The sequence below is a fragment of the Pseudomonas sp. KH_040 genome, from assembly GCF_057839305.1.
In genome coordinates this window covers 3270175-3385517 of record NZ_CM174487.1, presented here as the reverse complement: position 1 = coordinate 3385517, position 115343 = coordinate 3270175, and the positions used below count along the sequence as shown (strand labels likewise).

Sequence of the window (115343 nt, the reverse complement as noted above, 5' to 3'; positions counted from 1 at the left end):
GTGGTTGGAAGTACAGCGCCTGGGCGATAAAGGGGGGCGGTGTACTGGCCGGTGTAATTGGCGCATTAGGAAGCTTTGCTGCCATCAACGCCTGGAATCCTTTCGGGTGGGCAGCTGGTGCAGCGGCGGCCATAGGTCTTGCTGGCGCTGTCGCCGCTAGCTTCTTCGGTTGGGGAGGGCAGAAGGCGCGAGATCAGGCAGAGCGTGAGCATCTGGAAGGAAGGCGACGGGCCACGGCCGAGCTGCATCAGCTCATATACAAGGCATATAGTGGTGTAAGGGAAGAGGTGCTGGCACAATCGGAGCTCGTCCTACTGAGTGCTACACGCGATCTGTTGTTTCCAGCTGTTCGTAACGCGCTTTCGTTGCGCCTGGTCACGCAGAGATGCGCGACAGTCATAGAGACCATTAACGAGCATTCTGGCTCTCTTGATGTCTCACGCAACGCACAGCTGCTGGTATGGGAGATCGCCCAAAATCGCGAGCGGGAGATGTTCAGCCAACGTCCTAATGCTGGCGCGCTTTACTGGTTAGGTGAGGATTGGATTGAGGATCCGCACGGCCTGACGCTGACTCAGGGAGGCTCAATAGCTGGAAGAGCCAGAACTTACGAACTCAACGTATTCGAGAAGCTGTTTCTGGGCATGCGCGGCTTCCTTAGTCGATTTACCCGCGATCTCACACTTCCGGACTCCCTGGCGTGGCTCAATGATGTGCAGCAAGCTTGTGCGCGTTACCCAGGAGACGAAGACGTTCTGAAAACCCTCGTGGATTACTCGCGGTCAGGCAGGCCGCGCATTCATGTTATAGGCGACTACAACACCGGCAAATCCAGCTTCATCAAGCGGCTGCTGCTAGATGCAGGCCTACCAGTGCCGGATACGCTCAAGGTGGCCGGCAAGCCATTGACGGATGTTTCGCACACGTACGACATTGACGGTGTCGACCTCATTGACAGTCCTGGCTTCCAAAGCAGCCACCACGTGCATACTCAAGAAGCTTGGGCCGCGTTGGCTGACGCCAGCATCGTCATTTTCCTCCTGCAACCCAACCTGATAGTGGGAGATGATTCACCGTTGCGTACGGTCATTTCTGGCGACTACGGCAAGGGAATCGTTGATAAACGAGACAGCACGTACTTCATCGTCAACCGCTCAGACGAACTGGGGGTCGACCCGGAGCTTTCTCCTGACGTCTATCTGAAATTGGTAGAACGCAAAGGTGTAGAACTGCGACAGGCGCTGGCGTCGCGTTCTATCAATGTTGATGAAAGGCAGATATTTTTTATGTCGAGCGATCCCTATGGGCTCGTCGGCGACCGCAGTGACGCAGACGCGTCAGCTTTTGATTCCTATCGAAACTGGGATGGTTTCACGCCTTTTATGGTGGAGCTTCGTGCATTGCGACAAGGTTTGTCGGTGTCGGGCATAGCCCATTCGATCCTGCACGGAGGCATCCATCGGCTGTGGCAACAAATACTGGTGTTGCGATCTGAGCTGGAACAGATGCGCAGGCAAACTACAGAGCTCGAACAACTCAAGCTGCTCATCCTAGAATGCATCGACCAAGGCGATCGGCTTGGTGAGAATTATCGGTTCAGGCTCCGATCTCTTGTGCACAACAAGGCGAACGCGCTTAAGCAATCGATGCTTTCGGAGCGTGATCCAGTCAAGCTGAAAGCAAAAGCGGAACACCTGCATAACTGGTGGAGCGACCCGGAGCTTGAAGCGGATATTATCGACTGGCAGACAACGTTCAGTAAGGATCTGGAGCGATGGCAGCATTTATCGAATGAACGTATTTCTCGTCGGATAGAATCTGTCACTTTTCGGCATGCCTTCAAACGCGAACAGCCTAGAGGCGAAAAAATTAACGATGCCAAAGGTAAGGGGTGGGCGTTTGAGATCTTCGATAAAGTCGGACGTTCATTTGGCGGCGCTACCCGGGATGTCGTTTACAGCATTGGCAAATCGCTTGGTTTCAAGTTCCGACCATGGGGCGCAGTAAAGCTGGCCAAAACCTTCGCCAAAGCGGGGGCGGTGATTGCAGTGATCGGAGTTGTGGTGGACTTCGCCTTCATTTTTGTGGACGAGAAGCGAGTCGCAGAGCGCGAAGCCGCCCGGAAAGCACTGGCCGATTCGCTGGATAAATCCTCGGATCAGTTGATTGAAATCTTGACCGAGGGCACAGACGACGCTCCAGGGCTCATAAGAGGAAAGGATGAGCTTGTCGGCAGGTTCCGAGAGTGCGACGAGGCGTTGGGGCGCGATATTCTGATACTCAGCCAGCAGTATGAAACGACTTCAGAACGTGTTGATGTGTATCGAAGCCTATGCAGCAGGGGCTTGATACTTTTAGGTAAGAATGGAGACGAACTTGAGTAACTCGACAGCACACCTGATCGACCGAATCTGGCAACACCTACTGAGTTACGTCCCGTCCACGGATGTGGTGGCGAAGTACCGCGACCAGTGGCTGACGATTGCCGAGATACCTACCGCCCGATTCGTCATCTTCGGTGCTTACGATGCTGGCAAAAGTAGCTTGTTGAAACGGTTGTTGGTCGATTCCGGTAGCCCGGTGCCTGATTGGGTTGTGATCAGTGCTCGACGTGAAACGTTCGAAAGTGCAGAAACCCGCGCGGGTTCCATCACCTTTATCGATACGCCTGGCTTGGGAAGCGGTAACGCTGAGCATGACACGATAACCCGCAAGGCACTGCAGCTTGCTGACGCCTACATCTGGGTAATGCCACCGCAACTCGTTACTTCTGGCCAGTCTGATTATGTCTCACTGATCAGTGGTAGGTTCTTTCACCCGAAACTGCCAGCTACCGCGCTGAAAGGCGTGACCGTTGCTGTCATCTCCCGCATGGATGAAGCAGGGGTGGATCCCGGCGACAGTCCGGATGGCTATGCAGGCCAGGTTGAGAAAAAGCTGCAAGAGCTTGCCAGTATGCTCTCCAAGGATGACTTGGCAAAAAACGTTGCGGTGGTTCATTGCGTCGTGGCCGACCCGTATCAAATGGTTGGCAACATGTCTGATCCAGATAGAAGCATGTATGACATTGGCCGGGACTGGGACGGAATTGCCGCTCTTGAAACAACGCTCCATAGCTTGAAAAAAGACAAGCCACGCTTACGCGAGCTTTCGGGACTGCGTTTTGTGTATTCGATAGCCGCAGAGCTGGAAGAGGCGGTGCGGGCCCAGTCGGGTGTTCTGAAGTTGCAAGCAGAGCGGTTTGACAATGACTCGCAACGGTACGCGTTGTTTAGCCAAAGGCTACAAAACCAAGCGGCCCACGCTGAGATGGACTTGAGAGGTCGGATCGAAGAGGCGCTTCGCCCCACCGCACAGGTAGATCTGGAGGACATACACAGGGTGCTGGAGCAATTGGAGGCTACGCTTGCTGAAACTATCGGGCTGTGGGCGACGGACAGCACCTCAACACTGCAGAGACTGGCGCAGGAAATAGAACTTGAAATCCGTGAGTCCAATAGCCGGTTGGACATCGGCAGCCTGTTAAATAAGGAGGGGTTTGCGGCCCAGGCTTCCAATAAAGACGGGGCTGTGTCGGGGTCTTTCTCCCAGCACAGCAAGCGCGTGTTCGGTTTCCTTCCTGTGCTCGGCCAGTCTGTAAAAAAGTTAGCTGAGTCTGACATTGGAATGTCGATCGAGGAGGCGCGTGTCAAGCTCGGGGAGCTTGTCGGTTTGACCGGGGACGAATTGAAGGACGCAATCGCCAAAATCTTTAAGTCAAAGGAGGCAATGGAAAAGGCAAGCAGCTACGTGCGCTGGACTTCGGCGATTACTGCATTGGCTCCGCTTGTCACAGAACTGGCATCTGTAGGCACTGACCTGCTGCAGCAGCATTTAAGTCAACAGCAGATTGAAGCGGGAATCCAAAAGCGCGAGTCGCTCCAAAGACAGCTTGATAAGAATATAGGTGTTATTCGGGAGCAGGCTTTGCGCTTGTACACGGATTCAAGCCGCGCCTTGGATCAACAATTGCTGGCACGTCAGCAGGAGTGCGTCGAAGCTAAGCAGGAAGTGCTGGATCAGCGCCTACAGGCTGAAACCTTTCTGACAGGGCTAACAGCTTTGCTCGACTGACCCCAACATCGTCGTATGCACAACGCACCAGCCGATCCGGGCCTAAACCCCTGATCGTTCGTGCTCAGATTGTGTGCCGCTGGATGGTAACGCGGCATAGCGTTGAGAATGCCCCTGCACTTCTGTAGTTTTGGTGAGCTAGCGCACTATCCTGCAGAGGGCAGAGACACAAGATGAGTCGGCCTCGATGAGGCGTACAGTCCTTTATTCTTCTTCGCTTACCCAGCTTCGTTAAGTGGGTGGCGACCGTCACTTTGGTAATAGGAGCCTAGCTGCTGCGTGCCCCTGGTCGAAACATCTCCATTCGCGACGTCGAAAAAGTCTCGCTACAACTTGGATCCCTGCTGCTTCACTCCAACCAAATAGAGCACTTGATCCGACCGGGTAGATTTCAACGGCGGTATGTGGCGACGTTCGACCTTCAACCCACCTTGCTCATTCGCTGACAAAGCAAATCAGCAGATTTGGTCGGGGAACGCCATTTTCTGAAAGGTCATTACGTTTAGCTGCAACTGCTGGTGATCTCCCCCCCAGCGACGACTTACTCAGTGCAGGGGCCTGCGAAAATTCTGTTTTGTGCCTTTTCTTGATGCAGAGGCCGAATCTGGCATCCGCCTCTCAGTGATGACATTATCTCGCCATCTATAAATATCGCTGGTGGAGAATGGACTTGCTGGATCTTAAGGATGACGAACAGCTCAGGGCTGCATGTATTAGCCTCCAGGAGCAGGTGATGTCCTTGGCGGGCAATCAAAGCTGGATCACCGAATTCCAGAAATGGTTGGTGCGTGTCAGGGATGTGTCTCATGAAGAGTTCCTAAGCAAGGACTTCCAACTGGCGCTCTGGGACACCGAGGCTGTTTCGGCAACAGGCATGGGGCGCATCAACATTTCTGCGGTCGCCGAAAATTCCGCAATCGCAGAAAGCCTCTGGCAACTGAAGCAAAAGTACGCGCAGACCCGGGATCCTATTGAGAATGAGATGCTCATCGCTGACGCTTGGTCTCAAATTGCATCCGCGGTTGCTGGGCTGACCAAAAGAAACCCTCGACTCAAGATGTACCGCGTCTTCGCGTTGCTTTGTCCAGGCGCTTTCACGTCGATAGCGCATCATCGGAAACTGCGCGAGCTGGCTCATTCCTTGGGGCTTCCACTAAGCGGTCAGAGGCGTCATCTGCACCGACTCGTATTGAACCGGTTAAATGAAGTGCTGGGGGAAGTGGCTGACGTTTATTCCAGGGAGGGTGTCTCACGTTTGACGTTGCCTTGGCTAATGTTCGTTAACTATGTTCAGAACCCAGAAGGCGAAGCCACCGAAATATCCGATCTAGAGACAGGTTACGAAGTACTCAAGCCCTTGCCTCCTGAGAGGAGGAGGCGCGGTCTGCTGGCGATTGGCGGAGGCACGGCCACCATTCAAAGCATGATCGACTTTGCAACAGATGGATGCACTCGTGAAGACTTCATCCAACACTTGCAATCGATCAGCCCTCAATCAAAAACGTCGACTTGCAACACTCAGCTGAACGCTCTAATCGCCGAATGGGGCGTGCTGCGTGCCAACGCAAATAACTTGCAATTAACACCCCGCGGTGAGGCATTCCTGGAGTCGGGTGATCCAGATGAGATCATTGACTGGATGATCACCCGCATCTTGGGGTTTGACTATTTGCTAGCGGCATTGCGTGACACACCGTTATCCAACCGTGATGCCATCCTCACACTCAGAAAGGCAAACCCTGGATGGACAACTGATTTCGCCCCATCAGCGATTATTGGTTGGTTCAGATACCTTGATCTGGTCACGATCTCCGAGAAAGTGCTCAGCCTTACCGAAAGGGGTAAGCAGTGGGTTAATCGCATTCACTGGGAGCCTAAGGGCCTCGCGAGCATTCCAGGTATCAGTTCGTCCTTGGTTCAAGTAGCCCCAGTACAGCTCGATATCGAAATTGAGAGGCCGAAGCTAGGTGCCGTGATTGCCCGATTTGATCAAGAGTTTCGCTTCCCAGAAGAGCTGATCGGACAACTTGATGCTGGATTGTGGGGGCATCCGAGGCGTCATTTCGCGGTGCTGACAGGCTTGAGCGGTGCGGGAAAGACGCAACTTGCCCGTAACTATGCGCTGAGTCTGTGGCAGGACGATCCCGAGCCAAGTGAAGGGTTGCTGATCGTTCCTGTCCAGCCAGGCTGGCACGACTACACGAGTCTGCTGGGTTACGTTAATCCGCTGGAGTCAGACGCGTATGTGCGTACCGGCGTTCTGGATTTCCTCCTGCAGGCAAGCGCCAACCCGACGAAGCCCTACACACTGGTTCTTGATGAAATGAACCTCTCTCATCCGGAACAATATCTGGCGCCTCTGCTTTCAGCGATGGAAACCGGCGAAACGATCGTCTTTCACGGTCAAGTCGACGAGATCGATGGTGTTCCTCCAGGTATTCCATATCCGAGCAACCTCGTGATCATCGGCACCGTGAACATGGACGAGACCACTCATGGATTGAGCGACAAGGTGCTGGATCGAGCCTCAGTGATCGAATTTTGGGACATTGAGGTCAAAGCATTTCCTGGCTGGCAGAAGAGCTCGCTTGAGGATGAACAGATTTCAATCGTCAGAAATCTCATGTCCTCACTCATGGATGTGCTTCGTCCAGCTCGACTGCATTTCGGGTGGCGCACGCTCAACGACGTGATTGGCTATCTGCAGCAAACGCAGGCGGGTGGTGTCATCGAGTTCTCACGTGCACTCGACCATGCCATTTATTCGAAGATACTCCCCAAGTTGCGCGGTGAAGACAGCCCTCGACTGCAGGAGGTCTTCACATTGCTCCATACCACGCTCAAACATGCGGGGATGGGAATGTCGCTGCGCAAGGTCAAAGAAATGGCCGACGACCTGGCTCACTCCGGCTCGACCAGATTCTGGCGGTAGACCATGTCGATCATCTTGCAGGTAGAGCAGGGGGATGCTCGATTTGACGTGCACCCAGGTCAGTTGAACCCAGGTTTCATGGAGAAGAAGGCTTATCGTTTTACCGCGCTTGAAGGCTTCTCCTTCTACATTGATGACGTCTTGATCGAGACGGTCGACGAAAACGGGGCGTGTGCGTGGTTATGGTCGCCAGGCTTTTATGCAGGAGAGGTCGCGGCAGAGCTTCTGGATGACCAGGGGCGGACTGCCGCCATTTACCGGCTGGACGTCTCAGCAGCTGATAATAAGCTCGGAGGCCAGGCATTCGCTGCCATGGTTGAGGCGATTCTGGATTTCGACCCGGCTCTCGTTATGGGCACAGAAGAGGCTCAGTTTGGAATTGGCCATGATGGAGCACTAACCAACCCGCATTTGCAGTATGCGAGGCTGAGGCGCTATGGGGATCGGCTTCACCGCGCGCTCAAACAGATATCTCAGCGGCCGTTAACAACCTTGAAGAGCGATCGCACGTCGGTGAGTGCCCACACGGTCAAGCGGTTGGACTTCGCATCCGTGCATAAGGCACTCAGAGGGCCGACGGGACAGGCACTCTTGCATCCTGCTAGCACTCAGCGTCCGGCCTTGAATACTGTTCGCTTTGAGGTCAGCAGATCTTACGAGGAAGAGGACAATCCGGCCAATCAGGCCATTGGACTTGTTCTCTTCGATCTCCTTAGACGTTGTCGACAGGTGGTGAGGGGGCTTCAGCATGCAGCTGCCACTGAAGTGGTCTGCGATACCCGATCAGCGTTAACGCCAAGGCTCGTACGTCGAATCGCGTTCACCGAGTCGTTTGCTCGCAAGCTTGAACGGCTTCAACGAGCGAGACCTTTCTGCATCGTGACTGCCAGGCGTCTATCGGCTGCTGGATTGAATGCGATCTCTGCTCACCCTGCATACGCGCGAGCTTATCGGTTTGGTTGGTACGCGTTGCGTTCAGGTTGGTTTGGAAAGGATCCTGATGAGACGCTGTGGGTCAGCCCAACATGGGAGATTTATGAGCGGTGGTGCTTTGTGACGGTAGTCTCACAGCTGCAACGTCAGTTTCCTGAACTCGTCTGGAGTCGTGAATATCGATCGGTGGGTTTAAAAGAAATCGTGTGGCGGGGAATAGCGGCTGATGTGACCGTTGAGGCGTGTTACCAAGTCCGATGCCCAGCGATTGATCAACCTGCGCATCGCGGTTTTCAAAGCTTATCGCGAGAGCGATATCCGGACATCGTCGTGACGTTGGACTCGCCTTCGGCGAAGCGCTTCTTGGTTTTCGACGCGAAGTATCGCAGCGCCCGCGCCAGCGTCCTGGATGCAATGGAGTCAGCGCACATTTATCACGACAGTCTCCGGTGGAAGGGCATCAAGCCTGACGTTTCATTGCTGCTGATACCTAGGGCAGACAAAGTAACGGCGCTTGTCAGCCCGACCTACCATGCGGACTATGGGGTCGGAGCTTGGCAAATCGGGGCTGAATCAGAAGGGGAGGCACTGGGGATCGAGCTCAAACGTATTCTGAGTGCAATACCAATCGCGGCCGCTCCGGCGCGTACAATTGCAACTGGAACGGCGAAGTAATCGATTGCGTCCCCGGTAGCGCTCAACTCGCTGACGATCCCGCAACCCGAAATAAAGTCTTCGGCTCCCGGCGTATTGGTTGGCGAGGCCATCGTTCACAGGAAAATGGAGAATCCATGAGTAAGCTGGTATGCGTCGAATGCCTCTGTGACAGCTACTTGCAGGCGAGTTTTGCCGACAACGATGTCGACGAATGCGACTACTGCAACGAGGAGCGGCCGGTCGTACCGCTTGAAGAGCTGGTTCAGGAGCTCGAAGAAGCAATTAAGGCGTCATTTACCTATGCTGAGCAACCCCCTGCAGTTATTCATCATGGATACCCTGAGTTGGGGCATTCGATCTTTGATGTGCTACAAATCGTGCTCGGGGCTGATGACATGGATTTACTCAGCGATCTTGAAGAGGAGCTACGGGAGCAGTGGAGCGAGTGCGAAGATGATGACCCGTTCTTCATTGAACAGACGTATGCATCCTCGCAGCTGACTTCAGACTGGGCTCAGATGCAACGAAGTCTTCAGTTCGAATCCAGGTTGGTAAATCCCGCAGTGGGTCGGGTACTGGAGAAGATATTTTCTGGGATAGAGGAGCTTCACACCGCGAGCGAACCACGTTCAGCGATCACCCTTGCAGGCCCAGGCCAATGCCTCACTGCCTTCCAGCGGGCAAGAAAATTTGAGGACGAGGAGGGTATGTCTGCTGCTTTAATGCATCCTGAGAAGTATCTCGGCCCGACACCGAGAGGTAAAGGATCGGCAGGTCGAATGAACGCCGCAGGTATATCCGTTTTCTATGGCGCAACTGATGATCAGACGGCCATAGCAGAGGTTCGTCCGCCTGTTGGCAGTTGGGTTGTCACAGCCACCTTCGAGGTCATTCGGCCGTTGCGACTGTTGAACCTCGGTGACCTAGGTGGAATTCGCCCAGACGCCAATCTCAGCTACTTTGACCCAGTGCGCCAGGAGCAAGCCGAACGCTGCGCATTTCTTCGTGAACTGCAGCAACAAATGCTCATGCCAGTAATGCCTGAGAGCGCAGATCAGGGTTACTTGATAACCCAGGCGATCGCCGATTACCTTGCGACCAACGAAACCCTTAACTTGGACGGGATCCTCTTTCCATCTGTTCAGGTGCCCAAAGATGCATCGCCAGGTCTGAACGCCATCCTGTTTCATAAGGCCAGCGGGGTCGAGAAAACTGAGGATGAAGATGAACTTGATCAGGTGAGCCTGTGGGAGTCGGACGAAGATCAATGGATTTTCTACCCGCAGATCTGGGAGGGCAGCCCGCCTACCGAAGAGTCAGCCCGTGGCTTCATGGGTGATATACATGCGCCCGAGGCCAGTCTGCGGCTCGCTAGAGGCGGCATTACAATCCATAAAATCCAAGGTGTGAGCTTCACATATAAGTCTGATCCAGTTCGCTACGAGCCCTGGTCAGACGGGACACGTCATTACGGGATTCGATAATTTTCAGCGTCACTTAACCCTGAATAACCGTAACTATTTAGTCATCGGTGATTCGCCGCGGTGCGACTAGGTAAAGTGAGATCGACAGGTACAACCATTCGCCTATAGCATCCTAGTGGCATTGACTGAAACCGCCAATAAACCTGTATTTTTCGCCAAGGGAATGACGATCATGATCACCAGGATTCACATCCGCGGCTATCGCATCTACAAGGATTTCAACCTTCTCCCCAACCCCAAAATGAACATTTTGGTGGGCGGCAACGATGCGGGTAAATCAACCTTGATGGAAGCGGTCTCGCTGGCCCTGAACGGCCGGATCGGCGGTCGCAGCGTTCTCGAAGAATTGAACCCGCACTGGTTCAACACCGAGCTCGTTCAAGAGTTTGTAGCGCAACGAACCGCCGGCAAGAAACCCGCACTGCCTGAAATCCTGATCGAACTTTACCTTCGCGATGACGATGAATTGCAGGTGCTCTGTGGTGCCGTGAACACAGCCGTGCCAACTCATGCATGCCCGGGCGTCTTCTTGAGGATCTACCCCAACGAAGAGTATCAGGACATGCTGGATGACTGGCTAAAGGCACCCAATGCTCTGCTGCCCGTTGAGTACTACACGTGCGAATGGCGATCGTTCGCTGACCGGGAGCTAACCAAGCGCCCACGGGTACTGTCGGTGGCAACCATCGATTCCAGGACAGTCAAGTCCTCAGCAGGTGTGGACTATCACCTGCGTCAGATTCTGAGCGATCACTTGGAGACCACCGAGAAAGCTGAGATCTCGTTGGGCTTTCGTACGGTGAAAGCGTCGATGACTGAGGGGGCTCTGGCGACAGTGAATACACGGTTCGCGACATTGGGTGCATCTTTGCTGGCGGAGCCCATGGCATTGGCTATGGATCAGACGTCCCGCACGTCCTGGGAAAGCGTTATTACCCCTCACGTCGACAACGTGCCCTTCTCGATGGCCGGCCAGGGACAGCAGGCTGCGATCAAAATATCGCTCGCAATGAAGCGGCACTCGGCCAAAGTAAAGATCGTCATGATCGAAGAGCCGGAGAATCATCTCTCTCATACCAGCCTGTCGACGCTTCTTGACCGTGTGGAGAAGCTTGCATCTGATGACCAACAATTGTTTGTTTCCACGCACAGCACATACGTGCTGAATCGCCTTGGCCTAAATTCCCTGCACCTGCTGAATCGGAATCATGCCTCGAAGATCACTGTCCTTGATCCCGGCACCGTCCGGTACTTCCAGCGCCTGCCAGGTTACGACACGCTCCGCCTCGTTTTGGCTAAAAAGGTTGTCTTGGTGGAAGGGCCCTCTGACGAAATCATTTTCGAAAGGGTGTTCAACGACATTCATCGGTTAACACCCATGGCTGCCGGTGTCGATGTCATCAGTATGCGGGGGCTTGCGCTGGCCCGCTGTCTGGAGCTTTGTGCTGCCGTTGATAAGCCGGTCGCTGTGATGCGGGATAACGACGGCATTGAGCCGGCTGAACTTCGAGTGCCTGTCGAGAAGTGGCTGGACGGCAAGAAGCGAGAGCTTTTCATTGGCAAAGTGAGTGATGGCCGTACCCTCGAACCGCAAATGATCATAGCGAACGGTGAAGCTCATCTACGGGATGTGCTTGGGATCACGCCAAAAGCCGACCTTGTGACCTGGATGACACGAGAAAAGACTGAGGGAGCTTTGCTCATCGCTGAGTCCCCGAAAGCCCTAACCGCCCCGAATTACATGAAGGAAGCGGCGGAGTTCATCCAGAATGCCTAACCATTTAACGCTCGCAGTAGCTGGCGGACGAAAGACGCAGGGCCTTGTCGATTATTGCGGGAAAGCGACTGATCGAAAGATCGCTGTTCTGACCTTCACCCAGACGAACCAGCAAGAGATCAGGTCGCGCTTGGCAAGTCAGGCAGGCGACTGCAACACGCTGGAGGTTATGGGCTGGTACACCTTCCTGCTTCGTCATTTTGCCCAGCCTTTCCTGCGGTTCAAATTACCAAAAGATCGGGTCAAGGGCTTCGACTTCGAAGGGCGACCGTTCCAGTTTGCCAAAGGCAAAAGCAGGTTCATGGACTCAGGAAATCGGGTGTACGCCTGCGAACTCGGCAAGCTTGCCTTTGAGCTCATGGAGGCGACGCCGGCGCTCCTGCGAAGGCTCGAGTGCATTTACGACGAGATACTGATCGATGAAGTCCAAGATCTAGCCAGCTTCGATTGGGAAATCCTGGAAGTGCTGCTCGGCTCTAAAATCGATGTGCGGATGGTGGGAGATGTCAGGCAGGCTGTTTTGTCTACAAACCCCCGAGGCCAGAAGAACAAGAAATTTGGGTACGCCGCGTCGCTTGAATGGTTTAGAGATAGAGAGGCTAAGGGGTTACTCACCATTGCCTACGCGACCATCACCTACCGATGCAGAGCCGAGATTGCGACGTTTTCCGATAACATCTTTGACGCCACGTGGGGCTTCCCCGGCACTACCTCGGAGAACCTCGATGAGACTGAGCACGATGGCGTGTTCCTTCTCCATACGCAGCATGTCGATGAGTACGTCGGCCGATATAGACCGCAGTGCCTAAGGCATTCGGTCAGCTCGGCGAAGCACCTCAATCTGGATTTTCAGAACTTCAAAGGGGTGAAGGGTGCGACATTTGACCGAGTATTGCTCGCACCCACCGCCAACATCGAAAGCTTCATTAAGAAGGGCACACCTTTGGAAGCCACGGCTGCAGCAGCGTTTTATGTCGCGGCGACGCGAGCTCGACAAAGTCTGGCCATCGTTATCGACAAGGTTGGTATCTCCACGCTGCCGGTATGGGCTCCATAGCCTTAAAAATTGACGAGCTGGGGGTTCGCCAGGTTCTGCAGGACGTTGCAGAGCCGTCCGTGGCCGCGGGGTGAGACTCCCTACATATCGTATCTGGATGGTAGGGGGCAGTCGTAGTTAACATCGATCATGTCGAGATTCTTCAGATCGAAGTTTGCGTAGTCACGTTCATTCGACGTCCGTATTGCGGGTTGGCCGTAGAGAAACACGAACGCTGTCGGCTTGTCCTTCTCGGCGATCTTGGAAAGCCGCACTGCCATCAGGTTTTTGAGCTTGTAGTTTTCTATGAACGCGTCGGAGACGAAGCATGAGGTGATCAGGCTGTCTTCTCCTCGCTTGAAATTCTTTTTGAATTTAATACGGTAGCCATTATTGGCTTTCGTGCGGTCAACATATGCCCAGCCGTAGTAAATGATGGGGTGGTCGGGCAGGTCGTCCAGATCCTGCTCCCAGATGCATTTGAAGATGCTGGCGTAGGGCACGTCCTGCCCGGCAATGTTCAACCGCCGGAACTCAAGGGTCTCATCGCAACGGTATCGGATGTATCTGCTGACTACAGATCGAACCGAGTAAATGGGCCCGACTATGCCTGATTCCCCTAGCTTCGAGGTGTAGGGAAGGGTGCTTCTCGCACGCTTTTTCGCTATATGGACGTCCGCGTCAGGCTCGACCGAATGTTCGTCATAGTAGGAGGCAGGTCGCTCGAGCTTGAAGACGTCGACAATGGATTGGTCAACTGTTCTGCGTTCCTGCCCATCCAGTTCAACGGGCTCGAGCTCCAATTCGACAGGGGCGCCGTTGGCAATGCCACACGCTTCACTATGAGCACCGTAGACCTTGAAGTGCGGGACGACCCTCATGTTCTGGACGTCTTTGTCCAGATTCGCGCAGGTGACTTGGGCGGAGCAGTCAGCAGCCGGACATACGAATGCGCGCTTGTTTGTAATCACCCCTGACCAGAACAGATCGTAGGCGCGATCAGGGTCGACAAAATCGTCAGCCTCAATGCTGTAGGCCACATCCAATGACATAATTCACCAAGTCCTTTTGAGCTTTCTGAAAAGTGGTCGTTAGTATCGGCTATTGCCTCGTTAGTGAGCCAGAGTCTTGATGCGTGACCATGATCTAATGAATTCAGCAGGGACGTGGGCGGGTAGTCGCTACTCAGCGGAGGACGGCTAGCTCCTCACACTCCACCGGACAACAATGCCTCCGCTCAGACCAAGACTACGGGGCAACCGCACCGCGGGCAGGAATCGAGAGGGTCTTGAAGGTCTCGATTTTCTCGGATTCCAACTCCTTCAGTATCGTTTCCTTGGCGTCGTTCTTGTCGATAGACCTGCCCGTGTTATCAAAGCTGATCTGCTTGATCCTCAATTCAATCTCACTGTCTTTTTTCTGGGCCGCAGAAAATTCTGGGAAGCCAAGCGAGATCACGCAATCACCATCGAGGCCCGAGGTACTGAATCGGAATTTGGCATCGATCCTGTGCAGGAACAGGCTCGGGCGATAAGACACATCTGAAAGAAAGTCAGAGTGCTCAAGGCTGAAGCCCTTCAAGTCTAAGTTTCGAATCTTTTCCTTCATCCAGTCCAGGGCTGCCGGGAGGAGGATGTCTGGATCGGGGGAAATCCCGATATCGACGACCTCCTTAAAGGACAGTGCGATCAATTTGCTGTGCTGCGTGAGCCCTAACAGGTAATTGAACCTGTTCTGGTTGGTAAAATCGCAGAAACGAATCGAGGTTGCCTGCTCAGTTTCACTGATTTGCTTGACCGATTTGAAATGTGAAATTAGATGTCTCGACATCGCCTTGTTGGTTGTCTTCGTTTCCGGCGCAGTGTGCGTGAAGATCAGGATGAGCTCGTCCTGAGCCTTGTTTTTCTTGATCTCAATAGAGCCTTTGAAATTTTTGTGCGAGTCAGCCCAGCTTTTGGAGCGGTCAATCCGTTCCAGCAGGTAGTCCATCCGGATCGTGTCGAGGTCTTTGTTGACTGGATAGAACTCTGGCGTTCCCAAGACCTTGAAATTCACGAAGTCTAGATCCAGCAGCTTGTTGACATTTATGAGGGTAGGTATCGCATCCAGCAGGGTATCCTCACCTTGCCACTTGATTGTCTGGGTGGTGATCTTGGGGTTGTCTTCCTTGGTCGTGTAGGCGAGCTGAAGCTTACAAAACTCGCTGGGGCGAATCAGGGACAGGGTAAGGGCTGGGATGGAATGCTCTTTCTCTGAGCTGCTGATGAACACGCCTCGACTCTTCAGAACCGTTTTGATATCGCCAGCCCCGATGTAAGGCTGAGCCAGATAGGTGCGAAGCGCCTCACCTTGGGGAAGGATAGAGTCAATATTCTGATTACTCACTGCATCATCCCCTGAAATCGGCTTGATAGGATTCAAATTCGACGATTGAAGCGAACTCCTTGTTCGCGATCGAGAGCTTTGCGATGTCTGCAATTTCCTCATGATCTACGTAGTTGTAGTCAGGGAACGCGAGGGCCACCTTGTCGGGAAATTCCATGGCGATATCCATCGAAAACCCGATCAAGCGTTTTACCGCTTCGATGCTGAAGGGATCCTGGCAGCAGATGAGCAGCGATTTCCTTTCGTGCTCCTGGATGAAGAATGGGATCAAGCCACTGTTGAGGTATTCGGGAGGCAGTATCGTCCCGTTTGTGACCCTCTCTATGGGGCTCACGTTTTTCCCGGTGGACGGGTAGAGGAAGCGAACATTTTCTGCACCGAAGCGATTTTTTGCGTACGTGATGGTATCGAACAGGAAGCTCGCTCGGTGATTATCAATCACGTAGATCGTGCCGTAATTTGCGTTGTCCAGATTCCGCGAACCTGCGACCTGGCTGACCACGTCTGCGTCTGCGTCCGATGCGGCGCTGAACCAGCAAAGGATGCCTGCAATCGACTGACCACTCGCGCTTGGATAGCCTAGGTTCACCGATCTTTTCAAAGGTGAGCGGTTGAAGCATTCGACTGTCGTGGCAAGGTCGGAGAAATGGTCTTTGAATATTGTGCCAGGTGAAGTCGGGTAGGGGCCGGATGTGAATTTCGAAGAAATGACGAGGTGCTTGAGGACGCCATCTTCCAGTGGGGATAGGCAGCTGAAGACAAAATCGGCGCCATGAGTTTTTCTGGGATTGCCGGTTGTGCTGTGGGGGACAGGTTTGACGCAGTCGAACTCGTGTCCCTTGAGTGCTGCCTTCCAACCTATCAAGTTGAGCAGCGACTCAGTGATGTTTTCACCGCGCTCGCCCAGTTTCTTTGACCATTCGCCCATCACACGTCCCTTGAATAATGAATGTCTTGCAACCCTATGCCGCCAGAACGCTACGGAGGTTGAGGGATCATGTCTAGTGGCAATTTGTCAGCAAATCGACGATGGATTGTCTGGTTCCAGCGATAATGGCTAACCAGCAAGCTGATTCGGGTATCTTGCGCAGGCCTCCTCTAGCGCGGGCCAGTGCGCGTTCCCAGGTGCTCTGGCGAACCCCGAGTCCGATCCGTGCTGAGGCAAACATTTGGATTTTGATATCGAAAGGCAAATTTGGTCGCTCGCGGCCCAGGTCTACGGCGCAAGTCTTGAGTCAATGCGGATGTGTTCGGTGTCCCTTCCGTCGACGTGATCACGGATCTGAACTTTAACAAAGTGGTTGCGCGAAGCGGTCGCGTTACAGAGCTCAATACTACCCCCATGATCACAACCGCGGCGCCGATGACTTTGTCGGGTGTTAAGGCCTCATGCATGACTAGGCAGCCAAGTGCAATAGCACCTACTGGGCAGAGGGAGTAGGGCATCACTTTGTTCACCAGCAGTTTCTTGAGCAAGCCGTACCACAGTGAATAAGCCAAAAGTGATGATCCGACTGCGCTGTAGACCACACCGCAGGTTCGCCATTTGCAAAACGCGGTAAGCCTACAAATAGCGATCCTTGCAAGTGGCATCAATTTCGCCCGTTCCCCGCCGGCCCGCAGAAATTTGTATGGGGATGTGGATCATCTGCTGGGCTACCCGCGATAAGGTCGCCCAATGCCCGCAGTACACTTAAATTGGTGATAATGCAGGTTGCTCCGCGCAGTGGAGTCTACGAATCAGGAGCAGGATGATGATGGATCAAGGGATACTTCGCTCTCAGGGTGATTTTCCGAATAAACGCACGGTTGAGTACGCGACCGTCCTCGTTGACCTTGCGCACAAGCGGCTACCCGCAAATCTCCAGAATCCCCACTATGAGGATGATGACCTTGTCGCAGGGCTGTATGTATCTCCTGCAGGCCGGTTGACGTTCAACATCATGTACCTTGATGACCTCGCGCCGGCAGAGGAATTTGCGGCCCACATGGATCGCGTCTTTTCGGCTCGCAGCTACGCAGGGCGCTATGCCCTGAGAGTCGAGATCACGACAACCACGCAGACGGTTACTGCGACCAAAATGCGGGCCCCCTGCTCGGCTGCGGTGAGAAAACTGCTTGGAAGCCTCTAGGACTTGGCATACGACTCTAAGCCTTGTTAAGCCGCCGATACTGGGCGGTTACCTTAGAGCTCGGGCCCGATAGAATGAGCCCCATCCTTATCCCCCATCGCAGTGCCTCCAGAGCTGGTGCTTTTGGCAAAGCGACTTTCCAGAAGAAGGTATTTCCTTGTCCATACCCGCACTGTTCAAATCGAGGTCACAGCGGCGCCTGTTCCTGGGGTTTTCGATCAGTCTGACTGCGGTCTGCTCTGCAGGGACTTTCTTGATTGCCGCTCAGGCCGGAGAGCCCAAATGGTTCTGGTCAACGTTCAACGACTTTCTAGGCGCGATGGTCGCCAGCGGCGCCTTTGCAATTTTCTCTATGCTTTTTATTGAGTTTTTCCTCGACCCTGACACCGCTCATGAGCTGATCGTGGTTCCGCCGAAGGACATTGAGCATCAATTGCTGAGAATCGCGAGAGCCGCGAGTTCCTACAAAATCTATGTGCGTACCGGCAGATATTTTCGGAGCAAGGTTCTCCCGGAGCTTGTAGCAAAGGCTAGAGCCAGCAGACGTCCTATGACTCTTGAAATCGTCCTTCTTGATTTCCGGGACGAGCACCTATGTGAGAGGTACGCGCAGTTCCGCAAAGAGTGCTCCTTCGACAGCAAGCTTTGGAGTCCAGCCAGCGTACGTGCAGAGATACTGGCCACAGTGCACGCGGCGCTACAGGTCGCACGGGACAATCCGACACTTATGAATGTTGCTCTATACCTGAGCGATCGCCTTTCGACATTCAGAATTGAGGGGAGCCCCGAAGAAATTCTGGTGACCAGAGAAGATCCTAAGGACTCAGCCTATCGATACGACAGTGGCCAGCCTGAACATGCCGCGTATCTCACCGAGTTTCAGTGGATCCGGGATACGGCCATCCCCTTGAGCCTACCGTCTGGTGCCACGGACGATAGCTTGCTTAGGACTCTTTTCTGCTCATCAGTAACGCCCCAGGACGTTGAAAGTGCCGAAATGGCTCTGAAAGGCAAAGCACCGTATGGACGCTGAGTACGACCTAACCTCGGCGGAGTTAGCACTGTGGGAACTGCCAGAAGCTGCGGTGCTCGCTCACCTACGGAGCGCCATCCAAACCACGCCCATGACTTGCCTGCGGCACCCCCATGGTTTCTTCGTAATGCTGTTGAACAGAACTCCACAAGAGGAGTGGCGCGTGCATCTCTGGCCTGAAGGGGAGAGGATCATCTCCGGAATGCCCGCACGCATACACACTCATGAGAGTCACGTGAATAGCCGTCTCTTGAAAGGAAAGCTTACCAACGTCAACTACCACGTTCGAGAGGTAAGCACAGGAGGCCACCCACTGTATGAGGTTTCATATCGTGGTGACAAATATGTCAAAGGCACGACCAACCTGCTGCGTCGAACGGGCACCCGGCTGCACCTCGAGGAAGCGACACGGCTCGAATTGATTGCAGGTGACCGCTACATGGTCGAGCGGCATACCTTCCATGAAGCGATCGTACCTGCCAACGAGGTCACCATCACTTTGATTTGTCTGCATGGTCATGAGGCTGGGCTCGTCAAAGTGGTGGGCGTCGATGGTCACCCTGAAGAGATTCAGTTTGAGCGCACCGATGTTCACCCTCATGACCTGCTGTACGCTTTTTAATCCGCCCATGCACAAGTGCCAAAATCAGCACTTTTCAAATCTGCTGCTGTTCGCGCTTCTTGGGCTCGGCTCCGCGCTTGACCCCATCCGGCGCGGCCTGATGCGAAGCCTCCAATCGCGAGGGGGCAGCGCGCGCAGCCAAACCGCCAAACGACATACCGGCATCCACATACCGCAGCGCCGACTTCATATCCTTCCATCCCACATAGCTCATCAGCCCTTTGATATCCCAGCCATTGGCCGACGCCCAGGTTGCAAAGCCCCGACGCATCGAGTGAGTGCTGTAAAGCTCTTCGGGCAGTCCGGTCTCCTTGAAGATCCGGCGCAACATTGGAATTAGGCTATGAGGTTGGATGGCCTTGTCCGCAAGATTCCCCCATCGATCCAGGCGACGGAAGACAGGGCCCTTCGCGAGGCCTGCAACGGTAATCCAGTTGATATATGCCTCCACCGGGCAGAGCATCGTCAGCGCTGGCGTTTGGAAGGTCGTCCCTTCATGCTGGCGATCACCCTTGGTGTGAGCCAAGAAAAACGTGATGCCTTCACCGCTATGGGCTTTGGTGTTTTCTACCGTGAGCCTGGCCAGTTCATCCCCGCGGAACCCACGCCAGAATCCGATCAGCACTAGTGCCACCGAGCGGCGGTGGCGTAGGAGCGTTTTGTAGTCACCCCGATCGAGCGCGGCAGCCGCTTCTGCTTCCAACCATGTCACGGCTTTCTCGAGATGCGTGAGTAGGAGAGGGGCTGCCTGCTTGATCTGGGCGGGGTGAACTACCCGAATGCCCTTGATCATTTGGCGCACATTAGGTGTCTTGGTCGGATCTGGAAATCCCTGGGTAATGTGCCACTGCGCTAGCGCGGCCAGCCGCTGCTTTAGCGTGCTGATCGCATGCTTGTCAGCGTACTCGGCCAGATATCGAACGATGCAGTCCCCGGTGGTGGGCAGGTAGCCGCCCCACGTCACCTCGAAGTGCTCGATCGCTGCTCGGTAACTTTTGCGGGTGTTCTCCCTAGTGCCCGCCTTGAGGTACCGGTCGGCCTTGTCCATCGCCTTTTGCCTTCAAAATCTGAGTGATTCCAGCATTCCACACTTTAAGCGAGAGCTAAAAGCCTTTTTGAGGATAAAGAAGCCATAAGTCTCCATTATTTGCTCATAGAAATTGAAATTTTGTGACTACTTTCGTTACCTATTGTAATATGTAATTACATAAAACGTTATACACTACGATATCGTAGGAGGCGGCATGGCACGCGGCGGTATCAACAAGGCAATCGTCCAGATAGCGCGAAACGCGCTGATCGCGCGGGGTGTAAATCCCAGCATCAACGCTGTGCGCGTCGAGCTTGGAAATACTGGCTCGATGACAACTATTGCCCGGTATCTAGGTGAGCTCGGAAAAGGGGAGTCGCGCCCAAAGGAGCGCCGCGAACGCTTGAGCGACGAGCTCACCGGGCTAGTCGGCCAATTGGTGGATCGATTGCTGGAAGAAGGTGCCGAAGAGGTGGCCGAGGCGCGAGCTGAGCTCGATAAACACCGAGCATCAGTCGATGAACAGCTGGCGCAGGCACAAGCTGCCATGGCGGATTTGCAGCGCCGGCACGATAGCCTTCAGGCCGCCCTCGGCGTCCAAGCAAGTGAATTGAGCACGAGCCAAAGCAGCTTGCAGTCTGAGCTCACGCGCAACGCTCGTCTGAGCCAGAGCTGTGCTGATCTCGAAATACGGGTACATGAGAAGGATGAGCAGATTCGCTCGCTGGAAGAAAAGCACCTGCATGCCCGTGACGCACTTGAGCACTACCGCACAGCCGTGAAGGATCAGCGCGAACAAGAACAGCGCCGGCATGAAGGCCAACTCCAGCAAATCCAGGTTGAGCATCGTCAGTTGCAACAGACTCTGTCGGTGAAACAGGACGACCTCAGCCGCCTGAATCGTGACAACGAGCGCCTGCTTAGCGACTCCCGCCAACAGGCCAAGGTAATGGCCACCCAAGACAACACCATCGCGCGACTGACCAGTGATCTCAATGCCTTGGCCATCGCGTCAGCTAGAGAAGAGGGGGCCAAAGAGCAGCTTATCGATCAGCTTGCCCAATCCCGCGAAGAATCCGCCTCTCTTCGCGAATCCGCCAGCCAGGCCGATGCACGAGCTAGGAATACGCAGGTGCTGCTGGAAACGACTCAGAGCGAGATCGAACAGTTGCGACATGAGCTGAAGCAACTTCAACATGAAACCAATCCATCACGGAGCGAACGAGCAGATGGTCAACGCCAAGAGTGATATGCGTAGGGATGAATCACGCGTTGCTGGATTTCGGGATGCCCTTCAGCGGCTCAGGGAATATGCGATTGCTGGACATCTGCAGCTACGGGGAAAGCGGTGCTCTGGTGAATACCTTTCGAAGGACGGAGCTGTGGCGAGTTTGCGCGAGAGATAAATCGACAATCATCGTGTCTGTTATGCCAGCCCCGATGCCAGTTAATACCCTCGGAATAACTTGGTAAGCCCTGTTCCCCAGGTAGGCGCAATCACAACGTCCATGTCGTGCTCGTTCATGACTGCTCGATCTCGGGTTGTATGAATTGCTTGAAAATAGGGCGGGGCTCGCAATCTACGTCTGAAGCAATTGCAAAGTCATCCGCTGGCTGAAAATCCAGGCGGTTACTTCATTGCATCAGCATTACCATTCTATGCCCTCAGCGAGCTTCTCTCTGATGTCCGGCACCAGAAGCGCCAAGTAGAGATTCACGGGCAAGAGGGGGCACCCGATTTCCTGGCGCGATTCGTCGCAGTACTGCGAGTTTCGATTTGGGTGCGCCATGTGTCCAAGGCCTGAATATCAGACAACAGTTCATCTGGATCCGGTACCGCTACGCCACCAACCATTGCCTTGTCATGAGCATAGTTGGAGCACTTGCTCATCCCGGCAGATACCTGCACATAATCATTGTCATCCACGGTGACTTCAGACAGACGCTGGGTTTCTATGCCTTTGCGGAATCTTAGAACAACGCGTCGTAAAAGCACTTCCTCGACGGCACGCTCCCATGCCATTCGAAGGAGGACGTATGCCTCGACGGTATGCTTGCGGTGCTCTTCCTCTTCACCCTGTCTGAACAGCTTCGCTATGTGTTGGTGGCGAGCCTTGAGCGATCCGATGCGCCCAGTCGTATTTTTGCCCTCAAAGGGCAATTCCGGTGTTGCGACACCATAACCTTCTGCACGCTGAGCGATGCTTTGCGTCAGCGCGGTTACGCCGGCCGAATCTGCTTGTTCCGCCAGAATGCAAAGAAAGTAGATGTCGTGCGTGAAAACCACTACCTGTCTGTGCGCTGCTTCTCTTACTAACCTAGCAGCAACACGCTCTCGACGCTGGTGATCCAGAGAGGAAACTGGATCATCCAAGATGATGCCTCCTGTGCTTTCACTCAGACCTACCTCAGCTAAAAACGACGCTAACGCAATGGCTCGCTGTTCACCTTCACTGAGTAAGTCTTTTGGATTTCGGCTCTGAGGCAGTTCCAGCTTGAGCTTATGCAGCATTTTTCCACGCCCTGATCGACTCTGGAGGGCAACCTGGAGACCTCCCACACCTAGCGCTTTGAACTCGGCATTAAGAGCGTCCTGGAGTGACGTGGATATTACGGTCTCACCAATCTGAGTGGCTTTGGTTGAGATGGAATTTGTCCGAAGCGCGGTGATGCATTTGGCCAAAATGGCCGTGTGGGTCATCCGGGAAATGGCGTTTATGACTGCGTCTTTTACCTTGCTCAGCAGCACGCGTGCTTCCAGTTCCGCGTACGTCTGCTGAAGTTGAATTCTTGCCACCTCGTCGGACGCCTGCTCAAGGTTGAGAGCTTGTTGATTGAGTTGGTTCACCAGTGCCTGTAATCCAGATGAGGGATTTGAAGGGGGAGGCGCGATACCTGTCCAGTTGTTGGACTTCACAGCGTCAACCAATTGGTCACGACGCTCCCCTAATGCACGCTCATATTCCCGACAGTCCGCCGCGACCTTTGGAGCCAGTACCTGGATTTCCGCATGCGTGGCCTCATCGAGTCCAATCGTCACATCCAGTATCGTAAGCGGTGTGTATTTCTCAACCATTGCTTTACGGCGGGCGCGCGACGTTTTTTCAGCTTCTTGTTGGATGAACTCCTCAAAGCGAGCCAGTCGCGCGGCGCCATCATTGAGGGTTTGTTGGCAGAGTGGACATGGGCTGTTCGGATCGAGCGATACGAAGTCCTGCCCTGGGTGGGATTCGAGAGCGAATTTACGAGCTGCGTCGAAAAGCTCCCGCCACGCATCTCCACCAGTGCCTGGTAGTAGGTTTTGCTGTTCTTTGAATTTTTTGGCGGCGAGTTCGGCCGCCGATTTTGCTAGGAGATAGCTCTCAACCGATTGCTTGAGGTCTTTTTCAAAATCCTGGTCAACCTGTAGCGATTTGTTCAAGGCAGTGCCGGCAACCCCAGATATACGTTGCGCCAGTCGCCTGATCTGGTTGGCTTTTTCTTTGGGATTATTTTCCTGAAGACTTTTTCCAATGGTTGTGTGCTGGGTGAGCTCGTCATCTGAAACGGTGCCGAGCGTTTGAACAGCGCTTGGATTGGTCTTCGCAGAAAGGGCAGCGATCATCCTTCCGACTTCCGTCTGGCCTTGCATCGGTGAGTAAGCGGAGAGGTCAACGGAGTACTGTTTTTGCTCCTGCTCAATCGCAGTTTTCAACTGTTGCTGCAGCGCGGCGAGTCGTTCGAAAACATCCAGGCCGTGAGGGACATAGGAGTAGTCAGCTTCGTTAACCAGGTATGCGTTTGCACAGCGAGAGTCAAAAATTGAAAGACTGGATAGTTCTGGCGGAGCAGGGTGGTTATCAATCCACATCACATCGCTACTGACACCATTTATGCTAATGCTAAAGGTGGCACGAGCATTAGCATCCGCTGGAAGTGGTTTATTTGCGTTCGGGTAGATGCTTTCTGTCTGATCCCGTGCTCGACATGCTCGTTTCAGTACGCGGGAGTACCCTGACTTACCTGAGCCATTCCCCCCGTAGATCACTGTCAGTCCCTGAGGCGCGAATGTCAGGCTGTGTTCTGATGCGATTGCGTTGACGTTCACCAGGTTTTTTACGGCATGCAGTTCGATGTGAGTAGTGGGCTTTATCTCCGCAGGAATCTGATCCTCACTCAGGGGCGAGGCTATACGTCCCTCCGGATCAGTGATTCCATAAGCCGACTTGAGAAGGGCGAGTACATCCTCAAAATCCTGTTGCGTTACAGTCTCCTGTCCCAGCAAGCGTCTCACACAATCCCCTTGCCAGGCAGGCAAGCCTTTTGACCACATCAATACTTCCTGAAGAACAGTCATGGAGCCTCCTTCTCGTGCCAGTGCATCCAGTTAGAAGGCGCCACCTATTTTTCGATGTGCGCGACTAGCGGGGTGCGGGAAGAGGGCTTCGCCACGCGCGTTCACAGCCTGCTCCGCATGGTTTTGGAGTGTAGCTGGCCAAAATGATGTCGCGTTGCGATTTCAGAGTTACGCAGGAGCGAATAAAAACTGAAAGATGAAGGGCATGAAAATGCTTATTTATGCATTCTCTTCACGCCCTCGAATCCAGTCATGGTAAGGAACAAACATTGAGCCGGATTATCGAACTTCGTTTCGAGCGCAATGCAAAAGGGGATCATGGCCAATCGCGGCAGCGCCACTCAGGTGGTCGACTTGAAGAACCGCACAGCCATTCCCAGACTGAACGGCTTACGAGTCCACCTGATTCTTGGGGGGAGTGAGTTACAACATGGAGCTGAAAGATCGAGTCCCTTGCGTATGCTCAGGGTCAGGGCTCGTATCAATAAGCTCCTAAGCGTGTTCACTTCAAATTTTAGACTTCCCGTCCTGATCCGTCATTTTCCAAAGGTCATGAACCGTGGACTTTGGAAGCCCCAGCTTCTCCATCGTCGCTTTTTGCGTGAGACCTGCTCGCTTGCACTCTTGGACGGCGGCCATCTTGCGTAGCTGTTCACTGGCGCGCGATTTGAGTACACCGCTTTCCATACTCTCGGTCAGTTTCTTCGTACCGCCCATACTCTCGAATTCAGCGAGTTCTTTCTGAACCCGCTGAAGGACATCGGATGGCGAGACGTTATCGCGTGTTGCTACACACAGGGCAAGCAACGTAACGGGATCAAATTGAAGCGCCTTCGAAAGCTTTTCGAACTTGTTCAACGTTGGTGATGATCTTGCATTTTCGATTTGCCAGAAGTGTTTGCGATCACTGACATCTCCCAGATCCTGCTGAGATAAGCCTCGTAACGCCCGAGCAGTCCGTAGTACGGCCGCAAACCCTTTGCTTAAGGACATCAGAGTCTCTCGAAAAACGAGGATGTAGCCATGTTGCTCAGTCCGGTGCGACGGTATATAGTCCTCCTGCCGGATTTTCCGGTAGGTCTACCAAGCTGTACAAACAAAGCAACAGCATCTGCGACTACTTCGCTGGCACGCATGTCCATACGCTGATACTGACCTTATCAATTTAGCTGCAAATCGAGATCAGGCCATTGATTAAACTTCACGTGCTGTCAGATCTGCACAGCGAATTTTCGTCCTATCAGCCCCTATCCAATGGCTATGACCTGGTGATCCTGGCCGGTGACATAGACTTGAAAGGACGGGGAGTGGAGTGGGCGAATGAGACGTTTGATTGCCCTGTAATTTACGTGTGTGGAAATCATGAGTTTTATAGAGGACACATAGATCACACCCTCCACAAGATGAGGGACGCCGCCTTGCCGCACGTTCACGTCCTGGAAAACGAGACCTTTATTTGGAATCAAACGCGGTTCCTTTGCACCACTGGCTGGACTGATTTTTCCTCGACTGAAAACGTGGCTGCGGCTACCCAAACAGCATGGGATTGGATGAATGATTTTCGAGTCATTCGGACTGGAGAAAACTATCGTCGGCTACGCCCGTCCGACCTCATCAGTCGAAACCACGCGTCGTTCGCTTGGCTTTCCAAGGAGCTCGGTGAGCCATTTGATGGCAAAACTGTGGTCGTTACGCATCACGCACCCATACCCGAAGTCATGGGTGATAAACACGAGGGACATTTGAGTGCTGCCTACTCAAACCGTTGGCACGCGCTTCTGGATAAAGCGGATCTATGGATTTTTGGGCATACACACCGCGCGGTTGATATCGCGATGGATAAATGTCGGGTGGTCTCGAACCCTAGAGGTTATCCAGGTGAGCGGACGGGCTTTAACCACGGCTTTGTAATTGATCTTCCGTGAGGAGCTTCACTCCACTGGAGAGTTATGGGGTCTGGAGCAGCTCTGTGTTGATAGTTGAAGAGGGCAGGGAGATGTATGGAGCAGACAACGAAACACGATCGCCAGCTGACAGTTCAAGCGAGCTACTTGATGACTGAGCGACAGATCGCATCGTTTCTTCCGGCAGAGGTCGCGGCGGCGATGGAAAAGGATTTTGGTGTGAGCATCACGGCGTTTCTCTTCGCAGCCGTCGACAGTCCACCCGTCATCATGGGAACAATTTATGGCGATACCACGGGCCGTTTCCGAGAGGGTGCGAGTATGCGAACTTCTCGCATAACGGGCGTCACCTTCATTGACGGTTATGCATTATTCCAAACCGTGGCAGGTAGCAGATATGTGATCGTCAGTTGGGCGTTTGGCGGCGGCAATCTCTATATGAATCGCATCTATCACTGAGCGAACTGCGGGTACGGATACGCGGATCGAAAAGACTCTTGGGCTCTCCAGATGACAACGGGTATAGGGAAAACAATTCCTGTCTGGTACTCACGGGAAGAGCAGGTTAAAGCGAAATTATGAATACAAGCGTTACGGATACAGACCTGTTAGGCGATTTACTTTTTGGGCCAGCGCAACCCCTCTATGGATCAAAGCTGAGCAACAATGAGTTGATCGAACTAGCCACTGATACCTTCACAGAAAAGCCATTTTGCATCGTCAGACGATGGATGATTTTGGATGTGATGCTCCCAGAATTTCAGGAGCGACAAATCAAAACTCAGGGGCTTGATGCAACGCGTTTGTACGCCCAATCAGCTGAGTTCGACAGCGAAAACACTTACCTGCCTGGCGACAGCATTCTCAGTGATTTCCAATGTGAATTTGATGGCTTCATTTTTGAAAGCAAACACAGGATCTTCATCTTGGCCGGCCGAGGCGCGCGCAAGCATGTGAGTTTGCCCACTGTCGAGGCATTGGCCGCTGACATAATGCGAGCAGAGAAAACCTATGTTTGAACATCTATTGCCGATCCTGCGCGATCGGTATCCGGAGTTTTTCTCCCACGTACCCCTGCGCGAGATCGGATGTCTGCCAGGCTGGCTGGATTTGCTAGATGAGCTGTGTGGCGCGCTGACAACCTACCTGAAAGCTCACCCCGAGGTGCCTCAAGTGCGGGCGCGTCAGGTGAAGGCGAAGTTCGGGGGATTGCGGTTTTATTACTCGGGTGGTGATGCGACGTGCCGTGAGTTGATCGCTCGTGCAGAAGAAAGGTCGTTGGCTATCTGCGAGGTCTGTGGCGGGGCTGGGAAGTTAGGAGGGGAGGACTGGCTCCGCGTACGGTGCCTTGATCACGTCAATTGGTTACCGCCAAGCGACTGCGCTTGAACTCTCGGAAAGCTCCTTGTTGAATCCATGAAAACAGACCTTTGGGACACTGTAAATTCGCCTTCGCCAAGCATTGAATTTCACGACATCGTTCGGCCCAGTATGCCTTCTCACTCATTCAATCTCTTGCCGAGATGTTGTGTATCAATGAAGAAAGGAATGTGATGTTTAGGGAACGTGATTTAGCCATTTGGTGCTCAGTGTATGAGACATGCGGTGCCAATGAATTTGTGCGTTTGGTTGAGGAGGCGGTCGCCACCTACAGCCGTGTACCCATCTATGATTGGCCGACCCGAGTTGACGTATCCGAACTAGGGTTACCATGCGCTCAGATATTGCAAAACGTAGTGAGCGGTCGAAATTTATATGCAAGCGTTTCAGATAACTACATCGAGATCGGATCCCGCCTGACGAACCATCTTTCTCAGCACCTGCAACGGCATCTGGTGGACAATGAGATGGCCACCGACGACATGAAGGAGGATCAATTGTTCAGAGATTTAGGTCTGTAGCTGAGCCGCTTGCTGACGCGTAGCCGCACCTTCGATCCAAATTTGTTCATGCATGGCATTTACTTCAGCTCGCATGTGGAGGCTCAGGTAAAGCAGCCTTGCACTGCCAAGTCATGTCGGCTTTAAGGACTCATTTTTTGTGTGCGACAGGCTGGCGGAGAGGAGGGGATAGTCACTCCAGAAAACCAGCGGTAATTAGCAGAACCGGTGAGCCGCTAAACGCTCCATGTCTCGAACCCAGGTTCTCAGAAAACGACGCCAGTCATGGGCATAGCCTCCTTCGGAAAGACGCTCAGCAAGTGCATTGGCTGCTTCGAATCTTGTTCGCCAGACTTGCGGAATATGCTGATCTAGAACGATCAAGAAACAATGCCCATCGCTGCTTTCGTACGACGTTTCCGGCACAGAGTCTCTCAACTCCTCGATTGTCATAAGCGGAGCATCCCCATGGGGTTGTTCGAGATCTTGTCGATCAATTTCATCGAGCATGCTTAGGTGAGGTTTTGCGCGATCATCACCTGGTCGCAAGTCCTCCAGCCCCCACAAAGCGGCCCGCCTTGCGCGCTCTCGCTGCCACAGACCTTTCAAATCGATCGCCATCTGGTTTTCCTTAATACATCCACGTTCTGTGCCGCGTCATCGGCTGGTGTGATTTCAACTGCTGCCACATCCTTCCTGGACGACCTGGGACGCTCCAACAGGGGAGGTAATTGTACGCTGTTAGATGTGTTGATCTGAACGCACGCATTGCGCAATCTCCAAACAAAACGAGTGTGGAGGCCGTCGTGGCTGCGTGAGGGTCGAGTCAAGAAAAATATATTTTCAGAAGACCCCTTGAAAATTTTTTCGAGCGACGGATCTTTATATTTGAGGACAACAAAAAAGCAGCGATCTCAGCGCCCCACCTACCGGCGATCCTGCTGAGGAAACGGTGTGTGGTTTTGTTTATGCAGTGCTTCTGCTTTTGGCCTTTTCTTGCGATTAATCCTGCTGACGCTGATGTGTGACTGCCCTGTGGGCATAGCAAAGTCGGCACTTAGCGGCGTAAGCCGCTGCTATCCAGTTTGATTTCAAACAACGAGTCATTTTTTAAAAAAATACCCGTGTCGGACAACTTCGTGCGAGTCAGTCCGCAGATCAACTGGAGAGAGCAGATGGAAGACGAGATTGAGTTTAAGGTTTGGCGCTCGGCGCAGCAGTCCTTTGACGCGGTGGCGTTCGTGCGACTCGTGGAAGATGCTGTCGATAGTTTCAAGAGAATCCCGGGGCTTGATCCTATCGTACGGCTGCACTCGTCAGCTATCGGTGCTGAGAACATCAGGGTGCTACGTAATGCTCTGAAACGTCATGATATCGATGCGGGCCCATTTGCGTCCCATGTTGAGCTTAGGTCTCGCCTGAGAATGCATTTACGCGATCATCTGCAATCGCACCTGATGAAGATCGGCTTTGCTTCTGACGCGATGAAAGCGGATCAGCTGGAGCGGGATATGGGGCTGTAGGGCAGGGGGAGATCCCATCAGCAGAGCCTTAATCAGCTTCCGACAACTGGGATCCCGAAAGTGTGGTAAACGGCAAGGGGCTATTAGTGCCTCAGTCTGATTGTCGCAAAAAGAGGCCGTTAACTGATGTTTGAGTCGCCTAACGGTATCGATTTCGTGGCTCTTGGTTGCGTGAATCAGCTGCCGGTGGCAGCGTCTAGAGATAGCCAAAACTGGCTGCTTTCGGCCAAGAGCTGTCGTACAGGACAGTACAAACAACCGGCTTTTCAATCTGGCGAAGTAGAGTGAATGAGATATCTTGTCGACTGTCGAACCGCTCAAAACTCCAAGGAAGCCAATGCTCAGTTCACTCATTTCAAATGGCCAGCCACAAACGCCTGACCGATTAGAACTGATGGCCCCCTGGTGGAGTTTTACGAAAACAGTCTTGGCTGCGACAGCACTGTCATTGGTACGTGACGGGCTGATCGGATTGGACGACCCAATTCTTGACCAGCCTTTCACATTACGTCAGCTACTGCGGCATGAGTCAGGTCTGGCCGATTACGGCGAACTTGCGGAGTATCACGCCGCCGTTACGAACAGTGAGTCAGCCTGGTCGGTAGATGAACTGATGCAACGTCTTGACGGCGCTCGACTTCGATACAGTCCCGGAACCGGTTGGCGTTACTCGAATGTGGGCTACTTGCACATCAGCAGGCTAATTGAACGGTTAACTGATCTGACGATTGATGATGCTGTGGGTCAACGTGTGCTAACCCCTCTGGGGCTGTCGAACGTTCGCTTCGCTAAAACGCGAGAAGACTTACAAACGACCCATCTTGGAAACACCTCAAATTATGACCCCGCTTGGGTTTATCACGGCCTTTTGATCGGCCCCATTTCGCAAGCAGCGCAATTTCTGGATCGACTTCTCTGCGGAGACCTGCTCTCCACGGGCTTGATCCAGGAAATGCAAACAGTACGGACATTGGGCGGCCCGATTCCCGGGCGCCCATGGATCACACCCGGCTACGGCCTTGGTGTGATGCAGGGGTCGATTGGCGGCGGATATTCCCTATGCGGGCACACAGGCTGCGGGCCAAGCAGTGTCATTGCCGTCTACCGTATCCGCGACGGCGACGCATCGGCTTGTAGCGCTGCTTTTAAGACGGGCGCCAATGAAGGTGCCGTCGAAGCACACGTTGTTGGACAACTTATAGAAGCCCTGCGGCAAGGGGCTGAAGGTGTCTAAGTCCTTCTTGCGTCAGTCTCATGATTCTTCGGAGACCACTTTGGGTCGATTGCAGCCCTTCGCGACAGGCAGCAATCGGCCAAAAGCGTACATTGATAATGGTGTGGATCAACCGCTGGAGGTTGTCGGTCACCAATGAGAAAATCGGAACCAATACTGGATTGATCGCAGAGTTCCCTAACTCGTGCAGCGGAGAGCATTGACTATCAATGCAAAGGCTGGCAAGGACTGCCTCCGACTGGGGTAGTAAAGGTGATATCCGGGAAAAGTTGGTGACCAGTCTTCCAGAACACGGATTAACCGACCATCCTTGACATGTGCCTGGACAAGATCCTCCGGTGCATATACCAACCCGCATCCTTCCAGAGCGGCGGTCATTATTTGGGGTGATGTGCTAAAGATCATCTGGCCAGACACCTGAACATGTAGCGCCTTGCCGGCCTTGGAAAACTCCCAGGCATACAAACCACCATGAGTGGGCAAACGCAGGTTCACGCAGTTATGAGTTGTCAGATCTTGGGGAATCTGTGGTTTAGCACGATTAGCAAAGTAACTCGGCGCTCCCACCACAGCCATTCGAAAGTCAGGGGAAATCCTGACTGCGATCATGTCCTTTGCCACTTGATCGCCTATACGCACTCCGGCGTCGAAACGTTCAGCGACGATATCGATTAACTTGTAGCCGATGTTGATCTCTAGAGTCAGATCGGGATATTCCGGCAGCAACCTAGAGAGTTTCGGCCAGAGAATGGTAGATGCCGCATGGTCGGGCGAGGTGATCCGGATAGTTCCGCCCGGCTTGTCACGCAGCTCTCCCAACGCCGCAATTTCGGCTTCTATCCCCTCGTAGTAAGGCACAAGGCTCACAAGCAATCGCTCACCGGCTTCGGTCGGCGACGCGCCGCGTGTGGTGCGGGCCAGCAAGCGGATACCAAGACGTTCCTCAAGACTGCGGATGCTATGGCTAATAGCTGATTGGGACACCCCCAAATGGGCCGCAGCCCTGGTGAAACTGCGCTCGCGCGCAACGGTGATGAACACCGCAAGGCTGTTGAAATCGCTCTGTGGCATTATGAATTAACCTCATACCGGTTATCGCAGTATGCCACTTCTTGAATGGGTCAGATGTTTATAAAGTAGCTCCATCCCCAATAACCAAACAGTTTGTGGGTTGGTTTCCAATACCCGCAAAGGAGATGGATGATGTATAAGCGCAAAATCGGCAGCAGCGGCCTCGAAGTTTCAGCCATTGGCTTGGGCTGCATGGGCCTGACATTCGGCTATGGCACCACCACTGACAAAGCGGACGCAATCAAACTCATCCGGGCGGCCTTTGAGCGTGGCGTCACCCACTTCGATTCGGCAGAAGCCTATGGCCAAGTCAACGAAGAAATGGTTGGCGAAGCCGTTCAACCATTTCGCGAGCAGATCATCATCGCGACAAAATTCGGTTTTAAGGACGGCAGTCCCGCCGCAGGGCTGGACAGTCGACCTGAGCGCATCCGCCAGGTGGCGGAAGAATCACTCAAGCGCCTGAAGACCGACTGCATTGACCTGTTTTACCAGCATCGCGTCGATCCAAATGTTCCTATGGAAGATGTTGCCGGGGCCGTGCGCGACCTCATCACCGAAGGCAAGGTCAAATACTTTGGCATGTGTGAAGCCGGCGTAGACGCTATCCGTCGCGCCCATGCGGTGCAGCCGCTGTCCGCACTTCAAAGTGAGTATTCGATGTTCACCCGTGAGCCTGAACAGGAAATTATTCCAACCCTCGAAGCGCTCGGGATTGGCTTCATTCCCTTCAGTCCATTGGGCAAGGGTTTTTTGACCGGGAAAATTGATGCCGGCACGACCTTCTCCAACGGTGATGTCCGGAACAATCTGCCTCGTTTTGCTGACGGTGCCCGCGAGGCCAACCACCATCTTGTCACCCTGATCGGTGAAATCGCCCAACGCAAGCAAGCCACCCCCGCCCAGATTGCGCTGGCCTGGCTGCTGGCACAAAAGCCGTGGATCGCGCCTATACCAGGCACAACCAAGCTGCATCGCCTTGAAGAGAACGTAGGCGGAGCAACCGTGGAATTGACCGTAGAAGACCTTCGCGAACTTGGTGAGGTTCTGGCCAAGGTGCCTGTACAAGGTGAGCGTTACACCGCGCAGATGATGAAAACCATCAACCGTTAATCGTTCTTCAGCGCCTGACGGTGTTTCTTCGGGGGCACCGTCACACCCTCGTTTCCCGCTATCCACCTGCACGAGCAAGCGATCACTATGAAGTCAGACGAAGCTAACTTCGCCGTACCGGCATTTGCGCGCTATACCCATGACGTGCTTCTAGAAGAGATATGGCAGCGCCCGCAACTGCTGCCCCGGGATCGCAGCATCGTGACTGTTGCCGCCTTGATTGCGCGGCATCAGTCAGACGAAATGGCTCGCCAATTCAACTTGGCGTTGGAAAATGGCGTTACGCCCACCGAACTGGGTGAAGTCATCACTCATTTGGCATTCTATTCCGGCTGGGGCAATGCGACATTGGCGGCATCCATCGCCAAAGACGTCTTTGAGACTCGCGGTATCGCACCAAGCGCATTGGCGGATGTAAAGGACAACCTGCTCCCAATCGATGAAGGCTTTGAGCGGAGGCGCGTGGCGGCGGTGGAACAGATGATCGGCCCTGCATTCGACGCGCTCGCAGGCTATACAACTTCGGTACTGTTCCATGACCTGTGGCTGCGCCCGGCACTGACTCCCCGTGACCGCAGCCTGGTCACGGTCGCGGCTCTGGTTGCAGTGGGGCAAGCCGCTCAAATCCCTTTTCATGTGAACAAAGCCATGGATAACGGTCTGACCCAAATTCAGGCTGCCGAAGTCATTACGCATCTGGCCTTCTACGCCGGTTGGCCGAACGCAATGTCGGCGGCAGACATCGCCAAAGGAATATTCGAAAAGCGCTCCGAGTAAATCACTTGGCAAATCTGGCGCTGTACGTCGAATGACCGGACATGAATCGGTCATTTCGCGCCAGCTATGGTTTCGTCTAAATCCAGGATAAAAATACGCATAACACCAAATCCGAAGAGCGGCACATCATCTGCGAGCTTCGCTGCGATGATTACAACGCCGAGCGGGTTAAAGCCTTTAGCCTGCAATTTGTTGAGCCGGCAAGAGCGGAACCCGGTTGCCTCTGTTACGACCTCTATCAGAGTTTCGAAGCACCCAATACGTTTTATATTCTCGATGGCTGGACAAACCAGCAGGCGGTCGAAGAGCACGCCGGCATCAGCATGTCGCCAGCGTTAAGGAAAGAGCTACGTCCACTGCTCACTTTCGGCCACGTTATTACCCTCAATGCTCGTGTAAGTAACTCAGTTCAGTCGGAGGGTTGTACTTATGGATCGCGCTAATGGTTATGCACCTAAAATTTGCCCCAACCGTCATTGAATATTGTCCGCTATGGGTCGTAGACGGACATTCACGAATGGCTGCTTATGGCCGATTACTGCCGGTTGCGAAAAGCTGAAAGCGACCCAAAGCGGACGCTCAATAGTGACTCAGATTGGTCTGTCTGGCCGCTGAGTTGATCTCACGTCTTGCAAATGTTGAGGCGGCGCGCAGTGCGCTTTATCAAGTTGCCCCAGTGAGGAAAAGGACTTTTGCATTATGCGGGCGATGGCGGACATCTCGCAGTTTCTTTAAGGAGAGCGATGGTCGCTCGGCCCGTCGCGACGGTCAGAAAACGGCCATGACCGGTTCAGCGAAAATGTCCACAGAGTGTCATCATGGCAGTACCATCATGTGCAGTCCCCCGCGCCCTCAAGGCTGCTTGCGGAAGAACAAGGTGATCTGGCCGACCTCCACACCGAATTTGGTCAGGAACGAGCGATTTATCAGGGTGTTCTTGTCCATCAGGTACATCCAATCATCTAAATGCACCTCGTACTCCTTGCCATCCACCGGAAGGTTCAGCACATATTTCCAGCGAAGTGCATTGCCTGCCACCTCACCAAGCGCCTCGCCCACTACGTCGCCAGCGGTTCCGAGCCATTGGCCAGGGCCAGCAGGGGTTAGCGTCCACACCCGTTTTTGCGTAGTACCGTCACTGTAGGTAAACGACTCGTCGAGGATCAGCCTGCGGCCTTCGGAGTGGCCATTGATGACCACATGAAAGCGCTTTATGACCTCGCCTGAGCGCTTTTGAAACATACCCCACGCTTCGACGCGGCCCTCGAAGAATTCGCGCAACTCAAGCGTGGGCGTCTCCTGGCTGTAGGTCTGCACACCCACCTGGCTGCAACTCGCAAGGCCAATGCATAACAGCAGTATCCATCTCTTGAGCATGCGCATTTCCTCAACGGTCTCAGGGCTTAAGTAGCCATGCTGACTAAGGCTTGGTCGGATCCGCCGAACGCCAGATCAGTTTGCTGGTGTCATACCCTCGTTGCTGAGCAATCTTTACCAGCTGTTCACGGTTGACGCCGTTAATTTCGGAGGCGCGTGAAAGCACCCACAGATATTCCCGGTTCGGGTGACCGACCAATGCGAACTGGTAGGCGGGGTCGTGGTAAAGCACCCAATACTCACCTTTGGTTATTCCTGGTGCGATTCGGCTGAACCAGTTATCAAATTGCACCCAGAGCTTGTCTGTCTTGCCTGGCTGCTGCGATTCAGCAATTCCGCTTACCTCTTTCCATTCGCCATCCTGTTCCCTGCAACGATTGGTGACGTCAATGCGGCCATCATCACGCAGACCGTACTGCGCTTCTGACTGCTGGCAATTGCGCTGAAAGAACATAGGTAACCTCGCCTGTTCGTACCAGGTGCCCTGATATTTTTGCAAGTCGACTTGCATGGTGGTGGGAGGGGGCTCCTGGCGCGAGCCAGCGCACCCAGCGAGTGCCACACCCAGACAGGAAAGCAGAACGATCTTGCGTATCAACATAGAGACCTCCAGGTTGTCAGGAGAAACGCGCATGTCATTGGAGGTAGGTGAGCGAGGAAAAGTGCTATCGATTTGCAGTCGATACGATGGCACGCTCACTGTAAGCCGCCGTCCGTTTTCAACGACCGTTTACCTGGCCATGACCGTCCACAACTGTTCTACCTTCGTCGTGTAGCTCTGACTCATCAACTCCCGGCGCATAGCCCAACCCGGCGCCGCCGGCACGCTGGCCAGGCGAAGAACTCCATTTCCCCAACGGCCATTGATTTCATCCAGTACGCTCATGACCTTATCCGCCATCATCGGCTGAGAATGCGCAAACAGGTCATCAGTGAATTCGCCGGGCTGTCGCAAATCCATCAGCAGAACCTCTGCCTTGCTGTACTTGAAGCCCGGTCGAAACAGCCGATTGACTGCTTCGGTGGCCGCCTTCGTCATCAGGCGCACATCGTTGGTCGGGTAGGGCAGTTCCACCAGCGCGCCGTTCGCATATTTCGCCTCTTCAGGATTGAACATGCCGGTGCGAATGCTCACGCGGATTTTTTTGCACAGAGAGTTCTGCGCGCGGAGCTTTTCCGCCGCACGCTGGGTGTAGGTCGCGACGGCTTCCTTGATTGGCTCGATCTGCGCGAGCCGGGTGCCGAACATTCGGCTACAGCAAATCTCTTGTTTGGGTGGGTCAGCTTCACCCAGTTCCAGACAGGAGGTGCCGGCAAGCTCGCGACCAGTCTTCTCGATCACCACACTGAATTTCTGGCGAAGCATCGTTGGATCGGCTTTCGCCAAGTCCATGGCTGTCTTAATGCCCATGACTTCGAGGTGAGCCTTCATGCGTTTGCCAATACCCCAGACTTCGCCGACATCGGTATTGCGAAGTGTCCAGTCACGTTTGAACGGATCGCATAGATCGACCACGCCGCCGGTGATATCCAGCAGCCTTTTGGCGGTATGGTTGGCGAGCTTGGCCAAGGTTTTAGTGCGTGCAATGCCGACACCGACAGGGATGCCCGTTCGTTTGAGAAGTGCAGAGCGCATCTGACGACCAAACGCGGACAAGTCACCGGCAATCCCCGTCAGATCGGCAAACGCCTCGTCGATGCTGTAGACCTCAAGCGCAGGCACCAGCGATTCGATGATCGTCATGACGCGTTCGCTCATGTCGCCGTACAGCGCGTAATTACTGCTGAAGGCCACCACTCCATGTCGGCGTAGATGGTCTTTGATCTGAAAGTACGGCTGGCCCATTTTCACAAAGGGCTTGGCGTCGTAGCTGCGCGCGATCACGCAGCCGTCGTTGTTGGACAGCACCACGATGGGCGTCCGCGCCAGGTCGGGCCGGAAAACCCGCTCGCAACTCGCGTAAAACGAATTGCAGTCAATCAGAGCGAAGACAGGTTCAGGTGTTGTCATGATTGCGAACGCTGTATTTCACGACACCCCAGATCACGAGCTCATCGCCCTCCATTACATGCCTTGCCGGATATTTTGGGTTCTCCGATAAAAGCATCACGGCGTTCTCACGCAGAAGCAGGCGCTTGCAGAATGGCTCTGAGTTCAGCGCCGCGATGACGATATCGCCGCTGACCGCATCGATGCTCCGATCAACAACTACCAGATCCCCTGAGTAGATCCCGGCACCCTGCATGCTGTCTCCATCAATTCTCACCAGGTACACGTGCGGCGCGCGGATATCGAACAGCTCATCGAGGGAAATGTGCTTTTCGATGTGATCAGCCGCAGGGGAGGGGAAGCCCGCCGGCACCCTGAAAGAATAGAGGGGCAGCTTCCTGCCGCCAGATGCGAGTGGGCCGAGAATGATGATGCTCATGATGCAAGCCTTAAAAGGTTAACTGTACATGCATACAGTTAACGATTTGGTTCGCTTGCGGTCAATCTCATAGGTACGACAATTCGACGGGTGACATCATGTGCGGACGCTACTCGATCTACGAATCAATGGATCACTATCTCAAGGAGCTCGCGCCAAAACAGATGGTGATCAATGGCTATGACCTATGGCCCGTCGAGCGATACAACGTCGCGCCTTCTACCCGTGTGGAAATTATCCGGCCAGTGGGAGAGGGCTTGAGTGTCGATAAGGTTAAATGGGGATGGGCGCCGTTCTGGGCTAAGGGAAAGAGGCCTGACCCGATTAACGCGAGAGTCGAGACCGTCATGACCGGGAGATTTTTCATTCAGCTCTGGCCAAATGGGCGCGTACTCGCACCCGCGAACGGGTGGTTCGAATGGGTCAAGGACGATAACGATTCGAAGAAAAAGCAGCCGTATTTCATAACTCTGAAGAAGCAGATTCCGATGTTCTTCGCAGGGTTGGCCGAGGTGCACGAAGTCCTGGAGCCGGATGATCGCGACGGCTTCGTCATCATTACCGCTGCGAGTGACCAAGGCATGATCGATATACATGATCGCAAGCCCTTGGTCTTGGCACCTGAGCACGCCCGCGAATGGATAGATCCTGACACCTCCCCGGAACGAGCTCGGGAACTGGCAATGGAGCACTGCAGGCCTACTACGGATTTTCACTGGTACAAGGTGGGTAAGGATGTGGGTAACGTTCGTAATCAGAGTGCTGGTCTGATCGAACCATTGACCTTAGCGTCGGATATTGACGAATGACTACTCCAATGCTCGGACGGACTTGAGGTGCTAGATAGTGAGCGGAAGCTTTAATCTCGCCGGTTTTATCATTCAGGTCAAAACTTCAGAGGCTTGATCGATAAGGTGGGAATCTATATGCAGATCCCACCACATCCCAAAAGTCAGGCCGTCATAACCCGATTGGTGGCAACAATTTGCTCGTGAGTAAACTGACTACCGGGAGTCATAAACTTGGCAATGAGTGCGTCGCGGTTTTGAGGCGCCCGTGACTTGTCTGCCGCTTTCAATGCCAATTTGAGTTCCGGCAAGGTCAGCTCAGTGCAGTAAGCAGGTGTACCTGGTTGCTGGCGCCATGAATCCTCAAGGTTGCCTGCGGCCAGAGCGATAAAGCCAGTATCCTCTACGAGATCCTGCGCAATTGCCTCAGCATTAATGTCATCGCCGGCTACAGGTAAGGCAATGCGTTCTGACGACCGCGCTGGTTGCCCCTTGTCGGCAAGAGTCGCTGCGAGAACGGCGTTCCAAGCCTTAATCACCGGTCGGCCAATCTGTTCGCTTACCCAGATGCTCTCAGGCTTGCCGTCGTCAACTTCTTTAATCGCACCGTCGCGCCCCGGATAATAATTGGACGTGTCAATGACGACGGTTTTCTCAGGAACATTGCTCAACGTCTGTTTGAGATCAGGGTATTTTGCGAAGGGGATCGAGAGGATTACAACTTCTACCCCGGACACCGCATCTTCCTTGGTGACCGCGTTCACGCCGATTTCATTGGCAAGTTTCTGGATGCTGCTAGGGTCTTTCGAGTTTGCCAGCTTAACTTCATGGCCGCACGCAGCAAGCTTGCGGGCAAGTGTAGCCCCAATATTGCCGGCACCAATAATTCCGATTTTCACTTCAACCTCCTTACCTACAACCAATACTTGAGTGACCGCTTGGTTGGATATGCGAATGAATTAAGCATGTCACGCAGCCACTTCGCTCTGGGGCTCGCATGTCGCCTGGCTCAGGTAAATACGACTTTTCAAGAGTGAAAGGTCACGCTGTCAGTAATTGGCACGCGATCCATATGCATGCGGTTGCCTGGAGCACTCTCGTCTGGGTAGCCAAATGAGATGCCAAACAGCATTTTCATTTCTTCAGAAATGCCTAACACCTCGCGGATCGTTTCTGCATAGAAACCAAGCGAGGTTTGCGGGATGCCGCCTAACCCACGGGCAGCGAGTGACAGTAGGAAGGTTTGGCCGTACATACCAATGTCGCCAGCAGTTCGAACACTGTCGCCAAACACCGGCATGAATAAAAAAACTGCCTGGGGAGCATTGAAAAAAGACAAGTTCAGGGCTGCGGCCCGCCGACGCCCCTCTTTGTCTTCACGCATAACATTCATAGCCTCGTAGTAGGCTTTGCCTTGCGCATTCTTACGATCCCCATACATGCCGTAAAAAGCATCCATATCGAACGAAAAGTCTGGCGTGAATTCGCCTGCAGTATTTTTTGCGTGGAGAATCTGCGAAAGCTCTTTTAGTTTTTGACCGCGAACGATGTGTACGTCCCAAGGTTGGGTGTTGCAGTTGGAGGGAGCGCACTGGGCATCCTTCAACACCTCCTGAATGATGTGATCGGGCACGGAGGTGTCCAGAAATCCGCGAAAAGACCGCCGAGTGCGTGCCGTCTTTTGAAATTGAAGGGTGTCATCCATCGCTGTATCAGCATCGAATCTAGATATTGAAATAGTCATGATTTCCTCTTTGTGCAAGGCGTGAAAAATACTCAGTCGGTTGCCGGATGACCGAGCGCATCGAGTGTTTGTCGAAGCTCATCGATACCCCGCTCATCAAGCTGGCAAGCTGACTTAATTTTGCTAGTGATTCCCCGAATGTCAGCTTCCAACATTCGGCTATTAGGCGTCAGGTCGATCATCACGCGGCGCTCGTCGGCAGGATCCCGTGTGCGGCTGACGAGTTCGGCAGCCTCAAGCCTTTTCAGCAATGGCGTTATGGTTCCAGCGTCCATCGCAAGCCGGGTTCCAAGTGCCCCCACAGTAAGTGGTGAACCGTTTAGAAGCTCCAGGATGACCAGGTACTGAGGGAAGGTTAGGCCCAACGGTTCCAGATAGGGTTTGTGCAATCGCACGACCCGATTTGCCGCCGCGTAGAGTGAAAAAGACAGCTGGGTACCCACTCGCTTCCGGTTTGAGGTCATTTCATAGCTCACTATTATATAGTGCACTATATATTCTAGAAGGAGACTTGCTGTGTCAACCGACGCCTTCGGCGCTCGACGAATGGCTCATCCAGATAAGTAGAATATGCCTAACAGCTACTGCGATTTGAGGCGGACGCCTGGTCATGCGCTAGGGAATGGCCAATCCCACTTGCCAGATGCGTAGGCCAGCGTTTCAGGCTGTATCGGACTGCTCCGCTGGTAGCCAAATTTATTAGCGTGAGATTGCGCACCGCATCCATCTGTCCGCTCCAATTGGATGATCAGCTGTGCCGCCCTTTTCCCAAGATGAATAGGAGCAACAAAAAAACTGTGCGCCCAGTAGGCAGATACTAGCTGCTTATTTGGACGCATCAGGTGTGCCCACAAGGTAAACGTTACTCTGCCGGTGGCTGGTATCCGGCAAGCATTTTCAACACCTCATCATGTGAACCGCTCGCTTCAGCAAACCGTAATGGCTTGGCGCGTTCGACTACTAATTCTAGTGGGGTCGGAACAGTCTTGAGCAGTTCGAAGACTTCATCCAAAAACTCCTCCAAGGGCATAGCGTTTTCGTCGTTTTCCTGTCCAAGCAATGTGGTACGTACCCCTGGTGGCGCAAGCTCGATCACTTCGACGGACGAATCCTCAAGTTGCACTCGAAGACTTTGAGTGAATGAGTGAACTGCCGCTTTGGTTGCGCTGTAGGTCGGTGTAGCTGGCAACGGTACAAAGGCCAACGCCGAGCTGACATTCACTATCGTTGCACTGGGTTGCTTGATCAGGTGGGGAGTAAATGCGTACACCATGCGAATCGTGCCAAGTAAGTTCGTCGTCACGATATCTTCGGCTGTGCTCAGGCTTTCCGGATCAGTCAGATCCTCCCAGAGCATGATCCCCGCGTTGTTTATAAGAACGTTCAGATTCGGATGGCTAATCGCAAGCGCTTCGCTGCTGCGCTGGATGGATTGTGGGTCGGAGACGTCCAGCACTACTGATTCAATACCTGGATATTCCGACGCGATCTTGTCGAGCAGAGACTTGCGACGTCCCGTGATGATGACTTTATTGCCCGCCTTGTGAAATCTTAGCGCCAGACCAAGGCCGATGCCTGAGGTGCCGCCAGTAACCAGAATCGTGTTGCCAGTGCTGTTCATAGTAAACTCCAGAAACGATGACTAAGCGGACAGCTGTCCACTTTAAAACCGTACCGGACAACTGTCCGCTTAGCAATGCAGTGAAGGAAAATTTTGTTCATGACTCACGATTTGGTGATGCGTTCTGACGCCAAGAAAAACCGGGAACGGATTCTGGAGGTCGCAGTGGTAGAGCTGACTAGCGATCCTGCTGTTCCGCTGAGTACGATTGCGAAGAAGGCGGGGGTAGGGCAGGGCACGTTCTATCGTCACTTCCCTACCAGGGAGAAGTTGGTATTCGAGGTCTATCAATTCGAAATGCAGCAGGTGGCCTTGTTGGCGGAAGAGTTGCTGGCGACAAAACCACCTAAGGAAGCCCTCCGAGAGTGGATGGACTGCCTCGCTGAATATGCAATGACAAAGGCAGGGCTCGCTGCTGCGATCCAGCAAGCTGCTTGCGTTTACGAGTTCCCAGGGAAGTCGGGATACGCTCCTGTCCAAGGAGCTGCCGAGTTGCTTTTGAGGGCAAATGAAAAGGCAGGAACGATTCGTAGCGGGATTACAAACGACGACTTTTTTCTAGCCATCGCGGGAATATGGCAAATGGATGCCCAGAGCGAATGGCGCTTACGTCTCGCCAGATTGATGAATTTGGTGATGGATGGTCTGTGCGCTGGCAGCCCCGAAAGCCTGAAAAAGAATAACGGGTAGCATCAACGTCAGGACACGCGTCGGCGAGAACAGGAAACGGAGCGCATCGGCAAATAGTCGATCTTGTTTAGAGCGGCTTAAGCTTGAGTAGGCGCCCCGACCTATAAGCCGCGATCCATCCTGCGCGGCGGCCATACTGCCAGCGTCCTTGTCGTCACTGCGTCCATCTACGTCCTAGCCCGTGAGTATTCACGAGGTCTCTCGGTTGCCGTCCTTCGAGCCCCGATAGCAAATTTTCCAGTGCACGCAGTGCCATCGCATTGCGTGTATCGCTTGTTGCAGAGCCGATATGAGGCACGGTGACAACGTTCTTCAATTTGAAAAGACCTGAACTCACAAGCGGTTCTTTCACGTAAACATCTAAACCGGCTGCTCGTATCGTATTCTCCTCAAGCGCTTGAAGGAGTGCGTCCTGATCAACCACAGGGCCGCGAGAAACATTAATCAGAATACTCTCCGGGCCCATCAACGCTAGCTCCTTACGTCCGATGAGGTTTCTCGTGCCGTCCGTCAACGGCACGACCGGACAGACAAAATGAGACTCGCTTAAAAGTTTCTCTTGCGGGACGAACCGCGCACCGAGTTCTTTCTCAAGCTGCGGTTTACGATTGTTGCCGCTGTAGAGGATGTTCATGCCAAAACCGAAACGCCCTCTGCGTGCGATGGCCTCTCCAATTTTGCCTAAACCGATAATGCCCAAGGTCTTTCCATGCACATCGCATCCGAAGTGGGATGCTTCGATGGTCTTTGTCCAATTGCCGGCTTTCGTCCAAGCATCAAGCTCAGGGACGCGTCTCGCTGTGGCCAGGATCAGAGCGAAAGCCAGATCAGCTGTGGTTTCGTTCAACACATCTGGCGTATTGGTCAACATGATCCCTCGGCGGTTGAGGTAGTCGAGGTCATAGTTGTCGTAGCCAACCGATATGCTTGAGACGATCTCAAGATTTACAGCCGCAGCCAGCTCAGCTTCACCCAGACGACGACTTCCACCAATCAGCCCGTGAGCGTTCGAAATAGCGGCCTCGAACTGGGCGTCCATATCACCAAGCTCAGGGCTAATGATGATGACGTCGTAGTCGTCTTTGTAAGGTTCAAGCAGGCTGGGGGAGACCCGGCTGAAGGCCAGGATTGTCTTTTTCATGACGGCGTATTCCACCTGTTCCAATATCAATTTGAATCGTGCTCTGACTTCAAAAAGGTTTTTGCCCACTCACGATAACTGTCCGAGAGTGTGTATTTAGAAAGCAGCTCAGGAAGGGATAGCTCGCTCCCCTCCGTGCCGCTTTGTTCGCGTAGCGCCTCGTAGGTTGCTTTGATTGCGGACAAATAGGGGGCATGCCCATTGACCACGATCCGCACATTGGCAGCACTCAATTTTTCAACATTGCTCAGAGCAGGATTTCCATAGTTGATCAGCATGATCGGCACTCTGAGATGTGCCGTAAGTGCTTCTAGGTGCTGGAAGTCCTTAACACCGACTAGGCAAATAGCATCTGCTCCAGCCTTCTGATAAGCCGCAGTGCGAGCGATGGAGTCGTCCAAAGTGGTCACAGCCACATTCGTACGGGCGATGATGCTGAGTGCATCATCCGACCGGGCAAATCGCGCGGCATAGATTTTGGCTGCGGCTTCTTCCCTCTCAATAAGCACATGCGACTGCTCGTCGTACTTGGCCGGTAGATGGGTGTCTTCCAATGTCAGGGCTGCAACGCCGGCCTTCTGTAACTCTGTGACTGTTCGCATCACATTCAGCGCGTTTCCAAAGCCATGGTCAGCATCCCCAATGATCGGAATCTGGCTTGCCCGTCCGACCCTGGAAACCTGCTCGACATATTCATCCAGCGTGAGTAATGCAATGTCAGGTGCGCCGAGCACCTGAAGCGACGCAACGGAGCCGCCTTGAATGGCAACGTCAAAGCCAAGGTCGTATGCCATCCGAACTGAGATCGGATCGAATACGGAAGCTGCAAATTTGCAGGTGTCCCCCTGGAGTAACTCACCAAACACCTTGCGTAAATCATGATGTGATCGCTCTATCATGTTGGCTCCATCAATCTTTCCAATCAGGTCTCTCCACGCGGAAGAAGGCATGGAAAACACTACCGGTCATAACCGTTTAGATGGGAATGACCGGATCGCTTTGTAGTTTATTTATGCGCGAGCGATGCCTTGCTTGCCGCCTTTTCTTGCTTCATTGCGGCGATCTCACGTTCGCAAGCCTCGACATCGAACGAGTTGTCCCACTTGGCAATGGCGATGGTGCCGATGCCATTGCCGATCAGGTTGGTCACGGCCCGCGCTTCGTTCAAGAAACGATCAATGCCCAAAAGCAAAACGAGTCCGACCAGAGGGATGGAGTGGATGGTCGTGAGTGTTGCAGCCAGCGTGACAAACCCCGCACCCGCGACACCAGCCGACCCTTTGGATGTCAGCAGGAATACGCCTAGCAGGATCATCTGATCAACGAAGGTCAGTGGCGTGTTGGTCGCCTGGGCGATGAAGATCGCGGCCATGGTGAGGTAGATGCAGGTGCCGTCTGCGTTGAAGGTGTATCCCGTTGGCAGCACCATGCCCACTACAGATTTCTTGCAGCCAAGTTTTTCAAGTTTCACCATCATGCGTGGTAGCACTGCTTCGGTTGAGCAGGTGCCGAGGGTGATGAGAATTTCGTCCTTGAAATAACGGAGAAACTGCATGAGTGGCATGCCTGACCATCTGGCCACCGTGCCTAGCACCACCACAATGAAAATCAAGGTGGTGATGTAGAGCGCGATCAGCAACTGACCGAGTGACAGCAAGGTGCCAATCCCGTACTTGCCGATAGTGAACGCCATACCTGCACCCGCACCAATCGGCGCCAAGCGCATGACCATTGCAACGATCTTGAAAAGGCCTTGCAGGAACAAATCAATAGTGTTGATCAGCGGCTTGCTGGTTTCGCCCATCTGAACCAGGGCAACTCCCATCAAGACCGAAAGCAGAATGACCTGCAGCATGACGCCGTTGGAGAATGCGCCGAGGAACGTGTGGGGAATGATATTAAGGAAGAAATCAATCGTACCGCCTTGTTCACTCGCGGCCTGGCTGTACTTGCTGATAGCATTTCCATCGAGCGCGTTGACGTTAATGTTCATCCCGACGCCAGGCTTGACGATGTTCACCACGATAAGGCCTACGACCAAGGCGATAGTCGATAGAATTTCAAAGTAGATCAGCGCTTTTACGCCAATCCGTCCGACCTCCTTGATACTGCCCATTTTCGCGATACCGACGACGACCGTACCGAAGATAATGGGGGCCAGCAGCATTTTTATCAGCTTGATGAAACCATCGGCGAAGGGTTGGAGCTTGGCTCCAATATCAGGCACGAAGTAACCGATTGCTGCACCGATCACGATACCGATCAGCACCTGCACATACAGCTGGCTATACCAGCGGGACTTGGAAGTTTCCACGGAAGCACCTCATTTTATTTTTGTGATGGGCATGTGGCTTGGCGTCAGTGGGTGACGCCTGACTCTGCGGCCTCCCTGAAGGAGGCCACAGATAGAGGAAAATCAGCCTTCGCCTAGCTCACGCATGACTGCGTACAAAGCGGATTTGGCTTCGAAGCCAACACCTGGAATATCAGGCAGACCGACATAACCATTTTCCACCTTGATTCCGTCAGCGAAGCCGCCGAAAGGCTGGAACACATCGGGGTAAGACTCGTTGCCGCCCAAGTGCAGGCCTGCTGCGATATTGAGGGACATCTGGTGGCCGCCGTGCGGAACCACGCGACGGGAAGACCATCCCATTTCGTCCATCACTTTCAGGGTGCGCATGTACTCAACGAGTCCGTAAGACAGCGCGCAGTCGAACTGCAGAAAGTCGCGATCAGGGCGCATGCCACCGTGGCGTAGAAGGTTACGAGCGTCCTGATGGGAGAACAGGTTTTCCCCGGTAGCCATCGGCAGCTCGTAGTGATTGGCAAGCTCAGCCTGGAGTGCATAGTCCAGCGGGTCGCCGATTTCTTCGTACCAGAAGAGGTTGTACTTTTTGATGGCTTCCGCATAAGCAATACCGGTCTGAAGATCGAAGCGACCGTTGGCATCGACCGCCAGTCGACGACCGTCCCCAACCACTTCGAGTACCGCTTCGATGCGACGAATATCTTCGTCCAGTGGCACTGCACCGATCTTCATTTTGACAACGTCGTAGCCACGATCTAGGTAGCTCTGCATTTCTGCTTTGAGTTTGGTCTGGTCTTTGCCTGGGTAGTAGTAGCCACCTGCTGCGTAGACCCAGACTTTGTCATCGGCCACGCCGTTACGATACCGATCAGCCAGCAGACGATAGAGAGGCTTGCCTTCGATCTTGGCAACGGCATCCCACACGGCCATATCAATGGTGCCGACTGCAACTGAACGTTCGCCGTGACCACCTGGCTTTTCGTTGGTCATCAGGGTCTTCCAGATGGCGAACGGATCCAGGTTGTTGTTCTCATGGTCGATAAGAGTATCCGGATCAGCTTCCATGATTCGCGCCAGGAAGCGATCACGCATCAACGCGCCTTGACCATAGCGACCGTTGGAGTTGAAGCCGTAGCCAATGACAGGTTTACCATCGCGAATCACATCCGTGACAACAGCAACGACCGAGCAGGTCATTTTCGAAAAATCGATGTAGGCATTGGCAATGGGAGAAGCGATAGAAACAGTTTTTTCGCGGATGTCTACGATACGCATGACGGGTTCCTCTTGTTGTTGGTGGCCCCACGTTATGCTTTGCGATGACACCCGCCCAATGCTATTAATGCCGCGCCCTATGCACAGGAGGCATTGCCCTTGGAACTCGTTTGGCTTGAGGATTTTTCAGCGCTTGCGGAATACGGCAGCTTTGTTCGGGCGGCTGAAGCGCGCCACGTTACTCAGCCTGCCTTCAGTCGTAGAGTCCGCGCTCTGGAGAATTGGATGGGTGTCGAATTGTTCATACGCACTCCCCAGGGGGCGACGTTGACCGAGGCTGGAAGACAGATTTTGCCTAGCGCCCAGGAGGCTGCCAGACGCTTGTACCGGATGCGCTCCGAGGCACAGGAAGTAGCTGGGATGGCCGCCAAAACGCTGCAGTTTGCAGCCACTCATTCCTTGTCATTTACCTTCTTCCCAAGGTGGTTGAGAAGTGCAGAAAATGGCGCGCCGATAGATGCCGTACGCCTGCATTCAGACAGCATGGCCGTTTGCGAGCAGATGCTGATACACGGTCAGGTTCAATTCCTGCTTTGCCATCGCCACCCCGATGTTCCACCTTTGCTGGCCCCTGATCAGTTCACCGGGAAAAAAGTTGGAGAGGATGTGCTCATACCCTTGGCGAGTGCCTCTGCCACGTTGGGTACGTCCCCGGAAACACTGCCTTATTTGGCATATACCCAGGAATCGGGTCTAGGCCGCATCGTCGCTCACCGACTCCACGGCAAGGAAGACTACCTTCACCTCAAGCCGCTTTTTAGCAGCCATCTTGCGGCGGTTCTGATGTCCATGGCACTGGAAAGCAAGGGCGTAGCGTGGTTACCAAAAAGCCTGACCGAGCAGGAAATGGCTGATGGGCGGCTGGTCAGAGCTCTCGACGAAAGCTGGGATATACCGTTAGAGATTCATCTCACTCGACCTAAAGCCCCCATTAGCTTATCTGCGGAAGAGTTCTGGGCCAGGCTGGCTTAATAGATCCATCTTACTGCCCCCCATTTTTCACTTTTTAACGGCACTCTGGCGAGCCAGAAAACTTGGCTGTTAGTGACTGAGTGCCTCCTATTGGCCGAAACCGGTCGTAACTGCCTTAGAAAAAAGAGTTGATATATTATGGTGTCAGCCGTGCTCCGCTGGTGCCGGCCCATGCCGCTGATGGTTCAGATCGCACTCAAGGTCAGCGTGCAGCATAAATACCCAGACCTTTCAAACTGTCGTAAAGAAAGAAAAGTCCTGCAGGTTCTGACCTTCAGGACTTTTCCTGTTCATGAGCTAGGCACAAACTCAGTTGCGCACGCCTCTCTGAAAGAGCAGGCGGCTATCCATCATTCAGCATATGGATAGGGCCATTTCCTTTTTTGTCTGACGCTCTCAGGTTGCAGACACTGGTTTTGATGACTCCTGCGACGCTTTGGTATTGCGTGGCATTCGAATGGCTTTGCTATTTTTTGTGACGACGCAAGACGCCGATTCAGCAGGCCAGTTCTTGAGCTCAGTCTTGATCAATTTGACCGGGCACAGCAACAACACCTCTCCAAATGAAAAAAGCGGGAATGCTGATACGAGAGGCTGATTGCGCAAGGTTTCTACATGGCCCCAGGTTTCTGAGGCGAAATCCTCTGTAGCATAGTTTTCGGTCAGCAAAAATTTGGCTTCTGATTGGTCTCGAACCTTCATGAGGGATGCTGACGAGTAAACGATGGTCTGTGTGCCTCCAGGCGATACGCCGATGACAATTACGAGGATCGCTAAGGCCAAAGCAATGCATTGTGAGATCCGTTTGAATAGATCGGCCTTACTGACATAAAAAACCATCGCAGGCATTAGTGTCAGACCGGCGGAAAATATCGATATCAGCATGAGTTTGATTAGCGCTTCAGGGGAGTCCTCACCGGTGTAGGCTCTAAGGATGAGGCTAACAGGGAGCACAGCCGATACAACGGCAGCAACAAGTACAAAGGCCAGCATGGCTAGCAGGAAAATGCGGGATGCTCTGCTATTCGGTTTTCCGGGCGCTGCGGAGGTTGCGCACAAGTCCAGAGCGAGTCTGAATTTTGGACTGAGATGCAACGCTGGAATCGTGATAACGACAAACGCTACCAAGAAGGCCAACCGATCCCAGTCGTTTAAATTTTGGGCTTCGAATATCAAGGCCATTAGCGTGGCTATGCCAAGCAACACCGGCCAGAAAAACACCTTCACAACCTCGGGTTGAAGGTTAGGGCTATCGTTGAACAATGACACCGAGAGGCCAAAAAGAATGCCGGTGGTCATGAGTACCACGAAGTAAGCGGTTACCACGAGAGCCACAATAGCTAGCCACGTAACCAGATCTGATTTCGCGGCAAGCGCTGCCGCCATCAGGTCAGGACGACCGATGGCTGTCGTGTAGGTCGATATCGTGTAAATCCCCAGCAGCGTGCCGAGTCCACCCAGAAAGACGGTCAACTGAGGCCAGTGGGAGAGGATGCGTTTTAGATTTTTTTTCAATGCTTGCTTGAAGGTGAGAGGTTTCACTTCAGTCACGTAATCGATTCCGTAAAGGCTGAACAACAATGGATAGCAAGCGATCTCGTTCTTGGGAGTCCTCAAAGACGTGGTCGCAAGCGTGTCCGCAGCTATATCGCCTTCCTTTTTTCATGCTTGATGAAAATTTATTTTTTTTCGCCCCTTGAAAAATTTTTTGTGCGACGGATCTTTATATTTGAGGACAACAGAAAAGCAGCGATCTCGGCGCCTCCCCGTTCACCGGTCTTCCTGGACAACCTATGTGGTTTTTCGTTGTTGCTGTGCTCTTGCTTCTGGCTTTTTCTTGCGACTTTTTCTGGCTGACGCAGGTGTATGGCCGCCTCATGGGTGCAGCAAAATCGGCCCTTAGCGGCTGAAAGCCGCTGCTAACCCGTTTGATTTCAAATTCACGGTTTTTTTTTGAAAAAAAATACTCGTGTCGGACAACTTTGTGCGTGTCAGTCCGCAGATCAACTGGAGAGAGCAGATGGAAGACGAGATTGAGTCTCAGGTTTGGCGCACGGCGCAGCAGGCATGTAGCAAGGTGTCGTTTGCGCGACTGCTTGAAGAGGCGGTCGCCAGTTTCAAGAGAGTTCCTGGGCTTGATCCTATCGTGCGGCTGCACGCGTCAGTGATCGGTGCTGAGAGCATCAGGGTGCTACGTGATGCTCTGAAACGTCATGATATCGACGCTGGCCCAACTGAAAGTTACGTCGAGCTTAGATCTCGTCTGAGAATGCATCTACGCGATCATCTGCAATCGCACCTGATGAATATCGGCTTTGCTTCTGACGCCATGAAAGCGGATCAGTTGGATAGAGATTTGGGTTTGTAAAGGGGCGGGGAGAGCCCAATAGCAGAACCTTAATCACGTTCCGATATAGGGGATTCCGACAATGGCAGTAAACGGCAAAGGGCTGTTAGTGCCTCAGTCCGATTGTTCGCAAAAAAGGCGGTGCCCGCAAAGGTGATGTTAGGACTGCCGTATCCGCATAATCGCATCTGTGATCGCTTTTGCATTTGTGTCTAAGGTCTCCATAGCCATCACAGCGTTATCTGCAACCACTGCCGCGCCACTGGCTGCTAGCCAAACGGCGACCTCCTCGATTGCCGCCGCCAGTGCATGCTGGTTATGCAGAAGCAATGTCAGCGCGTCAGCAGTGGCAATATTGGAAACCGAGTTACTTGGCATGCTATCCATCCTGGAAATTAGGGGGTTTGCAAAGCCTAGCTCATGCGGCCGCAGTAGATTGGCTTAGATACGCTTCATCGGAGCCAGCAGCCGCTTTCGACCCGAAGCGGACGCCCATGTTGACCTGGGATCTCTCAACATGTTGGTAGGCGTGCATCTCAGACTACGTGGGCGACCGACTTACGCAAGCCTTTTGGTGTGCCCAGGAACTGGTGGAAAGGTCGTTAAGAGTTACCGCTCGCATAACGCCGCTCAAACTCCATCGGGCTGAGATAGCACAGGTGAATTCCCATCAGGGATGCATAGTCTGCGGGGTACTCTATGCTTGATAGCTAATCGCTACCTCGCCAAGGAAGACGTCATGAAGCAGATACGCTGCGCCGTTCTAGTAGCCATTATTGCCTTCCTCACGATCTGTGCTCCCAGGGCGTTCGCATTTCAAGTGAACCCTTGTTATCGCGTCCTGGAAATAAAAAATGGCATTCCAGACCAAGGCAGGATCCGGGCTTGGTTTATCAATACGTGTTGGCTGAAGAATGATTTCCACACCGTCCACGAGCATCTCACCAATTTTGCTATCAATGAGTACCTTGTGCCTGCCTACTACTTAAGGAACCCCAAGGTGGCTTTGGTGAACCGTGCTAGTGGTGACTCAGTGAATTTCATCACTGGTGCTGAGTGGCCCAAAGAAGCAAAGCCCCAGCACACCACCTACGGGATCATCTATGGCAGTTGGTGGAACGACGATCCACTCATGTTCACTTGGGGGGAGGGCGCGAATTTCACCACTGGGCTGCTCAAGCTAAAGAGACAATTCGAAGACACTCATGCCGAGTACCGAGGCGGTGTTAGTGGCTGCTGGGTCAAGACGGCAGACTATCTTCCCTGGCATTCCCACTATGGCAGGATGCAATACCTGCACTTCATGACAAACGAACCCAACGCTGGGGATGATCAGGCGAGATTAAGAAAGACCACATCCGAGGCACTCCTCTGGATGGAATTCGCCTACAAGGTAGCGACCAAGAAAATCAAGGCAGATGACCCTTTGACTGAGGCAGATGAGATTAAGCTTGGGATGCCTCGGGTCGACCTCAACTACTGCCTTAAAGATAAGAAGAACGAGAAGGTTCGGACGCTCTTTGCTCCTGCCGGAACGGACTATGAGGGCCGCGACCTTCTCACGCCGGATGTTGCTCTTGGGAGCATGTTGCACGTTATGCAGGACTCCTTCTCACCAGCCCATACCTGTCGGGTCGATGAGTATGTAGCCGGACGGCCATACGCTGTGCTAACGAACGTCTACAACTATGGCGAACAGGTAAAAGCAAACCTTGGGGACTATCACCACGACAAGGATGACTATCCGGGGTGGCTGATCACCTATACCCGTACCGGGAAGCACGTCTACGAAAATGATCCCATTGTGGTCGGGGCCTGGCTGATCAAAGCTGTCGACCAACAAATGGAATGGGACGATGTGCGTAAACACCTAGAGCAAACAATCTTTAGGCGATCCGATAAACCTGCGAGCGAGCCTTTGCCGGTCTGCATAGGAAGCAGTAAGGCATAAACCCAAGCCCCAAGACTTTGCTCCTTGCTTTCTAAGGAGCAGCTCACTCGGAGTGTTCGTATTCGAACATTTCGTGTCCCCCCTTTGAAGGGGCATTGATCCATATTCCTTGAGTTTTGGTCTGCAAATCCGCGTACGGTCGCCACCTTTTTGTTTAGCAGCGATGCACTATGACGAGTGAAAAAGCTCCCTCGCCAATAGTGACGGTATTGATCCCTAACTGACCAAAGACTTTCATCGAAGCGGAGAATTCACCCACCGTTCCGCCGCTTCTCGTGCCCCTTCAATTGCTTGCTCATAGCTCTCCCAGTGGTCACCCTCAACATAAGCTGGCCGTCCAGCCTTGCCTGGCATGGTCAACCTGGCCCCCACAGGAATATCAAGCGTCGGGCTCCAACTGAAGCCAATCATCACGGTGACACCACTTTGTGTCACGTATTTAACGGGATGATCTTTGTCTATACGTTCTGACATATTTCTCTCCTTGATCCGGCGCCATGTCAGCGTCGGACGTTCGTTAGGTAAAATGCCCGTCAATGGCTGCTTATGCCGGCCATGTGCATGATTGTGCCGCAACCACCGGCCGCGATGCTGAGTGCAGCCAAGCTGGCGAACCAAATAGCGACAAGCTAATACACCCGTTTGCATCAAGAGCCTGGCTGACTTTAAGCGTGTGACACTTCATAGGGTGCCATGGGCAAACTCCATTGTCAGGGCCGTCGCGGCGGCCAGCATGATCAGCGCCATGCAAAACAGCAGGCTTAACTGTGCCACCTGCTTGTAAAACGGCATCGGTTTTTCAGCATTAGTGGTAACCATTGTCAATCCTCACTTTTGCGCAGAAGACGTAGTAGCTCCAGCTGGTGTGCATCAGGATGGCGGCAGCATGAACAGAGTGCCGATTAGGATAAACAGCTGGCTAGAGATTGGTAAGGCGCCGCCTTACAGGCCGATGGACGGCGGCACGATGGCCGATATAGCCTAGGCAAACCATGCGTTTTCACTGCCCAGCCAGTTTTCCGTCACCGTAATCAGTGCACCCCAACAAGCTGCCGCCCCCTTGTACGATTTATAACGTTCAACCTCGCTCATGGTATTTCTCCGAGAATCTACACATAAGAGGCGGCCTAAATTAAGGGTCTTATTGATGGTTGTTTTTCAGGTATTGCAAAACGCAAAAAATATTCATAAGCAACCAAATATCATTTGCATCGGCCCATTTCACTCGCTCTACTTTGGGCACGCGTTCAGGCTATTCCCAGTTAATCGCCCTGTCTAATCACAAATAATTACCAGCTCATCAATACCATCTATCAGCGTAAACAGCTTTTTTCAATAAGAAAAAACCATAATATCGCAGTAAAAATCACCAGCCAGAAAAGTACTGTAAAGTCTGATTTCTAGGATTTTCCTGTTCATGAGCCAAGGCTCTTCGGGCTGATCACCATCGTTCGCATTCGATCTGAAGAACGAACAATGAAAATCTCTGAAATTTATGCCGCTGACAGAGGTGTCATAAGGCTGCAGCTATGAGCAATGACGGATGGGTTGTCTCGCCAAGAGCGGATTTGATAATAAATTCCCCCTGAACATATGCGACGTTTAGCACCGTCTGTTCATCCGGGCTGATATACAGAACTTTTTCTTGTCTGCCAAATCTGATTGCGCGTTTCAGTAGATTAACGCCATAAATTACCTTGAACCCACGTTTTGCCAAAAAGCCTACGACTTCTTTGTCACCAAACGTCGCGTGTTTTTTGGCGTTATCGGTCTTCGTTGCAACTATCAGATTCCAAGGCACATGAAGTCCACAGACGTTTCTACCTTGGAGGGGAATGATGCGGACAACTTCATGCTTGACGCCTGTCCGAGCTGACAGCTGTCGTGCCTCTGCGTAAAACGCGTCGATTGCTTCATGATCTGCCCAAAGCGGTGTTGCGGACTGTAATGCTTCTTTTCGTTTCTGGGTATTGCACTTCAATACCTCCTTACGTCCTTGAACTCTTAGCAGGGCCTCTGCGCCGCCGGAGGCAGCCTTTAGCAGGTCATCCCGTTCAAAGTTTTGCATGGCGTCGTCTATCTCCTGACTCAATCTTCGGCACATACCTGAGAGTAGGCCGACAAACAGAGCTTTGAGAGCGTTGCAAGTAGCGACGATGCGGCCATGTACTCAATCTAGTGATCCGTGAGGGTTGGCGGCTATGGGCTATGAATTGGCGCCTTTTGGCTATTTGACAGGGGCGCCGACTGACCTGTGGCTATATCAACTGAATCGCCCTCTGGTTTCGTAGGCACCTCCAAACCTTAAAATGAGACCCATTAGGAGGTGCTATGAGCAACCAGCGTTATCCCGGAGCTTTCAAAATCTAGGCGGTCAACCAAGTGGCCGAAAAGCATCTTCCTGTCTCGGAGGTGGCTGCGCAATTGGGTGTGTCCCTGCACAGCCTCTATGCCTGGATTAAGCGCTACACCAAGCTTCTGGAGCAGCGCGTTCAGGAGGATGATCAGAGTGCCGAGCTTCGCCGACTACGTGCTGAACTGAAGCGGGTGGTCGTGACCGTGTACAACTTTAATCGAGCGATCAGTGTCCTGGGAGCGAAGAAAATGATGAAACTGATGGGCTGAAGAGCCTTTTCAGCACAAAAACAAACGCCCCGAACAAGTTGGGGCGTTTGGTCTAAGGCCTGTCAGTGTGTTTTCACACAGTCTGTTCTAGAGCCCTTTATTATCGCTGGGGTTAGGCTAATGAGTGCGCTATCAGCCTAAGCCTTCAGTTGCAAAATCTTGAGCGAGCGTCTGCACGGTCGTGGAGTATCATAACTCTCTCTGGTGTACCCATTGGCTTCAGAGGCAAATTTACTTGGCCACCGTGGAGTCCTTTGCGAGGATCGCAGCGTGAATTGCTTCGGTCATCGTATTATTGACCTCGATGAGCCGGTGTACCTCATCTTGAACCTTCAGCAACGCCTCAGCGTCCTGATAGGTCTGCAGTGCTTGTTTATCTGAGGCAGCAGCAGCCACCTTCTGGCCTACCATGATGACTGATAAAAGTACCAACTGTAGAAAAGTTTGGGCAATCCAGGCGATGAGAGTCGAGACTCCTCCTGCGATGGCAGAGGGTAAGCTGATTAAGGCAATTCCCGCAAAAATATAGGCACACCACATGGTGCCAACCGCGTTGGTGATCATCAGTGCAATGCGCCCATTCAGACCCAGATGCTCTTGTGAGATTAGGTGTGGGCCCACTTTTTCACGTTCCTTGATTCTCTGAAGTAGCAGGCGTTCGAGTTGCATCATAGATGCCTCTGATAGAAATTCAATTAATTAAGTCGGCCTTAGATCGACGCCGGGTCTAACGACCGCTTTACCCCACAAAACGTCTCGTGAAGCTGAGCCGTGGCCGTTGATGTTTCAGTATATCTGCCAATCGAAAAAGGGAGCATGAAATACATCTAAGATAAACATCTTATTTGCTGTTTCTGTGCTGTCGGAATTTTTTTGATTGACTTTATCCGCTTAGGTCATCTTTCTTGACGTTCTGCTCTAACTGATCCGAGACGTATTCTTGATCGATGCGTATTCATGCTCAATTTGTTCGTAGCCATATATGCTTTCGAGCCTTTTGACGATGAAGTGACCTCTGGCAGTGTCTTGATAGAAGTCAGTGAACAGAGCATTGATCGATGCACCGGTCAACGCTCCAATTACAGGAACTGCCTGCGCCGCGAATTTGCTAGTAATGGTATAGCCGAAGCGTGTAGCCACTTTTTCGATCAGCACGGCTAGCCATTTCCCGGCCTGGCCCGGTGCAAAATGGCTTGTCGCTTTAGCACCGTGTTTGGCGGCTATCTCTGCCAGCTCTTTGGACAAATGCTGCATTGCCTGAGTGGTAAAGCTGCGAGTAGCGTAGTACCCCGTCTCCGTCGCATCGTCCTCTTGGCTGGGGCCGCCCATAGCGAACACTTCGATGCACGCCTGTTTGGTCGCAAAGTCACTCAAGTCTAAACCTTCGCTGCGCGCCACGTCGGCTACTGAGCGCATCATAATGGTCGTGGAGACGGGGAGTTCGAGGAACAGCGTAGTAAAGCCGAAAGCCCCGCCGATAGCACCTGAGGTCGCGGCATAAAGCTTGTGCAGTCGTGTTGATGCAGGTTTTTTAGGTGCGTTTTCCAAGCTCCACAACGCGACGTCAACGGATGAGTGCAGGGCCGCCGTCACCGCACCGTTGACCTTCTTTGAAATCGATTCAGGTAAGGCTTTTACCGCAATTTCGATTGGCGACCCGATAAAGCCGGACAGCCTCGCCGTCAGAGAAGGAGACTCCAGTAAATCCACCGCCTGTTTTAAGCTCTTGTAGTCTTCGGGGTTGTCTTTGATGTTCACATACATCTCCTTTGGTGGCTCAGTCCGCAAACAAGAAACCACCGATTGAGGCAGCGATAAGTGAGCGGTGAACTAGAATATCAAGAGTGATGATCGGCAGATCAAACAGATGATTCCGCATGTTTATGGAGTCGACGCTTCCAGCTTTCCTTTTGCAGACGCGCTGCGCGCTACCCTGAGTTACGCAAGTATCAGTTGGATTGGAAGTGGTTGACTGTCGGCCTCCCTGGCCCGCGATGTCAGCATGGAAGGGCTGTCGCGTGGAGCTCATCCGAGCTCGTAAGAGTGCGCTCCTGTACCAGCAAGGTTTCCGCTATCTACGATGAGATATTCCTCGCGAATTCGAGTGCCTTCAAAGTAGCTCTGCAGAATTTCCAATGTGCCCGCAGCATAACGTGCTTGAGCCGAGAGAGACGTGCCGGACATGTGGGGTGTCATGCCATTAAACGGCATGGTTCGCCAGGGATGTTCGGGTGAGGCGGGCTGAGGAAACCAGACGTCTCCTGCATAACCTGCGATATGTCCTGATTCTAAAGCCCTGACAAGTGCATCGCGCTCCACCAGTTTGCCGCGGGCGCAATTGATGAGATAAGTACCACGCTTCATTTGGGCCAGTACCGCTTCGTCGAGCAGGTTTTCGGTGGACGGATAGAGGGGGATCTGAAGGTTGATGATGTCGACAGTCTTGATCAGCGACTGCACATCTGAATGAAATGTTAGGTTCAGCTCATTTTCAATGGTTGAGTCCAGGCGGTGACGCTGGGTGTAATGCAGGTGCAAACCGAATGGTTTAAGCCGACGCAGTACGGCCAAGCCTATTCGCCCAGCGCCGATAGTGCCGAAGTGCAGCCCTTCGATGTCATAGCTTCGGGAAACACAATCCGCAATGTTCCAACCGCCATCAATGGCTGTTTGATGAGCAGGCAAATAATTGCGCACCAGCGACAGCGCCATCATCACCACATGTTCCGCGACACTGATGCTGTTGGAACCAGTGACCTCGGCAACAGTGATATTAGCGCGCGCCGCTGCAGCAAGATCCACATGATCAGAGCCGATACCGGCGGTGAGTGCAAGTTTCAGGTTTTTTGCTTTGGTGATCCGGTCTGCGGTCAGATAAGCAGGCCAGAAAGGTTGAGATATAACCACCTCGGCGTCAGGTAGAAGACGTTCGAACTCAGAGTTCGGCCCGTCCTTGTCACTGATCACAATCAGCTCATGGCCACCTCGCTCCAAATAGTTACGAAGACCCAACGCCCCTGAGACACAGCCCACCAGTTCACCGGGTTTGAACCCTAGGGGGCCTGTTGGCGTCGGCGCTGTCTGGCCATTGGCATATGTCGTGATGGTTGGAATCTCATCTCTTGCATAACGAGGTGGATAGCCATCAACGGGGTCGGGATAAAGAACGCAAAGTATTTTTGCCATGAGCTTTATCTCCTGTGTGTCGTACGACTTTCGGTTCAGCCGGGATAAAGCGATTGGACAGAAAATCGGCCGAGGGTGGTGAAAAGGGGAGGGTGTCCAAACGGAGAGCATCTATTAAGCCGCGCACTCAGGATTGGACACCCGGGTCTACCAAGCTTTGCACCTAGTGGTGATAGCCTTCACCCAATTTAACTTTGCCTCTGAAAACGTAATAGCTCCACGCGGTGTAGACCAGAATGAAGGGAAGCGTAAACAGTGCTCCGATCAGTGCAAACAGCTGGCTCGCCACCGGCGAGGCCGCCTGCCACATCGTGATGGAAGGCGGCACGATATTGGGCCAGATGCTGATACCCAAGCCACTGTAGCCAAGGAAAATCACAAGCAGGGTCAACAGAAACGGACTTGCGGTTGCCCGATGCGCAAGCGTAATCAGTGTGGCAATGAAACAGAACAGCAACAGCAGGGGTACAGGCAGGAAGTAGAATAGGTTCGGCATCGTGAACCAGCGTTGCGCGATCTCCGGATGTACGAGCGGCGTCCAGATGCTGATCACTGCAATGACGAATAACAGGGCATAGATAAAGTAGGAAGAAAATCGGTACATATCCTCCTGCAATCGGCCTTCAGTTTTCATGATCAGCCAAGTGCTTCCCAACTGGGCATAGGCCACCAGCAGTGCGAAACCACAAAACAGTGGGAAGGGACGAAGCCAGTCGAGACTGCCACCCGCGTAGGCATTGTTGACGACTGGAATGCCGTCAAGGAAGGCACCGAGCGCAACGCCCTGGCTGAAAGTGGCAACGATAGAACCGCCGACGAAAGCCTTATCCCACCAATGCCGATTGCGGTCACTGGCCTTGAACCGGAACTCGAAGGCGACACCCCGAAAAATCAGTCCCAGCAACATGATGATCAGGGGCAAATATAGCGCGCTGAGAATGACTGAATAAGCTAGGGGAAACGCTCCGAAAAGCCCGGCGCCCCCGAGTACCAGCCACGTCTCGTTGCCATCCCATACGGGTGCAACCGTGTTCATCATGACATCTCGCTCTTCTTTGTCTTTGATCGCAAGAAAGAGCAATCCAACGCCTAGATCAAAGCCATCCATCACGACATACATCATGACGCCGAAGATGATGATCAATGCCCAAATCAAACTCAGGTCGATGCCGCCCATAGCGCTCGCTCCTCAAACTCGGAAAGGTATCTGAACATCATTTTTCATCTGCAGCCGATAGTGGCCTGGCGGGTGTTCGTTGTTGGCCTGCGCCGCCCTCAGGAGCGGGTTCCGCCCCGTGAGCCTGCGGCCCTTTGTGCACGAGTTTGAGCATGTAAGCGATGCCTGCACCGAACAGGGCGAAGTAAACAAGGACGAACAGAACCAGGCTAATGCTGACTTGTGAAACGGTCAGTGGCGATACCGCGTCAACCGTTCGCAGCAGGCCGTACACCACCCATGGCTGACGGCCCATTTCGGTAGTCACCCATCCTGCCAACAATGCAATGAGTCCAGAGGGGCCCATGCAGAGCCAGAAGGCCAAAAACGGACGTGAGGTGTATAGCTTCTGTCCGCGCCGTAGCCAGAGGCTCAGTAGTCCGGCAAGGATCATCAGCATTCCCATACTGACCATCAATCTGAACGTCCAGAAAATCACGGTTGAATTGGGTCGGTCTTCTGGCGGGAATGATTTGAGCGCCGGAATTTGCTTGTCGAGGCTGTGGGTGAGAATCAAGCTACCCAGCACCGGAATTTCAATCGCGTAGCGGGTTTTTTCCGCTTTCATATCTGGCCATCCCGCCAGAATAAGCGGCGAGGGCTCACCAGGAACGTTTTCCCAGTGGCCTTCGATGGCGGCGATTTTTGCAGGTTGGTGTTCGAGCGTATTCAATCCGTGAGCGTCTCCGACCACCGCCTGAATCGGCGCCACGATTAGGGCCATCCATGCAGCCATCGACAACATGGTGCGCGCTGCCGGCGTGTCATTACCGCGCAACAAGTGCCAGGCGCCTGATGCGCCTACAAAAAAAGCAGTCGCCAAGAATGCTGCGATGGCCATGTGCGCGAGTCGGAACGGGAATGAGGGGTTGAACACCACCGCCAGCCAGTCAACAGGTACTGCACGTCCGCCAACGATTTCAAATCCCTGTGGCGTGTGCATCCAGCTGTTGGATGACAGGATCCAGAACGTTGAAATCAGGGTACCCAACGACACCATGGCGGTAGCAAAAAAATGCAGCCCACGGCCAACCTTTTCCCAGCCGAAGAGCATAACGCCTAGAAAACCTGCTTCAAGAAAAAAGGCGGTGAGTACTTCGTACGTCAACAACGGCCCAGTGATGCTCCCAGCAAAATAGGAAAAGCCACTCCAGTTAGTTCCGAACTGATAGGCCATAACCAATCCAGAAACCACGCCCATGCCGAAATTTAGGGCGAAAATCTTTACCCAAAATGTGTAAAGATCCTGATATACATCTCGTCCGGTTTTCAGCCATAAACCCTCCAGCACCGTAAGGAAGCTGGCCAAACCTATTGTTATTGCAGGGAAAACGATGTGGACGCCGACAGTAAACGCGAACTGAATCCGCGCTAAATCAATTGCAGTCGAATCGATTATGTCCATGCTTTTCTGCCTCTCAGGAAGGGTGCAAATTTGCCTGGGAATACAGCTGGGAAGGCAATTACGCTAGCCCGGTTTATTGGCTTTCCTTTGCCTTGACATGGTGGTGCATGCCGCCTAGATTCTAGATCACCGTCGAAAATCATGAGCAAATATTTCGCTCGCTTAATGAGAAAAGCTCTCAGAAATAGTCCTGAGTTGTATGTCCGTTTTGTGCTGTGTGGTTGTAACGTTTACTTCTCTCTAAGAGGGTAAAAGTTACGTATTGCCGCATTATAGCGGCAGGAAATATGCAACTATCGACTCTTGCCTCTATGGTTATGAGTCGTATGTGGAGCGATCATGGCGATTAAGCGCAAAGTACCCGGTGTTCGAAATTACGATGGCCCCGCAGGAGGTTGGGGTGCACTTAAGGCCACCGCAACGGCGGTGCGTGAGCAAATGGATACGCTCAAGGCTCCTCTTACGTTAATGAGAACCAATCAGCCAGATGGGTTTGATTGCCCTGGTTGCGCATGGCCAGACAAAGAGCACAAATCAACTTTCCAGTTCTGCGAAAACGGTGCGAAAGCTGTTACTTGGGAGGCCACCAACAAACGCGTACCTCCTGAGTTTTTTGCCAAACATCCGGTTGCCACCCTGCTTAAACGTACCGATTACGAACTAGAGGATTTAGGGCGACTGACACATCCGATGGTTTACGACCGGGCAACTGATACCTATCAGCCGGTCGAGTGGGAGACCGCGTTTGCACGAATCGGTGAAATATTGCGCGGACTGCAACCCAATCAAGTCGAATTTTACACGTCAGGCAGAGCGTCCAATGAGGCAGCTTATTTGTGGCAATTGTTCGCGCGTAATTTGGGTACTAATAACTTTCCTGATTGTTCAAACATGTGTCATGAGCCAACTAGCGTTGGGCTTCCACGTTCCATCGGTATGGGCAAGGGATCTGTATCGCTAGACGATTTTGAGCTGTGCGAACTGGTTATTTCTATCGGACATAACCCAGGCACCAATCATCCAAGAATGATGGGGACGCTGCACGAGATTTCCCGGCGTAAAGTTCCAATCATGGTGATGAATCCATTGCGTGAGCGTGCACTAGAGCGATTTGCCGACCCGCAAGACATGATTGAAATGGCCACTTATGGTTCGACCCGTATTGCGTCTACTTATTTGCAGGTCAAGGCCGGTGGTGATGCAGCAGCCATTAAAGGTGTAATGAAGTCCTTGTTGGAAATGGAAGAATCAGTAGGGCAAGTGCTTGATTATGATTTCATTGAAAAACATACCAACGGCTTCGAGGCGCTCAAGGCGGATTTGTTGGCCACCGAATGGCCCGACATCGAATTTGCGAGTGGATTGCTCAAAGCTGACATGGAAAAAGTCGCGGCGGCCTATGCGAAATCCAATGCCACGATCGTGACGTATGGAATGGGGATAACCCAGCACAACGAAGGAACGGCCAACGTAAGACTGATCTGCGATCTTCTGATGTTGCGAGGCAACATCGGTAAGCCCGGCGCGGGCATATGTCCGCTGCGCGGGCATTCCAATGTACAAGGAAATCGAACTGTAGGTATTACCGAGAAACCTTCCAGTGAGTTCCTCGGCAAGATTGAAGAAGTGCTGGGTTTCAAACCTCCAGTTGAGCACGGCCACGACTCAGTGCAGGCCATGCAAGCAATGATTGCAGGCGAGTCAAAGGCGCTGCTTTGTCTGGGGGGAAATTTTGTCGTCGCATTGCCTGATCCAGGCCAGTGTTTTCCGGCGATGGGTAAACTGGACTTGACTGTGCACATCGGTACAAAACTCAATCGCACCCACTTGCTGGTTTCCAAGGAAACGTATCTGTTTCCTTGCTTGGGCCGCACCGAACTCGATGTACAGAACGGAGATCGCCAATCAATTACCGTCGAAGACTCAATGTCGATGGTTCATGCTTCGGCTGGCAAGTTGATGCCCGCATCCGAGTTTTTGCGATCGGAACCTGCCATCATAGCGGGTATGGCGACTGCCACTCTGCCTGACAGCAAGGTGCGGTGGATGGAACTCTCGCAGAATTACGACAAAATTCGTGATCTGATTGAAAAAACCATTCCAGGCTTTGAGAACTACAACGAACGCATTCGCGTTCCTGGTGGCTTCCGCATGCCGCTGCCCGCGACAGAGCGTATCTGGATGACGCCTTCAGGGAAAGCAGAGTTCTTTGTGTTCCCTGGTTTACATGAAGATAAAGAGGTCGATGGAGACGATGTATTACGGCTGATCACTCTGCGCAGCCATGACCAATACAACACGACGATTTACGCACTGGATGATCGTTATCGTGGCGTATTTGGGCGACGGGATGTGTTGTTCATGAACCCTGCCGATCTCCAGTCACGCGGCCTGGCACACGGTGATTTGGTGGATATCGAAACGGTCGTTTCCGGACGCAAGCTGCGCTACGAAAAAATAACGGCTATTGAGTACAAAATATCGGCTGGTTCAGTGGGGGCTTACTATCCCGAGGCGAACACGCTGGTACCTTTGGACTACATCGACAAGGACAGTGGAACGCCGTCGTACAAGTCGGTGCCCGTGCGTGTGATGCGCTCGGAGCTGAATTGATTACGTAACGGTATCCGGTTGGTCGTTCTTAAATCAAAGGAGGCGCGTTTTGCGCCTCCTTTTTTGTTCCACTAGATGAAGCTTTATGGGGAATATTTCAGTGATGAGCAGCGAAGCTCCTGAACCACAAGCGGTATGCAGTCCAATCACCAGCAGCGCGATTTTCATAGTGGCAACCCTCAAGGCTGGAAAAGAATCCGCAGACAAAGTGAAGAACTGGTGCGCTGATATTGCGGCGATCACACGCTCTGTCGGCAAGCGAGTACCTGCGGGCAATCTTTCTTGTGTCTGTGGATTTTCCTCCAATGCCTGGGACATTTTGTTCGCAAATCCGCGCCCGGTTTCACTGCACGGGTTTCGCGAATTTGGCGTTGACGGGAGACGTGCTGTTTCCACCCCTGGCGATATCCTTTTGCATATTCGTGCTGATCAGATGGATCTTTGTTTTGAGTTAGTGACGCAGCTCACATCGGCGCTGGGAGATGCCATCACGGTCATCGATGAGGTTCATGGGTTTCGATATTTCGACATGCGCAGCATCATCGGATTTGTCGATGGCACCGAAAACCCAGTCGGTCGCAAGGCCTCCCACTTCACGATAGTAGGGGATGAAGACCTTGCCTTCAGTGGCGGAAGCTACGTGCTGGTACAGAAATATCTGCACAATATGACGGCATGGAATCAGCTATCTGTCGAAGCACAGGAGCATGTGATCGGGCGGAAAAAGCTTTCTGACATCGAACTGGATGAGTCGGTCAAACCAAGCAATTCGCACAGCTCTTTGACGACGATTACGAAGGATGGCGAGGAGGTGAAAATCTTGCGTGACAACATGCCGTTTGGACGGCCTGGTGCAGGTGAGTTTGGGACTTTTTTCATCGGTTACGCTCGTTCACCCGAACCACTCGAACTGATGCTTGAAAATATGTTCGTCGGCAAACCACCAGGGAATTACGACAGGTTGCTCGACTTCAGTACCGCTGTTACAGGCAACCTGTTTTTTGTGCCGTCATCGGATTTGCTTGAGGCTTTGGCTGATCGATAACCTTCGACATAAACCCTCCCTTTCTTCGCTTTGCTCTCGTTAGGGTAAGGCGTCGGTGATGCACGATCCGTATCTATTTGCGAACGCTACAGTGCCTGTAACTCGTTCGTCGGCATCACAGTTGACTCATAGAGCGCTTTGATGAGAACCCGACTATCTTGATCGGGTGGCTGCTTCTCCGGCGATGACGCAGCCACTCCCTGCGAAGGGCTTATGAATAATCTCACTGCAACGCGGATTTCATACCTGGCTTCGGTAGGTACCTTTACAAGGAAGTAGATCCATTTGATTGAGCCTGTGTTATCCACCCTTGGAGACAACTCATCATGGCGACACTTTGCGAAATATGTAATGCGAGACCAGCCGTCGCGCGGGTGACGGTCTCGCAAAATGGCCAAGCGAAAACAATGTCCATTTGCGATCACGACTACCGCCAACTCGTCCGTCATCAAAGCATGCTGAATCCGTTTGACTCATTACTGGGTGGAGGGATGTCCCGTTTCTTTGACAACGTGGGTGGCCACTTGGATCAAGGAGATGATGATCTGAGGCTCTCAGCGCAGGTGCCCAGAGAGTCCGTTGACGCAACCGATGCCTTCAGTTCCCAGACGATGGAAATCCTCCAGCGAGCTGCTGAGAAGGCCCAGGAACTCAACCGCAGCGAACTCGACACCGAGCATCTGCTGTACGTGTTGGCGGATACCGATGTGGGCACGGCATTGCTCAAGGAGTTGAAACTCTCTCCCGACGAAATCAAGGGCTACATCGACCAACACGCGCAGCGCGGCAGTGCCGAGTCGTCAGTCGATCAGATGACCGTCTCACCACGTCTCAAGAAGGTCTTCAATTTTGCGTTCCAGGCGTCCCGAGACCTCGGGCATTCGTATGTAGGGCCGGAGCATTTGTTGATTGGGTTGTCGGCGGTACCGGAGAGTATTGCCGGCACTCTGTTGAAAAAATATGGGGTCACCCCCGAAGCCTTACGGCAGAAAGTCGTCAAGGTTGTGGGCAAAGGCGCCGAGGATGGTCGGGTGGACACCCCGACTGGGACGCCGACGCTCGACAAGTTCGGTCGAGACCTGACGGCGTTGGCCCGTGAGGGCAAGCTTGATCCGGTACTCGGGCGTGCGCAGGAAATCGAAAACACCATTGAGGTGCTCGCCCGCCGTAGGAAGAATAACCCGGTGCTCATCGGCGAGCCTGGTGTCGGTAAAACCGCGATCGTTGAAGGGCTTGCGCAGCGAATCATCAAGGGCGATGTTCCGGAGATTCTGCGTGGTAGACGCCTGGTTGAAGTGAATCTGAACTCGATGGTTGCTGGTTCAAAATATCGCGGGGAATTCGAAGAACGGGCCAAGCAGTTACTTGATGAGGTCACAGCGAAGAATTCAGAACTGATTTTGTTCATCGACGAGTTGCACACCATCGTCGGTGCGGGTGCAGAGGAGGGCGGGCTGGACATTGCCAACGTACTCAAGCCTGCGCTCGCCCGGGGTGAGCTCAGTCTCATTGGTGCGACAACGCTTAATGAGTACCAAAAACACATCGAAAAAGATGCCGCGCTTGAACGGCGCTTTCAACCGGTGTTGGTACCAGAGCCAACAGTCGACCAGACCATCATTATCTTGCGTGGCCTGCGCGATAAACTTGAGGCGCACCATCAGGTGACATTTGCCGATGAAGCTTTCGTTGCCGCCGCCGAGCTGTCGGATCGATACATCACCTCGCGTTACTTGCCTGACAAGGCCATCGACCTGATCGATCAGGCGGCTGCACGTGTTCGTATCAGCTCCAGTTCAAGACCAGCAAGCATTCAAGAACTCGAAGCTGAAATTTCCCAGTTGAAACGCGAACAGGATTATTCAACCTCTCGTAAACGCTTTGACGAAGCCAAGGGTTTTGAAGAACGTATCAACCAGAACCAAGCACAGTTGGAAGAAGAAACCGAAGCCTGGCAACGCAAGACCGGTTCTGAAACTCTTGAGGTCACAATGGCCTCGATTGCCGATGTCGTATCGCGCCTGACGGGCATCCCGGTCACCGAACTCACGCAGGAAGAGCGGCAAAAACTGCTGAACATGGAAGATACCCTGCGTGATCGCCTGGTTGGTCAGGAAGACGCGGTTCTGGCCGTCAGCGACGCGGTGCGTTTATCCCGTGCGGGTTTAGGACAATCGAACCGGCCAATTGCGACGTTTCTGTTTCTAGGCCCGACCGGTGTCGGTAAAACCGAACTGGCCAAGGCTTTGGCAGAGACGGTGTTTGGCGACGAGCAATCGATTATCCGCATCGACATGTCCGAGTACATGGAGCGTCATGCTGTGGCCAGACTGATAGGTGCGCCACCCGGATACGTAGGCTATGACGAAGGCGGTCAGTTGACTGAGCGCGTCCGCCGCAAACCCTACAGCGTGATCCTGCTTGACGAAATCGAGAAAGCGCATCCCGATGTGAGCAACGTATTGCTGCAAGTGTTCGATGATGGGCGCCTCACCGACGGGAAGGGGCGGGTCGTGGATTTCAGCAATACAATCATAATCGCGACTAGCAACCTGGGCTCGTCCGTGATCATGGACAACCTTGAAAGGCCGGAGGATGAACGTCTGACTGAGAAAGCCCTGCGTGATGAATTGATGGACGTACTCAAGGGACATTTCCGCCCCGAGTTCCTGAACCGTATCGATGACATCATCGTGTTCCATGCCTTGAGTCGCGACAATATCCGGGCCATCGTGAGCATTCAGCTCGACCGAGTGACTCGAACCGCCGCAGCACAGAGCATTACGTTGAAAATCGATGACTCGCTTGTTGACCACTTGGCCGACGTTGGCTACCAGCCCGAATTTGGCGCACGCGAATTAAAACGGCAGATTCGCCAAACCGTCGAAACGCGACTTGCCAAGGAGATGCTTGCCGACAAACTCAAAGCCGGCGACAGCGTTGAGTTGGGTTATGACAAGGGGCGTGATGAAGTGATCTTCAACAAGGTCGAGGTTGATAAGCCCAAGGCCTCTGAAAAGACTAGCCCACCGGCAGATCAGCCAAAGCAACCCGATGATTCAGCTTCTACGTCGGGCACTGGAACTTGACGTAAAACCAATATCAACCAAGGAGCGGGCCTGAAGAGGTATCGATCACAGGCCTGCTTCGCTTTTCATCAAGGTATTGCTAGCCGAAAAGTTCAGGTGGTTCACAGACCGCCTTTCAGCTTAGGACATAGTCAACTGGTTGGAGTGGAGGGGGAATATAGGTGCGGCCAATGGCACTCAAGATATCTCGTTCAATCGCTCGAACAAGGGCATCAGTGGGAAGATCGTTTTCATCCCGTCCAAAAGGATCTTCCAACTCATCTCCGATGGCATCAAGTCCAAAAAATGTATAGCTGACTATCGCGGTGAAAATTGGCGCAATCCACCCCAAAGGTTCGGCCAGCGCGAAGGGCAGCAGTATGCAAAAGAGATAGATGGTGCGGTGAAGGAGCAATGTGTATGGAAAGGGAAGGGGGGTGTTTTTAATACGCTCGCAAATTGCCTGGGCCTCACACAAGCCCGTTAATCGCTGCTCCAGCGTCACATATCGCCACTCACTGATTATGTTTTCTTGAGCCAGGCGTGAACACTCCCTACCGGTTTCTTGCAAAATGCCATCGCTGATATTGAAGGTCGGGGTGATCTTGATCAGAAGGCTTGGTACCCAGGGGCGAGCAGCTTTCAGCTCATCTTCATTGCGAAGCCTTGCATTAAGCGCATGAGCGAACCCACACAATCCCAACAACATCCTTTCCCTTAACTCAGCGTCCTGAATGACACAGCTCTCGCGGATGAAAGAGCGTACTTCGATGATGATTCTTCCCCATTCCTTGCGTCCCTCCCACCACCGATCGTAACAAGCGGAATTGCGAAAGCTCATGAAGATGGACAGTGACAGGCCTAGTAGGGTGAAAGGTGTGGCGTTGACGCGTGAGAAGAACGCAGGATGCATGCTTTCAATCAATACGATGATGGAGGCCAGGACGGTGACCATGATGCTTCGCCGAACGATACGTTTAGCGATAGATCCTTTCAGCGTAACCAAAACGTTTAGCATGTTTGGTTTGGGATGAACGATCATGGTTACCCCGCAAACGAATGAAAGGATTGGAAGTTAACCGCCCGTCATGTTCATGAAGCGCAGAATCTGGACGTCGCCATTGGTTTCGAAATGGTGGCTGTAGGGCTTCAGCGTCATAGCCTCACGGATGGCTCTGTCAAGCCGCTCGCTATCTGCAGGGTAGCTGCGAAGAATCTGTTTTAGATCGCTGGCGTGTTCGTTACCCAGGCACAGGAGCAGTCGACCTTCGACCGTTACTCTCACCCGATTGCAGCTCCCGCAAAAGTTATGGCTATGGGGTGAAATGAAGCCAACTCTGATATTAGGTGCTTCCGCGATCCGCCAGTAGCTGGATGGGCCTTGGGTGGACTCGGCTGACTCGATCAAAGTGAAGACTTCGCTCAGACGCGCTCGAACCTCGTCACTTGAACAGTAGGACTCATTTCGCTGGTGCTCAGTGATGACGCCCAGCGGCATTTCTTCAATGAAGGAAATGTCTAGCTGTCTATCGATGGCAAATCGCACCAGGTCAACCACTTCAGTATCGTTACGTCCCTTGAGCACTACACAGTTAAGTTTGGTGTGGCGAAAATCTGCGGCAAGGGCAGCGTCGATTCCAGCAATCACTCGGCTTAGATCGCCTGTTCTTGTCAGTGATTTGAAAAGCTGGCTATTCAAGCTGTCCAGACTGATGTTCAGGCGAGATACGCCAGCATCACGCAAGGGCTTTGCCATGTGGGTGAGTTGCGAGCCATTAGTACTCATGCACAGCTCTCTCAGGCCTGGCAATGTGGCGATCTGGCCACACAGCTTTACAATTCCGTTTCGTACAAGTGGCTCTCCGCCCGTCAGTCGAATTTTCTGCACGCCCAAAGCCACAAACTGCTGTGCTATCTGGAACAGCTCTTCCAACGTCAAAATGCTCTGGCGAGGTAGAAACTGCATGTCTTCTGCCATGCAGTAAACACAACGGAAATCACAGCGATCAGTCACCGACATCCTGAGGTACGTGATTTTTCGATTAAAGCTGTCGGCTAGCTCGTTGTTCGGTATGTCCACTTTTGCCGTACCTTTTCATTGTGATTATCGGTGTCGAGGCGAAAGCATGTTTTGGAGCTAATCTAGGAGAGGAGGAGGTGAAAATTAAGCATAGGCAGGCGTCCGAGAGGCGTCAAACGGCACGATATTCCAGGTTCGGCGAACCACTGTTCGCTAGCGTTTTTCGTCGTCCCCAGCGTCCTTGGCATCCATTTCGGCATTACGCTCCTCCACTCGTTTACGCTGTTCATCGGTCAGCTCAACCCTCTGCGCGGTATCTCGCAGAATCAGCAAACCTCCGATGATCGATAAAAACACGATGGCCATAATCAACCAGGCATACCAAGGCATGACGCTCTCCTGTGTTCGTACGTTGTATTTCCGATCAAGCGCCCATTAATTGGTTGGGGCGCTCTTTCTTTAGTCTAGACCGGTGGCAGATGCGTCACCTTATCTAGGTGCCCTATTCGATGGGTAAATACGAGAGCTTTAATTGTAGACGTTGACTTTCTCAAAGGGCCACTCTTGGTTTTTTGTTTGGATCAAGTCATTGGTGCATATCAATGCCTGATAGATTTACTCGATCAGCCAGTAATTATTTGTGATTGGACAAAATAATCGCGTGGATATTAAGCTTTATTAATGACTATAAATAGAATCTCGGTCTCGGTGGATTTTGGCTTTTTAGGCGTCGGGCTGGCATGACGATACGCCAATCACTGATTAACATAATGTTTAGAGTTGTTGTGGATGAAGCCTATTAGTTTCGCTGACAGAGCTCGCTTCTATGAGAGTAGGAATGGTAGTCGAGAGAGCGGCTTTGAGAAAAGCTTAAAGGGACTGATGAATTCTTACGGGAAAGGACTCGAAGATATAATAGAATTGTTAAATCTTGCCCCTCTCGATCGAGGTGATCATCTATTGGTCGAAGCTAAAAATGTTGGTTCCCCAAAAGTATATAGAGGCTCTCGGCTCCCTCATTCAGCAAAGAAAAGCAGGCTCGATGCTGGCATGTCATTTGTTAGAGACTTAAAATATCGATCAGGAAAAGGGTTGTTATCTCATAAAAATGCTTTGTTTGATCTATGTCCGGAGTTGTTGTCGCTCGATGACGCTCAAGGTGAGAGACTGTTTCGCGACTTTATCCGCCATTATAACTACAGCGGCTTAGTTTTTGACTGGACTCAGCACCTTGTTCTTTATCGCTGGCTGAAAAACTCCCACTATGCTGGTGCGTTGGAAAAAGAACATTTGGAAGCTGTCATGACTGCTGCCATTTCTCTATGGTGCGAAAACGACAAAGGTGGTTTTCAAGGCTTGGCCCTAACTCATCGCGATAATCCGACAATTATGCAAGGGTGGAAAGGCTCTTTTGATAAAAGCTGCTCGATTTTGGAGGTCGTGCCGAATGGAGTTAGTATTTCTCCATCCAGTGATTTTGCTTTCTGCTTCTTGTCGGACAACGGCTACGAGTCGCCAACGGAGTTTGAAACTCTAAAGTTAATCTAACTTGCTCTAAAGCGCTACGCAGTATTTGCCTGATTCTTAGCAGGTGCTTTAATAACCTGCTGGTTCTGTTGCTGGCAGAGAGGCTTTTTTAATTTATTGGGGTTTATTATGCTTGGCTGGGTTCGTAACGTTCGTGTCAGCACTAAGCTGGGGTTGGGGTTCGGCTTGGTGCTTATACTTTCACTTTTACTGGTTGTTACGGGGTGGGTGGCGGTTAACGTCCTCGCTTCACGAAGCGTAGAGGTAGAAAGTATTGCTCGCATCAACGACATGACGATGGAACTGCGAGTCGAGCGGGTTCGAATGGAGCTAAACCCTAAAGGGAATAGTGTTCAGCTACTCCTCAATACTCTTGATAAATTGGCAGCTCACTTGAACGCTGCGCGAATCTTGCTGACCGTGCCTAGTGATGAAGCGCTGATTGATCAACAGAAAGAGGCCGTCAAGATGTATCGCGATGAGCTGGGTATTGTTGGGCAACCAGGTGCGGATCTGCCCTCAGCTTTTGCTCGGATGAGTACCCAAGGCGATATCTTGCTCGACACAACTCGTGAGTTGATAGCATCACAAGCGGCTAAAAGAGAGGCTGATTCATCCTTTGCTAAAACTCTTCTCGCGACCGTAGCAGTACTCGCCTTGCTTCTTGGCACAATTGTAGCTTGGATGATTACCCAGCAAATCGTTGCTCCACTTCGGCAGGCTCTCAAAGATGTTGATCGTATTGCATCGGGCGACTTGAGCCAAGATGTCACCGCTGATCGTAGCGACGAATTGGGGCAATTGCAGAAAGGTCTGCAACAAATGACCACCAGCTTACGGAAGCTCATAAGTGGAATCACTGGCAGTGTGATCCAGATCGTAAGTGCAGCGGAAGAGTTGTCTGCAGTGACGAAGCATACGAGTACTGGAGTTAACAGTCAGAGAATTGAAACTGATCATGTCGCAACTGCAATGAATGAAATGACTTCAACTGTTCAGGAGGTCGCGCGTAGTGCCGAAGAGGCTTCAGAGGCAACCTTGATTGCGGATCAACAGGCACGCGAAGGTGACAATGTTGTCGGGGAGGCAATCGAGCAGATCGAACACTTAGCATTGGAAATTGGAAGTTCTTCGGAGGCTGTAATTCATCTGAAGGAGCAAAGCGATAAGATTGGTGGCGTATTGGATGTTATTAAGGCTGTCGCCCAGCAAACCAATTTGCTTGCACTTAATGCCGCCATCGAAGCTGCTAGGGCTGGTGAGGCAGGGCGAGGATTTGCGGTGGTTGCAGATGAGGTGCGAAGCTTAGCTTTACGTACCCAACAGTCCACCGAAGAAATTGAAGGTCTAGTGGCAGGAGTGCAGACCGGCACAGATGCTGTGGCGGCGGGCATGAAGATGAGTTTGTTATTGAGTGAACACAGCGTAGAGTTCACACGCCGAGCAGGCACCTCATTGGAAAACATAACCAGTTCGGTTTCTACCATTCAATTAATGAATCAGCAGATTGCTGCTGCGGCAGAACAGCAGACAGCCGTTGCGGAGGAGATCAATCGCAGCGTGATTAACGTGCGTGATATTTCCGAGCAAACCGCAAGTGCGAGTGATGAAACTGCCTCTGCAAGTGTAGAGCTAGCACGCCTAGGTCATGAGCTTGAAGATTTGGTTGCGCGCTTCAAGGTCTGACTATTTGGCGATAATCGCTTTCCGATATCAGTCTGGCTTAGCTCATGCGCATTAGGGAGGAGGCGCGATGAGCCAGTACCTTTTGAGTTTTGAGATGAAACGTTTCATCAAGCTTAAAAAGTGATACAACACCGGTAAAGCCAAGAAAGACTTGGGTCAAACCGAATAATTGAGTCAATGCGATGCCGCAAATCCGCCGCAAGCTTCTCTGGCTCTTTGGCAGTCATCAACACTGGCTCATCCGGTATTGAATCGTTTCTCGAACAGACCTCCAAAGCGCAGGGTACTCTCAAGCAGGCGTGCGGTGAAAAGTGCGCAGTTGATCGACCAGTAACCGCGCCTCGCTCGCCATGGGCTCCTCGCGGGGTGTGAGGTTAGCAGCGTGCAGCGAGCGCAGGGCGAACACGGTAATGTCGCTGATGACCGGTAGCGACCTGCCGCGAAGGACAGCCAAGTGTCGATAAATGCCGCTTACGAGTAGCTGCTTTTGGCCTGCTATCCAGCCTTCACCGTCCACAGTTGATCTATCTTGGTCGTGTAACTTTGGCTCATTAGGTCTCGACGCATCGCCCATTCAGGCGCCGCAGGCACGCTAGCTAAACGGACAACTCCCTTTCCCCAGCGGTTATTGATCTCATCTAGAACACTCATAACCTTGTCTGCCATCGCGGGTTGAGAGTGGGCGAACAAATCATCAGTGAAATCACCTGGCTGCCGTAGATCCATCAGCAGAACCTCCGCCTTGCTGTACTTGAAGCCTGGTCGGAAGAGGCGATTGACCGCTTCGGTCGCAGCCTTGGTCATGAGTCGAACGTCGTTTGTGGGGTAGGGGAGTTCGACGAGTGCGCCGTTCGCGTACTTCGCTTCTTCGGGATTGAACATGCCTGTCCTGATACTCACGCGGATCTTCTTGCACAGTGAGTTTTGCGCTCGGAGCTTTTCCGCCGCGCGTTGGGTGTAGGTAGCTACCGCTTCCTTGATCGGCTCGATGTGTGTGAGACGGTTGCCGAACATCCTGCTGCAGCAAATCTCCTGCTTCGGTGGCTCAGTTTCCCCCAGTTCCAAACATGGCGTACCGGCTAGCTCCCGAGCCGTCTTCTCAATCACCACACTGAATTTCTGTCGAAGCATCCATGGGTCGGCTTTCGCCATGTCCATCGCCGTCTTGATGCCCATCGTTTCCAGGTGTGCCTTCATGCGACGCCCGACGCCCCAAACCTCGCCGACGTCGGTGTTGCGCAACGTCCAGTCTCGCTTGAACGGATCGCACAGATCCACCACGCCTCCGGTGATGTCCAGCAGCCGTTTGGCTGTGTGGTTGGCGAGTTTGGCCAGCGTCTTCGTGCGTGCAATCCCCACCCCGACTGGAATACCTGTACGCTTGAAAAGGGTGGAGCGCATGTGTCGGCCAAACGCGGACAAATCTCCAGGCATGCCAGTCAAATCGGCAAATGCCTCATCGATGCTGTAGACCTCAAGCGCCGGCACCATCGATTCGATGATAGTCATGACGCGCTCGCTCATGTCGCCATACAAAGCGTAATTGCTGCTGAACGCCACGACTCCATGCCGGCGTAGATGGTCTTTGATCTGGAAATACGGCTGGCCCATTTTCACGAAAGGCTTAGCGTCATAGCTACGCGCGATTACGCAGCCGTCATTGTTGGACAGCACTACAATGGGCGTCTTCGCCAGGTCGGGCCTGAAGACCCGCTCGCAGCTCGCATAAAACGAGTTGCAGTCAATCAGCGCGAACACAGGCTCATGCGTTGTCATGATTACGCACGCTGTATTTCACCACTCCCCAGATCACGAGCTCATCGCCTTCCATAACATGTCTCGCCGGATATTTTGGATTCTCTGACACAAGCACCACGGCGTTCTCTCGCAGAAGCAGGCGTTTGCAGAAGGGATCAGAGTTGAGCGCCGCGATGACGATATCCCCACTCACTGCATCGATGCTTCGATCAACAACTACCAGATCCCCTGAGAAGATCCCGGCGCCCTGCATGCTATCTCCGTCAATTCTCACCAAGTACACGTGTGGCGCGCGGATATCGAACAGCTCATCGAGGGAAATGTGTTTTTCGATGTGGTCAGCCGCAGGGGAGGGAAAGCCTGCCGGAACTCTGGATGAATAGAGGGGCAGCCTCCTGCCGCCAGACGCGAGTGGGCCGAGGATAGTGATGCTCATGATGCAAGCCTTGGGAGGTGGTTGACTGTACGTATATACAGTTAACGATTCGGTTCGCTTGCGGTCAATCTCTTAGGTACGACAATTCGACGGGTGACACCATGTGCGGACGCTACTCGATCTACGAACCAATGGATCACTACCTCAAGGAGCTTGCGCCAAAGCAGCTGGTGATCAATGGCTATGACCTTTGGCCCGTTGAGCGGTACAACGTGGCACCGTCGACTCGGGTAGAAATAATTCGGCCCGTTCGAGAGGGCTTGAGTGTGGATAAGATCAAATGGGGATGGGCGCCTTTCTGGGCGAAGGGGAAGCGTCCTGACCCTATCAATGCCAGAGTCGAGACGGTCATCACCGGCAAGTTTTTCAATCGGCTCTGGCCAAACGGACGCGTGCTTGCTCCGGCGAACGGCTGGTTCGAATGGGTCAAGGACGAAGAAGATCCGAAGAAAAAGCAGCCATATTTCATAACTCTGAAAGAGCAAATTCCGATGTTCTTCGCAGGGTTGGCTGAGGTGCACGAGGGCCTGGAGCCGGATGATCGAGACGGCTTCGTGATCATCACCGCCGCCAGCGATCAAGGAATGGTAGATATTCATGATCGGAAACCGCTGGTTTTGGCTCCTGAGCACGCCCGCGAATGGGTCGATCCCGGCACGTCACCTGAACGTGCTCGCGAATTAGCACTGGAGCACTGCAGGCCCGCTACAGACTTCCATTGGTACAAGGTTGCGAAGGATGTGGGGAATGTTCGTAATCAGGGCTCTCATTTGATTCAGCCGCTGTCTCTGGCTTCGGGTGCCGACGACTGACTAAAGCCGAATTGGCGATGATCGTCGGGAGGTGCGCTGACATAGCCACTAATTTTTGGAATTATGGATGAGTCATAGTTATTCTAAGTAATAATTTTCCTTAGTCCGGGCGCGAAGCGCGCACGAAGTGCGGAACTGCAATACACTCTTAGTTACCTACCTAATCGAGACTTGTCATGTCAAAACTTGCGGAATTTCGCCAGCTTGAAAAACACCTCGCCGAACAGCTCCAGGCTCTGGAAGCCCTCAAAGGTGACGCAGGCCTCAAGAAAGAAATTGAGTTTGAGACCAAATTGCGCGATTTGCTCGCAAAATACGGCTACAGCCTCAAGGACGTGATCAACCTGCTAGATCCACAAGCAGGCCGCCGCGCTCCAGCCGCCGAGTTCAAAACCGGTAGTCGCAAGCCTCGCCAGTTGAAGGTTTATAAAAATCCTCACACTGGTGAAGTCGTTGAAACCAAGGGCGGCAACCACAAGACGTTGAAAGATTGGAAAGCTGAACACGGCTCTGCGACCGTCGAGTCTTGGCTGGCCAAGTGATTTTGGTGTGAATACAAAAGGGCCTAATAGGGCCCTTTTTTGGTAATTATCCAAGGATAGCGACCAAGCGCGGGTTCTGAGTCCACGTAGAATGAGCGTGGGTTTGGGGCCTTCTGTAGGCGAAACTAATGCAGCACAGACACCGGCTGTGACTGAAGCCCAAGCTCTCAGCCTGGCGCGCAGCAAATACGTGGTAAGCCGTGCGGGGCTGAAAGCATGGACTTGCGGGGAGTAGCATTCACCGCACCCGTGTCATCTGTGCCAGATATCTAAGTGATTAGAGTGTGTTAAAGAAGTCGAAGGGCGCTCGGAAGTCTTCAAGCGATGTTGTCTTCTCAAAGATGATGCGATTGACGATGGTCAGTCCAATGGAAGTCCACCACTCTCCAGAGCTGATATCAATCATTAATTGTTCATGCTTGGATATGGCCAAGTAGTCATCGCTGCGCAGGAAATCTTCCAGATCGTTGAGGCTTGCAAAGTTCAACAAGCTTACCCCGTCGTACTTGCATGCATCAGGGTGGTAGAACGGCTCGCCTGGCTCCGTTGGCCCGATACTGTGGAGCTGCACATAGCGCTTAACCAGTCCACCCGTACGCCCCGAAACCACCGGAGCATGTTCGTGCAGCCACCACCTCTGGAACTCCTCACGCGTCGAGTCCTGCTTGCGAGCGTGAAGCTTCACAAGCGTGACGGGTTCGTTTCCGGAGTTGCTGGGCAAAACGATGTATTGCTTAGCCGGGATGGGGGCTATGTTTCGGAACATCGCGTGATCTTCGGGGGCAATTTTTTGGCGTATCCGGTTATTGCCGAACACCACACCCATGTCTTCCATTCGGGCGAAACTCAAATAAGCCACACCATCCCATGCAGGTCGTTGATACGGTGGCACGTGACCAACAATCGTGGGCCACAACTTCCCGTGCTCATCGACCGGGAATAGGTAGGGAGGGGCGTTGTAACTGGTCGGCCCAGGAGCAAAGCGATGTAGTTGATCGTATCGCAACAAGCGCTCCAGAGACTTGTCGTCTGACTCTTCAACATGCACAAACCTTGGGCCATGTACTTTTCGCCAATACTCGCCCCAATGCTCGAAACTCAAATTAGGGCTGCGCTCCAGGGCGTTAGCTGATGGATCCGTTGCCGGATCTTCGATGACTTGGCCTTCATGATCAAGGCCATAGCCTTCGGCACGGCTGCGCTCATTCAGGGGGGTGCTGTCAGAGCGTGAAAGCAGCGAAAAGAGGACAGTCAGCGGTGCGTGATCACCCAGCTCGGGTTTGATATAGGGCGTTCGCAGAAGATGATCGTGCATGGTGTTAGACATAACGCTGTTCCCGTTTTGGTGCATGGTGAAGGTAAGTTACGGCGAGTGCAGTGACGCCAGCGAGTCCAGCAAACGTAAACACGCCGTGCGCTCCAAAGTGTGTGAATGCCCATGTACCTACTGCAGCGCCGACGGCCATTCCTGCCATCGCACCAGCCATCATCAGGCCGTTCAGGCGACTGCGGGCGTATGGATCGAGACTGTTGATGATGCTTTGATGCGAAACGAGCCCAGCCTGTACGCCTAGGTCAAACAACACTGCACCGATACCCAAGACTGCCAGGCTTGGTGGCAATAATGTCATGCCTACGAACGAGACAATCACTAAGCCACAACCAGAGCGAATGGCGATTAGCGGCCCGCGACGATCAGCCAATTTGCCAAAGAGTGGTGCAGCCAACGCACCAGCAGCACCTGCAATACCAAACGAACCAGCTACGGCAGCCCCCATGTGGAACGGAGGTGCTGCCAATACGAGTGATAGACAAGACCAATATGCTCCGAGTGTTGATGCCAGCAATCCCTGAACAATCATGGCAAGCCTCAGCGATCGATGTTCCCGCCACAACGTCCAAAGGCTGACCAACAGTTTGGTATATGGCGTGCGGAGTGCTGGAGGTGTGGGCGCCACGGTGATCCAGGTAATCAGGATCACTACAAGCATCAAGCCGGCGGCGAGGAATTGCATCTCTCGCCACCCAAAGCTGTCAGCGACGAAGCCGCCGAGGGTTCTGGAGAGCAGGATGCCCGTCAAAAGCCCGGTGGTGACCATTCCCACCGCATGGCCTCGGGATTTCTCCGGCGCGATTTGAGCAGCGACAGGGATAAAATCCTGACCGACGCTACCCAGGAGTCCAACGACCATACAAGCCATCAACATAACGTTGAGACTCGGCGCTGTAGCGGTGGCAATTAATGCCCCCACTAGGATCAGCGATTTGATAATTATCAGCCGCCGCCGCGAAATGACATCGCCGAGTGGAGCAAGAAGGAGCATCCCCAACGCGTAGCTGATTTGTGTGAGGGTGGGAACCCAGCCGATCTGTTCAATGGTCGCGCCCAGGTCAGACTTGACCAATTCCAGGCTCGGCTGGAGATAGTAAACATTCGCCACCCCTAGGCCTGAGCAGACTGCAAGCAGAAAAAGCTCAAAATTCAGGGGGAGTCTGGAGGGGGTTGTAGCGTTCATTAATGCTTCGGTACTCGCAAATTTGTGACACCCCAATGCAGGATGTCTCGATATGCATATGCTATTGACGATTTCCGTTTGGATAAACGATGCTGTGATCGCAAGAGAGTTGACTCTTGGTCGTCAATGGTGGACAAAAATGAATGCGCCCGATCCGTTTAGTGGGATTTCAATTTTTTTAGAGGTGATTGAGGCTGGGAGCTTCACCACAGCCGCTGAGCGTTTGGACATGAGTAAGTCCGGAGTTGCGAAGAGCATTTCGCGCCTGGAAACCACCCTCGGCACTCGTCTGTTTCACCGAACGACGCGAAGCCTGACTCTGACGGACGAAGGAACTCGATTTAGCGAGGGGTGCCGCCGATCGCTCAATGAGCTAAAGCAGGCTCAGACCATTTTACTCGCTCAGCAACAAGAACTGAGTGGGCGTCTTCGCGTCACATTACCAATGGTGCTGGGGAAAAAATGGGTGCTACCCGCTCTTTTGGAAATTGCGCAACGCCATCCTGCACTTGAGCTGGATATCAATTTGACAGATAGATTGGTTGATTTGGTAGAGGAGGGGGTCGATCTTGCAATAAGGATCGGCCCACTGCATGACAGCGCCACTTTGATTGCAAAACCGCTAGGAGTGCAGCGCGCCGTTCTCTGCGCTGCTCCGGAATATTTGGAAGCTCACGGTCAGCCGAAGTCGCTGGACGAGCTGCATTCTCATGCTTGTGTCACCTTCGGCAGTGGTGGGCAATCGCGCTCGTGGCACTTCCTGGATGAAAATGGCCACAACCACTCATTGGCAATTCGAGGGCGAATTGGTCTCAACGACAGCGGAGCAATTCTGGTTGCGACGCTCGCAGGGTTCGGGATTGCGCTGATTGCCGATTGGCTGGTGAATGAGCACCTGAAAGAGGGCCGGCTTGTAGCTATTCTGCCCGAGGTCAGGACAGTAGGGTTTCCGATACATGCCGTTTGGCAGCGCAACCAGCTCCTGTCCCCCAAAGTACGTCATGTCGTGGATTTGCTCGCTGAGCGATTCGTTCCCCAGCAGCCGTGGGAGGTCAAGTCTGCATAGGAAAAGGAGGGTGGGCGAGGCTTCTTGCTACACCTGTTCCCAGTAGGGAGGATTACCAATTTCCTCCCGCAAGAATGCCGACACCTCTCTGACCTTTCTTGATCGGAGTCTGTTCTGTGGCGAAAGCAGTTGGACGTACATGTCCTCCGCCGAGGCAGACAACTCCCATTCCGGTAATAGCCTGACAAGGCTTTTCTTAGTAAAGCTCGCTGGACTGAAAAGCCAGCTTGGAAAAAGCACGATGCCTTGGCCCGCAAGTGCTGCTGCAACCAACACCTCTGCGTTGTTGCTCTTGAAGGGGCCGCGCACGTTCAAGGTTTTGAACGGTTCATCTGGTGCGGGTTTGAAGTACCAGCGTTGTGCTCCCTGTTCTCCCTTGTAGATGAGGCAATCGTGGTGAAGTAAGTCTAACGGCGACTCGATGCTTGGGTGGTTCGCGAGATAGGTTGGACTTGCCGCAAGCAGATATCGGTGTCCGCTTACTACAAAACCGATCAGCCCTGAGTCGATCAGGCGACCCACTCGTACTGTGATATCAGCACCTTCCTGCACGGGATCGATTAGCGCGTCAGTGAGTGTTAGCTCAAGATTCAGCTCAGGGAATTTTTTCTGTAGCCGGGACAGCAACGGTGCGATGTGCAATCTCCCCAATGCGACGGGAGCATTGATTCTGACCAGTCCCTTTATTCCGGTGTCACCTTGGATGAGTTCGCCTACCGCGTCATCGAGCATACTGATTGCTTCATGCGCTTGTACGTAGAACCGCTCGCCCTCTTCCGTGAGCTTCACCGCCCGGGTGCTGCGATATAGGAGCTGACGACCAAGATCTTTTTCAAGCGCGGCGATGTATCGAGAAACAGAGGATGCTGAGACCTCAAAGTGCCTGGCCGTCGCCAGAAAACTGCCAGTAGCAGACACCATCAGGAAATAACGAAGGGCCTTCAGTTGCATGTGCATCCTGCTGTGTGACGAATCGATGAGTTCAGCATACGCAAATGATTTCTAAGGAGAAGCTGGATCAGGATGAAATTGCATTTTCAGCAATTTTAATTTGCGGATTATGGCTGTAGTCGCATCAATCCCTGATGCCTAGCATGGAGGTGATCGTCACCTCAATCCGCATGGAAAGAGGTCGTAAATAACCGTCCCCTCACTGCTGAGTTCTATCATGACTGACCTTTTCAGACCTTTCGACCTTTCTGGAATCGCGCTGCAAAATCGCATTGTAATGGCGCCAATGACTCGCTCACGAGCGTCCAACGATGTTGCAGATGCGCTCACGGCGCTTTATTACACCCAGCGTGCAACGGCTGGTCTCATCGTTAGCGAGGGGACGTCCATTTCGCGGGAAGGCCAGGGGTATCTGTTCAACCCTGGGGTCTATAGCGCCGCCCAGATCAGTGGCTGGAAGCTGGTGACCGATTCAGTCCATGCGGTTGGTGGGCGTATATTCGCGCAATTATGGCACGTGGGGCGCGTCTCTCACCCTTCGATTCAGGATAACGGTAAGTTGCCCGTCAGCCCGAGCTCTAAACGTGCGAAAGACTCTACTGCATATGGTTACAACGAGAACGGTGAGCCGGATCGAGTTGCGCCTCCTGCACCGCGTCAACTAAGCACGGACGAGGTCGAACGCGTCGTTGAAGACTTCGCACAGGCTGCTGAAAACGCAATGAAAGCCGGTTTTGATGGCGTCGAAATTCACGGTGCCAATGGCTATTTACACGAGCAGTTTTTGAATCCCAAGGTCAACGATCGCACTGATAAATATTCCGCTGATCGGCTAGAAAACCGGCTGCGCTTTACAGTCGAGGTAATTGATGCGGTCGTTAAACGTGTCGGCGCAAACCGGGTAGGGATTCGAATCTCACCATACGGGCAGTTGTTCGATATGCCGCTTTATGATGGGATCGATGAGACGTACCTAGCACTCGCCGAAGAAATTGCTAAGCGCGATCTGGCCTACGTCCATGTGATGAACCAGGACAGTTTCGAACGGATTGATCGGGGAGTGCAGGGCAAGTCCGGTGGCGGGCTGTTTGCGTTGTTGAGGCAGATCAAGTCCAAGCTCAGCGGCACCGCTCTGATCTTAGCAGGTGGATTGAACCGTCAACGGGCTGAAGAATTGATTTCTGAGGGCTTGATTGACCTCGCCGGGTTTGGTCACAACTTCATCGGCAACCCCGACCTAGTTGCTAGGCTCAAAAACGGCTGGCCATTGACTCCTGCAGATCGCGACACTTTTTACGGCGGTGATGAGCAGGGCTACGTCGATTATGCGCCTCATAAGCAGTGAGAGTTTGGCACGCTAATCGGCTGTTCAGACGATTCGGTAATCTCGGCTTAACGGATTGAAAACTTCGGGTAGGCGACGCTGGGCTGTCAAACAGGCGTTTTAGTGTGCCTCGGGCCAACGATTGACGACTGTTGGTCAACTCACTTGCGATGGCGACCCTATATATCTATTCAGGCCCGCTCACTAGGATGGCGACAGGACACTCAGCCAAGCTAGCTCTCGCGTCACTGCACGCTAAACCGAGAGTCACTCTAAACCGGCGAGTTCCTAATAAATTCTAAGGAGAAACCCATGGCCAAAGCCTTTGCCTCGTCCAATGACACTGCTGAGAAAAAAGAAACCCTCGAAGTTCTCGCAGATGGCGTGTATGCCTATACCGCTGAAGGGGATCCGAACGTAGGAGCTTTCGAAGGCGAAGATTTTGTCGTTTGCTTCGACGCACGCGCTACCCCAGCCTCTGCTCAGATCTGGCTGGACGAGCTGCGTAAGCACACTAGCAAGCCCGTAAAATATCTGATATTGAGCCATTACCATGCTGTTCGGGTGTTGGGGGCAAGTGCCTTTAATGCTGAACATATTTTGGCTAGTACCAACACTGCCAAGCTCATCGAGGAACGCGGCCAAGAGGACTGGGATAGCGAGTTCGGTCGCATGCCGAGGCTTTTCAAGCAACCCGAAGGTATTCCCGGGCTGACTCGGCCGACCATGATTACTGACGACTACACCATTGATCTAGGTGGTGATCGCGGCAAGCTTGAAGTCAAGTTTGTTGGTCGCGGGCACACTGCCGGTGATCTTGTGGTGTGGCATGAAAAGAGCAAGACCCTTTTTGCTGGGGATTTGGTTGAAGCCGAGGCGGCTTTGTATACCGGTGATGCGTTCCATTACGACTGGTCAGGAAAGACATTGGATGCGGTAAAAGCGTATCGCTCCGAGTTCTTGCTGGGCGGACGTGGCCCTGTAGCAAAAACCGTGACTAACACTGATGCTGCCATTGAGCAAACACGCCACTTTATTCTGAGCATGATTGAAGAAGTAGAGAAAGTGCATCAGCGTGGCGGCTCTTTGAAAGAAGCTTTCGAGGCAACCCACAAAAAACTGAATGCGGAATATGGCCACTGGCCAATCTTTGAACATTGCCTGCCATTTGACGTCAAGCGTGTATGGGACGAATGCTCCAAAATCGACTGGCCAGTTATATGGACGGATAAACTCGACAAGGAAATTTGGGCTGAGTTGCAGGGCGATTAATCGCTTCTCATGCAATGTGATTAACAGTCTTTTGCATAGTTAATATGTATACGGTGTAAGTATCACGTTTCAACTGAAGCGAGCGGCTTCGGCCGCTCTTTTTTTGATGTCGAGCAGTTTGTGTAATCACCTAATGCCTAGCCGAAGATGGAATTTAACGGCGAGGTAACCTAAGGGAATTCGCTTCGTTGCAAACGTCACGCAATCATTAGGGCAATTAGAGAAAGCTTGTTGCGAATAAAAAACGTTAGTAATGGCAGGAATTGTGATGACCACTAAAGAGCAACACTTACACTATCAACCCGGCTTCGGAAACGAGTTTTCCAGTGAGTCCATTACAGGCTCGCTGCCGATTGGCCGGAACTCACCGCAACGTGTAGCCCACGGTCTCTACGCCGAGCTCTTCTCTGGCACTGCCTTCACAATGCCCCGGCATGAGAGCCGCCGTACGTGGATGTATCGCATACGCCCTTCAGCAGCCCATCCAACGTTCAAGTCGATCAATTCGCCGATTCCGCAAGCCAGTCTCGCTCCCGCTAATCCGAACCGACTGCGCTGGGATCCTCTTGATATACCAGTAGCGCCGACCGACTTCGTCGACGGTCTACGCGTGATGGTGGCTAACTCCAGTCTTGATCGACCGAGCGGCTCTACCATCTACCACTACCTAGCGAATCGCTCGATGGAGCGTGTGTTTTACAACGCTGATGGAGAGATGCTGATCGTGCCTCAGTCAGGTGGGTTGCTGATCACGACTGAGCTTGGGCGTTTGGAACTCAAACCGTTGGAAATCGCTGTAATACCACGCGGTCTGAAATTCAAAGTGGAGCTTTTGGAGCAATCTGCTCGCGGCTACATCGCCGAGAACCATGGTGCTCCTCTGCGTCTTCCAGACCTCGGCCCGATTGGTAGTAATGGTCTGGCCAGCCCTCGTGATTTTCTCACCCCGAACGCCTGGTTTGAACAGCCGCAAGCGCCTACTCGGTTAGTGCAGAAATTTCAGGGGAGTTTTTGGGAGGCCGAGCTTGATCACTCACCATTCGATGTGGTCGCTTGGCACGGCAATAACGTTCCGTACAAATATGACCTGCGTAACTTCAATACGATTGGCTCAATCAGTTTCGATCATCCTGATCCTTCAATTTTCACGGTGCTCACGTCTCCAACCAGCGTCGTCGGACTGGCGAATCTGGACTTCGTGATTTTCCCACCACGCTGGTTGGTGGCAGAAAACACCTTCCGTCCACCATGGTTCCACCGAAACCTCATGAACGAGTATATGGGCTTAATTGAAGGCGCGTACGACGCTAAAGCCGACGGCTTTACGGCCGGAGGGTCGTCTCTACACAACTGTATGAGTGCTCATGGGCCTGACGCATTGACCTCCGAGCGCGCAATGGCTGCTGATCTTGAACCCCAGAAACTGGATGGCACGATGGCCTTCATGTTCGAAACAAGCCAAGTCCTGCGCCCAACCGAATTTGCTCTCGCCAACCCTGCGCTGCAAAGCAACTACGACGCCTGCTGGGATGGAATCGCAAGTAATTTCGAGAGTAATGAATCCTTTCGAGGGAGCAGTAAATGAACAGTTGGATAGCTTCGGCCAATGGCCATCCTGATTTTTCCCTCGCGAACTTACCGTTTGGTGTATTCAGCATCCAAGGTGGTGAGCGTCGTACTGGCGTGGCAATAGGGGAATCGGTCTACGATCTGCAGGTGGCTCTAGATGCCGGCTTGCTCGTAGGCCCTGGAGAGCAGGCCGCGAAAGCAGCTGTTGGCGGCTCGCTCAATAGGTTCTTCGGGCTACCGCATGAAGACCGTCAGGCTCTGCGAGACAGGTTGATTGCGCTGTTGAGCATGGACGGAATCGAACTTGAGCTACAGCGCCAGTTGGGCGACCGCTTGGTGATCGATGCCTCCAAGTGTGAAATGCATGTGCCTGCTCGCATCCAGGATTACACAGACTTTTACGTAGGCATTCATCATGCTGAAAACGTGGGTAAGCTGTTTCGCCCTGATAATCCACTGCTGCCCAACTACAAGTACGTTCCGATTGGCTACCACGGGCGGGCATCTACCATCGTTGCTTCCGGTAAGCCTTTTGCTAGGCCTTCTGGTCAGATAAAACTTCCGGATAGCGATACGCCGATTCATGCGCCATCGCGTCGTTTGGATTACGAGCTTGAGCTAGGGCTGTGGGTTGGCAGTGCAAACGAGTTTGGAGATCCGATCAGCATCCGCGATGCACGCAAGCATATTGCGGGTTTCTGCTTACTTAACGACTGGTCTGCTCGCGATATCCAGGCATGGGAATATCAACCACTGGGCCCATTTCTTTCGAAGAGCTTCGCTTCGACGATTTCGCCTTGGGTGGTGACCATGGAGGCACTGGAGACTTTCCGTTGCGCACAGCCGGCGAGGCCTGCTGGCGATCCTAATCCTCTGCCTTACTTGCTAGATGAACAAGATCAGCACGCTGGCGCGTTCGATATTCGCCTTGAGGTGTTCCTGCTCACTGCTCGCATGAGGGAGGAGGGTACGGCGCCGTTTCTGCTCAGCGTCAGCAGCACCCTGAATATGTATTGGACGTTTGCTCAAATGGTTACCCATCACACGATGAATGGTTGCCAGCTCAATCCCGGCGATCTATTTGGCACGGGGACACTCTCAGGCCCTACTACCGAATCGATGGGGTCATTGCTGGAATTGACTGAGGGCGGTAAGCAGCCATTCACGCTTGCCAATGGTGAGACGCGAACGTTTCTGGAGGATGGTGACGAAATCATCTTCAAGGCTAGAGCTTCCCGAGACGGTATCGCTTCTATAGGTTTTGGAGAGTGCCGGGCTGTCGTGCTTCCCGCTCGGGAGAGTCGCCGGTGATTCTGTATTCCTATTACCGTTCAACCTCTTCATATCGAGTGCGAATCGCACTTGAATTGAAAGGCATCGCTCATCAGATCGAGCCAGTCAATCTGGTAAGAAATGGCGGTGAACATCATGGCGCTGCATATCTGGAAATCAATCCCCAGGGTCGAGTGCCGACGCTTATTGACGGTGATATTAGTATTCTGCAGTCGTCGGCCATCATCGAGTACCTAGAGGAGGTCTACCCAAAACAGCCATTACTTACCGGTAATGTGGCGAAACGGGCGTTGGCACGTTCGATTGCCAGCATCATCGGATGCGACATTCATCCCCTCCATAACGTTTCTGTTTTGAACAAGCTAAGAGCGGCGGGCCACGACGAAGAATTCGTCAATGCGTGGATTTTGGCCTGGATATCCGACGGATTCAAAGCGGTTGAAGCGTTGATTGGCAGCGACAGATGGGCCTTGGGTGATCGCCCCGGTTTGGCCGATGTTTACCTGCTACCTCAGATCTATGCTGCTCGCCGATTCGGTCTCGATGTAAGTAATACGTTCCCGAAAATCGCCCGAATCGAGCAACTGGCGGCGGAGCATCGTGCATTTCAGCGCGCCCACCCTGCTAGCCAAGTTGACTCCCCACCGTCGTAGAGATAACGACGAATTCTTACGTGGCCTCACAAAAATAATCGGATTGCCATGATGAATAACCAAATTGACGCCTTTCGTGCTGCACTTGATCAACGACCGCTCTCGCGGTATCAGATCCAAACACTTGTACTCCTGATTCTGTTACTGATCTGTGACGGATACGATGCGCAGCTATTGGGCTTTGTTGTTCCAACCCTTGCGCAAGAATGGGAAACGCCAAAAGCCGCATTTGGTGTTGTCTTTACCTGCAACCTACTTGGACTCACAGTGGGCTCGCTGTTACTAACCCCCTTAGCTGATCGCTTCGGCGTTAGAAAAACGCTTTTGAGCTGTGTACTGCTATTCGCTGGCCTGACGCTGTTGTCGGCTTGGGCTGATGACATCTACACGCTTGCGGTCATTCGCTTCCTTTGCGGAGTAGGAATGGGTGGGGCTATGCCAAGCGCTATGGCGTTGATGGCAGACTATGCGCCGCCTAGGATGAAGACGTTTTTCGTGACAATGGCTGCGGCCGGGTTCGCATTTGGTGGCGCCGTGGGCGGTTTCATCGCGGCAAGCATCATGCAAATTTACGGCTGGCATAGCATTTTTATTGTCGGTGGGGTCGCTCCTTTGTTATTGCTGCCCTTTTTGTATCTTTGGCTCCCTGAGTCGTTGTCCAGGCTGTTCAGCGCGAAGCACATGAGCGCTGCGCTGAGTAGCATGCTCGATAAATTCGTGCCGCAATGGACTCCCCCAGATCCTGTACTGGAGGATGGAAAGCCGCAGAAAGTAACCATTGTTGATCTTTTCCGTTACGGATATCTAAAGCCTACGATTTTTATCTGGGGCTCATGCATTGCCAGCTTTACTCTGCTGTATTTCACCGTCAGTTGGTTGCCGACTTTACTAAGAGATACAGGCTTTTCTTCCAGCACCGCGAGCCTTACAACATCTGCCTTCCTGGCATCAGGTACGCTCGGAGCTGTCACGCTTTCGTATCTAGCGGACAAGGTGAAAAGCAAAACCTGGTTGGTTGGTAAAGTCATGGCGGTGTGCGGTCTTGCCACGGCTTCAGTCGGTTTGGAGCATGGTAACGCTGCTTTGACGGTTCTTGCCGTTATGGTGGCCGGATTTTGCCTGATCGGTGGGTCGCTTACGTTAAATGGTGTAATCAGTAACTTCTACCCACCGCATATTCGTGCAACTGGAGTAGGTTGGGCGCTAGGTGTGGGTCGACTGGGCGCGATTTCAGGCCCTCTCGTTGGAGCCATGCTGGTTGCCATGCAAATTCCTTTTGTTGGCGTAATGTTGCTTGCTGCCATCCCTGCAATATTGTCAGGCATCTGCGCCGTTAGTATTGCTCACCCCGATAGTGGGGAAGCGAAAAAAATCGGAGAAGGGTTAGGCGCAAACCCGGTGCCTAAAGTTTAAAGAGCCAGCCCGCCACTCAGTAGCGGGAGATCATCACTTAACACACTCAGAAGACCGTGGCGCCTAGCCGTGCCACGGGTCTTAAATGTTCGGCTCAAATCTACTGTCAAAATTTTTGTGGTTTACATAGTTATATGCGTTAGGTGCTGATGTGCATGGACGGTTACTTGGCCCGGCACTGAAACCTGTTACCGCACCCTCTTCATTATAAAAACAATATTGAGAAGATATCATGTCCGTAAATAAGATCGCTTGCGCTGCATTGCTTTCGGTTGTTTTTTTTGAGGCTCGATCAGATGAAAACGGTTCCTCTGAATTTATTAATGACAGTAAGCTTACTATTGCCTCTAGAAACTTTTACTTTAATCGAGACTTTCGGCATGGAATGAGCAATGGCGCAGGCGCCAATGCTTTCAAAAGTTTGGATGAGCGAAATGGATATGCTGAAGAGTGGGCGCAAGGGTTCATGGCCAATTTTTCGTCAGGATTCACACCGGGTGCGATCGGCTTAGGTTTTGATGCCTACAGCTTTCTGGCATTGAAACTTGACAGTGGTGGTGGTCGAGCGGGAGTGCGTTTGACGCAGTTAGACAGTGATGGCGAGCCACGTGGTCACTTCAGCAAATCAGGTGGTGCTTTGAAGGTGCGGTATGGCGGGGGAGTGCTTCAATACGGAAACCTTTTTCCAAGCGTGCCTGTGTTGTCGGTTAACACCGTGAGGCTTTTTCCTAGCTCGGCTACTGGAGGAATGCTTGCATGGGATATCGATCAACTGCATCTGGATGCGGCGCATTTTGATGGGCAAGGGGGCGTCGATTCGTCGAATAATGACGATGACTTTACAACTGACTACGGTTTGCCCATTGCGATTAAGTCAGTTAGTTACGCAGGCGTGAAATATAATTTCGGAAAAGAATTAGAGGCTTCGCTCTACGCGTCTGAGGCAAAAGACACATGGAGGCAGTACTATGCAAATGGAAACTACACCCTTCCCATTGATCCCGGCCAGTCTATTATTCTCGATGCCAATTTATACCGTACGGTGGATGTTGGACGTCAACTGGCAAGTGTGATTGATAACACCACTTGGTCGTTATCAATGGCCTATAAATACCGAGCGCATACGTTCACGTTTGCTTATCAAAAGGTCAATGGTGACGAGCCGATGGATTGGCTGGGATTTGGTACGGCGCCAGGCGTCGTTACGCTAGCAAATGCAATTCAGTTCGCGACCTTCACTGAGCCGAACGAGCGCTCCTTTCAGTTTCGCTATGACATCGATATGGCGCCATTTGGAGTGCCGGGCCTTTCATTCATGACGCGTTATGCAACAGGGGACGATGTTAGCAATGGGGGCAGTCACAACACGTTCTATTCGCGCCGATACGTCTATCCCGAAGGCGATGACGTGCGCCATTGGGAACGAGATATCGAGGCTCGGTACGTCGTACAATCCGGCCCGGCCAAGGCACTTTCCATTCGTGTGAGACAGGCTACACATCGAGGATCGACCGGTTATCGATATGCCGATAACAACGAAGTTCGCGTCATTGTGGACTACCCAATATCTATCTTCTAAGGAAAGCTTCGCCGTAGCCAGCTGGTGGATTAGAGATATTGGCGTATTGTGAGACTGTTTTGAGCCGGGGCGACCACTCCGCCCATTGCAATCAGTGGTTTCGCCTTTGTATTCAGGCTCGATAGGAGCTTTGCTCATTTTTTCTGCGTAGCGCACTACCCAACTGTTGTAGGTGACGTACGCCAAATTAACTGGTGTGGCTGAATCCTGAATCTGCCTAAAAAGCCGCAGGTCACCGCAGTGCGGATCAGTCATCCTTGCGTATGCCTTCTGAGCATTGCTGGGTGCCTGAACGAACTCTCGTTCGATTGCGTTACAGTCTTTTTGCAGCCAATCAGAACCACAAATTAGGCGCCTGGAGAGGCTTAAAATTTCCTCAGCACGTCGATCTGGTAGGTCGAGTCGTAGGTTTCCATCTTTACGTCGTTTGTCACTTCGAGCCTTCGAGCGAGGTCAGATCACCATCTTGCTTAAGTATCCAGTCTCTAAACAAGCGCTCGAATTCAGTCGCCGTGATTTCGAAATTGGGACTCGCCATTGTTGGGAACATTCCGTTCCTTGTCTTTCAATCTGAATGGTAATCGTAGGACGGGTGTGCGGGGCAGGGGACAGCAGCATTTTAAGATTGTCGAATCCTTAAAATGGACTCGGTGATGGCTTGAGCATTTGTGTCCAGCGCCTCCATGGCCGAAATCGCATGAGCCGCAACACTTCCTACGCCATTTTCTGAGAGCCACTTCGTTATCTCTTCAATTGCTGCACCCAGTGCGTGCTGGTTGTGCAGGAGCAATGTCAGAGCGTCCGCAGTGGCAACTTTGTAGTTTGAGTTATCTGGCATAGCCGTTTTCCTTGAGAACAATCCACAGAGCCTAGTTCATCTCAGCGCTGGCTCAAACGGCGTGGGCAGATGAAAAGGCTTACCCAATATTTTTACAGAGGACTACCTACGCATAGCTGTGTCGGCAGCGGGCGGAAAGCTGCCATCACCACAGTCCGAGCTATGGCTATAAAACAAAAAATGGAATGGATAACCTTCACCGCCCCACTGCCGAGGTGCACGTCCCGACGGGAGAGGGACATTTTTTCGTGGTGACCAGCGCGAAGAGAACTGCCGAACTCAGACGGATTCCTCCGCCGGCAGCACGGTGATGAAGAGCCTGCGCCGATTATAGAGCTGCATGTTAAATCAAGCCCCCTGATCTCGACCTGTGATTCCGAGTGCTTCTTCAGTTTCGCTGTAATAGCGCCTTGTCGTATCACGGGCAACATGCGCACGATCGTTATACCTAAACTAAAACGCCATTTCCGTATTTTCGATTTAAAAATTGAGTGGTTTGGAGCGTGCACTAATTTGGAAAGTGCGCACCATTTCGAGCCGATCAGAAAATTTTCTAAATAAATCTGGGGGCGAAGTCACAAAAAACAAGAACTAAATTGGTGCGAAAAAAAATACTTTGACAGGGTGAACGGTGTTGTTACAAATTGCGCCGGGAACACATCGAGCTGAACGATGTGTTTCGATTGGAATTATTCCCGATACCTAAGGAAGGGTAAGTATGGCTGAAGCACCTTTTGAATTAATTGTTGAAGTTAAAAGTTCTCCTGGATTCCCACTAGGTCAATTGATATTGGCAATGGGTCTGGTTTTAGTTGGTGCGGGGCAGACACTTCTTTATGCATTGCTGGGGCCGGCTGCTCGTCAGATTGGGCTGTCCGATGTTCAAACGGGATCGATTGTCGCCATTTCCGCCTTTATACTTACTTTCGCTTCGCCCATTTGGGGAAGGGTGATCGACCGTTCAGGAAGTCGTCTCGTTTATTTGCTCGGTATGTTCAGTTACGCAGCGGGCTCATTGTGCTTTGCACTGGTTTTAAATGCTGGGATGAATTTAGCGTTCTCCGCACTAAGTGTGTTGGGGCTTTTGATTTTTGTGCGTGTTATTTACGCATCGATGACTGCCGGAATTCATCCAGCAGCGATGGCGAGCATCGCGATGGTCACTCCGAAAGAAAAGCGTCCCGCGAAGATGGGCCTAATGACTGCTTGTTTTGGGTTGGGGTCGACACTGGGGCCGCTTTTGGGCGCCGGCCTTGGAGGCTACGGATTGCTCTGCCCGCTGTACGTTGTTGCAGCTCTTGCCTTTTTGAATGTCCTGTTGGGTGTGTTTTTGTTAGACAGGCCAAATAAAAATCTTTCACCTGAAGTTGTTCATAAAACCATTGCATTGAACCTGTTCGATTCTAGAGTGATCGGAGGGTTGTTGGCTACCGTTCTGGTTTATGTAGGCTTTTCAGCCCTACAACAGTCTATCGCCTTTCATGTCCAAGATACATTGCATTTGAGCGCAGCTGAAACTGTAAAACAAACAGGAGTTGTGGTGTTTGGGCTTGCCGTAGCAATGGTTGTGACTCAATTGTTTATAATTCAGTATTTTAAACCAGGCCCGCTCAAAGCAATTTCTATCGGTGGTGCACTTGCATTTACTGGTCTTGCATCAATCGCATTTGGCGCTGTCACGATTCAGCAGATTACGGTGGGGGCGTCTCTCGCAGGGGCTGGATTTGCGTTTTTATTTCCCGGTCTTCAAGGAAGTCTTTCGAGTTCTGTGACAGAGTCAGAGCAAGGAAGTGTTGCTGGACTTTCGTTTGGGGCAGCGGCGCTGGGATACGTGATCGGCCCATTAATCGGGACGTCGCTTCTTGCCGTGGGTTATGGAACCACGTACTGGTGTGCCGCCATACTCGTATTGATTGGCGTGCTGATCGCTATGGTTAAAGTTCGTAGCTACTAAGATTTATTCTGGATCGCCGCCTACCTAGGTTGCGCGATTATTGGTTGCGATAAAGTGTCGCGTTGTTCTTGAGAATTATAATAAGAGGATGTGTGTCCAGATGCTTGGGTGCCAAATCTGTAGCATAGGTGAAGTTGTAAGGATGTGACCGTAATAGCAAGCGTGCTCTTTACTTAATAAGGATATCTAAACTCATGCAATCTATTAGTTTGATTCAGAATGGCAGTTCCCTCGCAAGGAATTTTGAAATTGTAATGCGAGCGGCGGAAACCAAGCCAGCCAAGGCAGCAGCGGAAACGAAGCCGGCCAAAGCGGCGGCGGAAACGAAGCCAGCCAAGGCAGCGGCGGAAACCAAGCCGGCCAAGGCTGCGGCAGAAACCAAGCCAGCCAAAGCGGCGGCAGAAACTAAGCCAGCCAAGGCAGCGGCAGAAACTAAGCCAGCCAAGGCAGCGGCGGAAACCAAGCCGGCCAAGGCTGCGGCAGAAACCAAGCCAGCCAAAGCGGCGGCGGAAACGAAGCCAGCCAAGGCAGCGGCAGAAACCAAGCCAGCCAAGGCTGCGGCGGAAACCAAGCCAGCCAAGGCAGCAGCGGAAACGAAGCCGGCCAAAGCGGCGGCAGAAACCAAGCCGGCCAAGTCCGCGGCAGAAACCAAGCCAGCAAAAGCTGCTGCTGAACTTATGTCGGCTCGCATAGCCGCATAAGTAAGCCCTTACGAATACCTGAGTAAACCAATTGTCTTGAACTTACGACACCGCGCAAGTTTTCTTGCGCGGGTTTTATTCCTGAGGTGACGAATGTCTAAGAAGGCCCAGTTTTTAAGTGAGCGAGTAACCAAACTAAAGTTTTCCTATGAAGCGCTTGAGCCTATTCGTGCTTTGTATAAAGATTTCCTAAATGATTGTCTGCCGGATGATATTGATATCGGGGTGAAAGCCCATGAGGATTACAGCGAGGAGTTCGAGGGTGTAAGCATGCGCTGGTATTTTGCAAAGTCTGAACGAGCTATAGCTCTATTTCGGGAGGTGCTAGATGGTTGCGAACTCCACGTGGTGAGAAATATCGTGGGGGATAAGGCTGAAAAAATGAGAGTGCTCCAGGCAAACATTATTGAAATAACAGGAAGCTATCCTACCGGTAGGTGGCACTCCGATTTCACAGATGAAGGCCTGAGATTAAATCAAAGTGCAACCGTGCTCACACCGTTGTTAGATTTTAAACCTCATTTCGGGGGATTAGAAACCACTGCTGTGCTTCGAGGCGAGTCGCTAGATTTCGATGAGCGTTCGACAGTCCATACGTACTCTGAGGGCGAAGCCATACTATTTGATGGCACCGGCACAATTCATCGCACTCAGTCTTACAAGGCTAATTCAAAAGACAAGAGGGTGCTTGTGTGCTGGCAGCTCGGTGAGGTCGACGAGACAATGATTCCTGTGTTTGAACGTATTGGCGAAAAAAATGGCGACCCAATGTTCATGCATGAACATTCTGTCTAATTTCCATAGGATGACAGAGGGCAACCTTTTTATTTCGGTGAGTTCAGCTCGGCAATACTTCAGTTCGACGAACGCACCTTTGAAAAGCGGGAGCTATCCCTGCTCACCATTCATTCGGGCAAAGCCTGGCTTAAGAGGTATTTTTAAGCCGGGCTAAACCCTGTTTGATGTACCCGGCGTTTTCACCGATGGCCCACAAAGCGCCGCGAGCATTGTCCCCGATTTCAGCGCTACCTTGGGCTTCTACATGAAGCGCCAACTCCATCAAAGTCGCCTCTAGCGCGAGCTGATTCTGATACATCCTTTCCAGCACGTCGGACAACGAGTATTCGCCGGCCATTTTCTTTCTCCTTTGCTTGGATCATCGGCATATCCGTTGCGGCACGACCTAGGGTATCAAGCGCATCTCGCGTAGTGTGTCGAACACGTCGAAAAATGCCTGATCGCTCGCCTGGTAGGCAGTGAAGCCCATTGCACGGCTTTTCGACATATCAGTGACCACTTCGATAGGTCGACCGAGGTCAGCATCGGTGTGCCATGGGGACACCAGGCGATCAATATCCGGTTCTTTCAAACCGTGTTCCGCAACCATGTTCGTCCATACGGCTTGATCGTCAGCCATCTGCTTCTCTAGAGGGGAAGGTGACGCAGGATAATCGGCAGCAGGCAAGTCGAAGTAGTCGGCAATGCGGCTCCACATCCATTTCCAACGAAATACATCGCCATTGGTGACGTTGAATGCCTGGTTAGCTGCAGCCGGCGTGGTGGCCGCCCACAGTTGTTGTTTCGCCAACTGCCGGGCATCCGTCATATCGGTAAGGCTGTCCCACTGCACTCTTGATCCTGGAAACACAAAAGGGCGACTGGTTTGTTTGCAAATTGAGGCATAGACGGCGAGGGTGGTTGCCATGTTCATCGCGTTGCCTACGGCAACCCCGGTGACGGTATGCGGGCGATGAACGCTCCACGTGAAGCCGTCGTTTTCAGCAGCGGCGAAGAGCTCGTCCTCTTGGGCGTAATAGAAGTTCTCGACATCCAGGCGACCCTGCTCTTCGCGGAAGGGTGTTTGCGGAAGGCTGCCTTTTCCATACGCTTCGAACGGGCCGAGGTAGTGTTTCAGGCCAGTGACCAACGCTACATGCTCAACGCTCTTGGCCGGGCGAATAGCGGCGAGCACATTACGTACCATCGCGGCATTAACCCGAATGTTCTCGGCCTCCGTGGCTTGCCGTGACCATGTGGTAATGAACACATGAGTGGGTTTCAAATCCGCCAGCGCATGTTCCAGCGAAGCGGGATCCTGAAGGTCTGCCGCGACAGGTATCACGCCTTGCACTTGCGACGGGTGCCTCGATAGCGCGGCGACCTGCCACTTGTTGTCGATGAGTAACTGAGTGATGGCGCTGCCGGCGAGGCCGCTGGCGCCCACGACCAAAGCTGTCTGGGTCATACGTTTCTCCTAGATTTAGGTTTGGGAGTTCCTATAAGCAACGGAGGTTCAACCTAAACCGGATGCGTATGAGCGTCTTTTGTATGCGATGCATATTACTCGGATGAAATAACCGTTCGCTATTGCCCACCTTAGAGTTCTGGCTGACCAAGTGATCTTTGTTTGGCTATAAAAGGCGGCGTAATAGGCTCCATTCATTGAGCCATGAGGCTGTCTCACGTGTAGGACACGCCTAAACCCCGCAATGCGGCCCTTGAGTTTCACATCAAATTTACGATTGATGTGCCGTCACCGCCGAGTAGCTGTTCATCTTGTGGTAGCTGGGAATCTGCTGCGATACCAAGTTCCCCTGGCCTTCAATGTCGTTGCGCGAGTCGCGGTGCAGCTCACAAGCTACCGAGAACCAGTTCATCATTTGTGCGCTGGCCTGAGTCATGCGGCTCCACGCGGCTTGCTGCACGGTGGTATCGAAGGTGGCGGACGCATCAGTCACCACGAACACATCAAAACCTCCCTCCAGTGCCGACAGGGTCGGGAACGCCACACACATATCCGTTACGACACCGGCGATGATTATCTGCTTGCACCCGGTGGCCTTGATCACCTTGACGAAGTCTTCGCTGTCCCAAGCATTGATCGTGTCCAAGCGCAGCGTGGCATAGCTTCGCTCTACCGGATTGAAACCATAGGCACTCAGAAGAGCCTCAAATCGTGTGCTTATTTCAGCTTGCCCGCAAGCTGGCACATAGATTGCCAATGTCGCCTGACCCACAACCTCAGTGCCAATCTCGCCTTTAAATGGTGTCGGATGCATGGGCAGAAAAACCTGCCACTGAAAACTGTCTCTGTTCCGCTCAAGGTTTAGGAGTCGACAATTGAGACCCAACCTCTCCCAGCCACGACTCGAATCGAAGTGCTTCATTCAAAAGGCGCAGTCGTGGTGACCTGGGCAGCAGAAGTGCACCGACAGGTTCTCCTTTCCTGCGAGAATCAACTCCGCGATGATTGCGATGGGATCTGGTGCAGTTGCCGAAGTACTTTATCTGGAGTGGGGACGTAGCCTGAGTAGGTGACTTGCCGGAAGGCTATCGAACCGGCAAGTTACCCGAATTCGAGGAATACCAGCCTATCGCTATCCAACTTAGTCAGCGGTCAAGAGGCTTCTTGCGATGGAAATCAGGCGCCATGCTCAGGAGCACTCCATCTCGATCAATCCAGTGATGCTTCAAGGCCATCGCCACATGGCCCAAGACAAGCACAGCGGAACTCCAAGCAAAAATGACATGCACCCATTTTGCTAAGTCGTAAGCGTCCGGCTGAGGCGCTACCAGCGCCGGCAATTTAAACAGCCCCAACACCATGATCGGCTTGTCAGCGACCGAACTCCACACCCATCCTGAAATTGGCAGCGCTATCAGTGCAAGCGCATACAGGATGAAATGACCAGCATGCGCCAGGCGCCTCATGGGAGGAGAAATGTTCTCCGGCATGGCAGGCGGTTGATGAGTAGCTCGCCATGCCACCCTGATCACTAGGAGGAACAGAAGGGCACTGGCAAACGCCTTGTGCCAAAAAGTCAGCCCATGGGAAGGATTCAGCTCTTCTCGGAAGTACACTGCCAAGGCACCTACGATCCACACTCCAATCCAAATGCTGCCCATCGACCAGTGCAACAGTTTTGCGGTACTTGTGTAGGAAGGGCTACGTCTAGACATGTTTGCCGTCCATTAAGAAATGATCTTAAGGATGTCATAAGTTTTCGCGCGCAAAAAATATAGCTTGGTTTACTGTTAGTAGACTCCAAGTCTACACCTATATACATCGCCCCTCCCTTGAAGATAGACCAAGGAAAAGCGACTCGCGCACGGTGCATCATCTTGTAGCGCAGAACTTGGCCCTTCTCTGACACGCACGCCTCAAGCTTTTGAATGTCTGTCCAAAGTCGGATCGTAGTCAAAAGCTCTAAGCCTATTGGTGATTTTTATTCTACTCAGAGTAAACCAGGCAATTATGGAACCGCTATATCGGATTAATCTCGGATTAGAGGTATTCGATAGGAGGTATTGCGATGATAAGGGTTAGAAATTTAGGCATGGCTTTGGCAACAGTATTTTTGTTGTCAGGCTGCTTCGGGGATACTGAAACGCACCAAGCAAATGAGGGAAAGCCTGATACGGGAGCATCAGTGCATATGAAGCAGGAAAAGCGGTGAGTCAGACGCTACGATGAGCTTCATATCCAACGAGTGACGATCTCGAAACTTGAGAGGCAGCGCTTTTAGCGCTACCTCTCAAGCCTTTCTAGCGCTGCCAGCTAGGAGGCATCAACATTTAAGCGGTCTGGAGTGAGGCGGATTCGCTGTGCTTACGATCAAGCGCGCCAGACGCCAGCGCGAGCAAAAGCGCAATCACCGAGAGCAGAGCGCCTGCCCAGTTGGGGGATGCCAGGCCAAGACCAGCAGCAATTACGAGGCCACCGATCCAAGCGCCAATAGCGTTGCCGAGATTGAACAGGCCGATGTTTACCGCAGATGCCAGCGTTGGAGCTCCTGCCACTCGCGCCTTGTCCATTACAAGTTTCTGGATAGGGGAGACGGTCGCGAAGCCGAATCCAGCCATGAGCAGGATACAGGCCACCGACATGATCTGGCTGTGCGCGGTCACGCTGAAGATCAGCAAGACGATTGCCTGGCCACCCAGCGTCAGATAGAGCAGCGGCATCAGAGCCCTGTCAGCGTAACGGCCACCCAGGATATTGCCGAGGAACAGGCCGAGACCGAAGACGACCATTAGCCATGTCACGCTAGCAGGATTGAATCTGGCGATGTCGACCATCATCGGCGCGATATAGGTAATCGAGGTGAAGAAGGCCGCTGGGCCGAAGACAGTGATACCCATCGCTAGCAACACACGGGTGTTCGCAAACGCTGCGAATTCTTTCCTGATTTGAGGGCGCTCGTGGTTCGGGATCTTGGGTACCAACATCATGACGCCAACGAACCCCAGCACACCCACCGCAGTAATTGCGTAGAAAGTGTCACGCCAGCTCATTACTTGGCTTAGCCACGTACCTACCGGGACGCCTAACAGGTTGGCTACAGTCAGGCCTGAAAACATGAAGGAGATGGCCTGAACACGCTTGTTTGGCGCAACTAGGTCGGCGGCGAGGATTGCACCAATGCCGAAGAATGCGCCGTGCGTCAAAGAGGTCACAAGGCGACCCAGCAGAGCGATATTGAAATCACTTGCGGTTGCTGTGACGAAGTTGCCAATGATAAACAGGCTCATCAAAAGCATGAGCATGCCTTTGCGAGGAATTCGGGTGCCCAAGATGATCAAGAGCGGCGCGCCGACAAACACGCCCAATGCGTATACGGTGGCCAAGTTACCGGCTTGGGTGATGGAAATATTGAGTCTGCGGCCACTTGGGGCAGAAGCCCTGCAATGACGAATTCAGTCGTTCCGATGCCGAATGCACTGAGGGCCAGCGCCCATAAAGCTAAAGGCATGGTTTTCATCCTTTGTGTTGAGTTGGAGTGGCGCGCCTCAAGGCGAGCCTGATGGGGAGGAGGGCGATGGGATGCTCGCCACTTCTTGTTGCGGCGATACTTCGCCGGGGATGGATCTTGCAGGATGTAACTTTGCCAATATCGTCTGTGCAGATAAAGGCACGGTTAGTAGTAACTGAGTTGAGTATTTTTCTACTCTAAATTGCTGTTTTTGAATATGGCAATAGACAAGCGCGCGACTACCTACGAGCGGCTAGGCGCCGCTCGAAGTTTTTCTCAATCGACCTCATCAGCAAGCGCTTGAGCGGCGATTTCGTAGGATTTACGGCGAGCTGCTGGCTCAAAGATCCGAGCATCGATCATGAGTTCATCAGCCCCTGTGAACTCTATGAATTCCATCATTGTCGAGCGCACGTCTTCGCGCGTGCCGATTGCAGTGAAAGCAAGTTCACGCTCCAAGCTTGCGCGAAGATTTGGAGGAATAGCCTGCATGTAGCCCTCAACGGGTTCCGGTAGTAGCGTGATATTTCCAGTGTGAACGCCTGCAACCCATTTTCGATGCGAGCTTGCGATGAATTCCGCTTCCGCGCGCGTTTCGGCTGCGAAAACGTTGATCCCAGCCATCACGTACGGCTTGTCCAAGTGGTGGGATGGTCTGAACTGTGAGCGATAAACCTGCAGAGCTTCCTTGATCATCCTGGGAGCGAAGTGGGAGGCGAACGCATACGGCAATCCCAAGTGAGCGGCTAAACCTGCTCCATAAGTACTGGAACCAAGAATCCAAACAGGGATGTCCTGCCCCGCGCCAGGAACAGCGCGCACAGGCTGGCGACCGTTGTCTTCGAAGTAGTCGAGGATCTCGACGACGTCCGATGGGAATTGATCTGCGCTGGTTTCAGCGGAGCGGCGCAACGCTCGCATTGTCATGCTGTCTGCGCCTGGAGCCCTACCAAGCCCGAGATCAATGCGACCAGGATAAAGCGTTTCCAAGGTACCAAACTGTTCAGCCACTGTGAGCGGCGAGTGGTTCGGCAGCATGATTCCCCCGGAGCCAATGCGGATCGAGGTGGTGTTTGCTGCGAGATGGCTCATCAACAGTGTGGTTGCCGAGGAGCCAATGCCAGGCATGTTGTGGTGTTCGGCGAGCCAGTAACGTCGGTATCCGCATGCCTCTGCATGCTGAGCAAGCTTTACTGAATTCTCATAGGTTTGAGCCAGAGTACTGCCGGCGTTGATGGGAATGAGGTCGAGGATGGACAGTGCAGTCATGGGGTCACGCTCCTAGGAAACATAGAACCCAGTGTGTCAGTTGAAAGAATGTTTATAAACGCCGCGCTACTCGCTACAGAGTTGAGTAAAACGCTACATGGCTTCGGAGAGAGGAGTAAATCCCTACCCTCAATGCCAAAGCAGCTCGGGGTGGCCTTAGTAGGCCCCTTCTAATGGCGGTGTACGCAATGACCAATTGCCACGGTCAGGAATGTCTTACTGATAGTGAACGATCGCTTGTACAAGCTGCATGGTTATCCGCAGCGCTTTTCCTGAAATGTGATCAGGTGCAGCGGGCGGCACTACCACGTCGCCATCAAAGGCGATAAACGCTTGGATGGGGTACTCAAAATTGAGCTCAGATCCACAATTTTTTTTTGGGGGGGGCCACTGCGAGGATGTGACGAGCAAGTCGGCACATCCTCAGCGCATGCTAGACCTAGCCCCGTGAAACCATTTTGCTCAGTGCAACCAGTTGATTGGCAATGAAGTCTCGGGTCGGGGCGTCGCTGATCTGGTCATTGACCTGATCAATCTTGCTGGGAAGTTGACCGACCATGACCTCGGGCTTGTTGAGTACCAAGGCATCGAAAAACACCAATATCTGTCGCAGGTGATATTGCGCACGGGCCCCACCGATCTGGCCAGGTGATCCTGTTTGAATCGCAACGGGCTTCCCGGCAAATGGAGTGTCGGGTAAGCGTGAGATCCAGTCCAAAGCATTCTTCAGTACGCCAGGCACTGAGTAGTTGTACTCAGGTGTGACAATGATGACGGCATCGGCTTGTTTGATGGCCTTGCCCATCTTCACTACTGACTCCGGAAAACCTTCGGCCTGAACATCCGCATCATAATGCGGGATGTCCCCCACAGATCCCAGAAACTCGATCGAAACGCCTTCAGGCGCCAAGGGCGGTAGCGAGCGTGCCAGCGTGGCATGAAACGAGGCTTTTCTCAGGCTACCGAGGAGTATGACAAACCGCAGTGGTTGCATCTTGAAGTCCTTATAAGTGGAGATGAAGAAAGAATCAGCCGGCTTGTTCGCCGAATGGGTGTGGCATGACTGAGCGGTAGCCGATCACGAAAGTCAGGGCACCCAACACCGCACACGCAAGCATCACCCCCGCCATGGCATGAGATGTTTGGCCGTCATAAAACACACCGGCCAACAGGCTTGCGCAGGCCCCTCCAAGCATTTGAGTTGCACGTAGCAGCGCTGCACCCGCCCCGGCAGTTGTAGATAGATCTTCAAGCGCCGAGTGAGTGGCGTTTGGCATGACAATGCCGGTACACAGGTTGCTCAAGACCACCAGCGCCGTAAGGATGTAAAGCGGGTAAATGGCCAGTTGGGACTCGACCACCAATCCCAGGCTGATCAGCAAGCTAGCGAGCAATGCGCCGCCAAGCACGCGGTGCTCTGCAAAGCCCGCGTGTATCAACTTCCCATTTATCCAAGAGCCTGAGATTGTGCCCATGGCTGTCAGAGCGAATAGCACAGCAAAGCCAGCGCTGGTCAGGCCCAAGTTGTTCATAAACACCAGGGGCGAGGCTGCGATATAGGCAAACATACCTGCGAAGTTGAAAGCCATGATCAAGGTCGAAACCAAGAATCTTTTGCTCTTCAGAACGCTCAGGTAGGAAGTGAGGAGCGAAGCGGCGGCATGGGAGCTTTTGCGCGTAGCGGTTTCATCAAAACTCGTTTGGGCACGGCACCAGAGAATCACGCCGCATACGGCCAGCGCGGCATAGATCCACCGCCAGTTAGCCACCACCAGAATCGCTGAGCCGAGCAGTGGTGCTATCAGCGGCGCAAGGTTATTGACCAGTGCCAAATGGCTCTGCAGCTTGCGGGCTTGAACACCCTCAAAACGGTCTCTGACAATGGCAATGGGAAGTGTTGCAGCCGCTCCGGCTGCGCATCCTTGTAGGAAGCGCGCACTGAGCAACAGGGTGATGTCCTGAGCAAAGGTGCAGGCAATGCCTGCGATGGTGAACACCACCAAGCCGGCGAGAAGAATAGGGCGTCGACCGATCCGGTCAGACAGTGGCCCAAAGAGCAATGGCCCCAGCACGAATCCGAAGATAAACACGCTCAGGGTTTGAGAAGCGGACGCTAGAGATACGCCAAGCGCCTGACTGATGTCGGCAATTGCAGGCAATCCCATATCGATAGAGAGTGGTGGCAGCGCTGTGACGGCACCCAACAACAAAATGTATAGCCACAGAGGGCGTGACACGGACATTAATCAGGACTCATTGGCTTGAAGCTTAGTGGCTAGGGAAGTACGGAAGGACAAATTCGGCGAGCTCTTCCATGACCTCATCTGCCGGCCTTGAGCCATATTTGAGGTTGAACGCCATATGCGAAACGCCGATACGCTCATCCTCTTTCAGGAACTGAATCAGCGCATTTCGGCCCATCCGATAGCCTGAGTGAATCTTCTGAGGCATCTCATTCGGGTTCGCTGCCAAGTCGAAATTCATGCCTTGAAGCATGGGCTTGAATTTACCTGGGCAATACTCAGCAACAAGGGCTTTCCAGTCCTTGGCTGCAGCGCGGAGCGTCTGGTGATCCAGGATGTAGTAGAGCCAACCATCAGCGTGTTCGGCGATCCATGGCAGTGATTGTCGGCTCGTGCCTGTCACCAGCGCCGGTATGCGGTTATGGACTGGTTTGGGCAGAAGATCCGTTTGCCCATCCATGCTGATCAGGCCCTTGGTGCCCATCTTCGGGAACGTTTCTTCTGTCAGTTGCCGCAACGCGTGGAAGGTGTCTTGGAACCTTTGCCCTCGCGTCTCGAAATCAATATCAAAAGCAGGGTACTCGACCGGGCGATCACCGGATGCCACGCCCAGCAGCAGGCGTCCACCGGATAACTGATCGACAGATGCAGCGGCTTTCGCCAGGTGAATCGGATGGCGCAACGGTAGTACCGCACTGGATGTCCCCAGCGCTATGCGTACGGTCTTGGCGGCTAGGTATCCCAGGTAAACGAAGGGGTCGAACACCTGACCGACGTCGCCAAAATTTGGGTCGAGCAACGGAACATCGCGAGCCCAGAGTGCTGCAAAGCCAAGTTGCTCAGCCCGGCAGGCGAGTTCTGCGTGGTTGGCCAGCGTCGGTACTGCGCCCTTATAGGATTCAATTGCCATGATGAAGCCGAGGGTGAGGCGGCCTTGCTGGAAGGCACGCTCGAATCCAGTATGGTGACTCAGATCGACGCCAAAACTCATTGGGCAGCCACCGCAACTCCGTAGGAGTCTTCGAAGAAGCGGTAGCGCGTGATCAGCTCGTTGATGACTTCAAATTCGATCGCGAACTCGCTGATGATGGTTTTGCCAGTACGTATGACTTGGCACTGCAGTGAGCCGAGCGCGACACCGCGTTCGTAATCGGCCATCAACGACTTGATGTTGAATTCTTGGGGCTGCAGATAGGTTCCAAAGTCGCGATAAAATGCAGCCACTGCAACACGTCCTTTGCGCGGGCCAACCCAAGTTGCTATGTGAGAAGCACCAGGAATGCTCCAGTCCACATCTTGGCTAAAGCACTCCGCAATGGCCTCCGGGCTTTGTCCGGACGAGATCTTTGCGAAAAGGGTGCGGATCACTTCGAGGGTTTTTTCAGTGCTCACAGTTTCGCGGCTCCGATTGAGAAAAAAGGGGGCTTTCAGCTCCGCGTGGGGAGCTGAAAGCAGGTGCGACGACTGAGTTATTTGCCGAATTGGCTCATGGTTTTCTCGTAGGCGCTATTTGCCATCTGCTCTAGAGGAAGCATGCGGTGGGTGTCAGACAGCACTTCAAGACCCCATGGGCCGTCGTAGCCAGCAGCCTGAACAGCCTTGATGAATGCCGGGATGTCGAAGGTACCGTCGCCTGGCAGGACGCGTTTGTGAATGGTGTCCATCCACAGTGGTTCGATGGCGTATTTGTGAGCGTCGTTGAGCTCGATCGACTTGATGAAGCGAGCCGGGATCTTGGTGATATCGTTAAAGTCGATGCCACCGCGCTGGAGGTGCCAAATATCGAGCAATAGACCGCCGTTTGGCTGGTTGGCGCCTTCCACGATGGCCAAAGCGGTTTCGATGGTTCGCACGTTGCTGAAAGGCATAATTTCCAGAACGACGTTGGCACCGACCTCTGCAGCCTGTTGGCTCAGCAGGGTGAACTCCTTGACCATCAAGTCGATGTCCGCAGTATCCTCACCGATGCCAGGGCCGATCTTGATGGAGCGAGCGCCCAAAGCTTTGGCTGCTTCGAGTAGCTCCTGGCGAACCTTGTCCGACTGACGGCGACGTTCGCCGGTGTGATACCAGTCAACCAGGAATTCCAACTCGACATGCTTGATACCGTTCTTTTCGAGAATGGCTTTCATGGCGGGATATCCAATCTTGTCGACAGTATCCATCATGCCGTTGTGAACCAAGCCGATGCCTTTAAAGCCCGCGTTGCCCGCAGCTTCCATCCGATCCTCGAACGAGTACGGGCTGACTTCGGTGGGGCCCATCGGATAGATGTCCCCTGCAATAGTCCAATACGCAGCAAGCAGTTCAATATTTTGAGTATTCATTTCTCTGTCCTCTTTAGGATTGGAATCAACGTGAGAACAGACTAAGGTAGAGCTTTGTTGCGATAAACCTCATTATGCTCCTTTCATAGTGGAGTAAAGGTGGACAATGGCACAGGTTGAACAGGCCTTAAGTGGCGTGCTGATCTTCGTGACTGCGGCGCGGGCTGGAAGCTTTACCGTTGCTGCCGACCGGCTTGGCATCACCAAATCAGCGGTGGGGAAAAGCATCGCGAAGCTCGAAGAACGGCTCGGATGCAAACTTTTTCATCGAACGACACGGAGCTCGGGCCTGACCGTAGATGGCGAGGCCTACTTCGCAAGCTGCTCGGCTGCAGTAGATGAAATCCTCGCTGCAGAGGCATCATTGACCAGTCACCAACAAACACCCAGTGGACGCCTGAGGGTTGACCTACCTGCCGCCTATGGCAGGAGCGTTGTGCTGCCGGTGCTACTGGAAATCCTGGATGCGAATCCCGACCTCAAGTTGACGGTTACCTTCACCGATGCAGTCATTGACCTGATTGAAGAGGGGATTGATCTTAGTATCCGCTTTGGGGCATTGAAGGATTCCAGCGGCCTTGTGGCTCGTCGACTTACCGTGCAGAAGCAGATCATATGTGCAGCCCCCAAATATCTCGCGAACCACGGCTGCCCTGAGTCTTTGGAGGAGTTGCAGAACCACCGTTGCATCGTGAATTACCGACGTGGGCAGCGGATGAGTTGGAGCGTTCTGGATGGGGACGGAGAAGTCACACGCATCACTCCAACCGGAACTCATGAGGTGGGAGATGGTGATGCCATCGTTTCCATGACGGTCGCTGGGCAAGGTATTTGCCAGATGCCGAGCTCTTTAGTTAGAGATCATCTTGAGGCGGGACGGCTCGTTCAGGTTCTTGAGAAATACAATCCAGGTGAGGTAGAGATCCATGCGGTATGGCCCCAAACGCGTCACCTGCTACCAAAGGTTCGGCGTGTCGTGGATGAACTCGTGCTGAGGGCTGAGCGTGGAGCGCTGGATTGAATAGCGTCTTGCGGTCACGAATGCGCGCCAGTAGAAAAAAACCGTTGGCGTTTATCGATCGTAGGGAATGTTCCGCTGCCCAGACTGGATCTGGGCAGCGAAAGTAACGTCAGACCAGCGTTACTTCCTGCCCTCGAAGTTCTGACGATTTGAAAAGTGCTTCGAGGATCAGATTGATATTGTGAGCCTGAGTTGCAGGAACTTGCGATGGCAGGCCTTCAATAAGTGATTTAACGAAGGCGGCCGCTTCTCGATCAAAGTAAACCGGATTGCCGATTTCAGCGATCTCCGGTGAATACACAGTTTTTCGCACAGCCCATACTTCGGGGAAACTCGTTTCGTTCCAATGCGTCCAGCCTTGCGAGTGACCAACCTTTCCATCGTGATAGAGCTTGTACGAGGCGGGCATTGGGGTGGAGTGCATAACACCGTGTGTACCGTAGGCCGTCATGTCCCAGCTTTCCGTCCAAGGCATGGGATCCCAAGAGCTAAAGTCGATTGTGACCACTTTGTCGCCGTAATTCAGCATCGCGGCGGCGGCGTCTTCGCGCGCAGAATCACTCATTTGACCTGCAAACTTGGTGATCCTGGCGTTCACGGACTTAGGCATGCCGAAGTGCAGCAAGATCCGGTCAATGGTGTGGCATCCAATAACGTAGAAGGCACCACCCAGATCACCTGGCTGTTTCATGTGGTTGGTATCAGCCTCGTCGTGCGAGCACCCTGCGTGAGCACGCACCTGAAGCACTTTGCCGATCTCACCGCTTTGGAGCACTTGCTGCATTTTTTCCACTGCAGGGGAAAACCTCCAGCAGTAGCCGACTTGGAACAGGTTGCCAGTGCGCTCTACCGCTTCCACGATGCGGAAAGTATCGGTCGAGCGGCGACCTGCAGGTTTCTCACACAGAACGGCTTTGCCTGCTTCTAAAGCCTCGATAGCCCAATCAGCCATGAGATAACTCTTAGGATGCACCAGGACGATATGTACATTGGGGTCGCCGAGAATCTCCTCTTTGCTACGGGCCTGTAGACCCAGCGCATCGACGAACGGGTCGAGCAGTGGGCTATCGTCGTAGGCGCCGAAGAACTCAACGCCTGGGATACGCTGAAAGGCCTTAACTCGCCCCGATGTGTGAGGGTGGGTGATTCCCAAGCATGCCACGCCCAGCTTTGTCTGTTTGTCGATCTTGGTCGGCATAATCCATTCCTTATTCGTCTATTCATCACAGAAGGCCACGCGAACATCACGGGCCGTGCAGGGGCTACCCGGAGCGATGCTCCACAGGTGGGCGCGCCAGGATTGCGCTGCTATTAAATGACTGAGCGGATGCTTCCGCCGTCGACACCCCAAACGCTGGATGTCACAAAGGACGCCAGATCAGACGCCATAAAAACAATGACGTTGGCCACCTCCTCTGGAGTGCCAAGTCGATCTAGAGGAAGCTGGCGTAGCGACATCTCGTGCTCCACTGCAGCTTGAGGCTCCATCCCGTGGACTTTCGCCATGGTTTCAGCGAAGCCGCCCGATTTCGTCCAAAAAGGCGTCCAGATAGGGCCGGGCGCAACGGCATTGACCCGAATGTGCGGGCCTTCACTGCGGGCCAAACCTTTGGTTACGGCGAGCACAGCAGCTTTAGAGGCGGAGTAGTCAAGCGGGCAGGGTTCTGGCTGTCGGGCAAGGTCGGAGGCATTGTTGATGATGACGCCGCTTCGTTGAGCGCGCATCACCGGGAGGATTTTGCGGCAAGCGCGCACGTAGCTCATGAAATTGAGCTGCATCGTTGCTTCCCAGTCTTCATCAGTCAGGTCGTCGAACATCCGCACGGCGCCAGAGCCAACATTGTTGACCAGCACATCAACCTTGCCGCCGTAGATGGCCAAAACGCTATCGATGCCATCGTTCACACCGATCAAACTGCTGAGGTCAGCTTTACTAACAGCAACTGTGGCGCCAAGAGCCTCAGCCTCGTGCTTGAGTTCCGCGAGGGCTCCTTCATCCCAGTCTAATAATGCGAGCTGACTGCCTTCGGCTGCAAACGCCAGCGCTGTGGCGCGACCGATACCTTTCGCTGCGCCGGTGATGAGTACGATTTTTCCGGCAAGGTTAGTTTTCATGTCTGATACCTTCTTTTTTGAGCTGTTAAAGCACGTGGTGCTCGTTTCTTATTGATTCGAAGTTCAGTGTTAGAACAGCGTGTTATTACATGAAGTAGTCAACCTGGTGCCTAGCGGTGCGAACGTTTCCGAGTTCTTCGCGAACTCGCAAATGAGCAGGGTGAGTGGCATAACCCTGCAGCGCCTCCATGGAATCAAACTCCGAATACAGCACCACATCGCAGGCATAGTCGATCTTGCTGAAATCGACGCCGATCTCAAGCTTGAGAAGGCCAGGAATTTCACTGCGGAGGCCTTCGAAAGCACTTTTGAGTTTTTCTATATTGGCTGAGCGCTCATGCTCAGTTTCGCCAAGCAAGTTCCACATGACGATATGTTTGACCGGTCGCATAGTCCTCTCCGAGGTAGGTGTGCGATTACTGCTATGGCCTGCAACTGCAGGCTTGGTAGGCAAGAATGTGGGGGCTAAGCGTTGTGCAGGATGAAGTCAAAATCCAAGGTGTAATACAGCGAGTCAATCGTATTGCCGTAAGGATCAATGCCACTCTCATGGCGAACCCAGTCTGCAATTAATGACGAGCGAACACCGAACACCGCGTCCGAATCCAGATAGTCCCCGCCTTCGCGGAATACGTGGGTGACTAGACGCTGATATCCAGGGGCAGTGATCATGAAATGCAGGTGCGCAGGGCGCCATGGATGCCGATTCAACGCCTCCAGCATCTTTCCAACCGGGCCATCATGGGGAATGGGGTAGCACTCGGGGACGATCGTGCGGAAGTGATAATGCCCATTGGCGTCGGCCTGTATTATTGCCCGTCCGTGGTAGTCCTCCAGACCTGGCTTCTGAACGTCGTATAGGCCGGCGTCGTCGGCTTGCCAAACTTCAATGGTCGCATTTGGGATGGGGGTGCCATCTTTGGCCGTAACGGTGCCCTTCACAAACCAAGGCACTCCTGGCAGCCCACCACTTATGTCTTCGCCCAAGTCGTAACGAGGGGCATTGGCAACATGGAATGGGCCGAATACCGTGGCCTCGGTGCAACCTTCTGGCTTCTTGTGATTCTGAGCAATGACCAACGTCGACAGCCCCAGCGTATCGGATAGGAGGATGAACTCCTGTCGTTTGTCGGTTGTGATATGACCGATCGAGGTCAGAAACTCGATACCCTTTTCCCATTCTTCTTCGGTCAAATTAGTCTCCCGCGCAAATGCGTGGAGATGCTGAACGAGTGAAGTCACGATCTCATGCAGGCGCTGATTCTCCGTCCCGGCATTTCGAGTGAGGACAGCTTGCGTGATCGTCTGCTCATCTAGGTTTCGCATGGAAATGCTTCCTTTTTTATTTGAGTCAGGAGAGTTCTGAGGTGAACTACTCCCTTGGGAACGTTAACTGCTGGCCGGCAGATGCCTGTTCCCGAAACTATGGCAATACGCTAAAGTCCCACGCAGTGGAATAAAATACTAAAAATGGAAATCTTTATTTCATCACTGAAATAATCCGCTGGTTATGACGTTGGGATGCCTGACGATGGACAGATTTACAGAGCTAGAACTCTTTGTGCACACCGCTGAGCTGGGTACGCTGAGCCGTGCGGCGGAGAAAATAGAAATTTCCAACGCTGCTGCCAGTCGTCACCTTGCTGCACTCGAAGAACGACTTGGGGTGCGCCTGGTGGAGCGGAGCACCCGCCGTTTATCCCTAACCAATGCAGGTCACGATTTTTATGCCAAATGCAAAAGCCTGCTCGCTGAGCTTGCAGAAGCAGAAGCGACGGTCAGTGCGGCTCTGATTGAGCCCACGGGCACGCTCACGATAAGTGCAACTATCTCGTTCTCCATGCTCCACATCGCACCACTCGTTCCTGAGTTCCAACGGCGCTACCCTGGTATCAAGATCAAGATCATCGGTGCCAACCGCTACTACGAAATCATCGACAGCGAGATTGATCTAGCCATTCGAACTCGCGAATTCGAAGCGGACTCGAACATTACTATCCGTCGGTTAGCTGAGACCAGGCGGATACTCGCAGCGTCGCCTAAATACCTCCAACGCAAAGGTACACCCAAGACTGTGCAGGATTTGGCTGAGCATGATGTGCTCATCTACAGCCATGCGAACCACCCTAATACCATGGAGTTCACGCGCGGTGGAGAGCATGTGAGTGTCAAGGTACAACCTGCATTAGAGACAAATGATGGACAGATCGTCAGGGCGGCAGCGCTGGCAGGGGCGGGAATACTTGTTCAGCCCAAATACATCATTTATGACGACCTAGTCGCCGGCAGACTGATCCCGGTACTGGATGACTGGGACTTACCAAAACTGACTATTAATCTGGCGTTTCAGGATCGACGCCATATGCCTGCGAAAACCCGTTTATTCATAGACTTCCTGCTAGACCACTTCAAACGCAGTGACTATGAACGGTACTGGACTCGATGAAAAAAAGAGCCCACTCAACTTCCGTCACAGTTGTTGAGTGGGTAAGGCAACAGTCGGGACTTAAACGGGACGTTTCCCTTCATATGCGTCTTGGAGCAATTGACGAATCCCCTCGCGATCGATCGGACGCGGGTTCCAGTAAGGGTTACTGAGAGCAATATCTGTCGCGCGATCAAGATCCGCCTCGGTCAGTCCCAACTCTTTCAGCTTCATGGGTGCGCCGAGTTTTTCCGCTAGATCGAATAACGCGCCACCGGCTGAATCATGCTTCCCACCCAAGGCTCGAATGATGCGCGCCGCTGCGTCCGGAGCAGCGCTGGCGTTGTAAGCGATAGCGTGAGGCAGCACGATAGTGTGTGTCTGGGCGTGAGGTAGGTTGAAGCTGCCACCCAGCGTGTGACAAAGCTTGTGATGCAGAGCCATACCTACATGACCAAGCACAGTGCTGCACAACCAGGCACCGTAAAGGCAGTCGCTGCGGGCCTCTAGATCCTCAGGGGTTTCGCTGATGCGCTCCAGTCCCTCAGCCATCGCACGAATACCTTCTTCTGCAATCAGAGACATCACCGGGTTCCCATCTTGGGAATAGAGACCTTCTGCAGCGTGAGCGATTGCGTTCATGCCGCTCATTATCGACATGCCTAAGGGGAGGGTGGCCGAAAGCTCAGGGTCATAGATCACGGTTTTAGGTAAGACTCGTGGGTCTTTGCCTGTTTTCTTGATGCCGTTTTCCGTCAGTCCATACACCGGTGTCATTTCGGAACCGGCGTAAGTTGTGGGAATCGCCAAGATTGGGAGGCCTGACTCCAAGGCGATTGCCTTACCCAGACCGGTAGTAGAACCGCCGCCGATCGCGATGGCGCAGTCAGCCCCCAGTTCCTTCGCAACTTCTCGCGCTTCACGAGCGGTTTCGATTGGGACATGCATGACTGCTTTATCGAAAATTCCCGCAGCACGGTTACCCAATATGTCGGCGATTCGCTCAGCCTGATCTCGTTGCTCAGGCGTGCACAGCACTAGGGCGCGGCGGGATTCGAGGCGGTCTATCTCAGCCTCAAGCTGTTGAAGAGATCCTTTGCCAAAGATCACGCGAGCAGGCAGGCCGGTGTAGGTAAAGTTTTTCATATTATGGTGTGTTCCTATCGGTGAGAGCTAGTGCGGCAGGCTCTCGGGCAGAGGGAATCAAGTAGCTCCAGCGCAACGCTTACTTAGGGATAGGCGTGGGCTGATAGGCGAGCAGCTTCCACTCGCCGTTACGCTGCTCCCAAACCGCCAAGGCTTTGTTACGAAGTGTTTTCTGCACGCCGCCGGCAGTGATTTCACCGTTCATCTCGCCGAAGACGAGTGCGATATCACCTACGACTTTGATGAACTCGATTGGATGCTCGATATGGTGGTAGACGTAAAAGCCGCCCAGGCATTTGTCCATGTAGCTTTCAAGCGAGTCTACGGCGCCGTTGGAGTGGGAATAAGTCAAATCGGGATGGGCGTACGCTTTAAACGCTGTGAAATTGCCGGCAACGATGGCTTCGTAGCGTTTATCCTCAAGCTCGCGAATCAACTCCTCAACTACGTTTTGGTTTTTCATGCTCGGCCTCTTGGGGTCTGTCACAGGCATGTGAGCGAATTTCGAGCCATGCCCTTTTTCTGTAGCCAGCCAAGGCTGCTCATCGCAGCGTTCGACTAGTCCCAGCCTATAATTACGAAAGGGCTTATAAAACCTCGCGTTTGGAAATCTTTATTTCACTGGTGAAATAATCCTATTCCACCTGATGTTTTTGCCATTAAAGAGTGAAAAACCTTCTCTCAACTCCTTAATAAGCTGGCTGATTGTTCTGAGCCGGTATCTCTTTTCGCGTTTCTTCCATTCTCGGATTCTTCCGCTGGTGAAAAAGAGAATTCACCTTTCGGTATTTTTCTTCCTAAAACGCATGCCTAAGATCGTCCTACAACGGCAACTCATTTCAGTTGCACTAAAACAAGAACGGAGACATAGCCATGTACTTGCTCCTAACCCTTTCCCAAAACCGCACTGCTGCTGCCCAAGCGGTGCTGAGTCTCCTAAACAATCTGCGTTGTTCCGTACTGCTGGGTGACTCCCGCTCAAAAGCATCGGTGCAAGGCCCATCAAAAATTCGCTCTTTTTACCTAGCGAGCAGGTCATCTCCCCGGATTCCAGTAGGGACTGCTTCACCGGGAAGTCATGTTGGAAACGATCACGCCTGAAAGCATCACGCTGACGTCGAAATTGATTTCCGATACCGCTTTTGAAAAGACATTCCAGGTTCCTTGCGCGTTCTGGATTTAGCAGCGCTCGCACGCTTCAACCTTTTGCAACTGCCACTCAGGAGTTACACATGAGTAATCAAAACGTCGAATTGTTGGCCGCGTATTTCACCTTGTCAGGTGATGTCTACCCATTCGGCCCAACTGAAATCAGCCCATTTGCATTCCGGGATCGTGTAGAGGCAGCCGCAGAAGCCGGTTACAAAGGGGTGGGCCTGATCCATGTAGATCTGATGTCGACAGTTGATCGCATCGGTTTTCGCGAGATGCGCCGCATTCTCGAAGGCAACGGTATTAAGCACGTTGAATTCGAGTTTTTGACTGACTGGTACCTTGATGGAGAAGCTCGGCGCGCCTCGGACAAAATGCGGGCTGAGCTCTTCAACGCGGCCCAAGAACTTGGCGCTCGTGCGGTCAAAACCGCCCCAGGCCTGCACCAGGAAGACGCCAATATTCCGCTGATGGTCGAGCACTTCGGCCAGTTGAGTGCTGAAGCGGCAACCTATGGTACGAATATCGTCTTGGAGATCATGCCGTTCAGTAACGTGCGCACGATTGATACCGCGTTGGCTCTGGTTCAAGGCGCGAATCACGACCACGGCAAGCTGCTACTCGACATTTGGCACTTAGCACGCGGCGGCGTCGACTTTAGCGAAATTGCTCGTATTCCAAGCAAATTCATCGGTTCGGTAGAGCTCGACGATGCTGACAAGTACGCCGTTGAGCCGCTATGGCAGGACACTATCCACAAGCGCCGCTTACCAGGCGAAGGCGTGCTGGATGTCCCTGGCTTTATCAAAGCCATTCAGGCTACTGGCTACGAAGGCCCTTGGGGTGTGGAAGTCCTTTCTGAAGTAGTGCGCAAGCTGCCATTGCAAGAGATGGCTCAGCGCACCTTCGATACTTCGATCGCGCAATTCCAATAAATCACAAGATTGCCTTGGGTGGGAGCTGAGCTTCCACCATCCCTAACTAAAAATAACAGGCAGCAGTGCTGTCGAGGGAAGAACATCATGTTACGTATTGCCGTATTGGGTGCTGGGCGTATTGGCAAGATCCACGCCGCTAACGTTGCAATGAACTCGCGTACGAAGCTGGTCGTCGTAGCCGATCCATGGAAGGAAGGAGTTGATAGTCTCGCCGATCAGCTCGGGTGCGAAGCCTCTTACGACTATGTGTCCGCTATTCATCGAGAGGATGTTGACGCAGTTTTGATTGGTACGCCTACCGAGTTCCACATTGAGTTGATGCTTCAAGCCGTAAAGCTGGGCAAACCCGTGATTTGCGAAAAGCCCATCGATATGGACTATGAACGCGCAGCCGCCGCAGTTCATGAACTCGAAAGCCTCAATGGACGAGTCATGCTGGCTTTCAACCGCCGATTCGACCCTGACTATCTTAGCCTTCGGCGTGCTATTGACGCCGGTGAGGTGGGTGATGTTCGCCAAGTGATCATCACGAGCCGTGACCCTGGACTTGCAAGCCGTGCCTATCTGGAAACGTCCGGCGGCATCTACCGGGATATGACGATCCATGATTTCGATATGGCTCGGAGTCTTCTCGGCGAAGAGCCCGTGGAGGTCTTCGCTATCGGCAGCCGTCTTGTTGACCCTACCCTTGAAACCATTCCGGACTATGACAGCGTGATGGTGCTGATGCGCACCGCGTCAGGCCGTCAATGTCACATCAATTGCTGCCGAGAAGCAGTTTACGGTTTCGACCAGCGGCTGGAGGTCTCAGGTTCGAAAGGCATGCTGCTGAACGAGAATCATCGCCAGAGCACCATCCGCCGCTACGGCGCCGACGCTACAGATGTGGCTGAGCCATTGCTCCACTTTTTCCTGGAGCGTCATGCTGATTCATACAAGATCGAGCTCGATAGCTTCCTTGACGCTCTTGAGACTAATAGCCCAATGCCAGCGACGCCGCGTGATGGTTTGCTCGCTTTGCGCTTAGCCAACTGTGCGACTGAGTCCGCTGCAACCGGCAGGGTTGTGAGGGTAGGACATCACTTATCGCTGGTTGATCCAAACGTCGAAGTGGCTCAAGCAGCAGGAGTCTAAAGGCGGGTTGCCTAGCGCCAAAAATTAGAAATAAAAGGGTCGTCTCGGGCGGCCCTAATCCAGGTGAGAGCCTGGCGTGCATCAATGACGGTTTATAAGACTTACAAAGGTACCGGTCATGACTACGAATACCA

At 52.9% G+C, this 115343-nt stretch carries 104 protein-coding genes and 5 pseudogenes (2 of these 109 only partly in view); 50 read left to right on the top strand and 59 right to left on the bottom strand.

The window, feature by feature from the left end:
* The 7 genes from AC3IUF_RS15180 to AC3IUF_RS15150 all read left to right on the top strand — a co-directional run.
* Nucleotides 1-2384, top strand: partial view of a GTPase gene (locus AC3IUF_RS15180; RefSeq protein WP_109784926.1) — the 3' portion only. It extends 1477 nt beyond the left edge of the window; only the last 2384 of its 3861 coding nucleotides appear in the window; its start codon lies off the left edge, out of view; the stop codon is at nt 2382-2384.
* Nucleotides 2377-4113: a GTPase gene (locus AC3IUF_RS15175; RefSeq protein ID WP_489278432.1), complete on the top strand. Its 1737-nt coding sequence runs from the start codon at nt 2377-2379 to the stop codon at nt 4111-4113. Before AC3IUF_RS15180 ends, AC3IUF_RS15175 begins: the two co-directional genes overlap by 8 nt.
* Nucleotides 4114-4783: 670 nt before the next feature.
* Nucleotides 4784-7045 carry an McrB family protein gene (locus AC3IUF_RS15170; protein ID WP_177412211.1) on the top strand — a complete coding sequence of 754 codons (2262 nt, stop codon included), beginning with the start codon at nt 4784-4786 and terminating at the stop codon, nt 7043-7045.
* A gap of 3 nt (nt 7046-7048) precedes the next feature.
* On the top strand, nt 7049-8653 hold the full coding sequence (locus AC3IUF_RS15165) for a nuclease domain-containing protein (RefSeq protein WP_109784923.1): 1605 nt from the start codon (nt 7049-7051) through the stop codon (nt 8651-8653).
* A gap of 116 nt (nt 8654-8769) precedes the next feature.
* A complete protein-coding gene (locus tag AC3IUF_RS15160) occupies nt 8770-10119 on the top strand; it encodes an RES family NAD+ phosphorylase (RefSeq protein ID WP_109784922.1) in 1350 nt (449 codons plus the stop codon).
* Nucleotides 10120-10291: 172 nt separating this feature from the next.
* A complete protein-coding gene (locus tag AC3IUF_RS15155; RefSeq protein WP_109784921.1) occupies nt 10292-11896 on the top strand; it encodes an ATP-dependent nuclease in 1605 nt (534 codons plus the stop codon).
* Nucleotides 11889-12953 carry a UvrD-helicase domain-containing protein gene (locus AC3IUF_RS15150; protein ID WP_109784920.1) on the top strand — a complete coding sequence of 355 codons (1065 nt, stop codon included), beginning with the start codon at nt 11889-11891 and terminating at the stop codon, nt 12951-12953. Before AC3IUF_RS15155 ends, AC3IUF_RS15150 begins: the two co-directional genes overlap by 8 nt.
* Before the next feature lie 80 nt (nt 12954-13033).
* Here AC3IUF_RS15150 and AC3IUF_RS15145 read toward each other — a convergent pair whose 3' ends face one another.
* The 4 genes from AC3IUF_RS15145 to AC3IUF_RS15130 form a co-directional block, all read right to left on the bottom strand.
* Nucleotides 13034-13984, bottom strand: a complete 951-nt coding sequence (locus AC3IUF_RS15145; protein WP_109784919.1) for a hypothetical protein — start codon at nt 13982-13984, stop codon at nt 13034-13036.
* A 196-nt stretch (nt 13985-14180) separates the two neighbouring features.
* Nucleotides 14181-15317 (bottom strand): GapS4b family protein, encoded by a 1137-nt coding sequence (gene gapS4b / locus AC3IUF_RS15140; protein WP_109784918.1) that lies wholly within the window; start codon nt 15315-15317, stop codon nt 14181-14183.
* Between the two features lie 4 nt (nt 15318-15321).
* Complete coding sequence (gapS4a, locus tag AC3IUF_RS15135; protein WP_109784917.1) at nt 15322-16245, bottom strand: GapS4a family protein; 924 nt, start codon at nt 16243-16245, stop codon at nt 15322-15324.
* A 170-nt stretch (nt 16246-16415) separates the two neighbouring features.
* Nucleotides 16416-16910, bottom strand: a complete 495-nt coding sequence (locus AC3IUF_RS15130; RefSeq protein ID WP_256594732.1) for a DMT family transporter — start codon at nt 16908-16910, stop codon at nt 16416-16418.
* A 161-nt stretch (nt 16911-17071) separates the two neighbouring features.
* Here AC3IUF_RS15130 and AC3IUF_RS15125 point away from each other — a divergent pair, with 161 nt between their 5' ends.
* From AC3IUF_RS15125 to AC3IUF_RS15115, 3 genes are all read left to right on the top strand, one after another.
* Nucleotides 17072-17449 carry a hypothetical protein gene (locus tag AC3IUF_RS15125; protein WP_489278429.1) on the top strand — a complete coding sequence of 126 codons (378 nt, stop codon included), beginning with the start codon at nt 17072-17074 and terminating at the stop codon, nt 17447-17449.
* Nucleotides 17450-17606: 157 nt separating this feature from the next.
* Entirely contained in the window at nt 17607-18482 is an 876-nt protein-coding gene (locus tag AC3IUF_RS15120) for a hypothetical protein (RefSeq protein ID WP_109784916.1), read from the top strand.
* 235 nt (nt 18483-18717) lie between these two features.
* Nucleotides 18718-19104, top strand: a complete 387-nt coding sequence (locus tag AC3IUF_RS15115; protein WP_146206151.1) for a hypothetical protein — start codon at nt 18718-18720, stop codon at nt 19102-19104.
* A 34-nt stretch (nt 19105-19138) separates the two neighbouring features.
* Here AC3IUF_RS15115 and AC3IUF_RS15110 read toward each other — a convergent pair whose 3' ends face one another.
* Complete coding sequence (locus tag AC3IUF_RS15110; protein ID WP_109784914.1) at nt 19139-20152, bottom strand: tyrosine-type recombinase/integrase; 1014 nt, start codon at nt 20150-20152, stop codon at nt 19139-19141.
* Nucleotides 20153-20348: 196 nt separating this feature from the next.
* Here AC3IUF_RS15110 and AC3IUF_RS15105 point away from each other — a divergent pair, with 196 nt between their 5' ends.
* Complete coding sequence (locus AC3IUF_RS15105; RefSeq protein ID WP_109784913.1) at nt 20349-21383, top strand: DNA-binding protein; 1035 nt, start codon at nt 20349-20351, stop codon at nt 21381-21383.
* A gap of 465 nt (nt 21384-21848) precedes the next feature.
* On the opposite strand, the gene AC3IUF_RS15100 is transcribed toward AC3IUF_RS15105, so the two are convergent.
* Entirely contained in the window at nt 21849-24470 is a 2622-nt protein-coding gene (locus AC3IUF_RS15100) for an AAA family ATPase (RefSeq protein WP_109784912.1), read from the bottom strand.
* Between the two features lie 318 nt (nt 24471-24788).
* Between AC3IUF_RS15100 and AC3IUF_RS15095 the strand changes: the two are divergent.
* Nucleotides 24789-24912, top strand: a pseudogene (locus AC3IUF_RS15095) (hypothetical protein); the annotation flags it as partial.
* Between the two features lie 65 nt (nt 24913-24977).
* Here AC3IUF_RS15095 and AC3IUF_RS15090 read toward each other — a convergent pair.
* Nucleotides 24978-25463 carry a helix-turn-helix domain-containing protein gene (locus tag AC3IUF_RS15090; RefSeq protein ID WP_109784911.1) on the bottom strand — a complete coding sequence of 162 codons (486 nt, stop codon included), beginning with the start codon at nt 25461-25463 and terminating at the stop codon, nt 24978-24980.
* A gap of 200 nt (nt 25464-25663) precedes the next feature.
* Between AC3IUF_RS15090 and AC3IUF_RS15085 the strand changes: the two genes are divergently transcribed.
* The 3 genes from AC3IUF_RS15085 (at nt 25664) to AC3IUF_RS15075 (ending at nt 27393) form a co-directional block, all read left to right on the top strand.
* Nucleotides 25664-26395, top strand: a complete 732-nt coding sequence (locus AC3IUF_RS15085; RefSeq protein WP_489281657.1) for a metallophosphoesterase — start codon at nt 25664-25666, stop codon at nt 26393-26395.
* A gap of 75 nt (nt 26396-26470) precedes the next feature.
* Complete coding sequence (locus AC3IUF_RS15080; RefSeq protein ID WP_489278426.1) at nt 26471-26833, top strand: hypothetical protein; 363 nt, start codon at nt 26471-26473, stop codon at nt 26831-26833.
* 119 nt (nt 26834-26952) lie between these two features.
* Nucleotides 26953-27393 carry a DUF6957 family protein gene (locus AC3IUF_RS15075; protein ID WP_489278425.1) on the top strand — a complete coding sequence of 147 codons (441 nt, stop codon included), beginning with the start codon at nt 26953-26955 and terminating at the stop codon, nt 27391-27393.
* 1077 nt (nt 27394-28470) lie between these two features.
* Here AC3IUF_RS15075 and AC3IUF_RS15070 read toward each other — a convergent pair.
* Nucleotides 28471-28875 (bottom strand): hypothetical protein, encoded by a 405-nt coding sequence (locus AC3IUF_RS15070; protein ID WP_489278424.1) that lies wholly within the window; start codon nt 28873-28875, stop codon nt 28471-28473.
* Between the two features lie 554 nt (nt 28876-29429).
* On the opposite strand from AC3IUF_RS15070, the gene AC3IUF_RS15065 reads away from it, so the two are divergent.
* Both AC3IUF_RS15065 and AC3IUF_RS15060 read left to right on the top strand, forming a co-directional pair.
* Complete coding sequence (locus AC3IUF_RS15065; protein WP_489278423.1) at nt 29430-29777, top strand: hypothetical protein; 348 nt, start codon at nt 29430-29432, stop codon at nt 29775-29777.
* 337 nt (nt 29778-30114) lie between these two features.
* Nucleotides 30115-31011, top strand: coding sequence for a serine hydrolase domain-containing protein (locus AC3IUF_RS15060; protein WP_489278421.1), 897 nt, complete (start codon nt 30115-30117; stop codon nt 31009-31011).
* Nucleotides 31012-31188: 177 nt separating this feature from the next.
* On the opposite strand, the gene AC3IUF_RS15055 is transcribed toward AC3IUF_RS15060, so the two are convergent.
* Nucleotides 31189-32082, bottom strand: a complete 894-nt coding sequence (locus AC3IUF_RS15055) for a LysR family transcriptional regulator (protein ID WP_489278419.1) — start codon at nt 32080-32082, stop codon at nt 31189-31191.
* Nucleotides 32083-32214: 132 nt separating this feature from the next.
* Here AC3IUF_RS15055 and AC3IUF_RS15050 point away from each other — a divergent pair, with 132 nt between their 5' ends.
* From AC3IUF_RS15050 to AC3IUF_RS15040, 3 genes are all read left to right on the top strand, one after another.
* Nucleotides 32215-33195 (top strand): aldo/keto reductase, encoded by a 981-nt coding sequence (locus AC3IUF_RS15050; protein WP_122595316.1) that lies wholly within the window; start codon nt 32215-32217, stop codon nt 33193-33195.
* An 87-nt stretch (nt 33196-33282) separates the two neighbouring features.
* On the top strand, nt 33283-33972 hold the full coding sequence (locus AC3IUF_RS15045) for a carboxymuconolactone decarboxylase family protein (protein WP_489278418.1): 690 nt from the start codon (nt 33283-33285) through the stop codon (nt 33970-33972).
* A gap of 80 nt (nt 33973-34052) precedes the next feature.
* Entirely contained in the window at nt 34053-34415 is a 363-nt protein-coding gene (locus tag AC3IUF_RS15040) for a putative quinol monooxygenase (protein WP_489281655.1), read from the top strand.
* Nucleotides 34416-34824: 409 nt separating this feature from the next.
* Here the strand turns inward: AC3IUF_RS15040 and AC3IUF_RS15035 are convergent, their stop codons facing one another.
* The 4 genes from AC3IUF_RS15035 to AC3IUF_RS15020 all read right to left on the bottom strand — a co-directional run bounded on the left by AC3IUF_RS15035 (nt 34825) and on the right by AC3IUF_RS15020 (nt 37778).
* Nucleotides 34825-35349 (bottom strand): DUF3833 domain-containing protein, encoded by a 525-nt coding sequence (locus AC3IUF_RS15035; RefSeq protein WP_489278417.1) that lies wholly within the window; start codon nt 35347-35349, stop codon nt 34825-34827.
* Nucleotides 35350-35392: 43 nt separating this feature from the next.
* Nucleotides 35393-35950 carry a lipocalin family protein gene (locus AC3IUF_RS15030; protein ID WP_489278416.1) on the bottom strand — a complete coding sequence of 186 codons (558 nt, stop codon included), beginning with the start codon at nt 35948-35950 and terminating at the stop codon, nt 35393-35395.
* 129 nt (nt 35951-36079) lie between these two features.
* Nucleotides 36080-37360 carry a translesion error-prone DNA polymerase V subunit UmuC gene (gene umuC / locus AC3IUF_RS15025; RefSeq protein ID WP_489278414.1) on the bottom strand — a complete coding sequence of 427 codons (1281 nt, stop codon included), beginning with the start codon at nt 37358-37360 and terminating at the stop codon, nt 36080-36082.
* Nucleotides 37347-37778: a LexA family protein gene (locus AC3IUF_RS15020; RefSeq protein ID WP_489278412.1), complete on the bottom strand. Its 432-nt coding sequence runs from the start codon at nt 37776-37778 to the stop codon at nt 37347-37349. Before AC3IUF_RS15020 ends, umuC (AC3IUF_RS15025) begins: the two co-directional genes overlap by 14 nt.
* Before the next feature lie 98 nt (nt 37779-37876).
* Between AC3IUF_RS15020 and AC3IUF_RS15015 the strand changes: the two genes are divergently transcribed.
* Nucleotides 37877-38587, top strand: coding sequence for an SOS response-associated peptidase family protein (locus AC3IUF_RS15015; protein WP_489281583.1), 711 nt, complete (start codon nt 37877-37879; stop codon nt 38585-38587).
* A gap of 143 nt (nt 38588-38730) precedes the next feature.
* Here the strand turns inward: AC3IUF_RS15015 and AC3IUF_RS15010 are convergent, their stop codons facing one another.
* The 4 genes from AC3IUF_RS15010 to AC3IUF_RS14995 all read right to left on the bottom strand — a co-directional run bounded on the left by AC3IUF_RS15010 (nt 38731) and on the right by AC3IUF_RS14995 (nt 41931).
* Nucleotides 38731-39465 (bottom strand): NADPH-dependent F420 reductase, encoded by a 735-nt coding sequence (locus AC3IUF_RS15010; protein ID WP_489281581.1) that lies wholly within the window; start codon nt 39463-39465, stop codon nt 38731-38733.
* Nucleotides 39466-39593: 128 nt separating this feature from the next.
* Nucleotides 39594-40310 carry a nitroreductase gene (locus AC3IUF_RS15005; RefSeq protein WP_122674079.1) on the bottom strand — a complete coding sequence of 239 codons (717 nt, stop codon included), beginning with the start codon at nt 40308-40310 and terminating at the stop codon, nt 39594-39596.
* Nucleotides 40311-40342: 32 nt separating this feature from the next.
* Nucleotides 40343-40774, bottom strand: coding sequence for a MarR family winged helix-turn-helix transcriptional regulator (locus AC3IUF_RS15000; protein WP_063321034.1), 432 nt, complete (start codon nt 40772-40774; stop codon nt 40343-40345).
* A gap of 398 nt (nt 40775-41172) precedes the next feature.
* On the bottom strand, nt 41173-41931 hold the full coding sequence (locus tag AC3IUF_RS14995; RefSeq protein WP_489281578.1) for an SDR family oxidoreductase: 759 nt from the start codon (nt 41929-41931) through the stop codon (nt 41173-41175).
* A 99-nt stretch (nt 41932-42030) separates the two neighbouring features.
* Between AC3IUF_RS14995 and AC3IUF_RS14990 the strand changes: the two genes are divergently transcribed.
* Nucleotides 42031-42621, top strand: a complete 591-nt coding sequence (locus AC3IUF_RS14990; RefSeq protein WP_423502506.1) for a TetR/AcrR family transcriptional regulator — start codon at nt 42031-42033, stop codon at nt 42619-42621.
* 154 nt (nt 42622-42775) lie between these two features.
* Here the strand turns inward: AC3IUF_RS14990 and AC3IUF_RS14985 are convergent, their stop codons facing one another.
* The 4 genes from AC3IUF_RS14985 to AC3IUF_RS14970 form a co-directional block, all read right to left on the bottom strand.
* Nucleotides 42776-43762 carry a 2-hydroxyacid dehydrogenase gene (locus tag AC3IUF_RS14985; RefSeq protein ID WP_489281577.1) on the bottom strand — a complete coding sequence of 329 codons (987 nt, stop codon included), beginning with the start codon at nt 43760-43762 and terminating at the stop codon, nt 42776-42778.
* 26 nt (nt 43763-43788) lie between these two features.
* The gene (locus AC3IUF_RS14980) at nt 43789-44661 is read right to left on the bottom strand and encodes an isocitrate lyase/PEP mutase family protein (RefSeq protein WP_011334185.1); all 873 of its coding nucleotides are present in this window, start codon (nt 44659-44661) and stop codon (nt 43789-43791) included.
* 107 nt (nt 44662-44768) lie between these two features.
* Nucleotides 44769-46076, bottom strand: a complete 1308-nt coding sequence (dctA, locus tag AC3IUF_RS14975) for a C4-dicarboxylate transporter DctA (RefSeq protein WP_011334186.1) — start codon at nt 46074-46076, stop codon at nt 44769-44771.
* Nucleotides 46077-46178: 102 nt separating this feature from the next.
* Nucleotides 46179-47348 (bottom strand): mandelate racemase/muconate lactonizing enzyme family protein, encoded by a 1170-nt coding sequence (locus AC3IUF_RS14970; protein WP_064598755.1) that lies wholly within the window; start codon nt 47346-47348, stop codon nt 46179-46181.
* A gap of 99 nt (nt 47349-47447) precedes the next feature.
* Here AC3IUF_RS14970 and AC3IUF_RS14965 point away from each other — a divergent pair, with 99 nt between their 5' ends.
* Both AC3IUF_RS14965 and AC3IUF_RS14960 read left to right on the top strand, forming a co-directional pair.
* Nucleotides 47448-48320, top strand: coding sequence for a LysR family transcriptional regulator (locus tag AC3IUF_RS14965; protein WP_064598756.1), 873 nt, complete (start codon nt 47448-47450; stop codon nt 48318-48320).
* A gap of 171 nt (nt 48321-48491) precedes the next feature.
* The gene (locus tag AC3IUF_RS14960) at nt 48492-48689 is read left to right on the top strand and encodes a hypothetical protein (protein ID WP_489281574.1); all 198 of its coding nucleotides are present in this window, start codon (nt 48492-48494) and stop codon (nt 48687-48689) included.
* 27 nt (nt 48690-48716) lie between these two features.
* Here the strand turns inward: AC3IUF_RS14960 and AC3IUF_RS14955 are convergent, their stop codons facing one another.
* Complete coding sequence (locus AC3IUF_RS14955; protein WP_489281573.1) at nt 48717-49871, bottom strand: hypothetical protein; 1155 nt, start codon at nt 49869-49871, stop codon at nt 48717-48719.
* A 469-nt stretch (nt 49872-50340) separates the two neighbouring features.
* On the opposite strand from AC3IUF_RS14955, the gene AC3IUF_RS14950 reads away from it, so the two are divergent.
* Nucleotides 50341-50688: a hypothetical protein gene (locus AC3IUF_RS14950; protein ID WP_489281571.1), complete on the top strand. Its 348-nt coding sequence runs from the start codon at nt 50341-50343 to the stop codon at nt 50686-50688.
* 138 nt (nt 50689-50826) lie between these two features.
* On the opposite strand, the gene AC3IUF_RS14945 is transcribed toward AC3IUF_RS14950, so the two are convergent.
* Nucleotides 50827-51045 (bottom strand): hypothetical protein, encoded by a 219-nt coding sequence (locus AC3IUF_RS14945; protein WP_489281569.1) that lies wholly within the window; start codon nt 51043-51045, stop codon nt 50827-50829.
* Nucleotides 51046-51406: 361 nt separating this feature from the next.
* Here AC3IUF_RS14945 and AC3IUF_RS14940 point away from each other — a divergent pair, with 361 nt between their 5' ends.
* The gene (locus AC3IUF_RS14940; RefSeq protein ID WP_489281567.1) at nt 51407-52618 is read left to right on the top strand and encodes a hypothetical protein; all 1212 of its coding nucleotides are present in this window, start codon (nt 51407-51409) and stop codon (nt 52616-52618) included.
* A gap of 234 nt (nt 52619-52852) precedes the next feature.
* Here the strand turns inward: AC3IUF_RS14940 and AC3IUF_RS14935 are convergent, their stop codons facing one another.
* The 4 genes and pseudogenes from AC3IUF_RS14935 to AC3IUF_RS14920 form a co-directional block, all read right to left on the bottom strand.
* Entirely contained in the window at nt 52853-53092 is a 240-nt protein-coding gene (locus AC3IUF_RS14935) for a hypothetical protein (protein WP_489281565.1), read from the bottom strand.
* Between the two features lie 207 nt (nt 53093-53299).
* Nucleotides 53300-53437, bottom strand: coding sequence for a hypothetical protein (locus AC3IUF_RS14930; protein WP_489281563.1), 138 nt, complete (start codon nt 53435-53437; stop codon nt 53300-53302).
* Nucleotides 53424-53587 (bottom strand): annotated as a pseudogene (locus tag AC3IUF_RS14925) (ubiquinol oxidase subunit II); the annotation flags it as partial. The gene AC3IUF_RS14930 and the pseudogene AC3IUF_RS14925, both read right to left, overlap by 14 nt.
* 544 nt (nt 53588-54131) lie before the next feature.
* The gene (locus AC3IUF_RS14920; protein ID WP_489281561.1) at nt 54132-54686 is read right to left on the bottom strand and encodes a hypothetical protein; all 555 of its coding nucleotides are present in this window, start codon (nt 54684-54686) and stop codon (nt 54132-54134) included.
* A gap of 314 nt (nt 54687-55000) precedes the next feature.
* Between AC3IUF_RS14920 and AC3IUF_RS14915 the strand changes: the two are divergent.
* Nucleotides 55001-55168 (top strand): annotated as a pseudogene (locus AC3IUF_RS14915) (transposase); the annotation flags it as partial.
* 306 nt (nt 55169-55474) lie between these two features.
* On the opposite strand, the gene AC3IUF_RS14910 reads toward AC3IUF_RS14915, so the two are convergent.
* From AC3IUF_RS14910 to AC3IUF_RS14890, 5 genes are all read right to left on the bottom strand, one after another.
* Nucleotides 55475-55915 (bottom strand): hypothetical protein, encoded by a 441-nt coding sequence (locus AC3IUF_RS14910; RefSeq protein WP_183786259.1) that lies wholly within the window; start codon nt 55913-55915, stop codon nt 55475-55477.
* Between the two features lie 246 nt (nt 55916-56161).
* A complete protein-coding gene (locus AC3IUF_RS14905) occupies nt 56162-57007 on the bottom strand; it encodes an EcsC family protein (protein ID WP_489281559.1) in 846 nt (281 codons plus the stop codon).
* 261 nt (nt 57008-57268) lie between these two features.
* Nucleotides 57269-58429 (bottom strand): NAD-dependent formate dehydrogenase, encoded by a 1161-nt coding sequence (locus tag AC3IUF_RS14900; protein ID WP_489281557.1) that lies wholly within the window; start codon nt 58427-58429, stop codon nt 57269-57271.
* A gap of 163 nt (nt 58430-58592) precedes the next feature.
* On the bottom strand, nt 58593-59606 hold the full coding sequence (cydB, locus tag AC3IUF_RS14895; RefSeq protein ID WP_489281555.1) for a cytochrome d ubiquinol oxidase subunit II: 1014 nt from the start codon (nt 59604-59606) through the stop codon (nt 58593-58595).
* A gap of 37 nt (nt 59607-59643) precedes the next feature.
* A complete protein-coding gene (locus tag AC3IUF_RS14890; RefSeq protein WP_489281553.1) occupies nt 59644-61050 on the bottom strand; it encodes a cytochrome ubiquinol oxidase subunit I in 1407 nt (468 codons plus the stop codon).
* A gap of 339 nt (nt 61051-61389) precedes the next feature.
* Between AC3IUF_RS14890 and AC3IUF_RS14885 the strand changes: the two genes are divergently transcribed.
* From AC3IUF_RS14885 to AC3IUF_RS14875, 3 genes are all read left to right on the top strand, one after another.
* Nucleotides 61390-63663, top strand: coding sequence for an FdhF/YdeP family oxidoreductase (locus AC3IUF_RS14885; RefSeq protein ID WP_489281551.1), 2274 nt, complete (start codon nt 61390-61392; stop codon nt 63661-63663).
* A 103-nt stretch (nt 63664-63766) separates the two neighbouring features.
* Nucleotides 63767-64708 (top strand): Dyp-type peroxidase, encoded by a 942-nt coding sequence (locus AC3IUF_RS14880; RefSeq protein WP_489281550.1) that lies wholly within the window; start codon nt 63767-63769, stop codon nt 64706-64708.
* 323 nt (nt 64709-65031) lie between these two features.
* Nucleotides 65032-67797: an ATP-dependent Clp protease ATP-binding subunit gene (locus AC3IUF_RS14875; protein WP_489281653.1), complete on the top strand. Its 2766-nt coding sequence runs from the start codon at nt 65032-65034 to the stop codon at nt 67795-67797.
* Nucleotides 67798-67912: 115 nt separating this feature from the next.
* Here AC3IUF_RS14875 and AC3IUF_RS14870 read toward each other — a convergent pair whose 3' ends face one another.
* The 3 genes from AC3IUF_RS14870 to AC3IUF_RS14860 all read right to left on the bottom strand — a co-directional run bounded on the left by AC3IUF_RS14870 (nt 67913) and on the right by AC3IUF_RS14860 (nt 70186).
* The gene (locus AC3IUF_RS14870; protein ID WP_489281548.1) at nt 67913-68818 is read right to left on the bottom strand and encodes a bestrophin family protein; all 906 of its coding nucleotides are present in this window, start codon (nt 68816-68818) and stop codon (nt 67913-67915) included.
* A gap of 33 nt (nt 68819-68851) precedes the next feature.
* A complete protein-coding gene (gene moaA, locus AC3IUF_RS14865; RefSeq protein WP_489281651.1) occupies nt 68852-69850 on the bottom strand; it encodes a GTP 3',8-cyclase MoaA in 999 nt (332 codons plus the stop codon).
* A gap of 159 nt (nt 69851-70009) precedes the next feature.
* Entirely contained in the window at nt 70010-70186 is a 177-nt protein-coding gene (locus AC3IUF_RS14860; protein WP_489281546.1) for a DUF2897 family protein, read from the bottom strand.
* 399 nt (nt 70187-70585) lie between these two features.
* Between AC3IUF_RS14860 and AC3IUF_RS14855 the strand changes: the two genes are divergently transcribed.
* Both AC3IUF_RS14855 and AC3IUF_RS14850 read left to right on the top strand, forming a co-directional pair.
* Nucleotides 70586-71344, top strand: coding sequence for a hypothetical protein (locus AC3IUF_RS14855; RefSeq protein ID WP_489281545.1), 759 nt, complete (start codon nt 70586-70588; stop codon nt 71342-71344).
* Nucleotides 71345-71452: 108 nt separating this feature from the next.
* A complete protein-coding gene (locus AC3IUF_RS14850) occupies nt 71453-73009 on the top strand; it encodes a methyl-accepting chemotaxis protein (protein ID WP_489281543.1) in 1557 nt (518 codons plus the stop codon).
* 240 nt (nt 73010-73249) lie between these two features.
* On the opposite strand, the pseudogene AC3IUF_RS14845 reads toward AC3IUF_RS14850, so the two are convergent.
* The 3 genes and pseudogenes from AC3IUF_RS14845 to AC3IUF_RS14835 all read right to left on the bottom strand — a co-directional run.
* Nucleotides 73250-73475: pseudogene (locus tag AC3IUF_RS14845) on the bottom strand (hypothetical protein); the annotation flags it as partial.
* A 29-nt stretch (nt 73476-73504) separates the two neighbouring features.
* Nucleotides 73505-74785 (bottom strand): translesion error-prone DNA polymerase V subunit UmuC, encoded by a 1281-nt coding sequence (umuC, locus tag AC3IUF_RS14840; RefSeq protein WP_489281541.1) that lies wholly within the window; start codon nt 74783-74785, stop codon nt 73505-73507.
* Nucleotides 74772-75203: a LexA family protein gene (locus AC3IUF_RS14835; protein WP_489281539.1), complete on the bottom strand. Its 432-nt coding sequence runs from the start codon at nt 75201-75203 to the stop codon at nt 74772-74774. Before AC3IUF_RS14835 ends, umuC (AC3IUF_RS14840) begins: the two co-directional genes overlap by 14 nt.
* Before the next feature lie 101 nt (nt 75204-75304).
* Here AC3IUF_RS14835 and AC3IUF_RS14830 point away from each other — a divergent pair, with 101 nt between their 5' ends.
* A complete protein-coding gene (locus tag AC3IUF_RS14830) occupies nt 75305-76015 on the top strand; it encodes an SOS response-associated peptidase family protein (protein ID WP_489281537.1) in 711 nt (236 codons plus the stop codon).
* A gap of 176 nt (nt 76016-76191) precedes the next feature.
* Nucleotides 76192-76557: a histone-like nucleoid-structuring protein, MvaT/MvaU family gene (locus tag AC3IUF_RS14825; RefSeq protein WP_489281535.1), complete on the top strand. Its 366-nt coding sequence runs from the start codon at nt 76192-76194 to the stop codon at nt 76555-76557.
* 277 nt (nt 76558-76834) lie between these two features.
* Here the strand turns inward: AC3IUF_RS14825 and AC3IUF_RS14820 are convergent, their stop codons facing one another.
* Nucleotides 76835-77884 carry an EthD domain-containing protein gene (locus AC3IUF_RS14820; protein WP_489281533.1) on the bottom strand — a complete coding sequence of 350 codons (1050 nt, stop codon included), beginning with the start codon at nt 77882-77884 and terminating at the stop codon, nt 76835-76837.
* Complete coding sequence (locus AC3IUF_RS14815; RefSeq protein ID WP_489281532.1) at nt 77877-79073, bottom strand: MFS transporter; 1197 nt, start codon at nt 79071-79073, stop codon at nt 77877-77879. Before AC3IUF_RS14815 ends, AC3IUF_RS14820 begins: the two co-directional genes overlap by 8 nt.
* A 52-nt stretch (nt 79074-79125) precedes the next feature.
* On the opposite strand from AC3IUF_RS14815, the gene AC3IUF_RS14810 reads away from it, so the two are divergent.
* A complete protein-coding gene (locus AC3IUF_RS14810; RefSeq protein WP_122590609.1) occupies nt 79126-80139 on the top strand; it encodes a LysR family transcriptional regulator in 1014 nt (337 codons plus the stop codon).
* 27 nt (nt 80140-80166) lie between these two features.
* Here the strand turns inward: AC3IUF_RS14810 and AC3IUF_RS14805 are convergent, their stop codons facing one another.
* Complete coding sequence (locus tag AC3IUF_RS14805) at nt 80167-81090, bottom strand: LysR family transcriptional regulator (RefSeq protein ID WP_489281529.1); 924 nt, start codon at nt 81088-81090, stop codon at nt 80167-80169.
* 217 nt (nt 81091-81307) lie between these two features.
* Between AC3IUF_RS14805 and AC3IUF_RS14800 the strand changes: the two genes are divergently transcribed.
* The 7 genes from AC3IUF_RS14800 (at nt 81308) to AC3IUF_RS14770 (ending at nt 90193) form a co-directional block, all read left to right on the top strand.
* Nucleotides 81308-82435, top strand: a complete 1128-nt coding sequence (locus tag AC3IUF_RS14800) for an alkene reductase (protein WP_489281528.1) — start codon at nt 81308-81310, stop codon at nt 82433-82435.
* 291 nt (nt 82436-82726) lie between these two features.
* Nucleotides 82727-83686, top strand: a complete 960-nt coding sequence (locus tag AC3IUF_RS14795) for an MBL fold metallo-hydrolase (RefSeq protein WP_489281526.1) — start codon at nt 82727-82729, stop codon at nt 83684-83686.
* A 268-nt stretch (nt 83687-83954) separates the two neighbouring features.
* A complete protein-coding gene (hmgA, locus tag AC3IUF_RS14790) occupies nt 83955-85271 on the top strand; it encodes a homogentisate 1,2-dioxygenase (protein WP_489281525.1) in 1317 nt (438 codons plus the stop codon).
* A complete protein-coding gene (fahA, locus tag AC3IUF_RS14785) occupies nt 85268-86566 on the top strand; it encodes a fumarylacetoacetase (RefSeq protein WP_489281523.1) in 1299 nt (432 codons plus the stop codon). Before hmgA ends, fahA begins: the two co-directional genes overlap by 4 nt.
* The gene (maiA, locus tag AC3IUF_RS14780) at nt 86563-87201 is read left to right on the top strand and encodes a maleylacetoacetate isomerase (RefSeq protein WP_489281521.1); all 639 of its coding nucleotides are present in this window, start codon (nt 86563-86565) and stop codon (nt 87199-87201) included. The genes fahA and maiA overlap by 4 nt, the downstream gene beginning before the upstream one ends.
* 51 nt (nt 87202-87252) lie before the next feature.
* Nucleotides 87253-88614 carry an MFS transporter gene (locus AC3IUF_RS14775; protein ID WP_489281519.1) on the top strand — a complete coding sequence of 454 codons (1362 nt, stop codon included), beginning with the start codon at nt 87253-87255 and terminating at the stop codon, nt 88612-88614.
* A 232-nt stretch (nt 88615-88846) separates the two neighbouring features.
* Nucleotides 88847-90193: an OprD family porin gene (locus AC3IUF_RS14770; RefSeq protein ID WP_489281517.1), complete on the top strand. Its 1347-nt coding sequence runs from the start codon at nt 88847-88849 to the stop codon at nt 90191-90193.
* 619 nt (nt 90194-90812) lie between these two features.
* On the opposite strand, the gene AC3IUF_RS14765 is transcribed toward AC3IUF_RS14770, so the two are convergent.
* Complete coding sequence (locus AC3IUF_RS14765) at nt 90813-91031, bottom strand: hypothetical protein (RefSeq protein WP_489281516.1); 219 nt, start codon at nt 91029-91031, stop codon at nt 90813-90815.
* A gap of 718 nt (nt 91032-91749) precedes the next feature.
* On the opposite strand from AC3IUF_RS14765, the gene AC3IUF_RS14760 reads away from it, so the two are divergent.
* The 3 genes from AC3IUF_RS14760 to AC3IUF_RS14750 all read left to right on the top strand — a co-directional run bounded on the left by AC3IUF_RS14760 (nt 91750) and on the right by AC3IUF_RS14750 (nt 94481).
* Nucleotides 91750-92985, top strand: a complete 1236-nt coding sequence (locus tag AC3IUF_RS14760; protein ID WP_489281514.1) for an MFS transporter — start codon at nt 91750-91752, stop codon at nt 92983-92985.
* Nucleotides 92986-93179: 194 nt separating this feature from the next.
* A complete protein-coding gene (locus AC3IUF_RS14755; protein ID WP_489281513.1) occupies nt 93180-93686 on the top strand; it encodes a hypothetical protein in 507 nt (168 codons plus the stop codon).
* Nucleotides 93687-93779: 93 nt separating this feature from the next.
* A complete protein-coding gene (locus tag AC3IUF_RS14750; RefSeq protein ID WP_489281511.1) occupies nt 93780-94481 on the top strand; it encodes a hypothetical protein in 702 nt (233 codons plus the stop codon).
* Nucleotides 94482-94611: 130 nt separating this feature from the next.
* On the opposite strand, the gene AC3IUF_RS14745 is transcribed toward AC3IUF_RS14750, so the two are convergent.
* The 11 genes and pseudogenes from AC3IUF_RS14745 to AC3IUF_RS14695 all read right to left on the bottom strand — a co-directional run bounded on the left by AC3IUF_RS14745 (nt 94612) and on the right by AC3IUF_RS14695 (nt 105278).
* Complete coding sequence (locus tag AC3IUF_RS14745) at nt 94612-94821, bottom strand: hypothetical protein (protein WP_489281509.1); 210 nt, start codon at nt 94819-94821, stop codon at nt 94612-94614.
* A 48-nt stretch (nt 94822-94869) separates the two neighbouring features.
* A complete protein-coding gene (locus tag AC3IUF_RS14740; protein WP_489281507.1) occupies nt 94870-95931 on the bottom strand; it encodes an SDR family oxidoreductase in 1062 nt (353 codons plus the stop codon).
* 271 nt (nt 95932-96202) lie between these two features.
* Nucleotides 96203-96568, bottom strand: a pseudogene (locus AC3IUF_RS14735) (isochorismatase family protein); the annotation flags it as partial.
* Nucleotides 96569-97076: 508 nt separating this feature from the next.
* Nucleotides 97077-97646, bottom strand: a complete 570-nt coding sequence (locus AC3IUF_RS14730; protein ID WP_095124637.1) for a cytochrome b — start codon at nt 97644-97646, stop codon at nt 97077-97079.
* Nucleotides 97647-98261: 615 nt separating this feature from the next.
* Complete coding sequence (locus AC3IUF_RS14725) at nt 98262-99338, bottom strand: MFS transporter (protein ID WP_489281649.1); 1077 nt, start codon at nt 99336-99338, stop codon at nt 98262-98264.
* A gap of 377 nt (nt 99339-99715) precedes the next feature.
* On the bottom strand, nt 99716-100708 hold the full coding sequence (locus AC3IUF_RS14720) for an LLM class flavin-dependent oxidoreductase (RefSeq protein WP_095124639.1): 993 nt from the start codon (nt 100706-100708) through the stop codon (nt 99716-99718).
* 439 nt (nt 100709-101147) lie between these two features.
* Complete coding sequence (locus AC3IUF_RS14715) at nt 101148-101702, bottom strand: NADPH-dependent FMN reductase (protein ID WP_489281504.1); 555 nt, start codon at nt 101700-101702, stop codon at nt 101148-101150.
* 34 nt (nt 101703-101736) lie between these two features.
* Complete coding sequence (locus AC3IUF_RS14710) at nt 101737-102951, bottom strand: multidrug effflux MFS transporter (RefSeq protein ID WP_489281503.1); 1215 nt, start codon at nt 102949-102951, stop codon at nt 101737-101739.
* Between the two features lie 25 nt (nt 102952-102976).
* Entirely contained in the window at nt 102977-103942 is a 966-nt protein-coding gene (locus tag AC3IUF_RS14705) for an LLM class oxidoreductase (RefSeq protein WP_489281501.1), read from the bottom strand.
* Complete coding sequence (locus AC3IUF_RS14700; protein WP_489281499.1) at nt 103939-104343, bottom strand: nuclear transport factor 2 family protein; 405 nt, start codon at nt 104341-104343, stop codon at nt 103939-103941. Before AC3IUF_RS14700 ends, AC3IUF_RS14705 begins: the two co-directional genes overlap by 4 nt.
* Nucleotides 104344-104420: 77 nt before the next feature.
* Nucleotides 104421-105278, bottom strand: a complete 858-nt coding sequence (locus tag AC3IUF_RS14695) for a sugar phosphate isomerase/epimerase family protein (protein ID WP_489281497.1) — start codon at nt 105276-105278, stop codon at nt 104421-104423.
* Between the two features lie 106 nt (nt 105279-105384).
* Between AC3IUF_RS14695 and AC3IUF_RS14690 the strand changes: the two genes are divergently transcribed.
* Nucleotides 105385-106299: a LysR family transcriptional regulator gene (locus tag AC3IUF_RS14690; protein ID WP_489281495.1), complete on the top strand. Its 915-nt coding sequence runs from the start codon at nt 105385-105387 to the stop codon at nt 106297-106299.
* Between the two features lie 109 nt (nt 106300-106408).
* Here the strand turns inward: AC3IUF_RS14690 and AC3IUF_RS14685 are convergent, their stop codons facing one another.
* The 4 genes from AC3IUF_RS14685 to AC3IUF_RS14670 form a co-directional block, all read right to left on the bottom strand.
* Entirely contained in the window at nt 106409-107497 is a 1089-nt protein-coding gene (locus AC3IUF_RS14685) for a Gfo/Idh/MocA family protein (protein WP_489281493.1), read from the bottom strand.
* Between the two features lie 113 nt (nt 107498-107610).
* Nucleotides 107611-108414 carry an SDR family NAD(P)-dependent oxidoreductase gene (locus tag AC3IUF_RS14680; protein WP_095124647.1) on the bottom strand — a complete coding sequence of 268 codons (804 nt, stop codon included), beginning with the start codon at nt 108412-108414 and terminating at the stop codon, nt 107611-107613.
* An 85-nt stretch (nt 108415-108499) separates the two neighbouring features.
* Nucleotides 108500-108805, bottom strand: a complete 306-nt coding sequence (locus tag AC3IUF_RS14675; RefSeq protein ID WP_489281491.1) for a Dabb family protein — start codon at nt 108803-108805, stop codon at nt 108500-108502.
* Nucleotides 108806-108879: 74 nt separating this feature from the next.
* Complete coding sequence (locus AC3IUF_RS14670) at nt 108880-109740, bottom strand: intradiol ring-cleavage dioxygenase (RefSeq protein ID WP_489281490.1); 861 nt, start codon at nt 109738-109740, stop codon at nt 108880-108882.
* Between the two features lie 205 nt (nt 109741-109945).
* Here AC3IUF_RS14670 and AC3IUF_RS14665 point away from each other — a divergent pair, with 205 nt between their 5' ends.
* Nucleotides 109946-110860, top strand: coding sequence for a LysR family transcriptional regulator (locus tag AC3IUF_RS14665; protein WP_095124712.1), 915 nt, complete (start codon nt 109946-109948; stop codon nt 110858-110860).
* A gap of 60 nt (nt 110861-110920) precedes the next feature.
* On the opposite strand, the gene AC3IUF_RS14660 is transcribed toward AC3IUF_RS14665, so the two are convergent.
* On the bottom strand, nt 110921-111985 hold the full coding sequence (locus AC3IUF_RS14660) for a maleylacetate reductase (protein WP_489281488.1): 1065 nt from the start codon (nt 111983-111985) through the stop codon (nt 110921-110923).
* A 79-nt stretch (nt 111986-112064) separates the two neighbouring features.
* Entirely contained in the window at nt 112065-112448 is a 384-nt protein-coding gene (locus tag AC3IUF_RS14655; RefSeq protein ID WP_095124651.1) for a nuclear transport factor 2 family protein, read from the bottom strand.
* Between the two features lie 769 nt (nt 112449-113217).
* Here AC3IUF_RS14655 and AC3IUF_RS14650 point away from each other — a divergent pair.
* The 3 genes from AC3IUF_RS14650 to AC3IUF_RS14640 all read left to right on the top strand — a co-directional run.
* Nucleotides 113218-114072: a sugar phosphate isomerase/epimerase family protein gene (locus AC3IUF_RS14650; RefSeq protein ID WP_095124652.1), complete on the top strand. Its 855-nt coding sequence runs from the start codon at nt 113218-113220 to the stop codon at nt 114070-114072.
* An 87-nt stretch (nt 114073-114159) separates the two neighbouring features.
* Nucleotides 114160-115209, top strand: a complete 1050-nt coding sequence (gene iolG / locus AC3IUF_RS14645; protein WP_489281486.1) for an inositol 2-dehydrogenase — start codon at nt 114160-114162, stop codon at nt 115207-115209.
* A 118-nt stretch (nt 115210-115327) separates the two neighbouring features.
* On the top strand, nt 115328-115343 hold the 5' portion of the coding sequence (locus tag AC3IUF_RS14640; RefSeq protein WP_489281484.1) for a sugar MFS transporter. The gene runs 1247 nt beyond the window's last position; only the first 16 of its 1263 coding nucleotides appear in the window; it begins with the start codon at nt 115328-115330; its stop codon lies beyond the right edge, outside the window.

Excerpts from the sequence above, each read along its gene's own strand:
- AC3IUF_RS15165 (WP_109784923.1), top strand. The coding sequence starts at position 7,049 with ATGTCGATCATCTTGCAGGTAGAGCAGGGGGATGCTCGATTTGACGTG.
- AC3IUF_RS15160 (WP_109784922.1), top strand. The coding sequence starts at position 8,770 with ATGAGTAAGCTGGTATGCGTCGAATGCCTCTGTGACAGCTACTTGCAG.
- AC3IUF_RS15155 (WP_109784921.1), top strand. The coding sequence starts at position 10,292 with ATGATCACCAGGATTCACATCCGCGGCTATCGCATCTACAAGGATTTC.
- AC3IUF_RS15150 (WP_109784920.1), top strand. The coding sequence starts at position 11,889 with ATGCCTAACCATTTAACGCTCGCAGTAGCTGGCGGACGAAAGACGCAG.
- AC3IUF_RS15145 (WP_109784919.1), bottom strand. The coding sequence starts at position 13,984 with ATGTCATTGGATGTGGCCTACAGCATTGAGGCTGACGATTTTGTCGAC.
- gapS4a (WP_109784917.1), bottom strand. The coding sequence starts at position 16,245 with ATGGGCGAATGGTCAAAGAAACTGGGCGAGCGCGGTGAAAACATCACT.
- AC3IUF_RS15130 (WP_256594732.1), bottom strand. The coding sequence starts at position 16,910 with ATGCCACTTGCAAGGATCGCTATTTGTAGGCTTACCGCGTTTTGCAAA.
- AC3IUF_RS15125 (WP_489278429.1), top strand. The coding sequence starts at position 17,072 with ATGATGGATCAAGGGATACTTCGCTCTCAGGGTGATTTTCCGAATAAA.
- AC3IUF_RS15110 (WP_109784914.1), bottom strand. The coding sequence starts at position 20,152 with ATGGACAAGGCCGACCGGTACCTCAAGGCGGGCACTAGGGAGAACACC.
- AC3IUF_RS15105 (WP_109784913.1), top strand. The coding sequence starts at position 20,349 with ATGGCACGCGGCGGTATCAACAAGGCAATCGTCCAGATAGCGCGAAAC.
- AC3IUF_RS15100 (WP_109784912.1), bottom strand. The coding sequence starts at position 24,470 with ATGACTGTTCTTCAGGAAGTATTGATGTGGTCAAAAGGCTTGCCTGCC.
- AC3IUF_RS15090 (WP_109784911.1), bottom strand. The coding sequence starts at position 25,463 with ATGTCCTTAAGCAAAGGGTTTGCGGCCGTACTACGGACTGCTCGGGCG.
- AC3IUF_RS15080 (WP_489278426.1), top strand. The coding sequence starts at position 26,471 with ATGGAGCAGACAACGAAACACGATCGCCAGCTGACAGTTCAAGCGAGC.
- AC3IUF_RS15075 (WP_489278425.1), top strand. The coding sequence starts at position 26,953 with ATGAATACAAGCGTTACGGATACAGACCTGTTAGGCGATTTACTTTTT.
- AC3IUF_RS15070 (WP_489278424.1), bottom strand. The coding sequence starts at position 28,875 with ATGGCGATCGATTTGAAAGGTCTGTGGCAGCGAGAGCGCGCAAGGCGG.
- AC3IUF_RS15065 (WP_489278423.1), top strand. The coding sequence starts at position 29,430 with ATGGAAGACGAGATTGAGTTTAAGGTTTGGCGCTCGGCGCAGCAGTCC.
- AC3IUF_RS15060 (WP_489278421.1), top strand. The coding sequence starts at position 30,115 with ATGCTCAGTTCACTCATTTCAAATGGCCAGCCACAAACGCCTGACCGA.
- AC3IUF_RS15055 (WP_489278419.1), bottom strand. The coding sequence starts at position 32,082 with ATGCCACAGAGCGATTTCAACAGCCTTGCGGTGTTCATCACCGTTGCG.
- AC3IUF_RS15050 (WP_122595316.1), top strand. The coding sequence starts at position 32,215 with ATGTATAAGCGCAAAATCGGCAGCAGCGGCCTCGAAGTTTCAGCCATT.
- AC3IUF_RS15045 (WP_489278418.1), top strand. The coding sequence starts at position 33,283 with ATGAAGTCAGACGAAGCTAACTTCGCCGTACCGGCATTTGCGCGCTAT.
- AC3IUF_RS15035 (WP_489278417.1), bottom strand. The coding sequence starts at position 35,349 with ATGCTCAAGAGATGGATACTGCTGTTATGCATTGGCCTTGCGAGTTGC.
- AC3IUF_RS15030 (WP_489278416.1), bottom strand. The coding sequence starts at position 35,950 with ATGTTGATACGCAAGATCGTTCTGCTTTCCTGTCTGGGTGTGGCACTC.
- umuC (WP_489278414.1), bottom strand. The coding sequence starts at position 37,360 with ATGACAACACCTGAACCTGTCTTCGCTCTGATTGACTGCAATTCGTTT.
- AC3IUF_RS15020 (WP_489278412.1), bottom strand. The coding sequence starts at position 37,778 with ATGAGCATCATCATTCTCGGCCCACTCGCATCTGGCGGCAGGAAGCTG.
- AC3IUF_RS15015 (WP_489281583.1), top strand. The coding sequence starts at position 37,877 with ATGTGCGGACGCTACTCGATCTACGAATCAATGGATCACTATCTCAAG.
- AC3IUF_RS15005 (WP_122674079.1), bottom strand. The coding sequence starts at position 40,310 with ATGACTATTTCAATATCTAGATTCGATGCTGATACAGCGATGGATGAC.
- AC3IUF_RS15000 (WP_063321034.1), bottom strand. The coding sequence starts at position 40,774 with ATGACCTCAAACCGGAAGCGAGTGGGTACCCAGCTGTCTTTTTCACTC.
- AC3IUF_RS14995 (WP_489281578.1), bottom strand. The coding sequence starts at position 41,931 with ATGAACAGCACTGGCAACACGATTCTGGTTACTGGCGGCACCTCAGGC.
- AC3IUF_RS14990 (WP_423502506.1), top strand. The coding sequence starts at position 42,031 with ATGACTCACGATTTGGTGATGCGTTCTGACGCCAAGAAAAACCGGGAA.
- AC3IUF_RS14985 (WP_489281577.1), bottom strand. The coding sequence starts at position 43,762 with ATGAAAAAGACAATCCTGGCCTTCAGCCGGGTCTCCCCCAGCCTGCTT.
- AC3IUF_RS14980 (WP_011334185.1), bottom strand. The coding sequence starts at position 44,661 with ATGATAGAGCGATCACATCATGATTTACGCAAGGTGTTTGGTGAGTTA.
- AC3IUF_RS14970 (WP_064598755.1), bottom strand. The coding sequence starts at position 47,348 with ATGCGTATCGTAGACATCCGCGAAAAAACTGTTTCTATCGCTTCTCCC.
- AC3IUF_RS14960 (WP_489281574.1), top strand. The coding sequence starts at position 48,492 with ATGCCGCTGATGGTTCAGATCGCACTCAAGGTCAGCGTGCAGCATAAA.
- AC3IUF_RS14950 (WP_489281571.1), top strand. The coding sequence starts at position 50,341 with ATGGAAGACGAGATTGAGTCTCAGGTTTGGCGCACGGCGCAGCAGGCA.
- AC3IUF_RS14945 (WP_489281569.1), bottom strand. The coding sequence starts at position 51,045 with ATGCCAAGTAACTCGGTTTCCAATATTGCCACTGCTGACGCGCTGACA.
- AC3IUF_RS14940 (WP_489281567.1), top strand. The coding sequence starts at position 51,407 with ATGAAGCAGATACGCTGCGCCGTTCTAGTAGCCATTATTGCCTTCCTC.
- AC3IUF_RS14935 (WP_489281565.1), bottom strand. The coding sequence starts at position 53,092 with ATGTCAGAACGTATAGACAAAGATCATCCCGTTAAATACGTGACACAA.
- AC3IUF_RS14930 (WP_489281563.1), bottom strand. The coding sequence starts at position 53,437 with ATGGTTACCACTAATGCTGAAAAACCGATGCCGTTTTACAAGCAGGTG.
- AC3IUF_RS14920 (WP_489281561.1), bottom strand. The coding sequence starts at position 54,686 with ATGCAAAACTTTGAACGGGATGACCTGCTAAAGGCTGCCTCCGGCGGC.
- AC3IUF_RS14910 (WP_183786259.1), bottom strand. The coding sequence starts at position 55,915 with ATGATGCAACTCGAACGCCTGCTACTTCAGAGAATCAAGGAACGTGAA.
- AC3IUF_RS14905 (WP_489281559.1), bottom strand. The coding sequence starts at position 57,007 with ATGTATGTGAACATCAAAGACAACCCCGAAGACTACAAGAGCTTAAAA.
- AC3IUF_RS14900 (WP_489281557.1), bottom strand. The coding sequence starts at position 58,429 with ATGGCAAAAATACTTTGCGTTCTTTATCCCGACCCCGTTGATGGCTAT.
- cydB (WP_489281555.1), bottom strand. The coding sequence starts at position 59,606 with ATGGGCGGCATCGACCTGAGTTTGATTTGGGCATTGATCATCATCTTC.
- AC3IUF_RS14890 (WP_489281553.1), bottom strand. The coding sequence starts at position 61,050 with ATGGACATAATCGATTCGACTGCAATTGATTTAGCGCGGATTCAGTTC.
- AC3IUF_RS14885 (WP_489281551.1), top strand. The coding sequence starts at position 61,390 with ATGGCGATTAAGCGCAAAGTACCCGGTGTTCGAAATTACGATGGCCCC.
- AC3IUF_RS14880 (WP_489281550.1), top strand. The coding sequence starts at position 63,767 with ATGAGCAGCGAAGCTCCTGAACCACAAGCGGTATGCAGTCCAATCACC.
- AC3IUF_RS14870 (WP_489281548.1), bottom strand. The coding sequence starts at position 68,818 with ATGATCGTTCATCCCAAACCAAACATGCTAAACGTTTTGGTTACGCTG.
- AC3IUF_RS14860 (WP_489281546.1), bottom strand. The coding sequence starts at position 70,186 with ATGCCTTGGTATGCCTGGTTGATTATGGCCATCGTGTTTTTATCGATC.
- AC3IUF_RS14855 (WP_489281545.1), top strand. The coding sequence starts at position 70,586 with ATGAAGCCTATTAGTTTCGCTGACAGAGCTCGCTTCTATGAGAGTAGG.
- AC3IUF_RS14850 (WP_489281543.1), top strand. The coding sequence starts at position 71,453 with ATGCTTGGCTGGGTTCGTAACGTTCGTGTCAGCACTAAGCTGGGGTTG.
- umuC (WP_489281541.1), bottom strand. The coding sequence starts at position 74,785 with ATGACAACGCATGAGCCTGTGTTCGCGCTGATTGACTGCAACTCGTTT.
- AC3IUF_RS14835 (WP_489281539.1), bottom strand. The coding sequence starts at position 75,203 with ATGAGCATCACTATCCTCGGCCCACTCGCGTCTGGCGGCAGGAGGCTG.
- AC3IUF_RS14830 (WP_489281537.1), top strand. The coding sequence starts at position 75,305 with ATGTGCGGACGCTACTCGATCTACGAACCAATGGATCACTACCTCAAG.
- AC3IUF_RS14825 (WP_489281535.1), top strand. The coding sequence starts at position 76,192 with ATGTCAAAACTTGCGGAATTTCGCCAGCTTGAAAAACACCTCGCCGAA.
- AC3IUF_RS14820 (WP_489281533.1), bottom strand. The coding sequence starts at position 77,884 with ATGTCTAACACCATGCACGATCATCTTCTGCGAACGCCCTATATCAAA.
- AC3IUF_RS14815 (WP_489281532.1), bottom strand. The coding sequence starts at position 79,073 with ATGAACGCTACAACCCCCTCCAGACTCCCCCTGAATTTTGAGCTTTTT.
- AC3IUF_RS14810 (WP_122590609.1), top strand. The coding sequence starts at position 79,126 with ATGCATATGCTATTGACGATTTCCGTTTGGATAAACGATGCTGTGATC.
- AC3IUF_RS14805 (WP_489281529.1), bottom strand. The coding sequence starts at position 81,090 with ATGCAACTGAAGGCCCTTCGTTATTTCCTGATGGTGTCTGCTACTGGC.
- AC3IUF_RS14800 (WP_489281528.1), top strand. The coding sequence starts at position 81,308 with ATGACTGACCTTTTCAGACCTTTCGACCTTTCTGGAATCGCGCTGCAA.
- AC3IUF_RS14795 (WP_489281526.1), top strand. The coding sequence starts at position 82,727 with ATGGCCAAAGCCTTTGCCTCGTCCAATGACACTGCTGAGAAAAAAGAA.
- hmgA (WP_489281525.1), top strand. The coding sequence starts at position 83,955 with ATGACCACTAAAGAGCAACACTTACACTATCAACCCGGCTTCGGAAAC.
- fahA (WP_489281523.1), top strand. The coding sequence starts at position 85,268 with ATGAACAGTTGGATAGCTTCGGCCAATGGCCATCCTGATTTTTCCCTC.
- AC3IUF_RS14775 (WP_489281519.1), top strand. The coding sequence starts at position 87,253 with ATGAATAACCAAATTGACGCCTTTCGTGCTGCACTTGATCAACGACCG.
- AC3IUF_RS14770 (WP_489281517.1), top strand. The coding sequence starts at position 88,847 with ATGTCCGTAAATAAGATCGCTTGCGCTGCATTGCTTTCGGTTGTTTTT.
- AC3IUF_RS14765 (WP_489281516.1), bottom strand. The coding sequence starts at position 91,031 with ATGCCAGATAACTCAAACTACAAAGTTGCCACTGCGGACGCTCTGACA.
- AC3IUF_RS14760 (WP_489281514.1), top strand. The coding sequence starts at position 91,750 with ATGGCTGAAGCACCTTTTGAATTAATTGTTGAAGTTAAAAGTTCTCCT.
- AC3IUF_RS14755 (WP_489281513.1), top strand. The coding sequence starts at position 93,180 with ATGCAATCTATTAGTTTGATTCAGAATGGCAGTTCCCTCGCAAGGAAT.
- AC3IUF_RS14750 (WP_489281511.1), top strand. The coding sequence starts at position 93,780 with ATGTCTAAGAAGGCCCAGTTTTTAAGTGAGCGAGTAACCAAACTAAAG.
- AC3IUF_RS14745 (WP_489281509.1), bottom strand. The coding sequence starts at position 94,821 with ATGGCCGGCGAATACTCGTTGTCCGACGTGCTGGAAAGGATGTATCAG.
- AC3IUF_RS14740 (WP_489281507.1), bottom strand. The coding sequence starts at position 95,931 with ATGACCCAGACAGCTTTGGTCGTGGGCGCCAGCGGCCTCGCCGGCAGC.
- AC3IUF_RS14730 (WP_095124637.1), bottom strand. The coding sequence starts at position 97,646 with ATGTCTAGACGTAGCCCTTCCTACACAAGTACCGCAAAACTGTTGCAC.
- AC3IUF_RS14720 (WP_095124639.1), bottom strand. The coding sequence starts at position 100,708 with ATGACTGCACTGTCCATCCTCGACCTCATTCCCATCAACGCCGGCAGT.
- AC3IUF_RS14715 (WP_489281504.1), bottom strand. The coding sequence starts at position 101,702 with ATGCAACCACTGCGGTTTGTCATACTCCTCGGTAGCCTGAGAAAAGCC.
- AC3IUF_RS14710 (WP_489281503.1), bottom strand. The coding sequence starts at position 102,951 with ATGTCCGTGTCACGCCCTCTGTGGCTATACATTTTGTTGTTGGGTGCC.
- AC3IUF_RS14705 (WP_489281501.1), bottom strand. The coding sequence starts at position 103,942 with ATGAGTTTTGGCGTCGATCTGAGTCACCATACTGGATTCGAGCGTGCC.
- AC3IUF_RS14695 (WP_489281497.1), bottom strand. The coding sequence starts at position 105,278 with ATGAATACTCAAAATATTGAACTGCTTGCTGCGTATTGGACTATTGCA.
- AC3IUF_RS14690 (WP_489281495.1), top strand. The coding sequence starts at position 105,385 with ATGGCACAGGTTGAACAGGCCTTAAGTGGCGTGCTGATCTTCGTGACT.
- AC3IUF_RS14685 (WP_489281493.1), bottom strand. The coding sequence starts at position 107,497 with ATGCCGACCAAGATCGACAAACAGACAAAGCTGGGCGTGGCATGCTTG.
- AC3IUF_RS14680 (WP_095124647.1), bottom strand. The coding sequence starts at position 108,414 with ATGAAAACTAACCTTGCCGGAAAAATCGTACTCATCACCGGCGCAGCG.
- AC3IUF_RS14675 (WP_489281491.1), bottom strand. The coding sequence starts at position 108,805 with ATGCGACCGGTCAAACATATCGTCATGTGGAACTTGCTTGGCGAAACT.
- AC3IUF_RS14670 (WP_489281490.1), bottom strand. The coding sequence starts at position 109,740 with ATGCGAAACCTAGATGAGCAGACGATCACGCAAGCTGTCCTCACTCGA.
- AC3IUF_RS14665 (WP_095124712.1), top strand. The coding sequence starts at position 109,946 with ATGGACAGATTTACAGAGCTAGAACTCTTTGTGCACACCGCTGAGCTG.
- AC3IUF_RS14660 (WP_489281488.1), bottom strand. The coding sequence starts at position 111,985 with ATGAAAAACTTTACCTACACCGGCCTGCCTGCTCGCGTGATCTTTGGC.
- AC3IUF_RS14655 (WP_095124651.1), bottom strand. The coding sequence starts at position 112,448 with ATGAAAAACCAAAACGTAGTTGAGGAGTTGATTCGCGAGCTTGAGGAT.
- AC3IUF_RS14650 (WP_095124652.1), top strand. The coding sequence starts at position 113,218 with ATGAGTAATCAAAACGTCGAATTGTTGGCCGCGTATTTCACCTTGTCA.
- iolG (WP_489281486.1), top strand. The coding sequence starts at position 114,160 with ATGTTACGTATTGCCGTATTGGGTGCTGGGCGTATTGGCAAGATCCAC.